This is a genomic window from Sanguibacter sp. Z6_81 (genome assembly GCF_057180625.1).
Window position 1 is genome coordinate 958025 of sequence record NZ_JBXUFV010000001.1, and the last position, 90751, is coordinate 1048775.

84 protein-coding genes, 1 pseudogene and 1 riboswitch are annotated in these 90751 nt (G+C 71.1%); of the genes and pseudogenes, 43 read left to right on the forward strand and 42 right to left on the reverse strand.

Annotation, left to right across the window (positions count from 1 at the left end):
• Positions 1-159: 159 nt before the first annotated feature.
• From AC2AXK_RS04545 to AC2AXK_RS04555, 3 genes are all read left to right on the forward strand, one after another.
• Positions 160-3534: a glycoside hydrolase family 9 protein gene (locus AC2AXK_RS04545; protein ID WP_484344142.1), complete on the forward strand. Its 3375-nt coding sequence runs from the start codon at positions 160-162 to the stop codon at positions 3532-3534.
• Between the two features lie 205 nt (positions 3535-3739).
• Complete coding sequence (locus AC2AXK_RS04550; protein WP_484344143.1) at positions 3740-4789, forward strand: ABC transporter ATP-binding protein; 1050 nt, start codon at positions 3740-3742, stop codon at positions 4787-4789.
• Positions 4789-5772 (forward strand): ABC transporter permease subunit, encoded by a 984-nt coding sequence (locus tag AC2AXK_RS04555; RefSeq protein ID WP_484344252.1) that lies wholly within the window; start codon positions 4789-4791, stop codon positions 5770-5772. The genes AC2AXK_RS04550 and AC2AXK_RS04555 overlap by 1 nt, the downstream gene beginning before the upstream one ends.
• Positions 5773-5829: 57 nt before the next feature.
• Here the strand turns inward: AC2AXK_RS04555 and AC2AXK_RS04560 are convergent, their stop codons facing one another.
• The 3 genes from AC2AXK_RS04560 to AC2AXK_RS04570 form a co-directional block, all read right to left on the reverse strand.
• A complete protein-coding gene (locus tag AC2AXK_RS04560; RefSeq protein WP_484344144.1) occupies positions 5830-6651 on the reverse strand; it encodes an esterase/lipase family protein in 822 nt (273 codons plus the stop codon).
• Positions 6648-7499, reverse strand: coding sequence for an alpha/beta fold hydrolase (locus AC2AXK_RS04565; RefSeq protein ID WP_484344145.1), 852 nt, complete (start codon positions 7497-7499; stop codon positions 6648-6650). Before AC2AXK_RS04565 ends, AC2AXK_RS04560 begins: the two co-directional genes overlap by 4 nt.
• Positions 7500-7600: 101 nt before the next feature.
• Positions 7601-8260 carry a DUF6308 family protein gene (locus tag AC2AXK_RS04570; protein WP_484344146.1) on the reverse strand — a complete coding sequence of 220 codons (660 nt, stop codon included), beginning with the start codon at positions 8258-8260 and terminating at the stop codon, positions 7601-7603.
• 209 nt (positions 8261-8469) lie between these two features.
• On the opposite strand from AC2AXK_RS04570, the gene AC2AXK_RS04575 reads away from it, so the two are divergent.
• From AC2AXK_RS04575 to AC2AXK_RS04590, 4 genes are all read left to right on the forward strand, one after another.
• Positions 8470-9504, forward strand: a complete 1035-nt coding sequence (locus tag AC2AXK_RS04575) for an LLM class flavin-dependent oxidoreductase (RefSeq protein WP_484344147.1) — start codon at positions 8470-8472, stop codon at positions 9502-9504.
• A gap of 79 nt (positions 9505-9583) precedes the next feature.
• Positions 9584-10261 carry a response regulator transcription factor gene (locus tag AC2AXK_RS04580; RefSeq protein ID WP_484344148.1) on the forward strand — a complete coding sequence of 226 codons (678 nt, stop codon included), beginning with the start codon at positions 9584-9586 and terminating at the stop codon, positions 10259-10261.
• Positions 10254-11648 (forward strand): sensor histidine kinase, encoded by a 1395-nt coding sequence (locus tag AC2AXK_RS04585; protein ID WP_484344149.1) that lies wholly within the window; start codon positions 10254-10256, stop codon positions 11646-11648. Before AC2AXK_RS04580 ends, AC2AXK_RS04585 begins: the two co-directional genes overlap by 8 nt.
• 114 nt (positions 11649-11762) lie before the next feature.
• Complete coding sequence (locus tag AC2AXK_RS04590) at positions 11763-12581, forward strand: hypothetical protein (RefSeq protein WP_484344150.1); 819 nt, start codon at positions 11763-11765, stop codon at positions 12579-12581.
• A 192-nt stretch (positions 12582-12773) separates the two neighbouring features.
• On the opposite strand, the gene AC2AXK_RS04595 is transcribed toward AC2AXK_RS04590, so the two are convergent.
• Complete coding sequence (locus AC2AXK_RS04595) at positions 12774-13457, reverse strand: hypothetical protein (protein WP_484344151.1); 684 nt, start codon at positions 13455-13457, stop codon at positions 12774-12776.
• A 131-nt stretch (positions 13458-13588) separates the two neighbouring features.
• Between AC2AXK_RS04595 and AC2AXK_RS04600 the strand changes: the two genes are divergently transcribed.
• The gene (locus tag AC2AXK_RS04600) at positions 13589-14068 is read left to right on the forward strand and encodes a hypothetical protein (RefSeq protein WP_484344152.1); all 480 of its coding nucleotides are present in this window, start codon (positions 13589-13591) and stop codon (positions 14066-14068) included.
• Positions 14069-14074: 6 nt separating this feature from the next.
• On the opposite strand, the gene AC2AXK_RS04605 is transcribed toward AC2AXK_RS04600, so the two are convergent.
• From AC2AXK_RS04605 to AC2AXK_RS04615, 3 genes are all read right to left on the reverse strand, one after another.
• Positions 14075-15286 (reverse strand): Gfo/Idh/MocA family protein, encoded by a 1212-nt coding sequence (locus tag AC2AXK_RS04605; RefSeq protein WP_484344153.1) that lies wholly within the window; start codon positions 15284-15286, stop codon positions 14075-14077.
• Between the two features lie 31 nt (positions 15287-15317).
• Complete coding sequence (locus AC2AXK_RS04610) at positions 15318-16325, reverse strand: sugar phosphate isomerase/epimerase family protein (RefSeq protein WP_484344154.1); 1008 nt, start codon at positions 16323-16325, stop codon at positions 15318-15320.
• A gap of 80 nt (positions 16326-16405) precedes the next feature.
• A complete protein-coding gene (locus AC2AXK_RS04615) occupies positions 16406-17677 on the reverse strand; it encodes an endo-1,4-beta-xylanase (protein WP_484344155.1) in 1272 nt (423 codons plus the stop codon).
• Between the two features lie 545 nt (positions 17678-18222).
• Between AC2AXK_RS04615 and AC2AXK_RS04620 the strand changes: the two genes are divergently transcribed.
• From AC2AXK_RS04620 to AC2AXK_RS04645, 6 genes are all read left to right on the forward strand, one after another.
• On the forward strand, positions 18223-20904 hold the full coding sequence (locus tag AC2AXK_RS04620) for a Z1 domain-containing protein (RefSeq protein ID WP_484344156.1): 2682 nt from the start codon (positions 18223-18225) through the stop codon (positions 20902-20904).
• Positions 20904-21887 (forward strand): PD-(D/E)XK motif protein, encoded by a 984-nt coding sequence (locus AC2AXK_RS04625; RefSeq protein ID WP_484344157.1) that lies wholly within the window; start codon positions 20904-20906, stop codon positions 21885-21887. Before AC2AXK_RS04620 ends, AC2AXK_RS04625 begins: the two co-directional genes overlap by 1 nt.
• Positions 21884-23728, forward strand: a complete 1845-nt coding sequence (locus AC2AXK_RS04630; protein WP_484344158.1) for a hypothetical protein — start codon at positions 21884-21886, stop codon at positions 23726-23728. Before AC2AXK_RS04625 ends, AC2AXK_RS04630 begins: the two co-directional genes overlap by 4 nt.
• Positions 23725-24606 (forward strand): hypothetical protein, encoded by an 882-nt coding sequence (locus AC2AXK_RS04635; RefSeq protein WP_484344159.1) that lies wholly within the window; start codon positions 23725-23727, stop codon positions 24604-24606. The genes AC2AXK_RS04630 and AC2AXK_RS04635 overlap by 4 nt, the downstream gene beginning before the upstream one ends.
• Positions 24606-25373: a DUF6339 family protein gene (locus AC2AXK_RS04640; protein WP_484344160.1), complete on the forward strand. Its 768-nt coding sequence runs from the start codon at positions 24606-24608 to the stop codon at positions 25371-25373. The genes AC2AXK_RS04635 and AC2AXK_RS04640 overlap by 1 nt, the downstream gene beginning before the upstream one ends.
• A 221-nt stretch (positions 25374-25594) precedes the next feature.
• A complete protein-coding gene (locus tag AC2AXK_RS04645; RefSeq protein WP_484344161.1) occupies positions 25595-27463 on the forward strand; it encodes a DNA cytosine methyltransferase in 1869 nt (622 codons plus the stop codon).
• A 7-nt stretch (positions 27464-27470) separates the two neighbouring features.
• On the opposite strand, the gene AC2AXK_RS04650 is transcribed toward AC2AXK_RS04645, so the two are convergent.
• Complete coding sequence (locus AC2AXK_RS04650) at positions 27471-28763, reverse strand: ATP-binding protein (protein WP_484344162.1); 1293 nt, start codon at positions 28761-28763, stop codon at positions 27471-27473.
• 85 nt (positions 28764-28848) lie between these two features.
• On the opposite strand from AC2AXK_RS04650, the gene AC2AXK_RS04655 reads away from it, so the two are divergent.
• Positions 28849-29334: a very short patch repair endonuclease gene (locus AC2AXK_RS04655; protein ID WP_484344163.1), complete on the forward strand. Its 486-nt coding sequence runs from the start codon at positions 28849-28851 to the stop codon at positions 29332-29334.
• Positions 29335-29848: 514 nt separating this feature from the next.
• Here the strand turns inward: AC2AXK_RS04655 and AC2AXK_RS04660 are convergent.
• Positions 29849-30322: a hypothetical protein gene (locus AC2AXK_RS04660; RefSeq protein WP_484344164.1), complete on the reverse strand. Its 474-nt coding sequence runs from the start codon at positions 30320-30322 to the stop codon at positions 29849-29851.
• A gap of 582 nt (positions 30323-30904) precedes the next feature.
• On the opposite strand from AC2AXK_RS04660, the gene AC2AXK_RS04665 reads away from it, so the two are divergent.
• The gene (locus AC2AXK_RS04665; protein WP_484344165.1) at positions 30905-31444 is read left to right on the forward strand and encodes a hypothetical protein; all 540 of its coding nucleotides are present in this window, start codon (positions 30905-30907) and stop codon (positions 31442-31444) included.
• Positions 31445-31573: 129 nt separating this feature from the next.
• On the opposite strand, the gene AC2AXK_RS04670 is transcribed toward AC2AXK_RS04665, so the two are convergent.
• Entirely contained in the window at positions 31574-33247 is a 1674-nt protein-coding gene (locus tag AC2AXK_RS04670) for a nuclease-related domain-containing DEAD/DEAH box helicase (protein WP_484344166.1), read from the reverse strand.
• A gap of 163 nt (positions 33248-33410) precedes the next feature.
• On the opposite strand from AC2AXK_RS04670, the gene AC2AXK_RS04675 reads away from it, so the two are divergent.
• Complete coding sequence (locus tag AC2AXK_RS04675; RefSeq protein ID WP_484344167.1) at positions 33411-34079, forward strand: hypothetical protein; 669 nt, start codon at positions 33411-33413, stop codon at positions 34077-34079.
• Positions 34080-34362: 283 nt separating this feature from the next.
• Positions 34363-34656, forward strand: coding sequence for a hypothetical protein (locus AC2AXK_RS04680; RefSeq protein ID WP_484344168.1), 294 nt, complete (start codon positions 34363-34365; stop codon positions 34654-34656).
• Between the two features lie 16 nt (positions 34657-34672).
• Here AC2AXK_RS04680 and AC2AXK_RS04685 read toward each other — a convergent pair whose 3' ends face one another.
• Positions 34673-35173 (reverse strand): MarR family transcriptional regulator, encoded by a 501-nt coding sequence (locus tag AC2AXK_RS04685; protein ID WP_484344169.1) that lies wholly within the window; start codon positions 35171-35173, stop codon positions 34673-34675.
• A gap of 105 nt (positions 35174-35278) precedes the next feature.
• Here AC2AXK_RS04685 and AC2AXK_RS04690 point away from each other — a divergent pair, with 105 nt between their 5' ends.
• The gene (locus AC2AXK_RS04690; protein ID WP_484344170.1) at positions 35279-38449 is read left to right on the forward strand and encodes an efflux RND transporter permease subunit; all 3171 of its coding nucleotides are present in this window, start codon (positions 35279-35281) and stop codon (positions 38447-38449) included.
• A gap of 39 nt (positions 38450-38488) precedes the next feature.
• Here the strand turns inward: AC2AXK_RS04690 and AC2AXK_RS04695 are convergent, their stop codons facing one another.
• Both AC2AXK_RS04695 and AC2AXK_RS04700 read right to left on the reverse strand, forming a co-directional pair.
• A complete protein-coding gene (locus AC2AXK_RS04695; protein WP_484344171.1) occupies positions 38489-39499 on the reverse strand; it encodes an aldo/keto reductase in 1011 nt (336 codons plus the stop codon).
• Between the two features lies 1 nt (position 39500).
• Positions 39501-39662, reverse strand: coding sequence for a hypothetical protein (locus AC2AXK_RS04700; protein WP_484344172.1), 162 nt, complete (start codon positions 39660-39662; stop codon positions 39501-39503).
• Between the two features lie 247 nt (positions 39663-39909).
• On the opposite strand from AC2AXK_RS04700, the gene AC2AXK_RS04705 reads away from it, so the two are divergent.
• The gene (locus AC2AXK_RS04705; RefSeq protein ID WP_484344173.1) at positions 39910-40776 is read left to right on the forward strand and encodes an alpha/beta fold hydrolase; all 867 of its coding nucleotides are present in this window, start codon (positions 39910-39912) and stop codon (positions 40774-40776) included.
• On the opposite strand, the gene AC2AXK_RS04710 is transcribed toward AC2AXK_RS04705, so the two are convergent.
• The 3 genes from AC2AXK_RS04710 to AC2AXK_RS04720 all read right to left on the reverse strand — a co-directional run bounded on the left by AC2AXK_RS04710 (position 40773) and on the right by AC2AXK_RS04720 (position 43355).
• Positions 40773-41837 carry an NAD-dependent epimerase/dehydratase family protein gene (locus tag AC2AXK_RS04710; protein WP_484344174.1) on the reverse strand — a complete coding sequence of 355 codons (1065 nt, stop codon included), beginning with the start codon at positions 41835-41837 and terminating at the stop codon, positions 40773-40775. The genes AC2AXK_RS04705 and AC2AXK_RS04710 overlap by 4 nt on opposite strands.
• A gap of 4 nt (positions 41838-41841) precedes the next feature.
• Positions 41842-43080 carry a zinc-dependent alcohol dehydrogenase gene (locus AC2AXK_RS04715; protein WP_484344175.1) on the reverse strand — a complete coding sequence of 413 codons (1239 nt, stop codon included), beginning with the start codon at positions 43078-43080 and terminating at the stop codon, positions 41842-41844.
• Between the two features lie 104 nt (positions 43081-43184).
• Positions 43185-43355 carry a hypothetical protein gene (locus tag AC2AXK_RS04720; RefSeq protein WP_484344176.1) on the reverse strand — a complete coding sequence of 57 codons (171 nt, stop codon included), beginning with the start codon at positions 43353-43355 and terminating at the stop codon, positions 43185-43187.
• Between the two features lie 248 nt (positions 43356-43603).
• On the opposite strand from AC2AXK_RS04720, the gene AC2AXK_RS04725 reads away from it, so the two are divergent.
• Entirely contained in the window at positions 43604-43768 is a 165-nt protein-coding gene (locus AC2AXK_RS04725; protein ID WP_484344177.1) for a hypothetical protein, read from the forward strand.
• Between the two features lie 186 nt (positions 43769-43954).
• Here AC2AXK_RS04725 and AC2AXK_RS04730 read toward each other — a convergent pair whose 3' ends face one another.
• The 11 genes from AC2AXK_RS04730 to AC2AXK_RS04780 form a co-directional block, all read right to left on the reverse strand.
• Positions 43955-44935, reverse strand: a complete 981-nt coding sequence (locus AC2AXK_RS04730) for a TIGR01777 family oxidoreductase (RefSeq protein ID WP_484344178.1) — start codon at positions 44933-44935, stop codon at positions 43955-43957.
• Positions 44932-45624: a TetR/AcrR family transcriptional regulator gene (locus tag AC2AXK_RS04735; protein WP_484344179.1), complete on the reverse strand. Its 693-nt coding sequence runs from the start codon at positions 45622-45624 to the stop codon at positions 44932-44934. Before AC2AXK_RS04735 ends, AC2AXK_RS04730 begins: the two co-directional genes overlap by 4 nt.
• A 127-nt stretch (positions 45625-45751) precedes the next feature.
• Positions 45752-46234 (reverse strand): protease inhibitor I42 family protein, encoded by a 483-nt coding sequence (locus AC2AXK_RS04740; protein WP_484344180.1) that lies wholly within the window; start codon positions 46232-46234, stop codon positions 45752-45754.
• Positions 46231-46980 carry an AIM24 family protein gene (locus AC2AXK_RS04745; protein WP_484344181.1) on the reverse strand — a complete coding sequence of 250 codons (750 nt, stop codon included), beginning with the start codon at positions 46978-46980 and terminating at the stop codon, positions 46231-46233. The genes AC2AXK_RS04740 and AC2AXK_RS04745 overlap by 4 nt, the downstream gene beginning before the upstream one ends.
• A gap of 12 nt (positions 46981-46992) precedes the next feature.
• The gene (locus AC2AXK_RS04750; RefSeq protein ID WP_484344182.1) at positions 46993-47679 is read right to left on the reverse strand and encodes an AIM24 family protein; all 687 of its coding nucleotides are present in this window, start codon (positions 47677-47679) and stop codon (positions 46993-46995) included.
• Between the two features lies 1 nt (position 47680).
• Positions 47681-48304, reverse strand: a complete 624-nt coding sequence (locus tag AC2AXK_RS04755) for an AIM24 family protein (protein WP_484344183.1) — start codon at positions 48302-48304, stop codon at positions 47681-47683.
• A 167-nt stretch (positions 48305-48471) separates the two neighbouring features.
• A complete protein-coding gene (locus tag AC2AXK_RS04760; protein ID WP_484344184.1) occupies positions 48472-49020 on the reverse strand; it encodes an HdeD family acid-resistance protein in 549 nt (182 codons plus the stop codon).
• 81 nt (positions 49021-49101) lie between these two features.
• Positions 49102-49767, reverse strand: coding sequence for a biliverdin-producing heme oxygenase (locus AC2AXK_RS04765; protein WP_484344185.1), 666 nt, complete (start codon positions 49765-49767; stop codon positions 49102-49104).
• Positions 49764-50681: a heme ABC transporter ATP-binding protein gene (locus AC2AXK_RS04770; RefSeq protein ID WP_484344186.1), complete on the reverse strand. Its 918-nt coding sequence runs from the start codon at positions 50679-50681 to the stop codon at positions 49764-49766. Before AC2AXK_RS04770 ends, AC2AXK_RS04765 begins: the two co-directional genes overlap by 4 nt.
• On the reverse strand, positions 50678-51811 hold the full coding sequence (locus AC2AXK_RS04775) for a FecCD family ABC transporter permease (protein ID WP_484344187.1): 1134 nt from the start codon (positions 51809-51811) through the stop codon (positions 50678-50680). The genes AC2AXK_RS04770 and AC2AXK_RS04775 overlap by 4 nt, the downstream gene beginning before the upstream one ends.
• Positions 51808-52839, reverse strand: a complete 1032-nt coding sequence (locus AC2AXK_RS04780) for a heme/hemin ABC transporter substrate-binding protein (RefSeq protein WP_484344188.1) — start codon at positions 52837-52839, stop codon at positions 51808-51810. Before AC2AXK_RS04780 ends, AC2AXK_RS04775 begins: the two co-directional genes overlap by 4 nt.
• A gap of 165 nt (positions 52840-53004) precedes the next feature.
• Between AC2AXK_RS04780 and AC2AXK_RS04785 the strand changes: the two genes are divergently transcribed.
• From AC2AXK_RS04785 to AC2AXK_RS04800, 4 genes are all read left to right on the forward strand, one after another.
• The gene (locus AC2AXK_RS04785) at positions 53005-53874 is read left to right on the forward strand and encodes a neocarzinostatin apoprotein domain-containing protein (RefSeq protein ID WP_484344189.1); all 870 of its coding nucleotides are present in this window, start codon (positions 53005-53007) and stop codon (positions 53872-53874) included.
• A 178-nt stretch (positions 53875-54052) separates the two neighbouring features.
• Positions 54053-56413, forward strand: a complete 2361-nt coding sequence (locus AC2AXK_RS04790) for an HtaA domain-containing protein (RefSeq protein ID WP_484344190.1) — start codon at positions 54053-54055, stop codon at positions 56411-56413.
• Between the two features lie 123 nt (positions 56414-56536).
• Positions 56537-57208, forward strand: a complete 672-nt coding sequence (locus tag AC2AXK_RS04795) for a DUF2510 domain-containing protein (RefSeq protein WP_484344191.1) — start codon at positions 56537-56539, stop codon at positions 57206-57208.
• A 137-nt stretch (positions 57209-57345) separates the two neighbouring features.
• On the forward strand, positions 57346-58674 hold the full coding sequence (locus AC2AXK_RS04800; protein ID WP_484344192.1) for an MFS transporter: 1329 nt from the start codon (positions 57346-57348) through the stop codon (positions 58672-58674).
• A gap of 44 nt (positions 58675-58718) precedes the next feature.
• Here AC2AXK_RS04800 and AC2AXK_RS04805 read toward each other — a convergent pair whose 3' ends face one another.
• The 8 genes from AC2AXK_RS04805 to AC2AXK_RS04840 form a co-directional block, all read right to left on the reverse strand.
• Positions 58719-61121, reverse strand: coding sequence for an FtsX-like permease family protein (locus AC2AXK_RS04805; protein WP_484344193.1), 2403 nt, complete (start codon positions 61119-61121; stop codon positions 58719-58721).
• Complete coding sequence (locus tag AC2AXK_RS04810; protein ID WP_484344194.1) at positions 61118-61813, reverse strand: ABC transporter ATP-binding protein; 696 nt, start codon at positions 61811-61813, stop codon at positions 61118-61120. Before AC2AXK_RS04810 ends, AC2AXK_RS04805 begins: the two co-directional genes overlap by 4 nt.
• A 59-nt stretch (positions 61814-61872) precedes the next feature.
• Complete coding sequence (locus AC2AXK_RS04815; protein ID WP_484344195.1) at positions 61873-62394, reverse strand: PadR family transcriptional regulator; 522 nt, start codon at positions 62392-62394, stop codon at positions 61873-61875.
• A gap of 85 nt (positions 62395-62479) precedes the next feature.
• Positions 62480-64594 carry a SpoIIE family protein phosphatase gene (locus AC2AXK_RS04820; RefSeq protein ID WP_484344196.1) on the reverse strand — a complete coding sequence of 705 codons (2115 nt, stop codon included), beginning with the start codon at positions 64592-64594 and terminating at the stop codon, positions 62480-62482.
• Between the two features lie 178 nt (positions 64595-64772).
• Positions 64773-65033, reverse strand: a complete 261-nt coding sequence (locus AC2AXK_RS04825) for a DUF6457 domain-containing protein (RefSeq protein WP_484344197.1) — start codon at positions 65031-65033, stop codon at positions 64773-64775.
• Positions 65030-65686 carry an NTP transferase domain-containing protein gene (locus tag AC2AXK_RS04830; RefSeq protein ID WP_484344198.1) on the reverse strand — a complete coding sequence of 219 codons (657 nt, stop codon included), beginning with the start codon at positions 65684-65686 and terminating at the stop codon, positions 65030-65032. The genes AC2AXK_RS04825 and AC2AXK_RS04830 overlap by 4 nt, the downstream gene beginning before the upstream one ends.
• Positions 65683-66942, reverse strand: a complete 1260-nt coding sequence (locus AC2AXK_RS04835) for a molybdopterin molybdotransferase MoeA (RefSeq protein ID WP_484344199.1) — start codon at positions 66940-66942, stop codon at positions 65683-65685. The genes AC2AXK_RS04830 and AC2AXK_RS04835 overlap by 4 nt, the downstream gene beginning before the upstream one ends.
• Before the next feature lie 9 nt (positions 66943-66951).
• Positions 66952-68436 carry a diguanylate cyclase domain-containing protein gene (locus AC2AXK_RS04840; protein ID WP_484344200.1) on the reverse strand — a complete coding sequence of 495 codons (1485 nt, stop codon included), beginning with the start codon at positions 68434-68436 and terminating at the stop codon, positions 66952-66954.
• Positions 68437-68669: 233 nt separating this feature from the next.
• Between AC2AXK_RS04840 and AC2AXK_RS04845 the strand changes: the two genes are divergently transcribed.
• Complete coding sequence (locus tag AC2AXK_RS04845; RefSeq protein WP_484344201.1) at positions 68670-69611, forward strand: VOC family protein; 942 nt, start codon at positions 68670-68672, stop codon at positions 69609-69611.
• Between the two features lie 35 nt (positions 69612-69646).
• Here AC2AXK_RS04845 and AC2AXK_RS04850 read toward each other — a convergent pair whose 3' ends face one another.
• From AC2AXK_RS04850 to AC2AXK_RS04870, 5 genes are all read right to left on the reverse strand, one after another.
• Positions 69647-70075: a YbaB/EbfC family nucleoid-associated protein gene (locus AC2AXK_RS04850; RefSeq protein WP_484344202.1), complete on the reverse strand. Its 429-nt coding sequence runs from the start codon at positions 70073-70075 to the stop codon at positions 69647-69649.
• Positions 70072-70998: a WXG100 family type VII secretion target gene (locus AC2AXK_RS04855; RefSeq protein WP_484344203.1), complete on the reverse strand. Its 927-nt coding sequence runs from the start codon at positions 70996-70998 to the stop codon at positions 70072-70074. The genes AC2AXK_RS04850 and AC2AXK_RS04855 overlap by 4 nt, the downstream gene beginning before the upstream one ends.
• Positions 70995-71315 carry a type VII secretion target gene (locus AC2AXK_RS04860; protein WP_484344204.1) on the reverse strand — a complete coding sequence of 107 codons (321 nt, stop codon included), beginning with the start codon at positions 71313-71315 and terminating at the stop codon, positions 70995-70997. Before AC2AXK_RS04860 ends, AC2AXK_RS04855 begins: the two co-directional genes overlap by 4 nt.
• The gene (locus tag AC2AXK_RS04865) at positions 71312-71683 is read right to left on the reverse strand and encodes a YbaB/EbfC family nucleoid-associated protein (RefSeq protein ID WP_484344205.1); all 372 of its coding nucleotides are present in this window, start codon (positions 71681-71683) and stop codon (positions 71312-71314) included. Before AC2AXK_RS04865 ends, AC2AXK_RS04860 begins: the two co-directional genes overlap by 4 nt.
• A gap of 157 nt (positions 71684-71840) precedes the next feature.
• Positions 71841-72101 carry a DUF4235 domain-containing protein gene (locus tag AC2AXK_RS04870; protein ID WP_484344206.1) on the reverse strand — a complete coding sequence of 87 codons (261 nt, stop codon included), beginning with the start codon at positions 72099-72101 and terminating at the stop codon, positions 71841-71843.
• Positions 72102-72181: 80 nt separating this feature from the next.
• Positions 72182-72284, forward strand: a riboswitch (TPP riboswitch).
• 54 nt (positions 72285-72338) lie between these two features.
• On the opposite strand from AC2AXK_RS04870, the gene AC2AXK_RS04875 reads away from it, so the two are divergent.
• The 4 genes from AC2AXK_RS04875 to AC2AXK_RS04890 all read left to right on the forward strand — a co-directional run bounded on the left by AC2AXK_RS04875 (position 72339) and on the right by AC2AXK_RS04890 (position 76974).
• Positions 72339-73421, forward strand: coding sequence for a thiamine ABC transporter substrate-binding protein (locus AC2AXK_RS04875; RefSeq protein WP_484344207.1), 1083 nt, complete (start codon positions 72339-72341; stop codon positions 73419-73421).
• Positions 73422-73424: 3 nt separating this feature from the next.
• Positions 73425-75197 carry an ABC transporter permease gene (locus tag AC2AXK_RS04880; RefSeq protein WP_484344208.1) on the forward strand — a complete coding sequence of 591 codons (1773 nt, stop codon included), beginning with the start codon at positions 73425-73427 and terminating at the stop codon, positions 75195-75197.
• The gene (locus tag AC2AXK_RS04885; RefSeq protein WP_484344209.1) at positions 75197-76267 is read left to right on the forward strand and encodes an ABC transporter ATP-binding protein; all 1071 of its coding nucleotides are present in this window, start codon (positions 75197-75199) and stop codon (positions 76265-76267) included. The genes AC2AXK_RS04880 and AC2AXK_RS04885 overlap by 1 nt, the downstream gene beginning before the upstream one ends.
• Before the next feature lie 170 nt (positions 76268-76437).
• Positions 76438-76974 (forward strand): VanZ family protein, encoded by a 537-nt coding sequence (locus tag AC2AXK_RS04890; protein WP_484344210.1) that lies wholly within the window; start codon positions 76438-76440, stop codon positions 76972-76974.
• A 39-nt stretch (positions 76975-77013) separates the two neighbouring features.
• Here AC2AXK_RS04890 and AC2AXK_RS04895 read toward each other — a convergent pair whose 3' ends face one another.
• Together AC2AXK_RS04895 and AC2AXK_RS04900 are read right to left on the reverse strand one after the other, a co-directional pair.
• Positions 77014-78072, reverse strand: coding sequence for a hypothetical protein (locus tag AC2AXK_RS04895; RefSeq protein WP_484344211.1), 1059 nt, complete (start codon positions 78070-78072; stop codon positions 77014-77016).
• Positions 78069-78776 (reverse strand): hypothetical protein, encoded by a 708-nt coding sequence (locus AC2AXK_RS04900; RefSeq protein ID WP_484344212.1) that lies wholly within the window; start codon positions 78774-78776, stop codon positions 78069-78071. Before AC2AXK_RS04900 ends, AC2AXK_RS04895 begins: the two co-directional genes overlap by 4 nt.
• A 192-nt stretch (positions 78777-78968) precedes the next feature.
• Between AC2AXK_RS04900 and AC2AXK_RS04905 the strand changes: the two genes are divergently transcribed.
• The 13 genes and pseudogenes from AC2AXK_RS04905 to AC2AXK_RS04965 all read left to right on the forward strand — a co-directional run.
• Complete coding sequence (locus AC2AXK_RS04905; RefSeq protein WP_484344213.1) at positions 78969-79373, forward strand: TOBE domain-containing protein; 405 nt, start codon at positions 78969-78971, stop codon at positions 79371-79373.
• A complete protein-coding gene (gene modA, locus AC2AXK_RS04910; protein WP_484344214.1) occupies positions 79370-80179 on the forward strand; it encodes a molybdate ABC transporter substrate-binding protein in 810 nt (269 codons plus the stop codon). Before AC2AXK_RS04905 ends, modA begins: the two co-directional genes overlap by 4 nt.
• Positions 80180-80232: 53 nt before the next feature.
• A complete protein-coding gene (locus tag AC2AXK_RS04915) occupies positions 80233-81027 on the forward strand; it encodes an ABC transporter permease (protein WP_484344215.1) in 795 nt (264 codons plus the stop codon).
• Positions 81024-82193, forward strand: coding sequence for a sulfate/molybdate ABC transporter ATP-binding protein (locus AC2AXK_RS04920; protein WP_484344216.1), 1170 nt, complete (start codon positions 81024-81026; stop codon positions 82191-82193). The genes AC2AXK_RS04915 and AC2AXK_RS04920 overlap by 4 nt, the downstream gene beginning before the upstream one ends.
• Positions 82194-82381: 188 nt before the next feature.
• Positions 82382-82867: a DUF2243 domain-containing protein gene (locus AC2AXK_RS04925; protein ID WP_484344217.1), complete on the forward strand. Its 486-nt coding sequence runs from the start codon at positions 82382-82384 to the stop codon at positions 82865-82867.
• A 1-nt stretch (position 82868) separates the two neighbouring features.
• A complete protein-coding gene (locus AC2AXK_RS04930; protein ID WP_484344218.1) occupies positions 82869-83693 on the forward strand; it encodes a cytochrome c oxidase assembly protein in 825 nt (274 codons plus the stop codon).
• The gene (locus tag AC2AXK_RS04935; protein ID WP_484344219.1) at positions 83690-84205 is read left to right on the forward strand and encodes a VOC family protein; all 516 of its coding nucleotides are present in this window, start codon (positions 83690-83692) and stop codon (positions 84203-84205) included. Before AC2AXK_RS04930 ends, AC2AXK_RS04935 begins: the two co-directional genes overlap by 4 nt.
• Before the next feature lie 60 nt (positions 84206-84265).
• A complete protein-coding gene (locus AC2AXK_RS04940) occupies positions 84266-85291 on the forward strand; it encodes a LacI family DNA-binding transcriptional regulator (RefSeq protein WP_484344220.1) in 1026 nt (341 codons plus the stop codon).
• 173 nt (positions 85292-85464) lie between these two features.
• Positions 85465-86469, forward strand: coding sequence for a glycoside hydrolase family 43 protein (locus tag AC2AXK_RS04945; RefSeq protein WP_484344221.1), 1005 nt, complete (start codon positions 85465-85467; stop codon positions 86467-86469).
• Positions 86466-87191 (forward strand): ThuA domain-containing protein, encoded by a 726-nt coding sequence (locus tag AC2AXK_RS04950; protein WP_484344222.1) that lies wholly within the window; start codon positions 86466-86468, stop codon positions 87189-87191. The genes AC2AXK_RS04945 and AC2AXK_RS04950 overlap by 4 nt, the downstream gene beginning before the upstream one ends.
• Positions 87164-88282 carry a Gfo/Idh/MocA family protein gene (locus tag AC2AXK_RS04955; protein ID WP_484344223.1) on the forward strand — a complete coding sequence of 373 codons (1119 nt, stop codon included), beginning with the start codon at positions 87164-87166 and terminating at the stop codon, positions 88280-88282. Before AC2AXK_RS04950 ends, AC2AXK_RS04955 begins: the two co-directional genes overlap by 28 nt.
• 77 nt (positions 88283-88359) lie before the next feature.
• Positions 88360-90039 (forward strand): ABC transporter substrate-binding protein, encoded by a 1680-nt coding sequence (locus tag AC2AXK_RS04960; protein ID WP_484344224.1) that lies wholly within the window; start codon positions 88360-88362, stop codon positions 90037-90039.
• A gap of 80 nt (positions 90040-90119) precedes the next feature.
• Positions 90120-90751 (forward strand): annotated as a pseudogene (locus AC2AXK_RS04965) (sugar ABC transporter permease); the annotation flags it as partial.

The window sequence follows — 90751 nt, forward strand, 5'->3', positions numbered from 1 at the left end:
TGTGTCCGGCGGCCGCTGGTGCGAGACCGTCGACCGGGGACTGGAAGCGCCTCCGGTTATATCCATGGGCGATTTTTGCTGTTAGCGTGCAGATGTTCTGTTCTCCGCCGTGCGACGATGCCCGGCCTGGGAGCGCTCTCATCATCGTTTGGAGACATCGTGGTTTCCCTGCCCCAGGCGCTTCGCGCGCACCCCGCCCGGATCGGGGGTGCCTCCCTCGCTGCACTCGTGCTCGCGACGCTGACGACCCCCTCAGCCCTCGCGAGCCCCGTCGAGTCGGTCCACGACTTCGCAGGTGGTGATGCCCAGGGGTGGTTCACGTACGCGAACTCCGGGTCCGCGCAGGCGTCCGTCGTCGACGAGGAGCTCTGCGTCGACGTCGCGGGCGGCGAGAACCCGTGGGACATCGCCGCCCAGCACGACGGCGTGACCTACGACCGCGACCTCACCTACACGGTCTCGTTCGACGCCCACGCGAGCGCCGCCGTGACCATCCCGCTGCAGGGTGGCCCGGCGTACCCCGCCGTGTTCCAGAGCCAGGTCGTCCTCGACGGAACACCGACCCCGCAGCCCGTCGAGGTGACCTTCTCGCCCGCGGACTGGCCGGTGGCGAGCGAGGACGCACAGTCGCCGCTCGCCGACGACTGGACGACCACGACGGGGAACGTGGCTCTCCAGCTCGGTGCGCAGGCCCAGCCGTACACCCTCTGCATCGACAACTTCTCGATCACGAGCGCGTCCACCGAGCAGGTCGTCGGTGGTGACTTCGAGGACGGGACAGCCGAGCCGTTCTACGTGACCGGAACCGGCGCGACGAGCCGCGGTGTCGTCGACGGCGCCCTGTGCGTCGACCTCGAGCCCGGCACGACGAACCGGTGGGACCAGATCGTCGGTGTCAGCGGCATCACCATCGAGCCGGGCACCACCTACACGGTGTCCTTCGACGCAAGCTCGTCCACGGGACGGCCCGTCCGGGTCGTCGTCGGTGACGACGACCCGCCGTACGACATCATCAACGAGCAGAACCCCACGCTCACCGACGAGCTGACGTCGTACGAGTACACGTTCACCGCCGCGGCCGGGTTCCCGGAGGCGGAGGGTGAGGACCCGCCGACGGGCGAGGTGGCCTTCCAGGTGGGTGGCGCGTCGGCGCCGTGGACCTTCTGCCTCGACAACGTCTCCCTGCGCAGCGGGACCGTGGCGGAGCCCTACACGCCCGAGACCGGGCCGCGCGTGCGCGTCAACCAGGTCGGCTACCTCCCCGAGGGGCCCAAGCAGGCGACGCTCGTCACCGACGCGACCGAGGCGCTCGCGTGGGAGCTGCGCGACGACGCCGGAGACCTCGCCGGGTCCGGCACGTCGACGCCGGCCGGCGTCGACGAGACCGCGGGCCTCAACGTCCACGAGATCGACTTCAGTGCGATCAGCGCTCCCGGCACGTACACGCTCGTCGCGGACGGCGAGGAGAGCTACCCGTTCGTCATCGACGCGGACATCTACCAGCAGCTGCGGTACGACGCGCTCAACTACTTCTACCCCGCGCGCAGCGGGATCGCGATCGACGGCTCGGTCATGGTCGGGCAGCCGGACGCCGAGGAGTACACCCGCCCCGCGGGTCACCTGGGTGCACCGGACGCGGGCAGCGCCAACCAGGGCGACGTCGGCGTCCCCTGCCTCACGCCCGCCACCGAGGGTGAGTACTGGATGTACGGGGACTGGACGTGCAACTACGTCGCGGACGTCACGGGCGGCTGGTACGACGCGGGCGACCACGGCAAGTACGTCGTCAACGGCGGCATCGCCGTCGCCCAGGTGCTCAGCACGTACGAGCGCACGCTCTACAGCCCGACCGGGGCTGATGCGGACCTCGGCGACGGCACCCTGAACATCCCGCTCGACGAGAGCAGCAACGGTGTCCCGGACCCCCTCGACGAGGCCCGCTGGGAGCTCGAGTGGATGATGAAGATGCAGGTCCCCGCGGACGCCACGATGTACGCCGGGATGGTGCACCACAAGGTCGCCGACGCCGACTGGACGGGCCTGCCGCTCCTGCCGTCCGACGACCCGCAGGCGCGCTACCTGCACCGCCCGTCGACCGCGGCGACGCTCAACTTCGCCGCCGTCGCCGCGCACGGTGCGCGGCTCTGGGCGGACTACGACGCACAGTTCGCGGCGGACCTCCTCGCCGCGGGCGAGGTCGCGTGGGACGCAGCGCTGGCGACCCCGGACCTGTTCGCGCCCGCGCCCAACGCGGACCCGAGCCCCGGGAGCGGCCCGTACGACGACGACTCCGTCGGTGACGAGTTCTACTGGGCCGCAGCCGAGCTGTTCCTCACCACCGGTGACCAGGAGTTCGAGGACCACGTGCTCGCCAGCGAGCACAACACCGCGGACATCTGGACGGCGGGCGGGTTCAACTGGTTCGAGACCGCGGCGCTCGGGCGCCTCGACCTCGCGACGGTCGAGTCCGACATCCCCGGACGCACCGAGATCCGCCAGAGCGTCGTCGACGCAGCCGAGCGGTACCTCGCCTGGCAGCAGGACGAGCCGTTCGGGACGGCGTACCCGGGCGTGGACGGGATCTACGACTGGGGTTCGAACAGCGCGATCCTCAACAACCAGGTGGTCCTGGGTACCGCGTTCGACCTCACGAGCGACCAGCGGTTCGCCGACGGCGTGCTCGAGTCGATGGACTACCTGCTGGGCCGCAACGCCCTGAACAACTCGTACATCACGGGCTACGGAGACGTGTACTCCCAGAACCAGCACAGCCGGTGGTTCTCCCACTCGCTCGAGCCGTCCCTGCCGAACCCGCCTCGCGGGTCCGTGTCCGGTGGACCGAACTCGAACGCCGGGACGTGGGACCCGGTGATCAGCGGCCTGTACGGGCCGGACCGCATGTGCGCCCCCCAGGCGTGCTACGTCGACGACATCCAGTCGTGGTCGACGAACGAGATCACCGTGAACTGGAACTCCGCGATGTCCTGGGTCGCGTCGTTCGTCGCCGACCAGGCCGCCGGCGACGAGTCGGCGGCGGGGACCGTCGTCCAGGTCGTCACCCACCCGGAGGACACCACCGTCGTCGCAGGGGCCGACGCGAGCTTCCTCGCCGCGGCCACGGGCGACCCCGCTCCCACCGTGCAGTGGCAACGGAACGTCGACGGGGTGTGGACGGACGTCCCGGGGGCCACGTCCCCGGTGCTCACCCTGACGGCTGCGGTCGAGGACGACGGGAGCGTCTACCGGGCGTTCTTCAGCAACGCGTTCGGGGGCTTCTACACGGACGCGGCGGTCCTCGGGGTCACCGCGGCCGTCGTCCCCGTCGAGACGACGCCTGTCGCGCCCCTCGACCCGCCACCGGTCAGCACGGCTCCCCGGCCGCAGACCGAAGCGCCCGTGGTGAGGACGGCCCCCTCGGGCCCGCTCGCGTTCACGGGCGTCGAGGCGAAGCTGCTCCTCGCCGCCGGTCTGGCCCTGCTCGTCCTGGGTGTCGGCGCGGTCGTCGTGGCCCGCCGTGGGCGCCGCAGGCCCTAGCCCGGGGCCAGGCGCGAGGAACGCGAGCCCGTCGCAGGTCGTCCGTCCGACGGCCCCGGCGGGCCGCGGATCCTCGTCGTCCGGCTGAGACGAGTCCCCCCAGAGGACTACAGACAGTGCGCTGCGCCCGTCGCTAGGCTCCCACTGGCACGACGGTCAGCGGCGCACGGGCGCAGCGACACGTGCCGCTGACCTGGGAGAACGCATGAGGACGACGTTCGTGGCGCCTGACGTGGACCCGGCGACCCTCGCCGTGAGCACGCGCGGGCTGCGCAAGACCTACCGCACGAGGCACGGCCGGCAGGTCGCCGTCCAGGGCCTCGACCTCGATGTGCCGCTCGGGGGTGTGCACGGGTTCCTCGGGCCCAACGGCTCGGGCAAGACGACGTCCATCCGCATGCTGCTCGGACTCATCCGTGCGGACTCGGGAACCATGACGATCTTCGGCGAGCAGGTGCCCGACGCACTCCCGGCGGTCATCGACCGGGTCGGGGCGATCGTCGAGCAGCCCAAGTTCTTCCCGACGTTCAGCGCCCGCAAGAACCTCGAGCTCCTCGCCGGCGCCATCGGTGCGCCGTCAGCGGCCGTCGGGAAGGTGCTCGACGACGTCGGTCTCACGGACCGTGCGAAGGACACGTACCGGACGTACTCGTTGGGCATGAAGCAGCGCCTGGCGATCGCCGCGACCCTCCTCAAGGATCCCGACCTGCTCATCTTCGACGAGCCGACCAACGGCCTCGACCCTGCGGGGATCCGGGAGATCCGCACGACGATGCGCGGGCTGGCGGAGCGGGGCAAGACGGTGCTCGTGAGCAGTCACATCCTCGGCGAGGTCGAGCAGGTCGCGGACACCGTGTCGATCATCGGCCGCGGCCAGCTGCTCGCCAGCGGCACCGTCGCGGACATCATCGGTGCCGGAGCGCACGCCGCGCTCACCGTGCGGGTGGGTGTCGCTGATCTCGCAGCGGCGGCGCGCGTGCTCACGGATGCCGGGCTGACGGTCCGCGCGGACGGCGGGCTGCTCGTCGTCGACGGTGCGTCCGACGCCGCGGACATCACCCGGCGCCTGGCGCACCACGAGCTGTACGTCAACGAGCTCGTGCCCGTGCGCGCCGGGCTCGAGTCCGTGTTCCTCGACCTCACCGCGGGCCAGGGTCCCGGCACGCACCTGCCGCACGGTGCGGGCACCGGGTCGCCGCCACCCCCGGGCGGCCCTGCGCCGAGGCACTCCGAGACCGAGGGGGGTGCGCTGTGATGCGGCTCCTGCGGGTCGAGACGAACCGGTTCCTCAGTCGTCGTCTCACCCGGGTCGCGGCCCTGGGTGTGCTGGCGGTCGTCGCCCTGGCGGTCTTCAGCCTGTGGGAGGGGTCCCGGCCCGTCCCCGAGGCAGACCTGGCGATGGCGCAGGCCCAGTTCGAGCTGGACCTCGAGGACTGGGAGGAGAACAAGGACGAACGGATCGCCGACTGCCGGGAGCAGGAGGAGCTCACCCAGGAGGTGGACCCGTCGGCGGACTACGGGTGCGACGACATGGAGCCCAGGCTCGAGTACTACACGTGGCAGCCGCCGACGTTCGCCGAGGAGGCACCCGGGATCCTGCCGATCCTCGCGCTGCCGATCGCCTTCGCAGCGTTGCTCGTGGGCGTGGGCTTCGTCGCCGCGGAGTTCACGACGGGCTCGATCGGCAACTGGTTGACGTTCGAACCGCGCCGCACCCGGGTGTTCTTCAGCAAGATGGGCGCGGCGGCGGCGGCGACCCTGCCCGTGGCGTTCGCGCTGCTCGCGGTGACGATCGGGGCGGCCTGGCTCGCCTACTCGCTCAACGGGCATGTGGGGTCGATGACCTCGGACGTCTGGTCGGAGGTCGCCGCGAGCGGGCTGCGCGTCCTGCTCCTCGTCGTCGGGAGCGCCGTGATGGGTGCCGCGCTCGGGGCGCTGGTGCGCAGCACCGCCGCGGCGATCGGGATCGTCATCGGGTACGTCGTGGTGGTCGAGGGCCTGCTGGGGTCGCTCGTCGACAGTCTCCAGCCGTACCTCCTGCGACTCAACCTTATGGCTCTGGCCGAGGGCGAGGCCCGGTACAGCACGGAGGACTGCAGCGTCGTCGCCGGGGAGCGTGTGTGCGAGTGGGTCGAGCGGTCCGTGTCGCTCACGCAAGGTGCGGTGACGCTGACCGCCATCCTCATGGTCCTCGTGACGATCGCGTGGCTCGCGTTCCGTCGCCGCGACGTCGTCTGACACCGCCCGTCGGGGAGCGGGGCCCAGGCGCGTGGAGCCCGTTCCCCGACGGGCACGTCACTCCGCTGTGCGGGCGACGGCCTGGACGACCGTGTCGATGAGAAGGGGATCCGCGAGCGGCCGGAAGTGGCCGGCGAGCGGGAGCTCGACGTTCGTCGCACCGGCCAGGGCGCTGCCGTCGGGGATGTGCGGGTCGAACTCCGCGTAGACGGACGTGATGCGGGCGTTGGCGTCGGCCTGCGCGGCGAGGTCGAGCAGGTCCGGGTTGTCGGGCGCGAACGCCCGCAGCGTCCGGCCGACGAGGTAGGTCGCGTACCTCGACCCGCCGAACGGCGTGTTCACCGCGACGAGGCCGCGGATGCGCCGCGGCTCGCCCTCGCGGACCATCATGAGCTTGCCGATGAGCCCGCCCTTGCTGTGGGCGACGAGCACGACGTCGTGCAGGTCCAGCTCGTCGAGGAGCCGTGCGGCGACGGCTGCGCCGTCGGCGACGGGGAGCCGGTTGATGCCGAGCCCGGGGACCGCGTGCACGGGGTGCCCGGCGTCGTGCAGCGCGCGGGCCACGGGAGCGAGGAACGTCCACGTCTCGTAGACGCCCGGGAGCAGGACGACCGGTGCCCGCGTCCCGGAGGTGAGGTCATCGTGACGCCGCCGCCGGCTCCGCCCGGGGAGGCGCGGGCTCCGCGCGGGGAGGCGCGGGCTCCGCGCGGGGAGGCGCGGGCTCCGCGCGGGGAGGCGCGGGCTCCGCCCGGGGAGACGCCGGCCCAGCGCGACGACCTGCGCCGCCACCTGGCCGCCCTGCACGGCGAGGGCGTACCGGTAGTCGAGCGCCCACGAGCGGAGGTGCGAGACGGACCGGGGTCGCCCGCGCCACCTCACGGCGTGCTCCGGCTCCGCTCGAGGACGATCCGGGTGAGCTCCTCCGTGGCGGAGGACATGACGACGTGCGGGCCGGGGACCTCGAGGACCTCGCCGCGGGGCGCGGCGTCGGCCAGACGGCGGACCCAGCGCAGGGGAGCGACGGGGTCCCGGTCGCCCCGCACGACGACGAGCTGTGCGCGCACCTGCGTCGCGCGCTGCTCCGTCTCGTGCCGGAGCAGGTGCTTGAGCTGCCGGCCGTAGTGGAGGACCCCGCAGCGGACGACGTAGTCGCTGAGGATCGTCAGCGCGACGCGCGGGGGCTCGCGCAGGAAGTCGAGGCCGAGGCGCAGGCCCTGCTGGAGCATCGTGTCCGCCTCGGGGTCGACGGTCGGGCCGAGCAGGATGCCGAGGTCGGAGATCGTCGGGTCGCTGGCGAGGAGCTCGACGACGACCTGCCCGCCCATGGAGTGACCGACGAGCACCGGCTGCTCGAGCCCGTGGTGGCGCGCGTACGCCCCGACGACGCGCGCGTGCGCGGCCATGTCGACGTCCCGCAGGACGCGGGGCGAGGAGCCGAAGCCGGCGAGGTCGATGGCGTGCACGACGCCGTGCCGGGCGAGACGGGCGGCGAGGGGGCGGAAGTAGCGGGCCGAGACGCCGAGACCGTGCACGAGGAGGAAAGGACGTGCCGTGGGCGTGTGGCCCGGGTCGGGTTCCGAGCACCACGACGCGATGGTCAGGCCCTCGATCCGGGTGACACGGCGCCGGAACTGAACCTCTGCGTCAGCGGAGCGGACCGTCCTCGAGCGGGGTCCACGGAGGTTGTCCGGCACGTCCTCGACGATCGGGGGGGTGCTGTACGCCACGGGTCTCCGTTCCTGGGGCCCGGCCGGGTGGCGGGCGCTGCGACCATCATGGCCGCGGACGCCCGCCCCGGCGAGCGGTCAGAACGACTGCACGATGGATCTCAGAACGGCTGCGCCGTCGATCCCATCTTCCAGCCGACGATGTTCAGCGCGCGCAGGGCGCTGATCGGTGGGCCGTCGGTGGGCGTGAGGGTCTGGAACTCGGCCCAGGTGTCGAACTGGCTGTCGAGGTCGCGCTGCACAGCGCGCAGCCACAGCTGGGCGAACGCGGCGAAGGAGCGGTTGTCGTCGCGGGTGATCGGCGCACCGTCGAGGTCGACGTAGCAGCGGGCGATGTGCTTGTCGTAGAGGGGGATGAGGCGCGGGCGCTTGCGGTGCAGGATCGTGGAGAAGAGCGCCATCCGCACACCGGGCATGGCGTGGGTGTCGAGGAACGCGAAGACGTCGACGACGAGGCTCATCTCGTCGTACGTGGCGCCGGCGAGGGACGTCTCGAGCGGGATCGCGCCGAGGACGGCGTTGATCGCCGGGAGCTTGGCGACGAGCGCGTCGTAGGCCGCGATGTTCGGGAGCGCGTTGCCGAGGAGCGACGGCGCGAGGAGGTCGGGCTCGGTGATCGCGTCGGACGGCCCGCCGGGGTAGGCGTCGTACGCGGGGTAGGCCCAGTGGTCCTGCGGTGTGTTGAGGTACCGGTGGACGAACGTGCGTGCCGTCTCGAAGGGGACGGCGCCCCCACCGATCCGGACATCTGGGCGGGACATGGAGCCTCCGACTGCTCGTGGTGTGCGGACGGCGCCGGACCACGGGTCCTGGAAACCGTCCTTGACTTCCCCCTGGCCCTTCCGATCGGTCAGGTGGCGGCGGACTATGAGGGGTCTGGGCAGCCGAGACTGTGACGTGGGAGACATGGCGCGCGGTTAGTTGAACTCTCAACTACTCTGGGGGGAGGCGACCGATGAGGGAGAGCACCATGAGCACAGGACTGCAGTTCGGCATCGACACGTTCGGCGACACCACCTTCGCGCCCGACGGCACACCGCACAGCCACGCCCGGGTGATCCGGGACGTCGTCGAGCAGGGGGTCCTGGCCGACGAGGTCGGCATCGATGTCATCGGGATCGGGGAGCACCACCGCGCCGACTACGCGATCTCCACCCCCGACGTCGTCCTCACCGCCATCGCCGCGAAGACCGGACGCATCCGGGTGGGGTCCGCCGTCACCGTGCTGAGCTCGGACGACCCGATCCGCGTGTTCCAGCGCTTCGCGACGCTCGACGCCGTCTCCGACGGGCGCGCCGAGGTCATCCTCGGCCGTGGGTCGTTCACCGAGTCGTTCCCCCTGTTCGGCTTCGACCTCGCCGACTACAACGAGCTCTTCGCCGAGAAGCTCGACCTCTTCATGGCCGTCCGGGCGCAGCAACCCGTCACGTGGGAAGGCAGCACGCGGCGGCCGCTGGAGCGCCAGGAGGTGTTCCCGCACGTCGAGCGCGGGCTCCTGCCCACGTGGATCGCCGTCGGCGGCAGCCCCGAGAGCGTCGTGCGCGCCGCCGGGTACGGCCTGCCGCTCATGCTCGCGATCATCGGGGGTGACCCCGTGGCGTTCCGGCAGTTCACCGACCTCTACCGACGCGCCCTGGGGGAGTTCGGCAAGGAGTCCCTGCCCGTCGGCGTCCACGTGCCCGGGCACGTCGCCGAGACCGACGAGCAGGCCCTCGCCGAGGCCTGGCCGACGATGGGCAAGGCCTTCAACACCGTCGCGAGCGAGCGGGGTGGACGGCCCATGAACGAGGGGCAGTTCCGGGCCGCCGCCGGACCGCAGGGCGCCTACTTCGTCGGGTCGCCCGAGACCGTGGCGCGCAAGATCGTGCGCAGCGTGCAGGCGATGGGCCTCGACCGCCTCGACATGAAGTACGCCAACGGCCACATGCCGCACAGCCAGCTCATGTCGAGCCTCGAGCTGTACGGGACCCAGGTCATCCCGATGGTGCGGGACATGCTGGCCTGACGGGCGACGACCCGGCTCGGCGGGACCCGGAGGTGCGCCTTCAGTGCGGCTTCAGGCCCGTCGCGGCAGACTGGAACGCATGAGAGTCCTGGTGGTCGACGACGAGGTGCGCCTCGCGGAGGGCATCCGGCGCAGTCTCGAGGCCGAGGGCTTCGCGGTGGACCTCGCGCACGACGGCGTCGACGGCCTGTGGTTCGCCGAGGAGAACACGTACGACGCCATCGTCCTCGACGTCATGATGCCCGGGCTCAACGGCACCCAGGTGTGCGAGCGGCTGCGCGCGCAGGAGAACTGGACGCCGGTCCTCATGCTCACCGCGCGCGACGGTGACGACGACCAGGTCACCGCGCTCAACACCGGCGCCGACGACTACCTCACCAAGCCCTTCGCGTCGGCGGTCCTCGTCGCCCGGCTGCGCGCGCTCGTGCGCCGCGGAGCGCGCGACCGCCCGACCGTCCTCGAGGCCGGGGACCTGCGGATGGACCCCGCCGCCCGCCGTGTGTGGCGCGGCGACACCGAGGTCGAGCTCACCTCGCGGGAGATGGCCGTCCTCGAGTTCCTCCTGCGCCACAAGGGTGACGTCGTGAGCAAGCGTGACGTGCTCGGCAACGTGTGGGACTTCGACTTCGAGGGTGACCCCAACATCGTCGAGGTGTACGTCCGGCACCTGCGCAACAAGCTCGACCGCCCCTTCGGACGCTCTGCCATCGAGACGCTGCGCGGCTCGGGCTACCGGTTGGCCGCCGACGGTGGGTAGGAGCCCGCGGCGCCCCGCGTCCGTGCGGGCCCGCGCCACCCTCGGCGCCGTCGCCGTCGTGGGCGTCTCGTTGCTCGCCGGGTCGTTCGCGTTCGTCGGGCTGCTCGGCTCGACCCTCACCGACGGCGTGGCCACGACCGCCGAGGCGGACACGGAGGTGCTCGCCCAGCAGCTCGAGGACGCCGCCGACCGACGCGGTGGTGGTCCCGACCGGGAGCGGGACGCGGCCGGCGAGTGGGTGCAGGCGGAGAACGAGGACGACCGCCTGCTGCAGCTCCTCGACGACCGGGGCCGGGTCGTCGCCCAGACGGAGGACACCACCGGCCTCACCCTGCCGCGCACCGGCCGCGAGCCCGCCCGGGCAGAGCTCGACGGCGACGAGTACCTCGTGGTCACCCAGCGCGTGGACGTCCCCGGTGGCCCCTACGAGCTGCGGGCCGCGTACTCCCTGGACAGCGTCGAGGACGCCGTCGACGCGACGACGGGCCTGCTGCTCGTCGGGGTGCCGCTCGCGCTCGGCATCGTCGCGCTCACGACGTGGCGGATCGTCGGCCGTGCCCTGTCTCCCGTGGAGCAGATCCGCAGCGAGGTCGACTCGATCGGTGGCGCCGACCTCGACCGGCGCGTCGCCGTCCCCGAGACAGGTGACGAGATCGACCGGCTCGCGCGGACCATGAACCGCATGCTCGAGCGCCTCGAACGCTCCCACCGCCAGCAGCAGCAGTTCGTCTCCGACGCCTCCCACGAGCTCCGCTCGCCCATCGCGGCGATCCGTCAGTACGCCGAGCTCGAACGCGACCACCCGGACGCCCTGCCCGAGGGTGAGCTCGCGTCGGTCGTCCTCGCCGAGGGGATGCGTCTGCAGGACCTCGTCGAGTCGTTGCTGCTCCTCACCCGCCTCGACGAGCGGACGGCGGAGCTCCAGCGCCGCCCCGTGGACCTCGACGACGTCCTGCTCGCCGAGGTCAGGCGCCTGCGGGACACGACCTCGCTCACGGTCGACGCGACCGGCATCGAGCCGGCGCGGGTCGAGGGGGACCCGCGGATGCTCGCACGGCTCGTGCGCAACATCGTCGACAACGCCGCGCGGCACGCCCGTGAGCGGGTGACGCTCGCCGTGGGGCCGGTGCCGGGAGGGTCCGCCCACGAGGTCCGGTTCGTCGTCGACGACGACGGTCCCGGCATCCCGGAGGAGGACCGGGAGCGGGTGTTCGAGCGGTTCGTGCGGCTCGACGACGCCCGGGCACGCGACGCCGGTGGCAGCGGGCTCGGGCTTGCGATCGTCGCCGACATCGCCCGGGTGCACGCCGGGACGGTCACCGTCGCGGACTCGCCGCTGGGTGGGGCGCGGTTCGTCGTCACGCTGCCGGCGCTCGGCGAGGACTAGGCCGCGACGACCAGGCCCGCGACGACCGGGCCCGCGCCGGGCTGTGGCCCACCTCACATCGGGAGCCGACGGGCGTTCAGGTTGGCTTCAGCGACCCGGAGAGACGCTGGAGCCATGAACGAGAACACCACACCCCAGAACCCGACCACACCCGAACCGTCGGCGCCGGTCCCTGCGGCGTCCGACCCGACCCCCGCAGCCACCTCTGGTGGTCCTGCTGCTCCCGCTCCCGCCGGGTACACGCCCGCAGGCTCGGTGCCTCCCGGATCGACCCCTCCGGGCACGCCGCCCGGCCCGGGCGCCCCGTACCCGCAGGGTGACGGGAAGCCGGACTGGCGGACCAAGGGAACCCGCCAGCACCGTGCCGCCCTCATCGGCGGCACCGCCGTGATCCTCCTCGCCGTCGGTGGGATCGGCGCCGCTGTCGCCGACGAGGTCCTCGACAACGACGACGACCGTCCCCACAACCGCTACGACGACCGCGACGACTGGTACGAGCACCGCGGTGACGACCGGAACCGTGGCGGTCAGGACGAGGGTCGTCCCGGCCCGGACGACCGTGGTCCGGACGACCGTGACATGCAGGAGCGTGACTCGGACGACCGAGACATGCAGGACCGTGACATGCAGGACCGTGACACCGACGACCGCGATGGCGACACGGGCCGCGACGGAGGGGGCGCGTCCCCTGACGGCCGCGGGGGCCCCGACGGGGCACCACGTGGCGACGACGCGGCCCTCACCGCCGACGAGCGCACCCAGGCCAGCGAGGCCGCGCTCGCAGAGACGGGCGAGGGCGAGGTGACCGACATCGACCGCGACCGCTCCGGGTACGAGGTCGAGGTGCGCCTCGTCGACGGCAGCGAGGTCGACGTCTACCTCGACGAGGACTTCATCGTCCTCGACGTCGAGCAGGACGACGCGGCGAGCTAGTCCTGGTTCGCACCGACGGGCCGGCCCCGGAGCTCCTCCCAGCGGGAGGGGCGCCGCGGGTCGGCCCGTCGTTCGTTGCCGCACGGGAGGGCGACCGGCATGTCGCGCGCGATGGTCGGTGCCCGAGCGGGGAACCGCTCACGGATCCGTACCCGGGGGTCCGCGGCGCCCTGGACGGCGGACGAGTTTCGCTCAGCCCTCCGCGGAGAGGATGGCGTCGAGGTCGTGCGCGGCCTGCTCGGCGTCGTAGTCCGTGCTCCGTTCGTCGGAGTCGGAGACCTCGAGGCACGCCCGCGTGCGGGCCTCCGGCTCGAGGTGGCAGGCGACGAACATCGTGCCCGCTGCGGGATTCGTCGGGTACTCCCAGGTGACGGTCGTGTAGGTGCGTTCCCCGACGGTCACCTCGTCCTCCACCTGCTCGTTCCCCGGTTGCTCGAACGCGCCCGTGGCGTCCTCGAGGTCGGCGTAGGCGGCGTCGTCGGTCGCCTCCGCGTAGCGCAACGACACGGGGGTCGGTGGGTAGAACGCGCACTCGATCTCGTGGACGCCCTCACCGAGCTTCCAGAACGCCGTCGTGCTCTTCTTCATCGTCGTGCTGTCCACGTCGATCCGGTCGACGATGGGACACTCCCAGTCGAAGCTGCTCATGCCCGTCGACCCGATGTCGGGGTACCGCGCGAGGCCGTCCTCGATCCCCTCCGACCACTGCGCCGGGATGCCGGTCGTCATGCCGGACGGGCTGTCCGCAGACGGGTCCTCCTGCGGTTCCGTGTCCTGGGAGCACGCGGCGAGGACGAGGACGACGGTCGCGATCATCGCTGTCACGCCGGAGCGCGGAGGGGACGTGCGGCGGGCGGGGACGGTACGTGACGGCATGGGATCTCTCGGTCGGTGACGGGAGGTCCCAGGATGACGGGCCGGCCCCCGGGGGCGCGATGGGGAGACGTCCCCCTGCCGACGGGACCTGGGGGGTGTTGGAGACGGCGCCACAACCTGACAATGGACGCATGACCTACGACCAGCCGGGGCCCTACGACCAGCGGGTGCCCTACGACCAGCGGGTGCCCTACGACCAGCGGGTGCCGACCACCCCGCACCCGGCGATGCCGGGTTCCGCACCGTCGGCCGACGTCCCGGCCGCGCACCTGCACGCGGGCATGGCCTCGGGCGCACCGAGGGAGGCATCGCCCGGGGAGGTGTTCCGCGCGGAGCTGCGGGAGCTGCCGCGCCAGCTGCGCCGTGACCTCACCGACGCGCTGCTCGAGATGCTCCTCACGGCTGTCGCGGCCGCCGTCGTCGTCGCTGTGTTCGCCGTGCTCGGGCGGCTCGTCGCCGGCCCGACCGGGGGCCTCGTGGGCGCCGTCGTCGGCCTCGCGGTGTTCGCGGTGCTGCGCGTGACGCTCCTCGCGGGTGCGCTCGCATACTTCGCGCACATGGTCGTGGGTGGGCGCCGGTCCGCCGGACGGGCGCCCACCCACGACAGCTGAGGGTCGCTAGCTCGCGGGCTGCGTCCCGCTCGAGGCCGGGGCCCCGACGGTCGTCCAGGTGCTCTCGTGCTCCGCGCTGTCCTCGATCGCGGCGAGGACCTTCTGGATGGCGAGGCCGTCCGCGAAGGACGGCGCGGGTGCGACGCCGGACGCGATGCCCCCGACGAGGTCGACGACCTGGTGGGTGAACGCGTGCTCGTACCCGAGGCCGTGGCCGGTGGGCCACCAGTTCGCCATGTAGCTGTGCTCGGGCTCGGTGACGATGATGCGTCGGAAGCCGGTCTGGCCTGCGGGGTCGTTCGCGTCGAAGAAGTGCAGGACGTTCATGTCCTCGAAGTCGAAGGCGAGCGAGCCGTTGGACCCGTTGATCTCGACGCGGATGGCGTTCTTGCGGCCCGCGGCGAACCGGGTCGCCTCGAAGATGCCGACCCCACCGCCGGACATCTTCGCGAGGAAGACGGCGGCGTCGTCCACGGTCACCGGGCCGCGCTCGCTGCCCGCCGTCCCGGACAGGCCGGTGAAGCTCTCCGCGACGGGGCGCTCGGGCACGAACGTCTCGAGGAGCGCGGAGACGCCGGTGATGTCCTCGCCGGTGATGAACTGCGCGAGGTCGATGACGTGCGCACCGATGTCACCGAGGGAGCCGGAGCCGGCCTTCTCCTTGTCGAGGCGCCACGAGAGCGGTGTGTTCTCGTCGGTGAGCCAGTCCTGCAGGTAGTGGCACCGCACGTGGCGGACGGTGCCGATGCGCCCGTCGGCGACGAGCTGACGCGCCAGCTGGATGGCGGGGACGCGGCGGTAGGAGAACCCGACCATCGAGATGATGCCGCGCGTCGCGGCGTCGGCGGCCGCGGCGGCCATGAGCTCGGCCTCGGCGACGGTGTTGGCCAGCGGCTTCTCGCACAGCACGTGCTTACCGGCCTCGAGGGCCGCGATGGCGATCTCGGCGTGGGTGTCTCCGGGGGTGCAGATGTCGACGAGGTCGACGTCGTCGCGGGCGATGAGCGCGCGCCAGTCGGTCTCGACGGACTGCCACCCGAAGCGGTCGGCGGCCGCCCGGGCCGCGGTCTCGTTCCGGCCGCCGAGCACCGTGAGCTCGGGGTTCATCGGGAGGTCGAAGAAGCGGGGGGCGGTCTGCCAGGCGTGGGAGTGGGCGGCGCCCATGAAGGCGTACCCGATCATCCCGACGCCGAGGCGGGGGCGTGCGTTGTCAGCCATGGCTGATGGTCCTTCCGGAGGGTGGGGGTGGTCAGTCGCGGGCGGAGAACGCGGCGTCGAACGCGGCGTCGGGGGCGTCGAGAGCGAGGCGCTTGACGAACGCGAGGGCCTCGGGGGCTCCGACGAGCCGGTCCATGCCGGCGTCCTCCCACTCGACGGAGATGGGGCCGGTGTACCCGATGGTGTTGAGCATCCGGAAGGCGTCCTCCCAGGGGACGTCGCCGTGACCGGTGGAGATGAAGTCCCAGCCGCGCCGCGGGTCCGCCCACGGCAGGTGGGAGCCCATCCGGCCGTTGCGACCGTTCGTCATCCGCTTCTTCGTGTCCTTGCAGTCCACGTGGTAGATGCGGTCCTTGAAGTCCCACAGGAAGCTCACGGGGTCGATGTCCTGCCACACCATGTGGCTGGGGTCCCAGTTGAGGCCGAACGCCTCGCGGTGGCCGATGGCCTCGAGCGCGCGGACCGTCGTCCAGTAGTCGTACGCGATCTCGCTCGGGTGGACCTCGTGCGCGAACTTCACGCCCACCTCGTCGAAGACGTCGAGGATGGGGTTCCACCGGTCCGCGAAGTCCTGGTAACCGGCGTCGACCATGGCCTGGGAGGCGGGCGGGAACATCGCGACGTACTTCCAGATCGACGAGCCCGTGAAGCCCACGACGGTCTCGACGCCGAGGCGCGCCGCGGTGCGGGCCGTCATCTTCATCTCCTCGGCGGCACGCTGGCGCACGCCCTCGGGGTCGCCGTCGCCCCACACCTGGTCGGGGAGGATGTCCCGGTGGCGCTCGTCGATCGGGTCGTCACAGACGGCCTGGCCCTTGAGGTGGTTCGAGATCGCGTAGACCTTGAGGTTGTACCGCTCGAGGATGTCGAGCCGGGACTGGATGTACGCGTCGTCCTCCGCCCCGCGCCAGGGGTCGAGGTGGTCGCCCCAGCAGGCGATCTCGAGGCCGTCGTAGCCCCAGCCGGAGGCGAGGCGCGCGACCTCCTCGAAGGGCAGGTCGGCCCACTGGCCGGTGAACAAGGTGATCGGGCGAACCATGTCAGTCTCCTGTGATCGACGAGGTACGGGCAGCGCCCGTCACGCGGTCAGCGTGACGGGCGCTCGTGGTGGTGCTCGGTTCAGCGGGGCAGCTGCACCTGGGCGGTGCTGGCACCGATGGTGTCGAGGGTGACGGAGGCCGTCGTGCCGCCTGCGGTGACGTCGTAGTCACCGAGCCAGCCCTCGACCTGCACCTGACCCTGCGCGTCGGTGCGCAGCGTCGTGGGCGCGTACCACCACTCGCCCTTGACGAGGTCGCGGAGCGCGTCGTAGCTGGGCTTGGGGGTGCCGTCGGCGCGGATGAGCCCACCGGGCGCGCCGAGCCACATGCCCTCGTCGGACAGTCCCCAGTACGTCATGGCGTGGACCGACGGGTGGGACAGCAGGTTGCGGTAGTGACGGATCATCTCGTCCGCCTGACGCTCCTCGCCCTCGGGCGTGGAGGGCCAGCTCTCGACCTGGTAGTCGTTGAGGTCCACGTACTCCGCGGGCATGATGTCGCCCGAGAGCAGGGTGGTCTCCGTGAAGTGCAGGGGCAGCCCGAACCGGGAGAAGCGGTCGAGGACGTTGAAGGTCTTCTCCTCGCCCCAGTAGCCCTTGTGCATGTGGCTCTGCAGACCGAGGGCATCGACCTTGATGCCCGCCTCGAGGACACCCTCGATGAGGCACTCGTACGCCGTCGACATGTCGAAGTCGTTGAGGAGCAGCTTGACGTTCGGGTTGACGGCCTGAGCCTCCTCGAACGCCATCCGGATCATGTGGATGCGGCCCTTTTCGCGGGCAAGGTTCGTGATGCCGTTGTCGCCGTTGGTGAACACGGGCATGATCACGACCTCGTTGATCGCGTCCCACGTGTCCATGACACCCGCGAAGTCCGCGACGTCGCGGCGGATGCGCTCGCGCTGGAGACGCTCGATCTCGTCCGTCGGGAGGTCGAGCAACCAGTCGGGCTGCACGGTGTGCCAGACGAGGGGGTGGCCCTTGGTGCGGATGCCGCGGTCCTTGAACCACTGGGCCGTCTTGAGCAGACGGGCCGTGTCCGGCTTGCCGCGCTCGTGCTCGAACCGACCCCAGTAGAACGGGAGGGTCGCGGAGTTGTAGATGCCCAGCCACTGCTCTGCGAGCTGCTCGAGGTTGTTCGTCGCCCCGCCGAAGTTGATGGCCCCGCCGTCCTCGGCGTTGGCGAGCGCCACCATGTCGAAGCCGATGTTGCCGAACCCGAACGCGTGGTCCCGCTGCGCGACCGTCACCTCGGTGTCGGCGAGCGGAGTCCCGTCCGGACCGAGAACCGTGAGCGCCGTCTGAGTGCGGCGGTGGCTCAGCGTGGGGTCGGGTGCGGGGCTGAAGTGCATGTGTCCTCCTTGACGGGTGCGCCCGTCGTCGGTGACGGCGCGCTGACTACAAGCCGAAACGATTTGAGTCGCGCGACTTGCGTGCTCGGTAACGATACACAGCGGGACTCTCACGGGGTGGGAGCGGGCGACGGCGGATCCGTTGGGTGAGGCGTAGAACAGAAGCTGATGACGAATCGGAGGGAGCGGTAGCGTCAGAGAGGTCGAAGGTGGTGGCGCGGGCGGCGCAGGCTCTCGTCTTGGGTCATTGGGGGGAGCGCGTCCCGCCGAGGACGGTGTGAGCAGTTCCGGGAGGCAGGCAAAGGTGGGCCTCGCTCTCTCTTGGCGGGTGAGGAAGCGGACCGGACCCGTAGTCGGATGTCGCTGTATCAGTCAACCCGCCGAGTGCGCGCGATGCAGCCATACCATCACAATTCGCCGTGAAGTGGAGCGAACGCCGCCACCTCATGGGTGAAAAAGGGTCCAACCGCTGATCAACCGGCTTCTGGCTCATACCGCCGGCGCGTCTCGTCGTTAGTCTCCTCGGTAACACCCTGGAGGTCGAAGTGAACACGGAGCTCGCGGACGAGTACGCCGACACAATCAGCGATTTGGTAGCAGGCGGCAACTCGATCGCCGGAGCTGTGTCGAAGCTGCGGAGAATGAACGTGCCCGACGAACTGGCGGCCACCGCCCGTCGCAGGTACGAAGAGCGCTGCGGCCTGATCGCCGCCATCGCTGACCCCGCTGCGCTCGTGCACGAGGAGAAGTTCGGCAGTTGGTACGACGGGCCGAAGGCGACGGACCACTTCTGGCCGCAATTGCAGGCACGCTTGACTGCAAGTCTCGGACCTGACGCCGTCACGTCGATCGACAACGCCTCGAGCAGGATCCTCTCAGTGATGCGCCCGCCGGGCGAGAGCACTTTCTCGACCCGTGGGCTCGTGTTGGGATACGTGCAGAGCGGGAAGACGACCAACTTCATCTCACTGATCGCGAAGGCGGCAGATGCCGGGTACCGGATGTTCATCGTCCTATCCGGGATCACAGATAACCTCCGGAGTCAGACGCAGGGCCGCATCGACGCGACCCTGATCGATCTCGGTCCTCATAAGTGGTACAAGCTCACCGAGGCCGAGTCGGATTTCACAGCGTCGATGAAGAACGCGGGAACGATACTGAGGCAACCCGAGATGCGATGCATCGGAGTTGTGAAGAAGAACCCGTCTCGGTTAACGCACCTCAAGAACTGGTTGAACTCAGCGGGGGCATCGACGCTCGCGGGGCTCCCCATCCTGATCATCGATGACGAGGCTGATCAGGCTAGTGTCGACGTAGGTAAGGCGGGTCGAGCTTCGCGGATCAACGCACTGCTGAAGCAGGTTCTCGCTCGGCCCAAGGTCGCCTATGTCGCATACACGGCGACACCATTCGCCAACCTGCTGATCGATCCGAAGAAGGGCGAGGATCTCTATCCGCGTGACTTCATCGTCCCCCTGCCGGAGCCGGACGGATACTTCGGAAGCGAACAGATCTTCGGTCGCGATGAACTCTCCGAGGATGATGAAGGGCTGGACGGGCTCAATGTCGTCCGGGAGGTCCCGGAGGACGAGGCGTCCGCGATGCGTCCGCCGAAGCCCGCAGCGGCGATCGAGTCTTGGACACCTGAGGTCACCGGCGCGATGCGATCCTCGATCCTTTGGTTCCTCCTCGCCACGGCGGCACGGGAAGTGCGCAAGACCTCGAACGCGCACTCGACGATGCTGATCCACACCTCGATGCTGGCCAACGCGCACATGCGCTTGGCGCAGAGTGTTCGGAAAATGCTCGAACTGCTGGCCGAGGACCTTTGTGACGTATCGTCCCCGGCGTGGACCGAAATGCAGGAGCTGTGGGAGGCGGAGGCTGACGTTGTCGACCCAGCAGGCTTCGCGAACGCTCGCGTTTCCTTCAGCGAACTTCGCGAACCGCTTCCGGCAACGGTCGAGCGGACGCGGGTGATCGTCGACAACTACCTGTCCACGGAGCGACTCAGCTATGCCGATGAAGAGCCGATCGCCGCGATAGTCATCGGGGGTAACACCCTCTCCCGCGGTCTCACGCTGGAAGGACTCGTGTCGAGCTACTTCGTGCGTTCCGCGTCCGCTTACGACACGTTGCTCCAGATGGGACGTTGGTTCGGATACCGCCGCGGGTACGAGGACCTTGTCCGGATCTGGATGACCAGTGAATTGGAAGGCTGGTTCCGGGACCTGTCGCTCGTCGAGGCGGAGATTCGGAGAGATATCCAGCGTTACGAGCTGGAGAAGGTGTCGCCAATCGAGGCTGGCGTGCGTATCCGCAAGCACCCGAGCATGGCAATCACTGCCGCGGCGAAGATGCGAAACGCTGTGAAGGTCGACATTAGCTACAGCGAGGCGAGAATTCAAACGATCCTCTTCAACCACCGGGATGAGTCTTGGCTGCACACGAACGCCGAGGCGGTCAAAGGGCTAGTCAGAACGGTGCGGGAAGAAGGGCTCGTCGAGACTACTTTTGAGAACGGCCGCCGCGGAGTGCAAGACGTTCCCGTGAGCGCAATTCTCGAGTTCATCGACTCGTACCAGTTCCACGAGAACGCTCGAACGATGAATGCGCAGCTGATCAAGAGATACATCGAGAACGAGACGGCTATGGGTGCCCTCGATCTCTGGAATGTGGTATTCATCGAAGGAAAGGGAACGCCCAGCGTCGATCTCGGCCTGAGCTCTCCTTCGCGGGTCATCACGCGTAGCAAGATGCTCGGCGGAGAGGAGGGGTATGCAAATCTCAAGTCCATCGCCTCCCCGATCGACCGTGTGGCCGACGTCGACCTGAACCCGCAAGAAGTCTCGAGCTTCGTCGAGCAAATGGCAGGAGGCGCCTACGAAGCTAAGCGTGAGAGGGCTCTTATCCGACTCCGGGACGAGCGGATCGGTCCGAAGGGACTCCTGTGCATCTATCCGATCGATAAGGATTCCGAGCCCAAGCCCGCCGCATCGTCGCAGAAGAAGAGCAAGCGCACCAAGCTCAATGCAGTGGACCATCTCGTTGGCGTCGCGATCTTCTTCCCAGCGGCGACCGCTGGTCATTCGACCGTCGAATACGTCGCGGCGCCCGTCGCCACGATCTACGAGGATGTCGAGGACGAGGCGGCCGAGGTCGACCGGGCGGATGGTGCGGACGAGAAGCAAGCAGACGTGATGGGCGCGAGCGGCGGGCGCAACTGATGGATCGGGCTGCTGACGTCTATGCCATGTTGCGAGCAGAACTTCCGGAAGCGGGAGAACTGCTCACCCGCAAGTCCGACGTCGAAGTCTCAGGATGCCCGGTCCTGTTCGGTTTGGACGGATCAGCCCTCCCGTTGGTTCTGATCCCGGCCCCCGATGTCATCGGTGACTTCTCCGACAGATCAACCCGTGGGGTACGCATGGATACGGTGCGCCTCCCCAGCGCGGATGGAATGGACCATGTGATCCTCCGGTGCCTTGACCACGTCTTCGAACGGCCGTTCGCACTGCTGGTCGATGACCTGCTCCTAGAAGTTTCACGAAGCGCCGAAGCGACCGTCGCGACCGTCGCTTCGGTGTTGGCGCGGTGGCGTTCCATGTTCGAGCATCGGGCAGGGAGTCCGCTCGGTCCTGCTGCTCTAGTAGGGCTGCTCGCTGAGCTGCATGTGCTCGAGGGCCTGATCCAACGCGCCGGGCTGGGAGCGATCGACCTGTGGGTCGGCCCCGGCGGAGCGCGCCACGACTTCGTGGGAGAAACCAGCGCACTGGAGATCAAAGCGACAACCTCCCGTGACCACTTCACCATTGGTGTGCACGGTATGACGCAGCTCGAGGAACCCGAGGGGAAGAGCTTGTACCTGTACGCCGAGCAGTACGAGCCTTCGATCAGCGGGGAGAGTGTCCCAGAAGTGGTCAACAGGATCTTGGACACAGGCGCTCACGCGAGCGCGTTCTTGGGGAAGCTTGCAGAGTGCGGCTATAACCTGGGTGACGACGAGGAGTACGCCGCTTCACGCTTTTCGCGCCTCGCAGCGAAGCTCTTCCGGGTCGACGGCACGTTTCCGCGGATCATTCCAGCCAAGTTCGTCGCGCCCGAGGAGCTTGGTCCGATCGCCCGCGTTGATTACTCGATCGACTTGGACCAGATCGCCGATCTCGCTCCTGAGGAGCCTCTGTTGCGCGCGATCGCGGTGCTGGCATGACAGTTCTCGATCTGTACAGCGAACGGTTCCCGCCTACCGGAGGCATTCATGCTCGATCGACCAAAATGGCGATCGGCAAGTCGCATGTGAAATTTTGGGAACTTTTCCTCCGCGAGACCCTGCAGAACAGCTGGGACGCGCGAGTGAACGGAGCATCCGGTATCGATTTCTCGATCACGGGGCGCCGCCTCACCCAGGAGCAGTTGGCCACTCTCCGCTCCGCAGTGTTCGCCAGCATCCCGCGCACCACCGGCGGACCGGGCGACAGACTCAAGGAGGCCCTCGGGGCTCGCAGCTTGTCGATGCTGCTTGTCGCGGACAGTGGGACGCGTGGACTTGGTGGGCCCACGCGCGCTGACGTCGAACTGCGCGAAGGTGAGCGCTCAGACTTCGTTGATTTCGTCCGCAACGTCGGGCGATCGCGGGATAAGGGGTACGCAGGCGGGACATACGGTTTCGGGAAGGGCGTTCTGTACGACGCCAGTGGGGTCGACACGTGCATCGTTTACAGTCAATCGATCATCGACGGGACGGTTGAGCCACGGCTGATCGCTATGGGTGTGAGCGACGTCGACTACAGCCATGCAGGGACGCGCTATACGGGGCGTCACTGGTGGGGCGTCGTGGACGAGAGCGGGATCGAACCACTGCGCGGCTCGGCCGCGCGCGATCTCGCTCTCGATCTAGGACTCACAGCGCTGGGCCCTGCGGATACGGGGACATCAATTGCGGTGCTTGCACCGCAGATGGCCGAGGATGAGACCCTCGAGAAGGCGCTGATCGACATCGCAGAAGCTGCGCGTCGATGGGCGTGGCCGCACATGATCGATGGCGGTGGTGGTCCCTCGATCCGATTCGCTTTTGGTGTGGACGACACGGCGATGCCGTTATCGGATCCTCGGACCGATGCGGAGTACGGACAGTTCGTCCGGGCATACGAGCGCGCGGTTCGCGTTCTCAACAATCCGACCGAAGTTGAGTCGCAGCCGTGGCGAGCCACCGAGATCGCAGGAACGCGGCCGGTCCAGCGACTGGGAGCACTCGCTTATCGGAACTATCTCCCCGCCGGGAAGAGACCCGAGATGTCACATCACGTGGCTCTGATGCGTGAGCCGCGGTTCGTCGTGAAGTACATGGATGTGCCGGAGCCGCCAGAGGGTGCTGCTGTCGCAGGGGTCTTCATCGCAGCCCCGGAACTCGACACGTCCTTCGCGAAGGCAGAGCCGGTCGCCCACGACGACTGGGTGCCGAAGAACATGGGGCTGCAGAAGGGGACGCGTAATCCTGTGCTTCAGACGCTGAACAAGCTGAAGGAGGAGTTCAGGCGCAAGCCTGTACTACAGGAGAACGTCGGCGAGCAGGGGCACCAGTCATCGATCGCGCATCTGTCCAAGGAGCTGGGCGTGGTCCTCGGCGGGGCGCCGGGGCCGGGTGCGGAGGTGCAGCGCACTGTCGGCACCCCTACCCGGAAGGGCGCCAGATCTGGCGCGGTCGCAGTCCGGATGGACAGCGAACCTCACCTGTTCGTGAACGCTAACGAGGTCGTCGCTGAGTTCGGCTTCAGTGTCTCGACCCCGACCGGAGCTTCTATCGCTGACTCGTACTTGAGAGTGACAATCTCTGTCGTGTTGGAGGGCGGATCGGCGGAGAAGGAAGCACCTATCGGAGCGCCTGCACCTCGTTTTCTGGGTTGGTTCACCAATGGGTCCCACGTGGCTGCCGCTGAAGAGATACCGCTCGCCTCACTCGGGCGCGGCGTGCACTCCATCCGCGTCTCGCAGCCTCAGGGTCTTGCCATAGGTGTGTCGATCACTCACGCGAAGGAGGCCTCCGCTTCATGAGAGCAGTCAGTCGAGGTGTTCTCACGCTCTCCGACCGCGATGTGCGTTTCGAGGGCTGGAGCGTCTCCACCGATGACGAGGTAGCGCAGGCTGATCCTGAGGTCCTGCCAGATTGGTCCTACTACCAGGATCTCAACATCACTGCGTCCGTACACCTGAGCCATGACGCTGTGTTCCGAGCTCTGGGTCTGGACAGGAACGCGCGAATCGGTGCTGTGATCACGTGGTCATGTCCCGCTACCTCACTGAGGGGTGCCTCCGAGTTCGCGGTAGTTAGGGCAGACACCACAGGCCTCACGACACGCATCGACGGGTCGCTACTTCGCGCGCGGGTGGACCTCGAGTGCCAGATCATGCTCCTCGAGCCGAGCGAAGATCCTGCGTCAGTGCTTACTCCCTATCAGGTCGGGACCGTCCTGTGGAGTACCCGTCACAGCATCGCTCTCGAGGGGCGCGGTGCACGCCTGCCGATAGCCCCTGTTTCCTTCGCGGACTTCGGCCTGCCTGCCGGAGGAGGTGGCCATTGGTGGTTGCAGATCTCGGCGGAGAGTCTGGACGTCCCTGCCGCGTCGGCAGTCTGGCTGTGGGTGAATGACGAGAGCGCCTTGGTCGGGGAGCTACTTGAACGTCCCACGAGTGACGTCGCGAAGACCGCGCTAGCGCTCATGAAGGCGGACATCTTCCGGCAGTTGGCGGCCTTCGCGCTCGAGCACGGAGACTTCGAGCTGGACGCGGCGTACGAAGAGGACAGTCTGGGTGAGATGCTCAGCGGTCCGCTCCGACTGCTCGGGGACGACCTCGGGAGCCTCCGCGGAGAATATCGCCATGACCGGAGTCGCTTCGAGGCGCGGCTGCAGTCGGTAGTGGGGGTGATCTGATGATCGGTTCGTTGATCTACCCCCGGCTGCCCTTCCCGGCCGCGCAGGCCAGGTTGATCGAGTTGGCGGCGCTCGAGCCGTCCGCAGTCGAGCAGCACGTCGTCGCTACGGTCGCCGGAGCACCGTTCTATCCCTTGGGGACCCATCGGGCGAGCGACGAGAAGCTCGGAGCTCTACGGGAGCAAGTTCTGAGTGTGGCCCGTGAGCACGGCTACCCGACGCGTCTACTCAAAGGTGGAGGGCGGCCCTTCGACCAAGCTCTGACCGGAGTGTTGCTGGATGCGATGGACATCCTGCCGTCAGACGCGGCGGAGCGGGATGTCTGGTCGTTCCTGACGCTGAGCCTCCTGCCGGATGTGGCTCTCTGGAGATTCCCGATCGCGAACTCAGCGGACGGTTCCGTGAACGCGCGCTACGAGCGCCTGATCGGTGCCCCCCGGAACGTGTTCAGGAGGATCTGGTGGAGGGCTTTCGTGCTCGGCGCTGATCTCGCAGGACTTCTCGGCGAAGATGAATCGGTAGCGATCATGGAGCGGACCGGGATCGGAGGCAACCCGGTGGTAGCGCGCGCCATCGCCGACGTGTTCGTGCGAGAGTCCGCTTTGCACAATATCGGAAATCGTCAGAACTACTTGCGCGACGCGATGAAGCGCATCCGCAGGCAGGCTGGGTTCCGAACCCTGCACGGGATGCCGGTCGAGCCTCGCCAGCAGTTGATCGAATCGGCCTTCGCAGACAGTCGGCGTTCGCTCGCCCCCGGCTCGTAGCGCCCTATGCATCTGCTCCCCTGGTCGGCCATTAGGCTGTGGTGGCAGCAATCGGAGTGAGGGCTCTACAGCCTGGGTCGGGGGAACAGGTGCGGTCGGAGTCAGAGGCCAGCGAGCGATCTGCAGCAGTTGCCGCTGAGCGGAGCGTGCTCCTAGGAGATCGCAACGCCACGGGATTCGTCCGTGGGCGCGTACTGCGCCTTGCCAAGCACGCTGAGCACGTGCGGGACCGGGAAGGCCTGGTCCGTTTGGCGCGGAGGCTCCGCGAGGAGCAGCCCGGCCTGCTGCTCGCCGCGGATCTCTTCTCCGGAGCCGGCGGTCTGAGTCTCGGCCTCGAACAAGCCGGCATGCGAGTCGTTCTCGGAGCGGATCACTACCTCGAAGCGAACGAGACGCACGCCCACCATTTCGGAGGGCTCAGTGTGGACTGGGACCTCAGCGAGGCCGGGGTCGTCGAAGAGATCGCGTCGATCATGGTCGAGGCGGAGATCGACGTGCTCGCGGGTGGACCGCCCTGTCAGCCCTTCTCGAAGGCGGGCCGATCCGGCATCCGTCATAGGGTGCGCGAGGGGCTCCGTGATCCACTTGATGCCCGTCGTGATCTCTGGCGCTCGTACTTGGAAGTTGTGCGGCTCGCGCTGCCCCGGGCCGTGATCATGGAGAACGTCCCGGACATGGCACTCGACCGCGAGATGTTCATCCTGCGCAGCATGGCGCTCGATCTCGAACACCTGGGGTACTCAGTAGAGACGAGGATCGTTCAGACGTCGGACTACGGCGTTCCGCAACACCGCCAAAGGCTGATCCTCGTCGCGTTGCGCGAGAACTTAGCCTTCACCTGGCCCGAGGCGACGAAATACCCCGTGACTCTGAGGCACGCGATATCGGACCTTCCTCCCGTCGAAGGTGGTTGGCTGACCGAGGGTGAGCAGGGGTACCTGCCGTATCACGGGCCCAGTACGAGGTACCAGGGCGAAATGCGTTCGGAGGTGCCGGCGCGACACCGACACCGCATCTACGACCATGTCACGAGGTCTGTCCGGGAGGACGACCTCCGTGCCTTCGACCTCATGGATTCAGACACGCGGTACTCGGACCTGCCCGAGGAACTGCGGCGCTACCGTTCTGACATCTTCGACGACAAGTACAAGCGGCTCGAATATGACGGGGTCTCCCGGACGATCACCGCGCACATCGCGAAGGACGGGTACTGGTACATCCATCCTGAGCAGAACCGCACGATCACCGTGCGCGAGGCGGCTCGCATCCAGACCTTCCCCGATCACTTCCGTTTCGCGGGGAGTCCGACCGCGGCGTTCAAGCAGATCGGCAACGCGGTGCCGCCCCGCTTGGGTCGGGCGGTCGGTTCGGCGGTGCGAGATGCCCTTGAGACACCGCGACCGGCCGGCCTCGGGCGTGAGGGGGTCGCGCGCGTCCTCCATGGCTGGTGGTCGAACCACACGGACTCGCCGATGCCGTGGTTCCTGGGACGGAACCGGTGGGCCATCGTTGCGGCGGAGATGATCCTCGATCGAGGCAGCGATCTCCTGATGCAGTCGCTCTGGCCCCGCATCTCGTCATGGGACGGACCAGAAGCGATGCTCAGGGACCGCGAGTCCTTGGCGCTCGTGTGCCGTTGGATCGCGAAGGAAGGGCTTGAGGAACGTTTGGTCGCTCTCGCGAGCTTCCTCGTGGTCGAACACGAGGGGCAGGTCAGCAGTGCTGGCCTGGTCGCCGCGGTGGAGAACCGTTTGATCACGGGCGGTCTCGCTGACCTCGTTCAACTTGCTGCCCCGGACGATGTGAGCCTCGACAACGAGGAGCAGCCTGTTGTGGTCAATCAGGCCGTCGTACGGACTGCCTCCAGGTATGCGGATGACCTGAGCGACCGACGGAACAAGAACAGCGACGGTCGTCTGGCGGTCGCGGCGATGATCGGCTTCGGCGACGCCAGCCGTTCTGCACACCTCGCGCTGCTCGAGATCGGCCGAGCGATCTGTCTCCCGACCACCCCGCGGTGCCCAGAGTGCCCTCTGATCGAGACGTGCGCGTATGCGAACCGGAACGGCGTCGCTGCCGCCGTCGAGTGAGCGAGGACTAGCGCCCTGCGTTGAGGGCGCGGTAGACCTGAGGCGAGCGACTCTTGAGAAGAGCGAACGTCTCTTCGAGGGCAGCGAGGTTCCCACCGTCCAACGCGGCGGCGCGGAGCGCCACGCCCACGTCTGAGAGATCTGCCTGCACATTGCTCCTGGAAGAAGCGCGGGGGGCATCGTGGCCGGCAGCCTGGCGGTACCTGTCGCTCGCGCGGATACACAGCTCCTGGATCGGCTTCTCAAGCATGGGCCGGATCTCGGGCGGGAGGTTCACCCTCATCTTCGCGACGTTGATCTGGAAAGCCTCGTCGAGGGGGGTGGGGAACTCGATGGAAGCCCGCGCTAGCTTCATGTGTTCGTCCAGGCCGCGCAGACCACTCCAGCCTCCGAACTGGACAAGACGGTCCACGCGGTAGATGTAGAGACCCTGCTGCCGATTCCATTTCAGTGGGCCGGACAGAGCGTCGAAGGCATCCACCGAACTGAACGTGTTCTTCGCGGGCAGGACGAATCGTCGGAGGGTGACCTCGTGGGTCGCGCCACCGGCCTCGATCTCGAAGACCTGCTCCGGAAGCTGCAGGGTGTGGTCCTCCTCAACAGCGAACGGGTCCCACGGCTCGAGCTTCACCCCGTCAACTGCGATGACCAGATCGTGCCCGGACACCTGGCCAGCGAGATACCTGTGAAAAACGACCGAGAGGTGCTCAGCGACCTTCCGAGACGCGGTGGCTAGTCGTCGTCGCCCCAGGCCTCCTTCGGCTGTCTTCGCGTTGAGGATGCGGTCGAGCTTCTCGAGCACGACCACAGTGCCCCCGGCGCGCGTCTCGAGGTCCTCGCAAGCGTCCTGGACGACGGCTGAGGCGCTGTCCTCGATGATCAACCATTCATCGCGTTCAGCGATCAGATCAAGGTCGAGGGTTCGACGGGAGATGAAACCGCGGCCGTCCCTGCGCTTCGACACGACGGTCAGACGGCGGCACTGCGAGAGCGATGCGGTCTTGAGACCGAGACCGAATCTCCCGAGTTCCCCCGGCTCGTACGTCCGTCGTGTTCCGAAGCGCAACGACTCGAGCAGACCATTGGCAGACATCCCGATGCCGTCGTCCGCGATCGTGATCGCGGAGCGCGAGCCATCGAAGCGAAAATCGACGCGTACTTCGCTGGCGCCGGCGGCGATCGAGTTGTCGATGAGGTCGGCGATGGCGGTCGCGGTGTCGTAGCCGATATCCCGGAGCGACTCCGTCAGCCTCGAGGCTGACGGGGCTACCTGATGACTGTTGAGGACAGCCTGACTCATTCCAACCTCCATGCTCAAGACCAGGATCGCACATCGGCGGATCGTGGCCGAGCTCCTGCAAGTGTGTCGTAGTCATACTAGGCGGATGGTCCGACATGAACGGGCGGCCGACGGCCCCGCTCAGTCGTGGGCATCGAGCGCTGCGGTTCGGACCAACATGCAGGCGAATAAGGGTCGTGACACTTCTCCCGAACGATCGATCCGACGTCTGCTGTTCGCGGCGGGGCTCCGATATCGGGTCGACTATCCCCTCCCCTTCAACCGTCGTCGGCGCGCTGACATCGTGTTCACGCGCCTGCGTCTAGCGATCTTTGTTGACGGGTGCTTCTGGCACGGCTGTCCGGAGCACTATGTGGCGCCGCGTGCGAACGCGTCGTTCTGGGCTGTCAAGCGGCTGGCGAACGTCGAACGAGACCGCTCGACCACAGCAGCGTTGGAGGCGCTCGGCTGGACGGTGTTGCGCTATTGGGAGCATGAGGAAGCAGCGCGCGTGGTGGAGAAGATCACCCATGAAATGCGTCTAATAAGCGAACAGCGCGATGCCTCGGATATCGAGATGGATCCCTCGTGATGCCAGTAGGTGTGTGATGTTGCGCCGCACATGATGTTCAACGTGACTGTTCTTGTAGCTCGAGGGAACGGCGAGGATCAACCAGTCCGTGTCGGGTGAGGAGGCCGCTGCAAGGGCGGCGATGAGCGCGCCGTTGTTCGTATGAGCTCGACCCGCTTGGACGCTCAGAGCCACACGTCGCGCTGGCGAGGACAGATCAAGTTCCGCGCTCGAGAACGACGCGTTCCGAGGAGGGCTGAGCTGCCACTCCGCCCGGAGTCGATCGAGCGTCGCGATGAGGTCCGGGCGGCTCAGTCCGCCTGCCGCTGACGCGGTCGCCCGCATGGCGGTGGATCGGGCGGCGACCTTCTCCGCGAGGGTGCTCACCTCAGGAGGCGGCTGATGAGGTTCGTGCTCCGGCTGGATCCACAGTGACATGTGCTGAGCTTTGCAGCTGGTGTCTGCTGTGCGGGCGTGACGGGAAGGTGAAGTTCGATCGCGGTGGTGGGGAGGAGGTGATCGGCGCCGCGAAGGCTCAGCCCACGACCCACGCTTCCGCCTTCTTCAACCTCTCCCGCACCGCGCCTCCACCGATCTCCTCGATGACCCCGCGAGCCCCGACCACCACGAGCAGCGACCGCGCCCGGGACAGCCCGGTGTAGAGCATCCGCTTCGCCCGCTCGGCGTCACGGAACCCGTTGACGGTGATGATTATCACGGGTCGTTCGAGCCCTTCGAACCCGAGGACGTGGCCGTAGAAGACGTCCTCCTCCGCGAAGAAGGCGTCCCAGTAGGCGGCGGTCCCGCCGGCGTCGACCTCGAGGCCCCGGGGTCGCACGTCCTCGTCGGACAGCGAACCGAACAGCTGGGTGATCTGCTTCGTCGAGCCCTGGAACCACGCGCCCTCGCTGCGCGCGACGTGCCCGCCCTTCGTCTCCACTGCCGCGATCCCGACCCCGGGCCACGCGACGAGGAGGTCGATCTCGTATTCGCCGACAAGCCCTCGCAAAGAGGCACCTGGATGCCAGGAAGGGCTCGCCTGCTCGCGCCCATAGAGTGACCTGCCTCGCGAGCCCCTTGAGTTCCTGCGTCTTGGACCCAGGCGCCTGGCTGCTGCGCAGATCGAAAAGACCCGTGCACCGCGGACCTCCTTCAGGAGGTCGATGGCCCCGTGCTCAAGTACGGACTTCAGGAGATGCACGGAATGGCGCTGAGCCTGCCGGCCCGCCGAGCGGACCGTCCCGATCAGGAGCTCCTCGCCTGGCGCTACGAGCCCTTCGCGGCTCGCGCTCGCCAGCTGCGGTTCGCTGAAGCGCGGTTGCGCGCACCGTGGGGAGTTCTCCCCACGGGAGACTCTCCCCGTGACGGTTTGCTCCCGTACTGTCAGTGACTGACCGCTCGGCCGGATGGCGAAGAAAGACCGATAATGCACACCACAATACGCGGGACCACGGCGCGTGCTACGTGCGCCGCGGTGCTCACCGTGTGCGCGGTTGTCGTGCTGGCTGGGTGCGCCGACAGCGACACGCCTGCTGCCGCGCCGTCGCACCAGGTCGACAGCTCCGAGTCGCCCGACGACGTGTCGTCGAGCATGCCAGCTGAGGACCCGACGGTGGCCCCGACCATGCCAGCCGAGGACCCGACAGAGGCCCCGAGCGTGGAGGGCGCAGACGGCGTCATCGACCTCACAGACGAGGCGAACGGGATCTACTTCAGCGATCTCCCCGACCTCGTCGGGGAGGAGGCCGCTGCGATGAACGCCGCGAACACCTATAACTACGACGACTGGCGGGCACTGCAGACGAACTCCGTGCCGGCGGAGCTCGCCCAGACGGTCGCTCCGCCTGTCCTCGCCTATCTCGAGGCGCAGGTCAACCGCCAGGTGTCCGAGGGCTACATGCTCTCGGGCACTGTCACGTTCACCTCCTCCCTGGTCGAGTACGGGGAGGACGTCGCTGTCGTCGAGACGTGTGTCGACCAGACCAAGGTCATGATTGCCGACGCGGACGACGGCATGATCAGGGCTCCGGGAGGAGGCGCGCCAGCCACCGCCCTAATCACGTTGGTGCTGACGAGAACGGCAGGGCCGTGGTCGGTCGCCCAGTACTCCGAAGCGGCTGAGCCATGCTGACGTCTCGGCGGTTCCGGTACCGCGCACTGCTCGTCGCGCTCACGTAGTTGCTCACGGGGGCACTGGTCGTACTCGTGCCCCCAGCGGCGATTGCTGGCGACTGCCGTCTCAAGGGTTGCCCACCTGCTCTCACGCCTCCGCGGTGCCCCACGCCTCCGCCTTCTTCAACCTCTCCCGCACCCCGCCCCCACCGATCTCCTCGATGACCCCGCGCGGCCCGACCACCACGAGCAGCGTCCGCGCCCGGGACAGCCCGGTGTAGAGCATCCGCTTCGCGCGCTCCATGTCCCGGAACCCGTTGACGGCGAGCACCACCACCGGCCGCTCCAGCCCTTTGAACCCGAGGACGTGGCCGTAGAACACGTCGTCCTCGGCGAAGAAGGCGTCCCAGTAGGCGGCGGCTCCGCCGGCGTCGACCTCGAGGACCTGCGCGGGGTGCCGGTGGTGGGTCGTGAGGAGGGCGATCTGCCCGGGTTGCCAGCCCTCGTCGAGCAGGGCTTCCACGGCGTCGTCGGCTGCGGGGACCGCGGCGTCGAGCGGGACGTCGACGAGGCGGACGGGCGGACCGTCGAGGCCCCGGGGTCGGACGTCCTCGTCAGACAGTGACCCGAACAGCTGGGCGATCTGCTTCGTCGAGCGGAGGTTCTCCTCGAGGCGCAGGGGCGGGAGGTCCACCGGCGCCTGGCCGTCACGGGCGAAGACCCGCTGAGCGTCGTCCATGAACACGAACAGGCCCCCGTGCTCCGGGTCGCGCATGCACCGCAGCAGCGACGGCCACCACAGGTCGCCGAAGTCCTGGGCCTCGTCGACCACCACGGAGTCGAAGAGGTCCGCCGCGCTGCGGCCCCCCGCCAGCTCACCGAGTTGGCGGGGGAGGTCCTGCTCCCAGTACACCGGATCGTCGTCGCAGCCCGGCTGCGCGCCCCAGGCGAGGGGCAGGTCGTGGAACAACCCGACGAATGACGGGCGCTCGCGTGCTGGCCAGGTCTCGGTGATCCGTTGTAAGTACCGGCCGAGGCCGCGGGAGTAGCACAGCAGGGCGACACGGTCGCCCGCCCGTGCGCGCCGTCGGGCCTGCTCCAGTGCCAACCATGTCTTGCCGCTTCCGGCCCCACCGACGATCCGCATCCGCGGTAAGTTCGCCAGCATCGACAGAATTTTGGCCTGGTCACGCGTCATCTGCTCCAACCGCGTCTCATGCGTCGCCGCCAGGACCAGGCTTTCTGCCTGGCTCGGGAACCCGCCCGCCAGGAGGTCGACCAGCTCGACCATTCCCTCCGCCGTCAGGGGCGCCTGCCCCTGACCGTGATCCTCGATCGCCCTCTTGACCCGGCTCGCCACCGCGAACGGCTCCTCGAGCGTCGCACGGTCGACCATCGCCGTCCGGGGTAGGTCGAGCCCCAGCCAGGTGTCGCTCACATAGACGTGGGGGAGTGCCACGAGATGCGCCGTCCGAGCGGGCGCCGCCAGGCTGCCATGCTGGCGGAACAGGTTCTGCAGGGCGTGCCGCGCCGACTGCACCTGACCGACTGGGTCGATCCGGTGCCGCTTGGTGCCGCTGCCCTGGAACCACGCACCGTCCGCCCGCGTGACGTGCCCGCCTTTCGTCTCGACGGCCGCGATCCCGACCCCGGGCCACGCGACGAGGAGGTCGAGCTCGTGCTCCGACGCGCCGTCGAGCAGACGCACGCCGGCGAAGAGCGCGACGTCGTCGGGCAGCTGCTCGCACAGCGCCTCCCAGACGGCACGCTCGGCTCCACCGTCGTCGGGGAAGTCGGGCTCGGCGGGGTAGAGGCGGGGCATGACGCCATGCTCACAGGCAGACCGGGCCCGTGGGAGGACCGCGCGGGTGAACTCTCACCGCCGGAGGAGGGAAGTTCTGCCCATCAAGCGCTCTCCCGTGCGAGCAGCCGCTCGCGTACTCTCGGCACAAGAACTGGGTCGGACCAACGGGAAGAGACGGACGATGCGGACCACCACAAGCAGCAGTGTGCATCTGGCGCGGGCTGCTGTCCTCACCGTGGCCGCCGTCCTCGCGATGACCGGCTGTGCCGACAGTGCGGCGCCCGATCCGGCGCCGTCGTCCACGCGGCCCAGCAGCGACGAGGCGGATGACAGGCCGACGGCGGAGCCGGCGACCGAACCGACACCGACCGCCGAGCCGAGCGACGCAGGAGGCGTCCTCGACCTCTCGGACGACGCGAACGGCATCTTCTTCGCGGAGCTCCCTGACGTCACGGGGGAAGAGGCAGCCGTGCTCAACGCCGCGAACACCTACAACCTCTTGGACTGGCGCGCGCTGCAGGCCAACGCGATCCCGGCCGAGCTCCCCGGCACCGTGGCGCCGCCGGTCCTGAGCTACCTTGAGAGCCAGGTGACCCGGCAGGTCGAGAACGGGAGCCACCTCGGCGGCGAGGTCACGTTCACCTCGGCGGTCGTCGAGCTGGCGGCCGACGTCGCGGTCGTGGAGACGTGCGTCGACCAGACGGGCATGACTGTCGTCCGGGCCGACGGCACCTCGATGACGTCGGCCGAGGCCGGGTCGCCGGGGACGGCTCTCGTCACGCTCACGCTGGCCGGCGGCGCCGGCGCCTGGGCCGTCAGCGGGTACTCGGATGTGGCGGCCCCGTGCTGACGGCGCCAGGACGACGCGCTCGTCTCCGGGCAGCCGTGCTCGTCGTCGGCGACCCACGGCATGGTGTTCGTCCCTGAGGGTCAGGAGCCGCGGGCCCCGGAGGTCTCCGTCGAGGTGCTGCGAGACATCGCACAGAATGCTCTGAGCCTCCCGCCGCCCACGGTGGACTGGAACCCCCGCCTCGAGGGGAACGCCGCGACGATCGTGAACCTCGACAGCTGGGTGTGGCTCGAGGACCCCACGACGGAGTACTCCGTCACAGCATCGGCGGGCGAACGCCGCGATGGTCGCCGCCGCCCTGCGGGACATGACGCTCAGTGCGCCCTACGCCGACGGCACGACCTGTGCCGGGACGGGGATCGCGTGGACCCCGGGTGCGACGTCGGACTGCAGCATCGTCTTCACCCGGTCCAGTGCGAACCAGACCGACACCAAGACCACACTGACCATCGCCACCGGCTGGGACACGACGTGGTCGGCGAACGGCGTCGACCAGGGGGCGCTCGACGGCCAGGTGATGACCACCCAGGTCGGCATCCCCGTGGCCGAGGCGCAGACCATCATCACCACGAGCTGAGCCGTCCGCACCGCCTCTAGCCGGCGGTTCCCGACGCTGCGTCGGCGGCCACCGACTCCATGGCCCGCAGCAGCGCCCCGATCCCCCGGGTGAGCATCCGCAGGTCGTCGAGCGCCATGCGCTCCAGCGGGGCACGGTCGATCTGCGGCTGGGCCGCGAGGAGGCAGCGGACCGTCGCGCGTCCCTGGGGGGTTGCCAGGACCCGGCGCACCCGCTGGTCGTCCGGGTCCTGGGTCCGCATCGCCATGCCCTGGCTCGTGAGCCTGTCGAGGATCCCGGACATGGTCGCGACCGACACGCCGAGGGTCTCCGCGAGGCCGTGGACGGTGTTGCCGTCGGTCTCGGTGACGAGGATGGCGAGCACCTTGAGCTGCTGCATCGTCAGGGGGATCGTCAGCAGCTGCTCGGTGACGCTCGGCATGGCCGTCGTCTCGAGGGCCTCCTGCAGACGGGCCATCTCGGCGACGAGGTGCTCGCGCTCGTCACCGTCGACGAGGTCTGCGCGCGTGTCTGTCATGTCTGTCCGTACCGTCCCTTGTCGCCCTATCCTTAGCCTCACCCTAACGTTCGTGTCAGACTAACCATCGAACGCTGGCTGTCTCTAACCCCCTGGTGGTCCCGCATGTCCGCACTTGCCCGTCTGAGCCTCGCGAACCGCGCGCTCGTCGCCCTCATCACGCTCATGATCGCTGGGCTCGGCCTCTTCTCGGTGACGAACCTCAAGCAGGAGCTCATCCCGTCGATCGAGTTCCCCGCCACGGCCGTCATCACGCCGCTGCCGGGCGCGAGCCCCGAGATCGTCGACTCGGAGATCGGTGAACCGCTCTCGCGGGCGATCGCCACGCTGCCCGACGTCGAGGAGGTCGTCGCGACGTCGTCCAGCTCGCTGTCGATCATCGCGGTGACGTACACGTTCGGGGTCGACGCCACCGAGTTCAAGCGGTCCCTCGAGAGCGCCATCGACGTCGCCAGCGCCTCGCTGCCCGACGACGCGGCCCCGGAGGTCATCGCCGGCAGCATCGCGGACCTGCCGATCATGGCCATCGCCGCGTCGTCCGACGCGCCCGTCGCGGAGCTCTCCGCCGCGCTCGAGACCATCGCCGTCCCCGCCCTCGAGGACATCGACGGCGTCCGCGCCGTCACCGTGACCGGGGCGCAGACCGAGCGCATCGTCATCACGCCCGGACCGGGGTTCCTCGCCGCGGGCATCGGACCGCAGGACCTCACCGCGGCCCTCGAGGCCAACGGCATCACCCTGCCGGCCGGCACGATCTACGAGGACGGCCAGGAGATCTCCGTCCAGGCCGGGACCGCGCTCACGAGCCTCGAGGACCTCCAGGCGCTCCCGCTCGCCACCCCGACCGGCGTCGTCACGCTGGGCGAGGTCGCGGACGTCGCCGTCGTGCTCGAGGACCCGACCTCCATCACCCGGACCAACGGTGTGGAGAGCCTGTCGCTGTCCATCACCGCGACGGCCGACGCCGACCTCGTCGGCGTCTCCCACGAGGTCGAGGACGTCATCGCCGAGCTCACCCCCGAGCTGGGTGAGGGCGCCGAGCTCTCCATCCTGTTCAGCCAGGCCCCCTTCATCGAGGAGTCCATCAAGCACCTCGCCATCGAGGGCCTCCTCGGCCTGCTGTTCGCCGTCCTCGTCATCCTCGTGTTCCTCATGTCGGTGCGCGCCACCCTCGTGACCGCGATCTCGATCCCGCTGTCCGTCCTCGTGACGTTCACCGGTCTGTACGTGGGCGGTTACAGCCTCAACCTGCTGACCCTCGGCGCGCTGACCATCGCGATCGGGCGCGTCGTCGACGACTCGATCGTCGTCATCGAGAACATCAAGCGGCACCTCAGCTACGGCGAACCCAAGATGTCCTCGATCCTCACGGGCGTGCGGGAGGTCGCTGCGGCGATCACCGCGTCGACACTCACGACGATCGCCGTGTTCCTGCCGATCGCCCTCGTCAGCGGGGTCGTCGGGGAGCTCTTCCGCCCGTTCGCGCTCACCGTCGCGATCGCCATGACCTCCTCGCTCGTCGTCGCCCTGACGATCGTGCCCGTGCTGTCCTACTGGTTCCTGCGCAGCCCCGCGCTCACCGAGCGCGCCGAGGGCGCCACGGACGCCGAGCACGCGGAGGCCCAGGCGCGAGCCGCGGCCGAGGCACGCGCGGCGGCGGAGGACAAGGAGCACAACGATGTCCTGCAGCGCGGGTACAAGCCGATCCTGCGCTCCACCCAGAAGCACCCCGTCATCACGGTCGTCGCGTCCGTGCTCATCCTCATCATCACCGTCTCGCTCGTCCCGCTGCTCAAGGTCGACTTCCTCGGCAGCAGCGGGGAGAACGCCCTGAGCGTCACCCAGGAGTTCGAGCCCGGCACCGACCTCACGTCCGTGAGCGAGGGCGCCGCCGTCGTCGAGGACGCGCTCCTCGGGATCGACGGCGTCGAGCAGGTGTCCATGACCGCGGGCAGCAGCGGCGAGGGCTTCGCGGCCCTCCTCGGTGGCGGCCCCAGCACCGCGACGTACACGGTGACCACGGACCCCGACGCCGACCAGGACGCGCTCGGCGCGGAGGTGCGCGAGAAGCTCGCGACCATCACCGACCAGGGGACCATCACCGTCCCCGAGGGCGGCGGCACCGCCGGGTTCTCGTCGACCGTCGACGTCACCGTCACCGCCACCGACGAGAGCGCCCTCGGCGACGCCGCAGACACCGTGCTCGCCGCGCTGCAGGACACCCCGGGTGCCACCGAGGTCGTCTCCGACCGTGTCGCCGAGCAGCCCACGCTGCAGATCGTCGTCGACCGGCCCGCGGCCCTCGAGCTCGGGCTCACCGAGATCCAGGTCGTCGGCATCGTCGCCGGGACGCTCTCCCCGCAGCCCGCGGGGTCCCTGCGGCTCGACGGTGACGACTACAGCATCTACCTCGAGACCGGGGCCGCTCCCACGACCACGGCCGAGATCGAGCAGCTCCCGCTGCCCACGGCCGCCGGCCTCGTGCCGCTCTCGCAGATCGCGTCCGTCGAGCAGGTCGACGTCGCCGCGGCCATCACCCGCCAGGAGGGTGACCTCGTCGCGACGATCTCCCTCACACCCGAGGAGGGTGAGCTCGGCCAGGTCACGCAGGAGGTCAACGCGACGCTCGCTGACCTCGACCTCCCGGCCGGTGTCGAGGCGAAGGTCGGTGGGCTCGCCGAGCTCCAGGGCGACTCGTTCTCCCAGCTGGGGCTCGCGATGCTCATCGCCATCGCGATCGTCTACCTGCTCATGGTCGCGACGTTCAAGTCCCTCGTGCAGCCGCTCATCCTGCTCGTGTCCATCCCGTTCGCCGCGACCGGCGCGATCGTCCTGCTGCTCGTCACCGGCAAGCCGCTCGGGGTGTCCGCGCTCATCGGTCTGCTCATGCTCATCGGGATCGTCGTCACCAACGCCATCGTCCTCATCGACCTCGTCAACCAGTACCGGCGACAGGGTCAGAGCGTCGAGGACGCCGTGTTCAACGGGGCGCGACAGCGTCTGCGGCCCATCGTCATGACGGCCCTCGCGACGATCTTCGCGCTCATCCCCATGGCGCTCGGGGTGACCGGGTCCTCCGGGTTCATCTCCCAGGACCTCGCGATCGTCGTCATCGGCGGGCTGCTGTCCTCCACCGTGCTCACCCTCGTCCTCGTGCCGGTGCTCTACCGGCTCGTCGAGGGACGCCGCAGGAAGCGACCCACGGAGGAGGCCCCGGCCGATGCTGTCAGCGGCGGGACCGACGGGAGCCTCGCCACCGCGAAGCACAGCGCGTGACGACCACGGCGGGCGGGCCCAGCGGCCCGCCCGCCGTGCTCATTCGTCGATCGAGGACATGTCGCTGTACCGGGCGCCCTGCACCGAGCCCCGGGGGACGGCCTCCTCGATCGCGACGAGGTCGCGCTCGGAGAGCTCGACCGCGGCCGCTGCGACGTTCTCCTCCAGGTACCGGACCCGCTTGGTCCCAGGGATCGGGACGACGTCGTCGCCCTGCGCCAGCACCCACGCGAGGGCGAGCTGGCCGACCGTGAGGCCCTTGACGTCCGCGATCGCGGCGAGCGCCTCGACGAGCCGCATGTTCGACGCGTACGCCTCCCCGTGGAACCGTGGGAAGCGTGCCGAGCGTCGGGAGTCGTCCTCGGTCAGCGCCTCGGGCTTCAGGGCGCCCGTGAGGATGCCGCGACCGAGCGGGGAATAGGGGACGAGCCCGATCCCCAGCTCGCGGAGGGTCGGCAGGATCTCGTCCTCGATGTCCCGCGTGAACAGCGAGTACTCCGTCTGCAGTGCGGTGATCGGGTGCACCTGCTGCGCGGCGCGGATCGTGCGGGCCGACGCCTCGGAGAGCCCGAGGTGACGCACCTTCCCCGCAGCGACGAGCTCCGCCATGGCGCCCACCGTCTCCTCGATCGGCACGGTCTTGTCCACGCGGTGCTGGTAGTACAGGTCGATGTGGTCGACACCGAGCCGGGCGAGCGACGCGTCGCAGGCGGCCCGCACGTACTCCGGGCGGCCGTTGATGCCCAGGCGGGTGCCGTCGGGCAGGCGCTCGTTGCCGAACTTCGTCGCCAGCTGCACCTCGGCACGTCTGCCGGCGATCGCCGTGCCCACGAGCCGTTCGTTGGTGAACGGCCCGTACATGTCGGCGGTGTCGATGAACGTCACTCCGAGGTCGAGCGCGCGCCGGATCGTCGCGACGGCGCCCGCCTCGTCGGCCGTGCCGTAGAACTCGGACATCCCCATGCAGCCCAGCCCGAGGCTGGACACGGTGAGGGACGACGTCGTGCCCAGGGTGCGGGTGCCGACGCTCGCGCCGGGCGCCGCAGCCATGTCAGCGACGCCGGCCGACGGCGTTGAGCGCCTGCGACAGGCTCGTCGGGCGACCGCCGTTGTTCTTCTCGGAGGAGGCGGCGACGCGGCGGGCGACCCACCGACCGGCCATGGCGACGAGCCCGACCACGGCGAAGGAACGAACTCTGCGGACGAGACCCATGCTGACTCCCGGGGGGACGGTGCGGCTCCTGAGGACGGGGCCGGCTGTCCCCCTAGTCTCGGTCGTCGCGGGCCCGCGTGCCTCTCGGCGCGCTGGGCCCGCGCGGCCCAGCGCTCCGCCCGGGGGAGGAGGCTCTCCACGATTCATTCACCCTGAGGGGGTTCCTCGTGGGAATGTCCAGTTCGTACGGTTGTCCCACCGGGAGGGCGCCCTGCCTCTCCGTGCCGCAGCCTGCCAGGGAGCCGCTATGCCGTTCGTCGCCGTCGGGACCGAGAACCTCGCCGACATCCATCTCTACTACGAGGACCACGGCCCCCTCGACGCTGCACCGGTCGTGCTCATCCATGGCTACCCCCTCGACGGGCGGTCCTGGGAGCACCAGATCCGCGTGCTGCTGGAGGCCGGCCACCGCGTCGTCACCTATGACCGACGAGGGTTCGGCCGCTCCGGGCACGCGGCCACCGGGTACGACTACGACACGTACACGGCCGACCTCGCGGTGCTGCTCGAGCACCTCGACCTCCTGGGGGTCACGCTCGTCGGCTTCGCCATGGGTGCCGGGGAGGTCGCCCGGTACGTCTGCGCGTACGGCACGCGGCGCCTGAGCCGGCTCGCGTTCCTCGCCGGTCTCACGCCGTACCTCCTCGAGACGCCGGACAACCCCGGCGGTATCCCGCAGGACGTGTTCGACGACATCGCCGTGACCGCCCGCGCCGACCGGTTCGCGTGGTTCACCGCGTTCCTCGAGAACGTCTACAACCTCGACGAGACCCTCGGGAGGACGGTGAGCGAGGAGGCGGTCCGCGCGAGCTGGGCGACCGCCGCGTCGAGTGCGCCCGACGCCGCCTACTCCGTGGTGCCGGCCTGGCTCACCGACTTCCGGGGTGACATCGACGCCGTCCGTGACGCCGGCCTCCCCACGCTCATCCTGCACGGGACGGAGGACCGCATCCTCCCGATCGAGGTGACGGCCCACCCGTTCCGGGACGCGCTGCCCGAGGCGACGTACGTCGAGATCGAGGGCGCTCCGCACGGCCTGCTGTGGACGCACGCGCGCGAGGTCAATGCAGCGCTCACGGCCCTCCTCGCCGAGGAGCGCGCGCCGGTCCGCTAGATCGGTGGCCGTTCCGGCTCGCCGTCGGGCCGCAGCGGCACGCTGCCCGTCCCGCGACCGCCGGCGATGCCGTCGAGCACCTCGCTGAGCGTGACCTCGGCACTGCGGGTCGGGCGCCACCCGAGCTCCCGGCGGGCGCGCGAGGTGTCCATGAGCGGGGCGCCCATGCCGAGGTCCACCCAGCCGGGGTCGGTGGGGATGAGGTGGGCCGCGTAGGCCGCCCAGACGGCCCGCCGCACGAGCCCCGGCGGGACCTGCACGAAGGGTCCGCGCCCGACGACCCGCGCGAGGTCCTCGGCGTGGAGCACGGGGTCCGTCGCGATGTTGAACGCTCCCGGGGCCTGGTGGAGGATCACCTGCAGGTACGCCTGCGCGACGTCGTCGGCGTGCACGACCTGCAGCCGGATGCCGGTCGGCAACGGCACCACGGGCAGCGATCCCGGTCGCAGCAGCCCGCGGGGGACGATCCCGCCGAGGAAGTAGCGGCGGATCCCCGAGCCCGCGTCCTCCTGGAAGATCAGCGCGGGCCGCACCCGGGAGACGACCATCGTGGGGTGCACGCGCTCGAGGTCGTCGAGGATCTGCTCCTGCGCCACCTTGTCCACGCTGTAGTGCGAGGTCGGCATGCCGTGGCGGTCCCACGACTCGTCGCGCAGCACGTCGTCGTCGACGGCCGAGTACACGCCCACGGACGACGCCACGACGAGGTGGGGGACGTTGACCTGTGCGGCGGCGCGCGCAACGCGCGCGGTGCCACCGACGTTCGCGCGCCGCAGCAGGTCACGGTCCCGGTTGGGCTGGATGAGCCACGCGAGGTGCACGACGGCGTCCGCGCCGGCGAGCAGCGCGGCGAGCTCGGTGACGTAGGCGTCCTCGTCGGCGGTCGGCACCTCGCGGGCCACGTCGAACGTGGCCCACCCGGCCGAGCCGTACGGCTCGACCGAGAGGTCCGGCACCCTACGGGCCACGCCGAGCACGGAGGTGATCCGTGGCTCGGCGGCCAGGGCCCGCAGGAGCGCCGTACCCGAGTTGCCGGACGCGCCGACGACGACGACCCTCACGTCATCAGACCCCGGTCACCGGGGCAGTCTCGGCCGGTGCCTTCGTCGCGGGGAGCGACGGGTCGAGCACGACCTTGATGCACCCGTCCTCCTTCTTCTGGAACATCGAGTACGCGCCCGGTGCGTCCTCGAGCGGGAGGCGGTGGGTGCGCAGGTCGAGGACACCGAGGGGGTCGGAGGAGTCGCTCACGAGGGGCAGCACGTCGTCGATCCAGCGACGCACGTTGGCCTGGCCCATGCGCATGGTCAGCTGCTTGTCGAACATCTCCATCATCGGCATCGGGTCGACCGCGCCGCCGTACACGCCGGACAGCGACACGGTGCCGCCGCGGCGCACCACGGAGATGGACGCGTGGAGGGCTGCGAGCCGGTCGATCCCGAGCTTCTTGATCATCGGCTTCGCGATCGCGTCCGGCAGGAACCCCGCCCCGAGCTGGACGCCCTTGGCGATCGGCGACCCGTGGGCCTCCATCCCGACGGCGTCGATGACGGAGTCGGTGCCCCGACCGGACGTCAGCTGGCGCACGGCGTCCGGCAGGTCGGAGCACTCGCGCAGGTCGATCGTGTCGATGCCGTGCCGGCGCGCCATCTCCAGGCGCGCGGTGACCCGGTCGACCCCGATCACCTGGCTGGCGCCGAGGTGCCGTGCGATGCGGGCGCTCATCTGCCCGATCGGCCCCAGGCCCATGACGGTCACGGTCCCGCCGGCCGGGATGTCCGCGTACTGCACGGCCTGCCAGGCGGTCGGTACGACGTCGGAGAGATAGAGGTAGCGCTCGTCGGGCTCGCCGTCGTCGGGCACCACGACCGGGCCGTAGTGCGCCTGCGGGACCCGGAGGTACTCGGCCTGTCCGCCCGGGACCTGCCCGTAGAGCTTGGTGTACCCCAGCAGGGCGGCGCCCTTGTCCTGGCTCCGTGTCTGCGTCGTCTCGCACTGCGACTGCAGGCCGCGCGTGCACATCCAGCAGGACCCGCACGAGATGTTGAACGGCACGACGACGCGGTCGCCGGGGCGGATGTGCGTGACGTCCGGTCCGACCTCCTCGACGATGCCCATGGGCTCGTGGCCCAGGACGTCACCGACGTCGATGAACGCCCCCAGGACGGAGTACAGGTGCAGGTCCGACCCGCAGATCGCCGTCGAGGTGACGCGGACGATCGCGTCGGTCGGCTCCTTGATCGTGGGGTCGGGGACCGTCTCGACAGAGACGTTCTCGGTGCCTTGCCAGGTGAGTGCGCGCACGGGGTCCTCCGGGGGTCAGTGGGTGGTTCAGATCATCGCGAGGCCTCGGTGCGGCTGAGCACAGAGGTCGGTGCCCGCCCGCCACGCGGGCGGGCACCGCGGGGTCAGTCGGAGGTCTTGGCGGGGTCGTCCTCGCCCTCGGCCTTGTCAGGCTGCGTGGTGTGCGCGGAGCTGAGGCTGGCCGGGTCGGAGTCGGGGTCCTTCGACGGGTCGTACGGCTCCTCCGAGGGGACGTTCTGGGAGCTGTTCGCGTCCGTGCTGGTGCTGTCGGTCATGGGATCGCCTCTCGTCAGGTGGAGTCGTCGCGAAGGGATCACGGACGACGTCGGCTGGTCCTCCACCGTGCCTCGTCGTGCGGGTGCTCGCATCTCGAGCCTGTGTGTGCCTCGACCATGGCTGCGTGCGCGTGGGCTTCGCACGGGCCTGCACCGTCCCGGGACGCGCTGCACGTCCGGAGGGTGAATCTCGCCGACAGGTTCGTCGGTGGCTCACGGCGACCGACGAAGCTGCCGATGGTCCTGATGTGACGCACGGCACGCCGAGCAGCCTCCGGCCCGTCTCCGAGCACCCGGCCGGGATCCCCCCCACCCCGCCGGTGCGCAGGAGCGTGCGGCGGGCCGTGCGTCATTGGACGGCGATGGTCTTCGTCGTCGAGGTGGGGATCGTCGCCGTTCTCCTGCTGCGGTAGGAGGCCTTCGCCGCGCTGCGGCCGTCCGGCCGGCGTTGTCGCGTCGGGGCTGGTTCCGGGACGCCCGGCCGAAGAGATCTCCGGACGCCCTGCACCGGGAGATGGGCCGCGGGAGATGGGCCGGGAGATGGAAACGACGCGAGCCCCAGGGGGAGTGGCTCGCGTCGTTAGGTCAATGATGACGTTTCACATACCCGCGGTCAACTCGGTGGGCGTGATCTCACCCACGGTCGCGGGAGCCCGGCGACCTGCACCGGTTCGGCCCGTATCGACGATTTCGCGCAGAGCACCCGGTAGGACCGGGTACGCGAACGTGAAACCCGAGTCCCGGAGAGCTCCCGGATCGACCCAGCGGCTCTTGCGCACGAGCTCCGCCTCGGTCCGGACGAGCCTCGCTCCGAGCTCGAGCAGCCACGCCGGGGTCGGGATCCCGACGCGACGACCGACGGCAGCGCGGACCTCGGACATGAGCTCGGCGTTGGTGACCGGGTGGGGAGCAGCGACGTTGACCGGCCCCGAGATCTCCTCGTGGGTGTAGAGGTGGCTGATCGCGTCGACGACGTCGTCCACGTGCACCCAGCTGAAGACCTGGTCGCCGTCGCTCATCCGTCCGCCGAGGCCCAGTCGCGCGAGAGTGAGGACCGGCGCGATCGCGCCCCCGCCCGCGCCGAGCACGATCGCGATGCGCAGCGCCACCTTCCGCACGTGGGTCGGTGCCGAGAAGAGCTCGTGCTCCCACGCGCGGGCGACCGCGACCGACAGTCCCGTCCCGAGCTCGCCGGTCGTCTCGTCCATCGGGCGGTCGCGGGCGTCACGGTAGATGGTCCCGGTGCTCGCGTTCGCCCACAGCCGCGGCGGCTCCTCGATGCGGGCGAGTGCGCGGCCGAGCGCTGCCGTCGTCTCGACGCGCGACGAGAAGATCTCGTCCACCGTGCGCTTGGTGTACCGGCAGCTCACGGACCGGCCCGCGAGGTTGACGAGGAGGTCCGTGCCGGCGAGCACGCGGTCCAGCGCGGCGTCGTCGTGCCAGTCGGCGTCGTCCGACGCGCGGCGCCCGATGGTCCGGACCTGCGTGCCGGCGGCGCGCAGCCGCGCGACGAGGTGCTGCCCGATGAAGCCGGACGCCCCGGCGACGACCGCGACGGCGGGGGTGGGGCTCGTGCTCATGAGGACTCCGAGGAGGTGAGGTCACGCGTGGGCGGGTCGGTGAAGGTGGTGACGAGCTGGACGACGTCGTCGACGAGGCCGCGGGCGACGGGGAGCCGGGAGAGGTTCACGGCCCGCGCGACGAGCGGCGCCAGGCGGTCGACGAGTGTCCGTGTCCGGGCCTGCCCGGCCGAGGGGTCCATGACCCAGTGCAGGGTGACGCCGAGGTAGGTGAACCACAGGAGCGTCGGAAGCTGCTTGCGCAGGGCCGCTGAGGGGTGGTGCCGGGACAGGGCCACTGCCTCGCCCATGAGGTCGACGGCCATGGTGCGGGCCTCGCTCGAGCCGGCGGCGAACGGGCTCGTCCGGGACGCCGTGGGCAGCGCGATCTGCACGAAGGACGTGCCGAACCCGTGGTAGGGCGCCATGACGTCGAGGCCCGTGTGCAGGACGGTGCGCAGGTTCGCGGCCAGCGGCGCGTTGCGGCGCAGGGCCGGGACGGCGAGAGCCCGGTGCTCGCGCTGGACGGTGAGGTAGAGCTCGTGGACGAGCTCGTCCTTGCCTGCGAAGTAGTAGTAGGCGTTGCCGAGCGAGACGCCGGCCTCCGACGCGATGCGCCGCATCGTCGTGCCCTGGAAGCCTTGCTCCCGGAAGAGCCTGAGCGCCGTCGTGACGAGGACCTCCCTCGTGCTGGTATTCGCACCTGTCATCGGGACCTCCGAGTTGAACGCGTTCAAGAAACCTAGCACGCACGGCTTGAACATGTTCAGGGGACGCGGGTCCGCACACCGCCGGCCTCGAGCACCACGCGCCCCGCACGGGACATGGTCGGTGGGGTCAGACGACGGTGACGGTGAGCTCGAGGGTCGACGGCCCGCCCTCGTAGTCGGTGTCCGTGGACCCGCGGTAGCTGTACTGGAAGGTCACCGTCGTCGTGCCCGGCCCGACGGCGTCGAACGCGTACTGCAGGGCCGTCCGGTGGCCCACCTCGCCGTCCTCGCCGAGGTAGTCCGCCTCCTCCTCGGAGGGGCTGAGCACCGCGGGGTCGGGCTCGGTGGTCACCTGCCAGTCGTCCCCGACCGAGGTGTTGATCTCTCCGAGGTCGACGACGAGGGTCTGGCCGACCGCCATCTCGACGGACCCGTCGGTGACCTCGACGACGACGTCGTCGTCCGCGGGTGCCGTCGTCGCGGCGGACGTCGGCCCGAAGGGCGGCCACGGTGCGGGCTCCTCGCCGTCCCCGGAGCACCCGGCCAGGGTTGCCGCGACGAGGAGGGCGGCTGCGAGCGCGGCCGCCCGCCCCGGGGCGACCCCCGTCACTGCTGCTGGCTCAGCCGCGCGCCGATCGACCGGTGGAGCTGCTGCAGGCCCACCTGCCCGAGCTGCACGGTCTCGGACTCGATGTGCTGGAGCAGGTGGTTGTCGTCGATGACCTTCTCGCTCGACTGGATGAGGACCGTGCCGGTCCCCGTGAAGTCGAACTGGCGCTCCTCGCCGGACGTGACGCCGAGCAACCCGGACACCGCACCCAGGTGGTGCTCCATCCAGGCCGCGTCGAAGTGGTGCGACGGCGACGGGCAGTCGGCCCAGCCGACGAGCGCCTCCGGGTCGATCCGCAGGGGCGGCTCGGCGAACATCACCGGGCCGTTGGAGGAGGCGAGGAACTTCCCGGTGCCGAGGAGGGTGAGGAACCCCGGGACGATCGACTGCTTGAGGTTCAACCCCGGCTCGAACGCGAGGAGGTTCGCGGCCCGGATCGTGAGGTTGGCGTCCTCGAGGTCGTAGGAGTTGATGTTGTAGCCCCGGTCGCCGAGGATGAGCTTGCCCCGGCCCTGGGCCAGCACCCAGTCGTTGGCGTAGAGCGGCGAGGAGAACCGGCTGGCGACGAGGGCTGTGAGACTCGTCCTGCTCAGGGGCTCGAACCGCACGTCGCCGTAGTACGCGATCATCGCGCCCTTCGACGTGAACCACGGGTCGCCGCCGAGCTCGACGCAGAAGGCGTAGTCGTTGCCCGGGAGGTTGTCGTTGACCGGCAGGGTCGTGGGGTTGTGGATCTCGATGGTCATGATGTGCCGTCCCTAGAACTTCTGCTCGGACGCCTGGACCCACACGGTGCCCTGTCCGGTGAGCTTGAGCTGCATGGCTTCTCCGGACCCGCGCCCGACGACGTCGCGGAAGCCGACGTTCGCGGACAGGTCGACGGTGATGTTCCCGAGGTGTCCCACGTAGGCCTGCGGGTCGACGACGACCTCGCCGGAGTAGCCACCGACCTGCAGCGGGATGCACCCGCCGTGGGACAGGACGGCGACGGTCCCGTGACCCGTGAGCTGGGTGGTGAACAGGCCCTGCCCGGTGACGGCGCCCCGGACCGCACCGCGCACCCCGCCCTGGGAGGCGATGGGCACGATGGCGGTCTGCAGGTTGCCCTCGTAGGCGAGGAGGCGGTCGGCCTCGACCGTGAGGACGGACGAGCCGTCCATCGGGATGAGCTCGATGTACAGGCCGCGGTGGCCGTAGTACACCTCGCCCGCGCCCTGTGCTGCCATGAGGGCGACGTGCTCACCCTGCATCATGCGTCCGGCGATCCCGGCCATGCCGGAGACGGCGCCGCCGAAGCCTCCGCCGCCGTACCCGCCGCCCAGGCTGTGCGGGGCGAACATGACGTCCCCGGTGTAGTAGAGCATCGCGCCCTTGCGGGCGAGGACCGCCTGGCCCGGCTGCAGGACCGTCTTGAGGACCTTGCCGTTCTCGAGCTCCATCGTCATCTCATCGCTCCTCGGGCTGGATGTACACGACGCCCTGGCCGTCGAACCGCAGGGAGAACGCCTCGCCGTTGCCGCCGCCGATGGCGGACCGCCACGTCACGTCCGTGACGAAGCTCTGGTTGAGGTTGCCGCGGTAGGCGACGAACGCGTCCGGGTCGGCGACGAGGGGGTACTGCGGGCTGACCTCGAGAGCGATGATGGGCCCGCCCGCGGACAGCAGGGCGACGGTGCCGCTGCCCGTGACCGTCGTGGTGAACAGGCCCTGACCCGACGTCGCGCCGCGCAGCCCGGAGAACTTCACGTCGGTGCGCAGGGGGCCGGCGAGGGCGAGGAGCTGGGACGCCTCGACGTGCAGCACGTCGTTCGTGAGCTCGACGATCGTGATGTCCTGGGCGTCGACCGCGAAGTACACGGTGCCGCTGCCCGTGACCTCCATGAGAGAGATCGACTCGCCCGTCACCTTGCGCTTGAGTGCGGCCTTGAACCCGTCGCCGCCGCCCATCCCGGCGTTCTTGAAGGCGACCTTGCCCTCGTAGGCGACCATCGACCCGGTGATCGCCCGGATCGTGTCCCCGGCGAGATCCGCCACGAGCACGCGGTGCCCCTGCATCCTCAGCTGTGCCACTGATTGTCCTCCTGGCCGTGTCCCGCCCCTGCCGCGACAGATCCTGCCAGACGCGGGTGCGTCCCACGAGGTCAGCGGACGTGTCGGGGAGTTGTCCCCATCCGGCGGCCTGAGGTCCGACCGGTCCGCGCGGCCGAGTGCGCCCGGATGACTTCAGCCTTTCGTGGTCACCTCGTCGCCGAGCCGGCGCGTGACCTGTCGCGGGGCCATCCGACGATGAGCAGGCCGATGCCGTCCACGAGCGTCTGCACGCCGACGAGGATCCCCAGGAGCGTGAAGGTGGCGTCAAAGACGTTGAACAGCACGATCAGTCCGAGCAGCGTCGAGGCGAGCCCGCCGATCACCAGCACGACCCGTTGGCTGTCGTTCTCGACGGCGGCGATGAGCCGGGTCAGGCCGATGGCCAGGAAGAGGGCGCCCGCGACGAGGGTGAGCGTGAGGGCTGCGGCAGCGGGATTGCGCAGGAACACGAGCCCCAGGACGATGAACAGCCCGCCGCTGAGCGCGGTGGACCAGAAGCCCCCCTTGCCGATGCGGAACAGTGCGGCCACGACGGCCACGATGCCCGAGAGAAGGGCGGTCCAGGCCAGCAGGTACACGGAGACGACGGTCGCGATCACCGTGTGCCCGAGGATGAAGATCCCGGCGAGGACGAGGAGAGCTCCGAGCACGAGGCTCCCGACGTTGCTGCGGCTTCCCGTGGTGGTTCCGGTCATGGTTCTCAGCCTTTCCGATCAAGCGTTCGAGAGCCCGGGAGGGCAGGAGAGAGCCGGGGGACAAACTGGACACCTCAGACGTTAGACCCCGAGGTGGACCGCCGCGAGGTCGGCGAACAGCGCGGTGTTGAGGTCGAACGCGACGCGGGCCTCCGCGGCGACCCGCTCACGCTCCTCGGCGTCGAACGGCAGCGCGTCGAGGCGGGCCCGGTACTCGTCCTTGAACACCTTGGGCTTGGGGATCCCGGGGAACGTGTAGAAGCCCACCGCCTCGTCCGCCACGCCGTACGAGCGCTGGAGGATCGACTTGATGATGAGCCCTCCGGACAGGTCGCCGAGGTACCGGGTGTAGGCGTGGGCCACGTAGCCACCCACCCACGTGGACGCGACGGCGTCGAGCCGCTCGACGTACGCGAGCGTCGCGGGCAGGAGCCGCACCTCGTCCCGCCATCGCGGTCCCACGAGCACCGTGAGGTCCGCCTCGAGAGCCGGGACGCGGCGCAGCTCGTCGAACACGATCCCCGCACCGGTGGGGTCGGCCCGGACGAACGGCTCGGCGCGCTCGAGGGCGCTGTAGATCGCGTGGTGCTGCGCGGCGAGGTCGGCGTACGCCCCCACGTGCAGCCGCCCGTCCATGAGCGCACCGACGAACGACGTGCCCTCGGCGCGTGCGTGCTGCGTGCGCGTCGCGCTCTTGAGGTGCTCGGACAGGGACGGGGTCGTCGCGTTCTCGACGGTGGTGGTCATGCGAGCTCCTCGGTGGGCAGGTCAGCGGTGCGCGGGGACAGGGCGGTGCACGGTGCCGGAGGGCCGACGCCGTGGGCGGACCGGGTCGGCAAGATGATGGGCGCCCCGGTGCGGGGGTGCAGGAACACGTCGACCGGGCAACGGTAGACCTCACCGAGCAGCTGCTCCGTGAGGACGTGCGCCGGAGCCCCGTCCGCAGCGACCTCGCCAGCCGCCAGGACGACGACGCGGTGCGCCCAGGCGGCTGCGAGCGTGAGGTCGTGCACGACGACGACGACCGCGCGCCCGGAGTCGGCGAGCCGGCGCGCGTGAGCGAGGATCATCTCCTGGTGGTGGAGGTCCAGCGCCGCGGTGGGCTCGTCGAGCAGCACGAGCGCGGTGTCCTGGGCGAGGACCCGAGCGAGCGCTACGCGTGCACGCTCACCTCCGGAGAGCGTCGGGAAGGGCCGCTCGGACAGGTGCGCGACGTCGCACGCGGCGAGCGCTGCTGCGACCACCTCCTCGTCGTCGTCCTGTGCGCCGGTGCCCGACCACGGTGCCCGCCCCATCGCGACGATCTCTCCGGCGAGGAACGGGAAGGACACGGTCACCTGCTGGAGCAGCACGGCACGACGACGCGCGAGCTCCTTCGCGGTGTACCGGCGCAGGGGGACCCCGTCGACGAGCACCTCGCCTGCCCCGAGCGGCACGTCCCCGCACAGCGCCGCGAGCAGCGTCGACTTCCCCGCACCGTTCGGACCGACGAGCGCGACGAGCTCACCCGGGCGCACGGCGACGTCGACACCGTGCAGGATCGGTGTCCCGCCGAGCGTCACCGTGAGGCCACGCCCCTCGAGCGCGGGTGGGACGACCGCCCCGGCGTGCGGCTCGCGTGCGTGCGTCCCCGTCGCGCGCAGCAGAGGACCGCCGCTCATGCCCAGCCACCCTGGCTCGCGCGCGTCCGGCGCAGCAACCAGAAGAAGAACGGACCGCCGACGAGCGCGGTGAGCATGCCGAGCGGCAGGTCGGCGCCGGCGACGGCGGTGCGCGCGACGAGGTCGGCGATGACGAGCACCAGCGCCCCACCGAGCGCCGAGGCCGGCAGGAGGACCCGGTGGCCCGGCCCGGCGACCATCCGGACGAGGTGCGGGACGACGAGACCGACGAACGCGATGATGCCCGTGAACGCCACGCTCGACGCGGTGAGCAGCCCGACGAGGACGATGGCGACCTGGCGCAGCCTCTCCACCTCGACGCCCAGGTGGCGCGCGGCGCGCTCGCCGAGCGCGAGCAGGTCGAGCCGGCGCGCGAGCAGCGCGGAACCCACGAGCCCGAGCACGGCGAACGGCAGCACCACCCGGACGGCGGACCACGTCGCGCCGTTGAGCGACCCCAGCTGCCAGAAGACGATCTGCTCGCGTGCCCCGGTGTCCGCGACGAAGGTGAACAGGGCGATGAGCCCACCGGCGAACGCGTTGATCGCGACGCCGGTGAGCACGAGGGTGACGACCTCGGTGCGCCCACCGCTGCGGGCGAGCACGTAGACGGCGGCCGTCGTGCCGAGCCCGCCGACGAAGGCCGCCGCCGGGACCGGCCAGCCGCCGGCGGCCGCCCCACCGAGGACGATGACCGCGCTCGCACCGACGGCTGCGCCCGAGGAGACGCCGATGACGCCGGGCTCGGCGAGCGGGTTGGCGAACACGCCCTGCATGAGCGCCCCCGCGCACCCGAGGCTCGCACCGACGAGCACGGCGAGGATCACGCGGGGCATCCGCACGAACCACAGGACGCTCTCGCCCTGCGCGTGGCTGGGGAGCGGGCCGACGTCGAGCCCCACCCGGTGCAGCAGCGATCCCACGACCTCGGCGGGACTGACGGTGACCTGCCCGACGCCGACGGCGAGCAGGGCGGAGACGGTCAGGGCGGCCACGAGGAGAGTGATGAGGGTCGCGCTGCGGCGTCCGGAACGGCGTGCCCCTCCCGCTCCGGGCCCGGCAGCGCCGGCCCCGGGGGGCGCGGAGCGCGGCGGAGCGATGTGCGGCTGAGCTGCTGTGGCGGAGGTCATGAGGCCGCCCCTGCGTCACGGACGGCCTGCGCGAGCGCGCTGAGGGTCGCGCCCGTCCGCGGACCGAACCCGAGGAGGCCGGTGTCCTGGGCGGCGACGACGGCGCGGGCCGCACCCGCGGGGGTCTGGGCGACGCCTGGGACCGCGAGCAGACCGTCGAGGCCGTCGACGGACCGCAGCCCGCCGTCGAGGAGGAGCAGGACGTCGGGCGCTGCCGTGACGAGCGCCTCCGAGGTGATCTGGACGAATGCCCGGTCCAGGCCGATGGCCGTCCCGGCGTCCTCGGCACCGATGGCCTCGATGAGCTCGTCGGCACCGGAGCCCGGCCCGCCGAGCAACGAGACGGCGCTGCCCCGGACGTAGAGGAACGCCACGCGTGTCCCGGTGTCGGCGAGGTCCGCGCTCGCTGCGTCGATCTCCTGGTTCGTGCGCTCGGCGAGCTCTGCGCCTGCTGCCGGGACACCGAGTGCCGCAGCGACGGCCTCGATCTGCTCGTCGACGCCGTCGATGGTGCGCGTGGGGTCGAAGAAGATCACGGGCACGCCGGCCGCGCGCAGCTGGTCGAGGACCTCGGGCGGTCCGACGGTCGTGTCGGTGAGGACCACCGTGGGGTCGAGGTCGAGGACGGCTTCCGCGGACAGGCTGTGCCCGCCGACGGTGACGAGCGGGAGGTCTGCGGCCTCCGGGAATCCGGTGGAGGTGTCCCGCCCGACGACGTTCTCGCCGAGCCCGAGGGTGAAGACCGTCTCGGCGAGCGTGCCGTAGAGGTCGACCGCGAGAATGCGGCTCACGTCGGTGACCGTGACGTCGACGCCGTCGTGCGAGGTCACCGTGACCGGGAGCTCGGGGACGGGCGCGGGGGACAGGACGTCGAGCGGTGCATCGAGGGACACGTGCACGACGCCTGAGGTGTCCGCGGGGGTGATGGCGTCGGACGCGGTGCTCGCGCACGCCGGCAGCGCGAGGACGACGAGGGCAGAGAGCAGTGCCACTGCTCGTCGGGGTGGCGCCGCTGCGGGCGGGGTCATCGCGGTCTTCCTCGTCGTCGCGGCGCTCGGGGCGCGTGGTCTGGTGAGTCCGACGGGCGGTGCAGCCCGACCGCGGGGCGGTCGGGCGCCGCCGCTCGGCGGGCTCGGGGTAAGGATAGCCTCAGATTAGACAGGCTTCCCTAACTACCCCTACGGTGCCTCCTGATGAACACCTCCGGAAACCTCTTGCCCGCCGCCACGAGACCGCGGCGCGCGGCACTCCTGGCCGCAGCGGCCGCCCTTGTGGCACTCGGCCCCATGGCGTCCGCGTCAGCGCACGACGCGCACCTCACGGTGCCCACCGCCGCGTCCGACTCCCCGCACACCGTCGGGGAGATCGACGTCGACCCGGCCGCCGGGCTGCCGTCCGAGGGGGCCGTCGTGACCGTCACCGGTACCGGGTTCGACCCCGGGTCCGGGATCTACGTGGCGGTGTGCGTCGACAACGGGCCGGGGACCAAGCCGAGCCCGTGCATCGGCGGCGCAGACACGACCGGCACCGGCGGTGCGACCTGGATCTCCGACGACCCGCCGCCCTACGCCGAGGGACTCACGCAGCCGTACGGCCCGGGAGGGTCCTTCACGGTCACCCTGCCCGTACCGATGGTCGACCCCGTCACGGGGACCGACTGCCGCGAGGTGTCCTGCGCGGTGACCACCCGCTACGACCACGTGCGCGGCGAGGACCGCGGCGCGGACAACGTCGTCCCCCTGACCTTCCAGGGTGCGGACGGACCGGGGACGGATGACGACGGCTCCGAGGTCGCGCAGACTCCGGCAGCCGAGGGCGACGACACTGACGCGGCGGCTGGCGACACCGCCGCGTCACCCGAGGCGCACCCTGCCGGACCGCTCTCCGACGGCCCGCCCGCCGGTGCCGACGAGGGTGCCGTCGCACCGGACGCGGCCGAGTCGAGCGGCGGCCCGACGCTCCTCGTCGCAGGTGCGGCGGTCGCGCTCCTCGGTCTGGTGGCCCTCCTCCGACGACGGACCCAGCGCCGTGACCCCGCGCCGTCCATCTCTGACGAGCCCTGACCGCAGGCGCCTGCGCCAGCACCACGCTCCTTCACCCCACACGGGCCGCTGCCAGCAGGCACCGCGCCGGATGTGTCCGAACATGCTCACCCCTCGCCCCCTTACCCCCTCGCCCCCGACCAGCGCCGTCGCGCGCTCTCGACACCGGCTGCCGCGCGCAGCCAGCTAGGAGTCATCCGTGCTCTCCCGCCCACGCGTCCCGGGGCAGCGTCCCGGACGCACGACCTCCCGAGGTCGCGCGCTCGCCGCCACCCTCGTCGCAGCGATGATCGCCTTCGTCGGCGCGGTCGCTCCGGCCCAGGCCGCGCCGGCCGCTCCCGTGCTCGTCGTGTCCGGGGGCGCCGGCCTCGACCCGGCCGTCGAGAACACCGTGACGATCGAGGGTTCCGGCTTCGCGGCAGCGCTCGAGCCCGGCCGCCAGGGCGTCTACGTGAACATCGGGACGGTCGACGCGTGGCCGGACGGGACCGTGCCGGACCAGAGCCGCTTCGCCACCTCGGGCTGGGTCCGTCCCGCGTCGATCAGCGCGGACGGGACCTTCTCGACGACGGTGACGATCCCGGCAGGGGCCGCGAGCCCCGGGGAGTACGTCGCGGCCGCGTTCTGCGCGCACGCCTGCTCGGTGACCGACCGGTCGCTCGACGCCCGGGCCGGCGGCATCACGTTCCTCGCCCCGGCGCCCGTGCCCGACCCGGTGGTGCCGGACCCGGTGGTGCCGGACCCGGTGGTGCCGGACCCGGTGGTGCCGGACCCGGTGGTGCCGGACCCGGTGGTGCCTGACCCGGTGGTGCCGGACCCGGTCGTGCCTGACCCGGTCGCCCCCGGACCCTTCCTGCCGACGATCGAGGTCTTCCGTGCCGACGGCACGACACCGCTCGGAACTGACCGCGTCACGGAGGGCGAGGACGTCGTGGTCCGCGGCGCGGGCTTCGACCCCGCGAGCAACGTGGGCACCCGCCCGCCCGCGGCCGGCGTCCCCGCCGGTGTCTACGTCGTCTTCGGCAGCTTCTCGCCGACGTGGCGTCCCTCGGAGGGTGCGCCGAGCTCCGCTCGGCAGGTCGGCACCCAGGCCTGGGCCATGACCGACACGAGCTTCGACTCGCTCCCCAGCGCCTACCAGGACGCGCTCCGCCCCGAGCGCGTCTCGCTCGGTGCGGACGGCACCTTCACCGCGCGGCTCACCGTGACCGCCCCGACCACTCTGGCCGCCGACGGTGCGTTCGGTGTGCACACCTACGCTGCGGGCGGGGGCCGGGACGCGGCTCAGGAGCTCGCGGTGCCCGTCACGTACCAGGCTGTCGCTCCCCAGCCCCAGCCCCAGCCTGAACCGCAGCCGCAGCCGCAGCCCGAGCCGCAGCCCCAGCCTGAACCGCAGCCCCAGCCGCAGGGTCCCCGCCTGACGATCACGGGACCCGCGGTCCTCGACCCGTCCGTGCGCAACGTCGTCACGGTCACGGGCGCCGGCTTCGCGAGCGCGCTCGACGTCTCGCGCCAGGGGCTGTACGTCAACCTCGGGACCGCGGGAACCTGGGCCGAGGGCACAGTGCCGGCGCAGGACGGCTGGCTCGCGTCCGCGTACCTGCCGAAGTCCCGCATCGCTGCGGACGGGAGCTTCACGACGACCCTCACCGTTCCCGCGGGCGCAGCCCAGCCCGGGTCCTACGTCGCCACCGCGTTCTGCGCCCACGGGTGCTCGGCCACGGACCGCTCGCTCGACGCCCGCTCCGGGCCGGTTCTCTTCGCAGGGCCCGGGACGGACGTGCCCGGCGAGCCCGGTCCGGCGTCCGGCGTCGCCAGCACCGCGGTCGTCCCCTCGATCCTTCCTGGGGCCGGAACCCAGACCGCCCCGGCCCCTGTGCCGGTGTGCGTCGCCCGGTCGATCTCTGGCGGCACACTGACCTGGGGCGTGAAGGAGGCGTTCCGAACGTACGTCACGGGTTCTGTTGCGCGCGGCGCGGTCTCGACCGACGGGGTGGGCGGCACGGGACCGTTCGCGTGGTCCGGCGGGACGGGCACGTACAACACCGAGGACCGGCTCGGTCGCGCCGCCTTCGGGGGCTCCGTGACGTTCACCGGTCACGGGGGTGCGCTCGACGTGGCGATCTCCCAGCCCCGGGTGCAGGTGACCGGGACCTCCACCGCGTCGCTCGTCGCAGACGTGCGCACGGGCACGACGACGCGCACGGGCATCGTCGTCGCCACCCTCGACCTCGCAGCAGGCACGTCGGCCTCCACCGACCGCCAGATCTCGTGGACGGGGGTGCCCGCGACGCTGACCAGCGCCGCCGCCGCCGCGTTCGAGGGCTTCTACACCGCCGGCGAGGCCATGGACCCCGTCTCCTTCACCCTGCCGCTCGGGGCACAGACGGACTGCACGTCGGCGTCCGGCGCGCAGCTCGCGAAGTACGCGGGGCCGGGCGGTGCGCTCGCCGTGACGGGCGGTGACCTCGACGTCGCCCTCGGTGCTGCCGTCCTGCTCCTCCTCGGGACGACGCTCGTCGCGGTGGCCCGCAGGCGACAGGGAGCAGCGGCGCGCTGACCCCACGTCGACCACCCGCGTCGACCACCCGCGGCGAGTTGCGTCGTGGGTGGTCGACCCCGGAGGATGCTCACCACCAGAAGGGCGCTGCCGGGCGCTCGTCGCAGCACCAGGAGCACACCCATGAGCGCCCCCGCCGGTTGGTACACAGACCCCCAGGTCCCGCAGCAGCTGCGGTACTTCGACGGGTCGAGCTGGACCGCGCACACCCAGCCCGCGCCGGGGAGCACCGGGTCGGCGAGCTCCCCGCAGCCAGACCAGCAGGGACACACCGCTCAGCCGTGGCAGGCAGGCCAGCAGGGGCAGGCCGGCCAGCCGGGCCAGGCCGGCCAGTACCAGGGCGGCTCCCAGCCCGGCTCGTACCAGCAGCCCGCGCAGTTCGAGCAGGAGCCGGCGGGCAGCTCCAAGGTCGTGACGTACTGGATCCTCGGCGCGCTCGCCGGGATCATCGTCCTGACGATCGCGATCTTCGCCCTGGGCGGGGACGCTGAGGAGTCCGGCGTGTCCGACGCGGTCGCCGACCTCATCGACGAGGACTACGACTGCGAGCAGCTGAGCGCAGACGTCATCGACACCTTGGCCGACGAGCCCGACGACGTCAGGCTCGTCAGTGCCAGCGACCTCACCGAGGTCGAGAACAACATCGCGACCGTCGAGGTGCCCTCCGTCGGCGAGGACACCATCTTCGCGTGCGACGCGACAGCTGAGATCGCTGACGGGACGACGCTCGACGTCCGTCTCGAGCTCCTGCTCGACAGCAACGGTGACCTCCTCGGCGGGTACAGCGAACGCTGAGGTCGTCACGGTCCGGTGAGAGACTGATGTGATGCGCATCCGTCCCCGCACCGTCCTGTGGATCTCGACCGGCTTCGCTGCGGCGCTCGCCGTCGCGCTCGTGCTGTTCCTCGTGCTCGAAGGGGCCTGACCTCCTCGTGAACCGCGCCCCGGCGCCGCCCGACGGCGCGCCGGCTCCTGCCCGGCGTGCCCTCCTCGTCTGGGGAACGGCCGTCGCGGCGTACGTCGTGGCGGTGCTGCACCGCACGTCGCTCGGGGTGGCGGGCGTCGACGCCGTCGAGCAGTTCCACGCGAGCGCCGCGGTGCTCTCCCTGTTCACGGTCGTGCAGCTCGGCGTCTACGCGGGTGCGCAGATCCCCGTCGGCCTGTTCCTCGACCGGGTGGGTCCGCGCCGGCTCATCGCCGCGGGGGCGATCCTCATGGCCCTGGGGCAGCTCGGCATGGCGCTCTCCGACACCGTCGCCCCGGCCGTCGCAGCCCGCGTGCTCATCGGTGCGGGTGACGCCATGACGTTCGCCTCCGTCATGCGCCTCGTCCCCATGTGGTTCCCGCCGCGGCGGGTGCCCGTCGTCACGCAGCTCACGGGGCTCCTCGGTCAGCTGGGACAGGTGCTCTCGGCCGTGCCGTTCGTCGCGCTGCTGCACGACCGGGGCTGGACGACCGCGTTCCTCGCCGTCGCAGCGCTCGGTGCGCTCGCGGCCGCCGGCGTGCTCGCCGCCGTGCGGGACTCCCCGCCCGGAAGGGGGACGGTGGCGCGCGTCCCGGTCGCTGCCCGGCTGTCCCTGCGGCTCGCGGCCCGCACGTCCGGGACGTGGCTCGGGTTCTGGTCCCACATGATCACCGCCTACGGGCTCAACGCCTTCGTCCTGCTGTGGGGGTACCCGTTCCTCGTCCTCGGTCAGGGTGTGAGCCCCGGGACGGCCGGAGCGCTGCTGAGCCTCGCGGTCCTCGTGGCGATCGTCGCCGGTCCGATCCTCGGGGAGCTCACCGCACGGCACCCGCTGCGGCGGTCGTGGTTGGTCCTGGGTATCGCTGCCCTCGGTGCTGCCGGGTGGGCGGCCGTGCTCGTGCCGAGCACCCCAAGGCCGATGTGGGTGCTCGTGCTGTTCATCTGCGCGCTCGCCATCGGTGGTCCGGGGTCGATGGTCGGGTTCGACTTCGTCCGCACGACGAACCCGGCGAACCGGCTCGGTGCGGCCACCGGCTTCGTCAACATGGGGGCGTTCCTCGGTGCCCTGGCCACGATCCTCGCGATCGGTCTCATCCTCGACGCCGTGCGGCCCGACGGCGACTACACCCTCGGCGACTTCCGGGTCGCGATGTCGTTCGTCGCCGTCCCGTGGGTCGTCGCGTTCGTCGGTGTGCTCGTCACCCGTCGGGGCACCCGACGGGCGATGGCGGAGGAGGGTGTCGTCGTGCCGCCGTTCGTGGAGGCCTGGCGCGCCTGGCGGGCCCGCGATCGCTGAGCCCGCCAGGGGTCTGTGGCCAGGTAGCAGCCCGGGCCGGGTGGTTACTCGCTGCGCAGCGCGCCCGGACGCGTCATGCGCCACAGCACCGGGAGGCTGGCCGCCGTGGTGAGCAGCACCACCGCGGCGGCCGCACCGGACGTCGCGGCGATGCCGGCCCAGTCGAACGTGACGGGCGCTCCCACGATGGTCTGCAGCACCGCGGAGAGCGTCGTGCCGGTGAGGACCGCCAGGACGAGACCGAGCGCCACGGGGATGGCGACCTGGTAGAGGACGGACGCGGCCAGGGTCGAGCGCCGGGTACCGAAGGCCATGAGCACCGACAGCAGCCGCCGACGCTCGCGCAGCTGCTCGATGACGTTGACGAGCATGCTTGCCCCGATGAGCACGAGCAGTGCGACCGTCCCGACGAGAAGACCCTGGCGGATGTTCTCCAGCAACGACTGGGTCGGGCTGTCGGAGAGGACCCCGACGCCGAGGGTGACATCGACGCGGGCGACCGTGTTGCGCAGCTCGTCGAGCGCGTCAGGGTCCTGCGGATCGATCGCCACGAGATAGCGCGTCGACGCCTGCGGTCCCAGGGACTGCCCGTCGAGAGCGCCCGGGGTCAGCAGGACGGCGTACGCCTGCCACCCGCTGATGCTGGGGGCCGCTGGGACGGTGCGGATGTCGTCGGGCACCGTCCACCGCACTGCGGCGCCGTCGGCCCCTGGCACGGCGGGGTCGCCGTCAGCGATCGTCAGCTCTGTGCCTGGCTCCAGGGGGACCGTGCCCTGCCCGGTGAGGGTGAACGTGTCACCGTCGGTGCACCCGTCGAGCGTGGCGAGCTGGCGCAGCACGGCGCAGTCGGCCACGGTGACACCGGCCTGGTAACCGTCTGCCGGATACCCCCAGGAGTCGGTCACGGTCGCGACGTCCAGCACGCCGGGCGACCCGGCGATCAGCGCGGGCAGGCGGTCGTCGGGCGCCTTGGTCCACGTCCTGACCTCCGCCTGGTAGAGGGCGGTGGCGGCACCGGACGAGACCTCTTCTGTGTAGGCCGCCGTCACCGCGGCGAGAAGACCCTGCACGGCGATGACTCCGGCGACGGACACGGCGATCCCCGACACGGCCCGGACCGCTGTCCCGCTGTCGAGCTGCAGGCGGCGCACCCCGAGGTCCCACGCGACGGAACCGGACCCCAGGCGCTGCACGACCGCACCGACGAGCCAGGGGAGCAGCAGCGCGATCCCCATGAGGAGCGCGGCGACCCCCGCCACGACGACGAAGGTGACGGCGCCGGTGAGCTCGGTGGCCCCGTCCCGCAGCGGCAGCAGCAGCGCGATGCCGACGATCGGGAGGATGAGCCGCCACCACAGGCGCCGGCGGGGCGGCGCGCTGTGGCGCACCACCCCGAGCGGCTCCAGCACGACGCGGCGCAGCGCCGAGACGGTGACGAGCACCGCGGCAGCTGGCACGGCGACGACGACGAGCGCTGCGAGCGCCGGCGCCGGGCGGTAGTCCGAGGGGTAGATGTCGAGCCCGGCCGCGGACGCAGCGGCACCGACCACGACGTACAGGACGGTGCCCACGAGCAGGCCGAGGACCGCTCCCGCGAGCGTCTCGCCCGAGGCGATCCGCCGGGTGGTCCGGGCGTCCGCCCCGACGAGTCGCAGCGCCGCGAGCTGGCGGTCCCGGGACTCGCCGCCGAAGCGGACGGCCGTGGCGACGAAGACGGCGACGGGCACGAGGAGCACGACGAGAGCGACGATGGCGAGGATCGCCACCATGACGTCCATCCCGCCGCCGCCGGACGGCCTGCCGAAACCGTCGACCCGCAGGCCGGTCTCCGGGGTGAGCTCGTCGCTCCCGAGGTAGAGGTAGAGCTCCCGCGGTCCCGTGAGGCCGTCCGCGGAGATGCGCGTCGTGGACGGCTCGCCCCAGCGCTCGCGGAGCAGGGCGCCCTCGTCGCTCGCGAGGAGCTCGGCGAGCGCGGGGGACACGACGAGCTCGCCGGGTTCCGGGAACCGGTCGAGTCCGGCAGGCAGCGGGGCGTCGTCGCCGTCCGGCTGCAGGAGCGTCCCGCCGATGGCGTGGTCGCGGTAGTCCGTGGAGATGCTCGAGACGAGGGTCGTGCCCGGCGCGGTCGCTGTCTCGACCTCGCTGTAGTCGGGGGAGCGCGCCTCGATCCGCGCGGCGCGGGCGTCCATGAGTGTCGGGAGGGTCGCGGTGAGCAGGAGCATGGCCACGCCCAGGCCCACCCCGACGGCGATCATCGTCAGGCGCGCCCAGCTGGAGGCTCCTCCTGCGACGCTGAGCCGGAGCCCGAGGGAGAGGTCTGCGGCCCATCTGCGGATCCTTCCGGAGCGAGCCGTGGCCGGTCGTCCGGGCGGGGGGGCTGCGACGGCGCGCGCCTCGCGTGCGGGAGGTGGCGGGGCGAGGGCGGGCTGGCGTCCTGCGGGGGTCATCCGACGAGCTCCTGCTCGCGGACGCGACCGTCCCGGACGACGGCCTCGCGGTCGGAGTACGCCGCGACCCGGGCCTCGTGGGTGACGAGGACGACGGCTGTGCCGGTGTCCCGTGCGGCGGTGACGAAGAGGTCCATGACGCGCTCGCCGTTGAGGGAGTCGAGTGCTCCGGTGGGCTCGTCCGCGAACACGACCCGCGGGCGGGTGACGAGCGCGCGGGCGACCGCGACGCGCTGCCCCTGCCCTCCTGACGTCTGCCCGGGGCGTTTCCGGGCGACGTCGCTGACCTCGAGGCGTTCGAGCCACTCGCTGGCGGCGTGCCGGGCGTCGGTCCGGCTGACCCCGTTGAGCCGGAGGGGGAGAGCGACGTTCTCGAGGCAGGTGAGCTCGGGGACGAGCTGACCGAACTGGAAGACGAACCCGAACTCCGTGCGTCGCAGGGTGCTGCGCTCGGTGTCGGACATCGCGGTGAGGTCCCGGCCGTCGAAGGTGACCTGGCCCGAGTCGGGTGTGAGGATGCCGGCGAGGCAGTGCAGGAGGGTGGACTTGCCGGAGCCGGACGGTCCCATGAGGGCGAGCACCTCACCGGCCGCGACGTGGATGGATGCCGAGCGCAGGGCTGCGGTGGGACCGAAGCTCAGGGAGAGGTCGCGGGCGGTCAGGAGGGGTGGCGTCGGGGCGACGGAGGTCATGGGTGTCCTCGGGAGAGAGTCCGGCCCGCCGGGCGGGCCGTGCGCGGATGGGCGGTCGCTCAGTTGCGGACGTGCGTGGCGAGCTGGTCGAGGCGGGCGGCGGTGAGCTCGAGCCAGCGCAGGTCTGCCTCGAGGTGGAAGAGCGCGTGGTCGCAGATGAGCTGGTCGGCGAGGTCGCCGCCGCTCTTGCGCCGGGTGAGGTCGCGCATGAGCCGCAGGTGCTCGGCGCGCTGGGTGTCGAGGAGGTCCTGGGCGTCGCGCCCGGTGAGCAGCGCGAGGACGACCTTCGTGTACAGGGTGCTCTGCAGGTACGGCTCCGGCTCCTCCGGTTGCGCCAGCCACGTCTCGACGTCGGTGACCCCGGCGTCCGTGATGGCGTACCGCTTCCGGTCGGGTCCGTCCCCGGGCTCGGACTCGACCTCGACACGGCCGTTCTTCAGCAGCCGCGCGAGCGTGGAGTACACCTGCCCGTAGTGCAGGGAGCGCCCCTGGCCGAACCGCTCGTCGTAGGACCGCTTGAGGTCGTAGCCGTGGCGGGAACCGGACTCGAGGAGGCCCAGGAGGGCGAAGCTCACTGACATGCGAGCCACTATACACACGAGTTATACACCGAGTGAATACCCACGGATACGAACGGGAACGGTCCGCGAGCGTGGTCGGGCTCGGTCAGAGGTGCGGTCGTGCTCCGCGGCGTCGGGTGGCTGCGGGGACCGGCGGCCCGGTCTGGGGCTGCATCCGGACGGCGATGAGCGCGATGTCGTCCTGGCGGGTGGGTGGCAGCATGCGTTGGAGCACCGTGTCGCACAGCGCTTCGAGGTCGCGGTCGGCCATGCTCCCGAGCACCGTCTCGAGCGAGGAGAGTCCCTCACGGATGGACCGGTCGCGGCGCTCGATGAGCCCGTCCGTGTAGAGGAGCAGCGTCGCGCCAGGCGGCAGGTCGACCGACGACTGCGTGCGCTCGGTCTCTGGCGAGACGCCGAGGAGGAGGTTGCGGGTCTCGAGGACGAGCCTGCGCACCGAGCCGTCCGGCAGGAGGACCATCGGCGGAGGATGGCCGGCGTTGGACCAGCACACGGTCCGCTCGCTGTGGACGCGCTGCTCCGCCGTCTGCGACACCCGCGCGACCACGGCCGTCGCCATCGTCGACGAGCGCAGGGTCCGCAGCGCGAGGTCCACCTCCGTGAGGAGCTCCGCGGGGCCGGAGCCCGTGGAGACCGCGACGCCACGCAGCACCGACCGGATCGACCCCATCGCGGCGGCCGCTGCGATGTCGTGCCCGACGACATCACCGATGACGAGCATCGTCTCGCCGCTGCGCTGCTGGAACGAGTCGTACCAGTCGCCGCCGACCTCGGCCGCCTCGGTCGCGGGCACGTACCGGACGGCGATCTCGAGATGGTCGGTCTCGGCCGGCTCGGTGAGCAGGGAGCGTTGCAGGCCCTCCGCGAGGCGACGGTGCTGCCGGTGCAGGCGCATGTTGTCCAGCGCGAGCCCGGCCCGGGCCGCGACCTCCTGCACGACGAGGAGGTCGTCCTTGGTGAGCGGTCCCCGCTCGACCCCCGTGAACAGCGTGATGAGCCCGGTCGGCCGTCCCCGTCCGCGCAGTCCCACGGCGGCGCCGCTCATCGGCGCGAGCTCCGAGATGAGCGCGCGCACCTCGGGGTCGGTGTGGTTCTCGAGGAGCATCTCCGTGGCGCCTTCCTCCGCGTGGATGACGGTGCCGGAGGTGAGGACGTCGGCGATCGCGGTCGTGGTCTTGGCGGAGGCGAGCCGCAGCTTCGCGTACTGCGCGACGAGCGGCCGTGCGGCGGGGTCGACGTGCGTGCTCCCGACGTCCTGGAGGTGCATCTGACCTCCCGGGTGGTCCTCGTCGACGAGCGTCACGAGGCACCAGTCCGCGACGGCGGGCACGAGCACGTCCGCGATCCGGTCGAGCGCCTCGTCAGGTTCCAGCGTCCCCGCGAGCTGGGTGCCGACCTCGGCGAGGAGGGCGTCGCGCCGCGCGTTGCGCTCCGCGAGCTCGAGCATCCTCCGGCGTTCGGTGACGTCCTGGAAGTAGACGGCGAGGCTGTCCTCGTTGGGCCACGCCTGGACCTCGTACGTCGCGTCCAGGGGGGCCGGGTAGGTGGCCTCGAAGGTCAGCGGCAATCCGGAACGAACAGCTCCCCGGTAGCTCGTCTCGAACGTCGTCCCGAGGGCCTCGGGGAACAGGTCCCAGATGCCTCCCCCCAGGAGCTCGCCCCGTGATCGGCCGAGGAGCCGCTCGGCGGCCGCGTTGATGTAGGTGAACCGCCAGTCGCCGTCGAGCGAGAAGAACGCGGTGGGCTTCGTCTCGAACATCCGGACCGTCTGGGCGTCACTCTCGCGGCGCGCGGTGACGTCGAGGCTCGTGCCGACGATGAGCGGGGAGGAGGTGTCCCTCACCTGGGAGCTGTCGGTCGGCCGCGCGAGGTGCCCCCGCATGAGGAGCCACCGGGTGCCCGCACCAGGGACGACGAACCGGATCTCGAGCTCGAAGTCGGCGCCCGAGGCAACCGTCCGGCGGAAGGTCTCGGCCAGGAGCGGTCGGTCCTGCGGGTGGACGCGCAGCTGCAGCGAGTCGGTGGTCCCGTCGAAGTCGCCGTCGAACCCGAGCAGAGCCAGGAACCGCTCGTCGACCTCCATCCGGTGGCGGGCGATGTCGCAGGCGAAGGTCCCCACCCGCACCGCGGCGGCCGCGGGTGCTCCCAGATGCGCGCGCAGCAGCTGCCCAGCAACGTGAGCGTCCTCGGTGTCGCCCATGCTTTTCCGGCCCCCGTCCGCGCAGGTCGCCTCCGGATCTCCTAACCCGCGGGCGACGTGCTTATATGCCGGAGTTTAAACCGCCGCACGCTCAGGAAGACAGGGATTCACGGGTCCAAGATGTCGGAAATGTGCAACCGAGCGGGTGAAGTCTCGTCGTGGACACCTCCAGCCGTCCTCACGGGTGAGCGGGGCCCCCCGGGGCGGGCCAGTCCGCGGCCAGGCTCGCGGCCTGCGTCATGAGCTCGTCGACCGGGCGCCCGGAGATCCCGGCGGCGTACCCGACCATGAACGTCGTCAACGGCGCCGCGGGTCGCTCGACGCCGTGAGCTGCGTCGCGGGCAAGGTCGAGGACGGCGCGGACGTCGACGACGGAGGGGTCGAGCCCGAGCTGCTGGGCCAGGGCCGCGGTCCAGGCGTCGAGCGACGGTGCGGTCATGAGGGGCCTCCGGACGGGGTTGCGGGGGGCCGCGTCAGGTGTCGGACCCGCTCGACATCGTCCCACGAGTCCACGTCGGAGCTCAGGTGGCCGTCGTCGTCGACCAGCACGAGGTCGAGCTGGTCCATGACGCGTCGGAGCGGCGCGCCGTGGAGCCCGCCCTGTGCGGCGGCGACGGCCGTCGCCCGATGCAGCGCGTGCAGGGAGTAGACGCCGGCGAGCCACTGGGCGCGACCGTCGAGGCTCGCACAGACGCCGTCCTGCGGCCTCCCGGCCGTCGCTGTGCGCAGCATCCACTCGTGCAGCAGGGTCGCGACGAGCCCGCCGACGAGCGGGACGTCGCACGCGAGGAGCAGGACGGGGACCTCGTCCTCCTCGGCGCTCCGCCCGGCCAGCGCGCCGAGGCCGGCGGCCAGCCCTGCCGCCGGGCCGCCGAAGGGCGGACTCTCCCGGGTGACGAGCACCCGCTCGCGGGCATCGTCGCCGACGAGTCCGGGTGGACCGACGACCGCGACCCGGCGAGCGCCCGCCGCGGCGCCGAGCACATGGTCGAGGAGGCGTCGTCCTCCGACGACGACGTCCGGCTTGTCGCCGCCCAGCCGGGCACCGCGCCCCCCGGCGAGGATGATCGCGTCGTGCACGGGGAGCGTCATCGCAGGAGCACCACGTGAAGTGCGGCCCCCGGCACCACCTCGGTGACCTCGGGCGGGATGACGGCGAGGCCGTCGGCGAGCGCGAGGCTCGCGACGAGGTGGGAGCCGGAGCCGCGGGCCGTCGCCGGGACGACGACCGTACCGGGCGCGGTCGTCGTCCCGGCGCCGTCCCCGACGATCCGCACAGGCATGTACTGCTCGCGGCCCGCGGGCGACCGCCACGCGACGCCTGCGGGGAGGGTCGCGGTCGGGCGCAGGACGTCTGCGTGGCCGGCGAGGCGACGCAGGGCGGGGCGGACGAAGACCTCGAAGGACACGAACGCGCTCACCGGGTTGCCGGGCAGCGTGACGACGGGGATGCCGCGCCACGTGCCCAGCCCCTGGGGTTTGCCGGGCTGCATCGCGACCGGCACGAACTCCACGTCGCCGGTCGCGTCGAGGACCTCGCGGACGACGTCGAACGCCCCGACGCTCACCCCTCCCGAGGTGACGAGGAGGTCGACGTCCGTGAGCCTCTCGAGTGCTGCCGTGAACGACGCGAGGTCGTCGGGCACCGCGCCCAGGCGGACGGCCACGCCGCCGGCCTCCTCGACGGCAGCGGCCAGGAGGTAGGAGTTCGAGTCCGGGATCTGGCCGCGGCGCAGCTCTGTGCCCGGAGCGACGAGCTCTGTCCCCGTGGACAGGATCCCGACGACGGGACGGGGGTGCGCCGCGACGACGGGGCAACCCGCGCTCGCCGCGGCCGCGACCTCCCGGGCGCCGAGGAGGGTCCCGGCCCGCAGCACGGTGTCGCCCGCGCGGACGTCCTCACCCGCTCGACGCACGTGCGCGCCGGGGGAGGGCTCGACGAGCACCTGGACGGTCGCGGGCAGCCCGCCGGGACCCGGCGGCACGTCCGTGTGCTCGACGGGGACGACGGCGTCCGCGCCGCTGGGCACGGGGGCGCCCGTCATGATCCGCACGGCTGTGCGGCCCGTGAGCAGCGGATCGTCCTGCGAGCCCGCGGGGACGTCGCCCACGACCGTGAGCGTCGTCGGGGCGTCCTGCGTCGCCCCGGCGACGTCCGCGCGGCGCACCGCGAACCCGTCCATCGCCGAGTTGTCGAACGGGGGCGTGTCGGTCGCCGCCCGGACGTCGGCGGCGAGCACGAGCCCGCAGGAGTCGGCGAGGGGGACCTGCCGGGGTGGGAGTGCGGGGCACAGGTCGAGGGCGCGCTGCCGGTGCTCGGACGGGGTGCGCAGTGCGGGAGCGCTCACGAGCCCACCCTAGACCGGGGCGGTCTCCGTGGACGTCGCCTCGCCCCGGGGCAGGGGCGAGGCCCGGTGGCGGCGCTTGTGGGAGTACATGCGCGCGTCCGCCATCGACATGATCTGCTCGACGGACGAGTGTGAACCGGGCCGGACGACGGCGGTGCCGATGCTCACGCTCGCCTGGGTCCTGGTGACCCCGAGGTCGAACGGACGGGCGACGGCCTGCTGGATCCGGGTCACCGCGTCCGTCTGCAGGTGGTCGGGGTCGCCGGTGAGGACGAGCACGAACTCGTCGCCCCCGAACCGGGCCACGAAGTCGTCGGTCCGCACGGCGTCTCGCAGGCGTTGCGCCACGCCGCACAGGAGGGCGTCGCCCACCGGGTGCCCGTGCTCGTCGTTGACGGCTTTGAAGCCGTTGAGGTCGAGGAAGCACACGGCCGCGCCGGGGAGGTCGCCGTCGCGGACGGCCTGCACGACGTCGCGCACGCGGGTGTCCACGGCACGCCTGTTGGGCAGTCCGGTGAGGGAGTCGTGCGTCGCCTGGTGCACGAGCTCGGCCTCCGCTGACTCGTGCAGCCGCGCGAGCAGCGAGACGCGGTAGAGGACGAGCGGGACGAGCAGCGCGCAGCTGAGGCTGAGCAGGAGGAGGTCCGTGGTGGTCCCGGCGAGCTCCCGGATGCCTGCGAGCACGGGGTTCAGCGCGAGCGCGAGCCCGAGGAAGACGAGGTCGCCGCGGGTGAGGCGTGCCGTGCGCACCCGCCCCGACGCGGTGACGTAGGTGCTCGACGGGTGGGCCGCGGCTGCTCCCGTCGCGAGGTAGGCGAGGATCCACACGACCCCGATCCAGTCTGCGGCGGCGCCGTCCGCATCGACCGCGACGATCGCGGCGACGTTGCCCGCGAGCGCACCGAGGGAGGCGAAGACGAGGTAGCCGAGGGCGCCCCGCGCGTGGCGGGTCGCGACGAACGCCCGGACGATGCCTCCCGCGATGCCGGAGACGAGCAGGACGACGAGGAGCGCGTAGGTGCGTTCGCCCGGTGCGGCGTCGCGTTCCAGGAGCGTCGGGTGGAGCACGAGCATCCACACGAGGCCTGCGACGGCGAGAGAGATGATCATCGAGTCGGCGATCTTGCCGCCGTCGCTGCGTGCGACCTGCCACAGGACGAGGAGCGTGGCGGTGAGGAGCCCGAGGTAACCCAGCGGAAGGAGGACGGCGGATGCCGTGCCCGTCGTCGCGGCTCCGTTCAGACCGACCTCGACGAGCCAGCAGAGGCTGTCACCCGCCAGGCACGCGAGGCCGACGGCGGCGCACCACCAGGGTGCCGGGCGGGCCGGCCGACGGACGAGGAGCGTGACGACCACGACGACCGCGGGCACGAGGGCGGCGAGCACGAGAGCGATGCTGCGCGCGACCGAGTCCGTCACGCTGTACCAGGTGCAGAGCACGAGGGCGGTCATGACGAAGCCCTGGCTGACCAGGTTGGGGGTCCTGCGCTTCATGCCCGTACCCATCGGCCTGTCGTCCTCGTTCGTTCGTGTTCGGCGGGTAGCTGGTGCCACCCGCCTGGCCGTGGGCGCGCGGGGCTGGTGTGCGCCCCGGCGTGCGCGACCATCCTGGCCCACGTCGTGGCGGACGGCAGGTCGAGGGGCGGGGAGGAGCGGGTGAAATGCCGGTACTTGACGCTTCAAATACTTCTGTGCTCCACTGGAGGCACCCCGACCCAGGAGCAGACGTGATCGAGCACGAGCCGACGACCCCGACCGGAGCCTCGCCCGGACCCACCGCAACCATCGCTGACGAGACCCGGATGGATGCCGTGAGCCTCCATGTGCGCGACCTCGACACGATGGTCGACTTCTACACCCGCGCGATCTCTCTCGACGTCATCGAGCACGCCGCCGGCTCAGGGACCGAGTCGGCCGCCGCAGACCGCCGTCCCGGCGTCGTCACCCTCGGCCGCGGATCGACCCCGCTCGTCGTCCTGCACCACACCCCGGACCTGCCCGCCCGCCGCCCCGGCTCCGCCGGGCTCTTCCACACCGCAGTCCTCTACGACTCGCCCGCCGCGCTCGCCGCGACCCTGCGCGACGTCGCGCAGCACGCGCCGCAGCAGTTCACCGGCAGCGCCGACCACCTCGTGTCCGAGGCGTTCTACCTCGACGACCCCGAGGGCAACGGTGTCGAGCTCTACGTCGACCGCCCGCGCGAGCAGTGGCAGTACGACGGGCGCCAGGTCCGCATGGCGAGCCTTCCGCTCGACCCCGCCGCGTTCCTGCGCGAGCACCTCACCGATGCCGAGCGTGCCGCGGACGACGCCGTCGTCGGCCACGTCCACCTGCAGGTCGGGGACATCCCCTCAGCCCGGGCGTTCTACGTCGATACCGTCGGGTTCGCCCCGATGGTCACCATGCCCACCGCCCTGTTCGTCTCCGCGGGCGGCTACCACCACCACCTCGCCATGAACACCTGGGCGTCCCAGGGCGCGGGACCGCGTGCCGTGAGCCTCGGTCTCGGGGAGGTCTCCGTCGTCGTGCCCACGCAGGACGACGTCACCGCGCTCGCCGACCGCCTCGCGCACCACCGGGTCCCCGCGGCGCACGACGGCGCCGCCCTGCGCTTCGACGACCCGTGGCACAACCGCATCGTGGTGAGCGTCGGGGCCGCAGCAGCCTGAGCGGGCCCAGGCGGCCGGGGGCGTGCACCGGGTGGTCAGGGGCGCGGCGGGGTCCCACCGTGCGGCGTGTCCTCGTGCGGCGCGGGACCGTCGGCACCGAGCACGCGGTGGTACTCCGCCGACAGGGACCGGGCCATCGGTGCCCCGGGTCCCGCCTGCTCGACGGCGGCCGCGACGGCCGAATCGCGCAGCAGCGCGCGCGCCTCACGGACCGTGGCCATGATGAGCCGGGCGAGGCCGTTGGGCCCCATCGTCATGGCGCTGTCGGTGAACTCGACGTCCCGCAGGAGCCCGGCGTGGTCGACGACGACACGCAGCTCCCGCCGGGGTGACCAGCGCTCGACGCTCAGCGACTCGATGCGCCGCTGCAGCGCGTGCGCGGCGGACTCCTGGCGGCGTGCCTGGGTCACCCATGCGTCGATCTGCGCGTTCGCGGCCGCGTACGCCTCGGACGGTGGCGTCATTCTGCCGTTCCCTTCGACTGCGTCACCTGGTTCCCGTGATCGGCTAGGATCCCCGGGTAGTCCTGCACGCCCGGGATCATGTCGTACGGCAACCTCGGGTCGTGCCACGGCGGGGTGGGCATGCCGCCTCGCGGCCAGCTCGGCAGGTCGAGCCGGGGCCTGCTCCGCAGCAGGCCGGCGACCTCAGCCGCAGCATTGTTCGTCGCCTTGACGCTCGACCCGACGGTGCTCGTGAGGGTCGCGAGCTTCTCGGTCGCCGTCGTGAGGTCCTTGAGCCACTCGCTCACGCGAGTCACCCACTTCGCGACGGCGGAGCACGCCTGCGGGATCACCCAGGACGCGCCGATCCCCACCGTGCAGGCCACCTCGGCCGCCCATTTGATGAGCTTCGCGACGAGGTCGGCGATGAGGTCCCGGACGATCGACCGGACCGCGGCGACGACGCCGCTCGCCATCGACAGGGCGTTCCCCGTACCGCGGCAGATGCCCGCGACCGAGGTGAGCTCCTCCGCGAACGTGTCGACGAAGCACTTGTACTGGGTGGCCGTCTCGCCCTGCCACGTGTCGGACGTGGACATCTGCGCGGTCGTGTACTGCTGGGCGACCGACTCGAGCCGGGAGGCGACGTTGAACCAGGTCTCAGCGAACGCCTGCACCTCGCCCGGGCTCCCCGCGAGGGAGTCGAGCATCTCGGGCAGGGGGTGGATGTGCTCCATGAGGAAGCTCGCGGCGCTCGCGAGAAGCTCCCCGATGGGGTCGATGATGTAGGCGACGACGTCGGCCGCGCCGGCGAGACCGTTGAGGGACGCCCCGAGCCAGTCGCCCTGCTCTGCGGCCGCGACCGCCGCCATGCCCGGGTCGAGCATCCGGACGCCGGCCTGCATGGAGACGGTGGGCGAGACCCCGATGAGCTCGTTCGTCATGAGAGCCTCGACTGGAAGCGGGACATCCCGGCGCTCGTCGAGGTGTCGACGAACTCGTACACGCACGCGGTGGTCTCGAGGTTCTCCGCGATGGCCTCCATGACGTCGCGCATCGCCTGCACGCCAGAGCTGCCGTCCTGCTGCACGAGGGACATGGGCCCCGCGAGGATCGGGGAGCACAGGATCCCGTACGCGAACGTGGGCGCCGTGACGTGCGCGATGGCCTCCACGGCCTCGTCGAGCTCTGCCGCGAGGAACTGCACTGTCCCCTTGTGCCCGCGCAACGAGTCGACGTCGACATACACCTCGTCCGTCATGACCGCCCCCTCATCATCCGCTCCGCGACGTCGAACATCTCTGTCTGCTCGGACAACGGCCGAGGATCGGGGTGGATCTCCCGCGTGATCTCTGCCGCCTGCGCCCGCAGGTCGGCGCCCGCGGCGGCGATCGCGGCGAGGACGGCCTCGCGCAGCTCCTCGGCGCTGAGCGACATCGCGGACGGCTGGAGCCCCACGTCCTGCAGGAGCCCCCGGTGGTCGACCTCGACGCGGACCTCGCCGCGGTCGGAACGACCAGAGCCCCGGATCTCCTCGAGCTCCGCAGCGGCCCGCTTGGCCCGTGCGGCGGAGCGGTGGGCGTCGGCGAGCGCGAGCTCGACCTGTTCCGCGAGGCTCTCGTCCGTCACGTTGCTCCACTCCTTGCCCACTGCTCGATGGTGCGTCGTCCCGGGGGACGGTCCGGCGCGGTTGCTAAGGCGAGGTTACCCACGTGCGGGGCACCACCGCGGGCCGCGGCGATGGGGAGAACTCCCCGACGCCGCAGCCGCTGCAGCGGCGTCGGGCTCAGCGACGCAGACCCGCCCGGGCCGCGAGCTTCGCGGTCCCGCGTCCCGCGAGGAACCGCGTGAGGGCGGCCGTCGCCCCGGTCACACCCGCGAAGGTGACCACGCTCAGGAGGGTGGCGTCGTCGTCGTCGATCATGCTCGGCTCCTGGCCGGTGATCTTCACCCAGACGACCTTGATCGCCTTCTGGGCGAGGAGACCCGCGCCGAACGAGATCGCGAGCGTCGTGAGCTTCATCGGCATCGACTGGTCCTGTGCCACGGGGTCCTCCTGTGTCTCGGTTGCTGATCCGCTCCCACGCTAGTGCCCCGGCTGGAGGGACGCACCGCGTGTAAACTTGGGCTGAACGACAGGGGAGCGCGCGAGCGCTGAGAGTGCGGCCAGCCGCAGACCCTCGAACCTGACCCGGTTAGCACCGGCGTAGGGAGTCGGGCTATCTCGCCACGCCATGCGTGGAACCCCTCCTAGCCTTTCCGAGGTCCCAGGAGGACGCACGACATGTTGCACACCACCGGTCCCACCCCCGCCCGACGACGCAGTGCGCTCGTCGTCGCCCTCACCGCCGTCACCGGCCTGGCGCTCGGGGCCTGCTCGCAGGACCCCGACGACGCCGTGGAGTCCGTCGGCGGCGGCGAGCTCGACGTCGTCGTGCACAGCTCGTTCGTCCTCAGCGACGAGGCCAGGGCCGCGTTCGAGGACGAGTCGGGCCTCACCGTGAACATCGTCACCGCGGGCGACGGCGGCGCGCTCGCCAACCAGCTCGTCCTCACGAAGGGCTCGCCGCTGGGCGACGTGGCGTTCGGCATCGACAACTCCTTCGCGACGCGTGCCGTGGCCGAGGGCGTGTTCGAGCCCTACACCTCTCCCGTGCAGTCCGAGCTCTCCGCGGAGCTCGCCGTCGACGACTCGGGCGCCCTCACCGCGATCGACTACGGCGACGTGTGCATGAACATCGACACCGCGTGGTTCGAGAGCTCGGACGTGCCGCCGCCGACGACCCTCGAGGACCTCGCCGCGCCCGAGTACGCCGACCTCACGGTCGTCACGAACCCGGCGACGTCGAGCCCCGGGCTGGCGTTCCTCTTCGCGACGGTCGGCGAGTTCGGCACGGACGGATACCTCGACTACTGGCAGCGGCTCGCGGACAACGGCCTGAAGATCGTCGAGGGCTGGGAGGACGCGTACTACGTCGACTTCAGCGCGAACGGCGAGGGCGACCGGCCCGTCGTCCTGTCCTACGCCTCGTCACCGGCGGCCACCGTGAGCGAGGACGGGGAGTCCACGAGCACCGCGGCGCTGCTCGACACGTGCTTCCGGCAGGTCGAGTACGCGGGTGTCCTCGCGGGTGCCGAGAACCCCGAGGGGGCCCAGGAGTTCATCGACTTCCTCCTCGGTGAGCAGTTCCAGTCCGAGATCCCGACGGGCATGTACGTCTACGCCGTCAACCCGGACGCGACCATCCCGGAGGAGTGGGCGGAGTTCGCGCCCGTCCCGGACGAGCCGATCGAGCTCGATCCCGCGGAGATCTCCGAGAACCGCGACCAGTGGATCCAGGACTGGACCGCGACGGTGATCGGCTAGCTCGTGGCGACCGACGTGGTGGACCGGGCGCAGGGGGTCCGGCCCGCCCGGTCCGCCCAGCCGTGCCCGCCCGCCGCCGGGCCGGGACGGTTCGGCTCCCGCGCGGCGGGCCGCGTCGCGTGGGCGCTCGCGGTCGTCGGTCCGCTCGTGTTCCTCGGCGTGTTCTTCGCGTGGCCCGTCGCGTCGCTCGTCGGGCGGGGCTTCGTGTCCGACGGCGCCCTCGACCTGTCGGGGTTCACCGAGGTGTTCGCGTCCCCGCGCACCTGGCGCCTGCTCGGGCTCACGCTCGGGCAGGCCGTCGTCGGCACGACGCTCTCGGTGATCCTCGGTGTGCCGGGGGCCTACGTGCTCTACCGCTGCACCTTCCGGGGCCGTGCGGTGGTGCGGGCGCTCGTCACCGTCCCGTTCGTGCTGCCCACCGTCGTCGTCGGGGTCGCGTTCCGGGCGTTGCTCGCGGACAGCGGGCCGCTCGGCCTCCTCGGCCTCGACGGCACCTTCGCCGCGATCGTCGCGGCCCTCGTGTTCTTCAACTACTCCGTCGTCGTGCGGACCGTCGGCGGCCTGTGGGAGCACCTCGACCCCCGCACCGAGCAGGCGGCCCGCGCGCTCGGTGCGTCGCCGCTGCGCGTGCTGCGCACGGTCACGCTGCCCGCGCTCGCCCCGGCGATCGTGTCCGCCGCGGCCGTCGTCTTCCTCTTCTGCTCGACGGCGTTCGGCATCGTCCTCGTCCTCGGCGGGCAGCGGTACGGGACGATCGAGACGGAGATCTGGATGCAGACCGTCCAGTTCCTCGACCTGCGGACCGCGGCCGTGCTGTCCGTCGTGCAGCTCGTCGTCGTGACCTGCGCCCTCGGTCTTGCCTCGCGCGCGAGGGCGCGCCGCGAGCACGCCCTCGGCCTGGCCGCGTCGACGCTCGCCACCCGCCGGCTCAGGGTGCTCGACGGTGCCCGGCCCGGCCCGGACGCCGCGCCCGCGCTCGTGACCGCCGTCGTCGTGGTCGGGCTCCTCGCCTGGCCGATCGGCAACCTCGTCGTGCGGTCCCTGCGCACCCCCGACGGCTGGGGGCTGGGCAACTACGTGGCGCTCGGGACGACGGGGGAGCGGGACGCGCTCACCGTCACCGTGTGGGAGGCCGCGGCCACGTCCCTGCGGACAGCCGCCGTGGCCGTCGTCATCGCCGTGGTGGTGGGCGGGCTCGTCGCGCTCGTGGCCTCCCGGCGCCCCCGGGACGCCCGCGCTCGACGAGCCGTCCGGCTCCTCGACTCCGTGTTCATGCTCCCGCTCGGGGTCTCGGCCGTGACCGTCGGCTTCGGCTTCCTCGTCACGCTCGACCGCCCGCTGGGGTTCGACGTCGACCTGCGCACCTCCGGCCTCCTTGTGCCGATCGCGCAGGCGGTCGTCGCGATCCCGCTCGTCGTGCGCACGGTGCTGCCCGTGCTGCGGGCCGTCGACCCACGTCAGCGCGAGGTCGCCGCCACGCTCGGCGCCGCGCCGGGCAGGGTCCTCGCGACCGTCGACTGGCCCGTCGCCGCCCGCTCCCTCGGCCTCGCCGTCGGGTTCGCGTTCGCCGTGTCCCTCGGGGAGTTCGGCGCCACGTCGTTCCTCGCCCGGCCCGAGACCGCGACGCTGCCCATCGTCATCTTCCGACTCATCGGGCGCCCCGGCGCCGAGAACTACGGCATGGCGCTCGCGGCGTCCGTCGTGCTCGCCCTGCTCACCGCGACCGTCATGCTGCTGGCCGAGCGCCTGCGCGGCGAGAGGACCGGAGAATTCTGATGGATGTCACCACGACGAGAGCCCGCCCCGGCGCTGGCACGGCCTCGCCCGAGGAGCAGACGAGCGGCGCCCGAGGCCTGAGCATCGAGGACGTCGTCGTCGAGTTCGTGGACGCGGGCGGGCGGACGACCGCGGTCGACGGGGTGTCGCTCGACGTCGCGCCCGGCGAGGTCGTCGCCCTGCTCGGGCCGAGCGGGTGCGGCAAGTCGAGCCTGCTGCGGGCTGTCGCCGGGCTCGAGCCCCCCACCCGCGGGCGCGTGCGGTGGGCGGGCGCGGACCTCGCAGGCGTGCCTGTGCACCGGCGCGGGTTCGGGCTCATGTTCCAGGACGGGCAGCTCTTCGCGCACCGCGACGTGGCGGGCAACGTCGAGTACGGCCTGCAGATCCAGCGGGTGCCCCGCGCGGCCCGCCGTGAGCGGGTGGCTGAGCTGCTCGACGTCGTCGGGCTGCCGGGCTCCCAGCGGCGCTCGGTGGCGACGATGTCCGGCGGGGAGCGCCAGCGTGTCGCACTCGCCCGGGCGCTCGCGCCGCGACCCCAGCTGCTGCTGCTCGACGAGCCGTTGTCCGCTCTCGACCGCGCGCTGCGGGAACGTCTCGCCGCAGACCTGCGGGCCGCCCTCGTGGCGACCGGCACGACCGCGGTGTTCGTCACGCACGACCACGACGAGGCGTTCACCGTCGCGGACCGGGTCGCCGTCATGAGCCGCGGGCGGCTGCTCCAGGTCGCGACCCCCGACGAGCTGTGGGCGGCGCCGGCGACCCGCGAGGTTGCGGCGTTCCTCGGGTACCAGGCGTTCGTGCCGCTCGACGGGGACGGGGGGACGCGGGGGTGGCTCGCCGTCGGGCCGCGCGGCCTCGTCGTCACGGAGCCCGGCTCCTCCCGGTTCGTCGGCACGGTGCTCAGCGAGGTCTACCGGCGCGGGGTCCGGGAGGTCGTCGTCGAGGCGGACCTCGGCGCGGGCGCCGTGCGCTGCACGGCGCTGGCGGCGGACCGGAGCGCCCCGTGCGCGCCCGGGGACGTCGTGGGGCTGGGCGTCGACGACGCGCACGTCGCGCGCGTGCCGCGCTGACGGCTGTCGCTCAGCCGACATGACCAGACCCCGGGAGGACGCGACGCCCCGGATGATCCCCCTCCGGGGGGACGCGACCGCTCCGGGCCGGCTCGTAGCCTCTGTTCGGCGACAGGCCCTGCGCAGGGGGTGACAGGGTCTGTCGCTCCAGACCATCGAGGGGAGCGCGGATGTTCAGTCCCGTCCCGGTGCTTCCCGTGGTCGTCCCCGTCGCGGCCGTGACCCTCGTGGCCCTGCTCGTGCATCTGCACCGTCGAGGCATGATGACGGCACCGCGTGCAGCCGTCGCGCTGGCCCTGGGCGTGTACGCCGCGGGGATCGTCGCGAACACCGTGTTCCCGATCTTCCTCGACAAGCCCCGCGGCAGCGCGCCCTGGTCCGGGCACCTCAACCTCGTGCCGCTGGTGGGCTACGACGTCGGTGACGCCGTGCTGAACGTCCTCGTCTTCGTGCCGCTCGGGATGCTCGTGCCGCTGCTCGGAGCGGGGTTGTCGTGGCGACCAGCGCTGGCGCTCGCGACGGCGGCGAGCCTGACGATCGAGCTCGTGCAGTACGCCACCGCGCACCTCCTCGGCGGCGGCCACGTCGCCGACGTCAACGACACCCTCTTCAACGTCGTGGGCGCCGCGCTCGGCATCGGGCTGCTCACCCTCCTGTCGCGGGTGGCGCGGGTGGGGACGCTCGTCGACAGGTTCCGCTGGGCCTGAGAGGCCCCAGGGGTGCAGCGGGAGGCCGCGCCGGGAGCGTCAGCTCGAGGGCACGACGATCGACTGGACCTCGGCGACGGGGACGAGGGTCTGCGCGGTCCGTGTCTGGCTGTCGAGCGCACCCTGGGGGACGCCGTTGGCCGACCACGTCGCGTCCCACCCGGTCGTGATCGTCAGGGGAGTCTTGAGGCCGGGCTGGTTCGCGCTCGAGCGCGTGAAGACGATGGTGCAGTCTGACGTCGCGCCCGGGGACCACGGGGTCCCGGAACCCGCGCACGTGCTGCCCTCGGCGCCCGGGGCGCTGAGCGACGTGCTCGCGAGAGTGGCGACCACCGTCGCCGAGTTTCCGCCGGCTGTGGCGGTGACGTTGAGCTCCTCGACGGGGTCCTCGAGCCACACCCAGGTGTCGAAGTTCACGAGCGTCGCGCCGCCGTTCTCGAGCTGCGGGTTCCAGCTGACGGCCGGCTCGGGCAGCGCCATCTCCTCGACGGCGATGTCCCGCAGGACCTCGACCGGGATCTCGACGCCGGGCGGTGCGGCGCCGACGGGCACGAAGGTCTCGTCGTACCGGTCGAACCACGCCGTGGCCTCGGCGGTGAACTCCTCAGAGGTGCCGTCGTGATACGCGGTGGAGCACACCGGTGCCCACCACCTGCCTTCGGTGTCGTCCTTGTGCTGCTCGTACCCGGGCACCGGGGCGTCGGGTTCCTCACCCCGGTTGCCGTACCCGGCGGTGGCGAGGATCGAGCCACCCGGCTGCCATCCGTCGTAGTACTCCTTGCCCGTCCACAACGGGACGAAGTAGCAGACGGGGTGCACCGACACCGAGTAGGCGGGAACACTCACCGTGCCCCCGCCGCGGCTCACGCCGGAGCCCGTGACGACGACCGTGATCATGCCGGCACCCGAGCTCGCCCCGGCGTCGTCGTCGCCACAGCTGTCGACGATGCACCCGGCCGCCGTCGCCGGCGGCGCCGTGACGAGCGGCAGCCCGGCGAGGAGCGCGCCCGCGGCGAGGAGCGCCGCGCCGCGCCGCACCCACGCGGACCGTGCCGGGGCGCGTCCCGCACCGGCCACCTGACCGTCGGCATCTGTCATGGGGTGCACACCTCCGGCTGGATCGTGTAGCCCGACACCCGCCACGTGCCCGAGGCGCGCGTGAGGTCGGCGTAGCCCCGGTGCGTGGCCTCGCCACCCAGGCTGAGTGCGGGGACGGTCTCGTCGGCGAAGACGGCGAGCACGTCGGTCTCGTCGACGCACGCGCTCACGGCGGCCAGGTCGCCGTCGAGGAACTCCAGCCGGGGCGAGAGGGTCACGGTCCCGCCGAGGACGACAGCGTTGGCCTGCTGCAGCTCGATCCGCTTGTCGAACACCGGGAGGGCTGTGTCCGAGACGATGTCCACCGCGGTGGGGGACATCTCGCTCGTGCGGCGGGTGTGCCAGTACTCGACCTGGAACTGGGTGAACGCATTGACGGCCGCGGCCTCGTCGCCGGTGAGCTCGGGCAGGTGGACGAGCTCGAGGCCGGTCGTCCCGTCGGAACGGTCGACGACCGTCTCCGCTGCCTCGGTGGGCTCGTCGGCAGGGGTCGGTTCCGCCGTCGGGTCCGTGGGCCCCGCGGGGGCGGTGGGTGCGCCGGACGAGGGCGTGGACGGCGTGGATACGGTGTCGCTCGAGCACCCGGCGAGCGCGGCGGCGAGCGTCCCTGCCGCGAGCGCGCCGACGGTGCGCATGAAGACGATGCGCATGCCAGCCGTGCGCGTACCAGCGGTGCGCGTGCCGAGCGATGCGGTGGTCGTCATCGTGTCCAGTCCGGGTCGTCCTACGTGCGGGGCCGTGCGGGCCGCCCTCGAGCGTCGATCAACCCTAACCGGAGGTCCGCGACCGTTTCAGGGTCTGCGCATGGGCAGGAGTCCCCATCCGCGGGCCCGGACGGCGGGCACCCGCAGGATGACGCCTCCCACATCCGTAGACGCGGGACTACGATCGGATCCATGCCGCAGATACGGATCCGGGATGCCGCCGCCTACCTCGGGGTGAGCGACGACACCGTGCGCCGCTGGATCGACGCAGGCATCCTCGAGGCGCAGAAGGACGACTCCGGCCGGTCCGTCGTCGACGGCCTCGCCCTCGCTCGCCTCGCTCGGGACAACGCGGTGCTCCCGGCCGACCCGTCCGACGTCGGGCGCTCGGCCCGCAACCGGTTCGTCGGGCTCGTCACCGGCATCGTCATGGACACGGTCATGGCCCAGGTCGAGCTGCAGTGCGGGCCGCACCGGGTGGTGTCCCTCATCAGCAGCGAGGCCGTCCGGGAGCTCGGCCTCGAGCTCGGCTCGACGGCGATCGCGGTCATCAAGGCGACGACGGTGGCGATCGAGACCCCGCGGGGTCAGGGATGAGGGTGGGGCGCGTCGCCCCGGAACGGACGGGGCCGCGCCACGTGGTCCTGGCTCTGCTCGCCGCGTCGTCCCTGCTGCTCGGCTGCTCGGCGTGCGGGCTCGCGGAACGGCGGGACGCCCGCGCGACCGACGGCGACGCGCGCACGCTCACGGTCTTCGCCGCCGCGTCCCTCACCGCCGCTCTCACCGAGATCGCCGGCGACTTCGAGGCGGCGCACCCCGGGACGAGCGTCCGGCTGAGCTTCGCAGGGTCGGCCGACCTCGCGGGGCAGGTCGTCGAGGGTGCCCCGGCCGACATCTTCGTGCCCGCCGGGTCCGCGACGATGGACCGCGTCGCGGACGCCGGTCTCGTCGCGGGCCCCACGGCCAGCCTCGCGACGAACTCCCTCGAGATCGCCGTCCCGCCAGGGAACCCTGCGGGGATCGAGGACCTCGCCGACCTTGCGCGCGACGACGTGCGGACCGTCGTGTGCGCGGACCAGGTGCCGTGCGGTGCCGCGACGGTCGAGCTCGAGCGTGCCGCCGGGGTGACGCTCGCACCGGTGAGCGAGGAGTCGTCCGTGACGGGCGTCCTCGGCAAGGTCGCCTCGGGCGAGGCGGACGCCGGGCTCGTCTACGTCACGGACGTCGCGGGTGCCGACGGACGGGTCGAAGGGATCGCGCTGGCGACGACGACCTCGACGACCTACCCCGTGGCCGTGCTGTCGGGCAGTGCCGAACCGGAGCTCGCCGACGCGTTCCGGGAGTACCTGCTCGGCCCGCGGGCGCAGACCGTGCTGGCCGACGCCGGCTTCGGGGTGCCGTAGTGGGCCGGCCGGGCTCGCTGCAGACGCCCGACGTCGGCGCGCGGACCCGGGTCGTGCGCACCCCCGGCCTCGGCGGGGTACCGACGTGGGTCGTGGCGGTCGCCGCCGTGGGCGGGCTCCTCGTCGTCCTGCCCGTCGTGGCGATGGCCACCAGGGTCCCGTGGCAGGACTTCGGGTCGCTCGTCACGTCCGGGTCGTCCGTCGCGGCGCTGCTGCTGAGCCTGCGGACGTCGCTCGCGGCGACCGCCCTGTGCGTCGTGCTCGGGCTCCCGATGGCGCTCGTGCTCGCACGGACGCGGTTCCCGGGGCAGCGGCTCGCCCGGGCGCTCGTCCTGCTGCCGCTCGTCCTGCCCCCCGTCGTCGGGGGCCTCGCGCTGCTGTCCCTGTTCGGACGGCAGGGTCTCCTGGGCCACACCCTCGAGGTGGCGGGGATCGAGGTCGCGTTCTCGACCACCGCTGTCGTGCTCGCCCAGACGTTCGTGGCGCTGCCGTTCCTCGTGCTCAGTCTCGAGGGCACGCTCCGCACCGCGGGGACGCGCTACGAGGACGTCGCCGCGACGCTCGGCGCCGCGCCCACCACCGTGCTGCGGCGGGTGACGCTGCCGCTCGTCGTGCCCGGGCTCGTCTCCGGGGTCGTCCTGTCCTTCGCGCGGGCGCTCGGCGAGTTCGGTGCCACCCTGACGTTCGCGGGGAGCCTGCAGGGGGTGACCCGGACGCTGCCGCTCGAGGTCTACCTCCAGCGCGAGACGGATCCCGACGCAGCCGTCGCGCTGTCCTTCGTCCTCGTCGCCGTCGCCGTGGTCGTCGTCGGCGTCGCGCACCGCCGACCCCCGGCGCGCACCGCATGAGCCTGACGTTCGCGGCGCGGCTCGACGCGCGGGGGTTCGACGTCACGCTCGACGTCCCGGCCGGGCAGACGGTGGCCGTCCTCGGACCCAACGGGGCCGGGAAGTCGACGCTCGTCGGGCTCGTCGCAGGGCTGCTGCGACCCGACTCCGGACGCGCGGAGCTCGACGGCCGCGTCCTCTTCGACCTGCCCGGCGCCGCTCGTCCGACCGCACGACGTGGTCCCGCACACCCCGGTCCAGCAACCCCTGATCCCGCAAACCCTGATCCAGCAACCCCCGGCCCAGCATCTGCGGGGCGCCGCGGCAGATGGCTCCCGCCGCACCAGCGCGCCGCGGCGCTGCTCGCCCAGGACGCCCTGCTCTTCCCGCACCTCAGCGTGCTCGACAACGTCGCCTTCGGGCTGCGCAGCACCGGGACGCCCCGGCGCGCCGCGACCGAGCGCGCCATGACGTGGCTCGACGCGGTCGGCGCGCGCGACCTCGCCCACCGGCGCCCCGCCGAGCTGTCCGGCGGACAGGCGCAGCGCGTCGCCGTCGCGCGCGCTCTCGCACCCGACCCGCACCTCCTCCTGCTCGACGAGCCGCTCGCGGCCCTCGACGCAGCCGTCGCGCCGCACCTGCGCCGGCTGCTGCGCACCGTCCTCGCTGGCCGCACGACGGTCCTCGTCACCCACGACGTCCTCGACGCGCACGCGCTCGCCGACCGCGTCGTCGTCCTCGTCGACGGTCGGGTCGTCGAGGACGGACCTCCGCGCGACGTCCTCGAACGTCCCCAGCACCGCTTCACCGCGCAGGTGGCCGGGCTCAACCTGCTCACCGGTTCCCGGACGCGCGACGGGCTCCGCAGGCCTGACGGGACCGAGGTGGTGATCGACGCCGGGTGTGCCGGGGGTCCGTCCCCGGCGGAGGGGTCGGCAGTGGCCTACGCGTTCCGCCCGTCGGACGTGCACCTGCGGACACCCGACGGGAGCCCCCCGGGCCCCGGCGTCCTGCGCGGCACCGTCGACGAGGTCGAACCCCGCGGTGACCTCGTGCGGGTCGGCTCCGGCGGGGTGCATGCCGACGTCCCCGCCGTGCTCGCCGCCGACCTCGAGCTCGTCCCCGGTGAACCCGTCGATCTCGTCGTCCCACCGGGGGCGACGCTCTACCCGCGGCCCCGAGCCTGACGGGGTGACGCTGTCGGTGCTCACCAGCGGGTCCCCGGACTCGTCGGCGCCGTCACGTCACCAGCTCGACGCGATCGACGCCGAGGGCAGCTGACCTCCTCCGGTGACCGCCCGGGCGCGCTGTCGGCTGCACCGGCATACGGTGGTCGGGGCCAGGCGACCAGGCGACGTGACGAGGTGGTGCAGCGGTGGTCGACGGACGAGAGGTGCCTGTGGGGGCGCAGCCGGGGGGCGACCGCGGGCGCTCCGTGCTCACGGGTGCGCTCATCGGCGTCGGCATCATGGCTGCCGTCGACGAGATCGTCTTCCACCAGATCCTCGGGTGGCACCACTTCTACGACCGCTCGACACCCGACGTCGCGCTGCTCACCGACGGGCTGCTGCACGCCACCGAGCTCGTGCTCCTCGTCGGAGGGTTCTTCCTGCTCGCCGACCTGCGCGGCCGTGCCGCGCTAGCCCGCCGGGCTGCCTGGGCCGGGTTCTTCCTCGGGGCCGGCGGATTCCAGCTGTTCGACGGCGTCGTCAACCACAAGGTGCTCCGGCTGCACGAGGTGAGGTACGGCGTCGACACGCTGCCCTACGACGTCGTGTGGATCGGTGCCGCCGTCGTGCTGATCGGCGTGGGCATGGTTCTCGCCGTGGGCGCTCGCGCCGCCGCGCCGCGCGACGCCTGACGTGCACGACGTCCTCGCGACCGGCCGCGCCGGGCCGTGGCTCCTGCCGGTCGCGGTGCTCGTGGTGCTCGTCGGGCTCTATGCCCTCGGGGTGACGCGCCGACGCGCGCGACTGCGCCGGCCGTGGAGCCCGTGGCGCACGGCGGCGTTCGTGACGGGCGCGCTCCTGCTCGCGCTCGCGGTCTCGCCCGTCCTGCGGGAGGTCGTCCCGGAACCCGCGCGCAGGCACATGGCGCAGCACCTCCTCGTCGGCATGTTCGCGCCGCTCGGGCTCGTCCTCGGCGCGCCGGTCACCGTGCTGCTCGGCGCGGCCTCACCGGTCACGCGACGGGTGGTCGGGTCGGTGCTCCGGCAGCGGGTCGTGCGCGTCCTCGGCCACCCCGTCGTCGCCGCGACGCTGCACGTGGGCGCACTCTTCGGGCTGTACCTCACGCCGTTCTACGCCTCGACAGAGGCGGTGCCGGGGCTCGCGCGCCTCGTCCTCCTGCACCTGCTGCTCGCGGGGTGCCTGTTCACGTGGTCGATCGTGGGACCCGACCCCGCGCCCCACCGGCCCGGTGTCCTCGTGCGTGCCACCGTCCTCGTCCTGGCGGGGGGTGCGCACGCGTTCCTCGCCAAGCTCCTCTACGCGCGGGCCGGCGAGCTTCCCGTCGGAGCCGCGCACGATGTCGAGGACGACCGGGCGGCCGCGCAGTGGATGTACTACGGGGGTGACGTCGCGGAGGTCCTCCTCGCCGTCGTGCTCTTCTCGTGGTGGCTGCGCGCGCGTCGGCGCTCGGCGGCGCGGTGGTCGGGGTCGGATGCCGCGGCTACCGTCGGAGGATGACCACGCAGATCGGACGGATCGTCCTGCTCACCCGCGACCCCGACGCCACGGCCGCGTTCTACCGCGACGCGTTCGGGTTCACTGCGCTGTACGACGCGACGACCCAGGACGTCCGGTTCCTGCACGTCGGCCCCGGGGGCCTGCGGGATGCGGGGCTGTGGCTCATGCCGACCGGTGCGGACGACGCAGCAGCTGGCGCCCGGGCCGCCGACGGGCCGTCCCTCGTCCTCTACGTCGACGACCTCGCGGCGACCCTCGAGCGGCTCGCGCAGCTCGGGGTGGAGCCTGCGTCGGCGCCCGTCGTTGACCCGGAGTCCGCGCAGGTCTACGCGGAGGTCACCGATCCCGACGGGCATGGCCTCATCCTCGTCGAGCTCGTGGCGTTCGAGGACCCCGCGGAGACCGTGCCCGCGGGCGGGTCGACGGCGACGCCCGGGGACGAGCCAGGGGCGGCGGAGCCGCTCCGGGAGCCGACTGCGGACGAGATCGCGACGATCCCCGACCTCTCCTGACCCGCACGTACCGGGCATGGGGATTTCACCCGGTACGTGCGGTGCGGGGGTCGTGGTGGCATGCTGCACCCCGTGCCTCAACCATCTGGGTCTCCCACCCTTGTCGACGTGGCCAAGGCTGCGGGCGTTTCGCGTGCGACGGCGTCGCGGGTGCTGGCCGGGCATGTCAGCGTGGATCCGGAGCTGGCTCGGCGGGTGGTGGAGGCTGCGTCTGCGCTGGACTACCAGACGAACGCGGCGGCCCGGGCTCTGCGTGGGGGTGCGTCGGGCTCTGTGGCGGTGGTGGTCCCGCACAGTGAGCTGGACGGGTTGTCCGGTCCGTTCGTCGGGGCGCCCCTGCGCGGGGCGACGACGACGTTGTTCGCGCACGGGCGCCAACCCGTCCTGCTGCTCGACGACGGCAACGACCCTGTGGGCCTCGCGCGGTACCTGACGTCGCGGCACGTCGAGGGGGCCATCGTGGTGCTCGCCCGGGAGTCGGAAGGGCTGTACCGGAACCTGCGCGACCTGCCGATCCCGGTGGTCTACGTCGGGCGGCCGCGCGCTGATCTGCCCCAGGACGTCACGTCGGTGGACGCGGACCACTACGGGGGCGCCCGACTGGGTACGCGCGCGCTGCTCGAGGCGGGGCGGGTGCGGGTCGCGACGATCAAGGGCCCGGCGGGGTACTTCCCGGCGGCGGAGCGGCACCGGGGGTTCCTCGCCGAGCTGGCCGAGTGGGGGATCGAGCCGGGGCCGTCGGCACGGGGTGACTATTCGATGGCCTCGGGTGCCGTGGCGGCTGCCCAGCTGCTGCAGGGCGGGCCGATCGACGGTCTCTTCGCCCAGTCGGACCTCATGGCTGTCGGTGCGTTCCGGGTGCTGGCGGCCGCGGGCCTGCGCGTTCCGCAGGACGTCTCGGTCGTCGGGTTCGACGACACGGTCGTGGCGGCGACGGCGAGCCCGCCGCTGACGTCGGTGCGGCAGCCGTTGCAGGAGATGGGCAGCCGGGCCGCGGATCTCATCCTGAAGGCGATCACCTCCCCGCAGGCCCCGCCCCAGCACGTCGTGCTGACCGCGAGCCTGACCTCCCGGAACTCCGTCTAGAGCGCGGGTCTGCGTGGGTTTGGCCGTGGTCGCCAGGCGGTCCGTCCCGCGTTTGGAGAAGTTTCGATAACGTTTGCGACACCTTCTGGACACGGGGGCCGGGCGTCGTGCATGCTCTCCACGGAGATCGATCTCACGCGGTAACGATGCCGCAGGTCAGAGGAGTGGATGAGATGGGCGACGGTGCCTACGGATACCTTCTCGTCCACTTCGTCGAGGACGCGGCGGCGCATGCCGAGCAGGTCTACTTCTCACTGAGCGAGGGGAGCGACCCCCTGCGCTGGCGGCGCCTGAACGACGGCGCTCCCGTGCTCGCCCCGACCGGCGGCACCACCGGTGCCCGTGACCCCTTCGTCGTGCGGCGCGCGGACGGACTCGGCTTCCACATCCTCGCGACAGACCTGCGCGTGTGGGGAGCCGGTGACCCGGACTGGCACGCGTTCACCCGGCAGGGCAGCCGCAGTCTCGTCGTGTGGGACTCGACCGACCTCCTCCACTGGTCGGCCCCCCGCTACGTCGAGGTCGCCCCGGCCACGTTCGGCATGGCCTGGGCGCCCACGGTCGCCTACGACGACGCGGCATCGACCTACCGCGTGTTCTTCTCCGGGACCGTGTTCGACGAGCAGGACCCGGAGCACCTCGGACGGAGCGCGGCCATGGTCCACATGGTCACCACCGACGACTTCGTGAGCTTCTCGGAGCCGGTGGCCTACCTGGAGATGCCGACGGGTGTCATCGATCTCGTCGCGGTACCCGACGGAGACGTCGTGCACGTGCTCGCCAAGCACGACGACGCCGACGCGGACTCGCTGGGCGTGTTCCACCAGGTCCGCCGCGGCTTCGACGACCCCGCACCCGTCACCGTCGCGACGCGCATCGGCGCGAGCTTCGGTGAGCACGTCGAGGGCCCTCTGATGTTCCAGGAGAACGGCGGCGGACGCTGGTTCTGCTGGGTCGACCAGTACGGGGCGCAGCAGGGCTTCCGGGCCCTCGTCTGCGACGACCCCGCCTCCGGGAGCTGGGTCCCCGTCCCCGACGAGGACCTCCACCTCCCCGCGCGGACCAAGCACGGCTCGGTCCTCGCCCTGACTCGCGCCGAGTGGAGCTCCCTCGACGCTGCCCGACCGTTCCCAGCAGGGAACGCCAACGCTGTCCCGGCGACCGGACGGCGATCATGACCAGAGAGGACGAGACCGTGCAACGACGAGCACTCGTGGTACGAGGCGGGTGGGACGGGCACCAGCCCGAGGCCGCCACCGACCTGTACGTACCCTTCCTGCGCGAGCAGGGATTCGAGGTGGAGATCGAAGGCAGCAACGAGGTCTACGCCGACGCGGAGCGCATGGCCGGGGTCGACCTCGTCCTGCAGAGCGTGACGATGTCCGAGATCAGCGGACCGGCCTTCCAGGGCCTGCGCGCCGCGATCGAGGCCGGCACCGGGTTCGCGGGCTGGCACGGCGGGATCGCGGACTCCTACCGCAACAACTCCGACTACCTCCAGCTCGTCGGTGGGCAGTTCGCGACGCACCCGGCCAAGCACCCGCAGGAGCGCGTCGGGGACGAGACGGACAACTACCTGCCGTACACGGTCACCGTCACCGACGAGGGCCGCGCGCACCCCATCATGGCGGGCATCGAGGACTTCGAGCTCGACACCGAGCAGTACTGGGTGCTGCACGACGACCTCATCGACGTCCTCGCGACGACGACGCACCCCGTGCAGCCGTACCACCCCTGGCACCGGCCGATCACGTCCCCCGCCGTCTGGACCCGCCTCTGGGGCGCCGGGCGCATCTTCGTGGCGACACCCGGGCACTCGCCCGAGGTGCTGTCCGACCCGAACGTCCGCACCATCATCGAGAGGGGTCTGCTGTGGGCGAGCCGCACGGAATCGGCATAGTCGGGCTCGGCGTCATCCTCGACGCCTACCTCGCCACGCTCCCCGAGCACCCCGGGGTCCGCATCGCTGCGGTCGCCGACCTCGATGCGGAGCGCGCCTCTGCTGTCGCCGACCGGCTGCCCGGGACCCGGGCCAGCTCGTTCGAGGACATGCTTGCCGCCGACGACGTCGAGACGGTCCTCGACCTGACGATCCCCGGTGCGCACGCCGAGATCGCCCTCGCGTGCATCGCCGCCGGCAAGAGCCACTACGGGGAGAAGCCGCTCGCGGCGACGCTCGAGGACTCGTTCGCCGTGGTCCGCGCCGCCGAGGCTGCCGGGACCGGACTGGGCTGCGCCCCGGACACCGTCCTGGGCACCGGCGTCCAGACGGCGCGCTCCGTCATCGACGCCGGCCTCATCGGACGGCCCACCGGCGCCGTGGCGACCTGGGTCTGCCCCGGTCACGAGGCGTGGCACCCCAACCCGGACTTCTACTACCGGGAAGGCGGCGGTCCCCTGCTCGACATGGGCCCGTACTACCTCACGAGCCTCGTCCACCTGCTCGGCCCGGTCGTCTCGGTGACGGGTACGGCCAGCCGGCTGCGGGACACGCGCACCATCGGTTCCGGTGCACGTGCCGGCGAGGTCATCCCCGTCGAGGTCGCGACGCACGTCGCCGGGACCCTCGAGCACGCGAACGGGGCGATCTCCACGGTGACCGTGAGCTTCGACGCCGCCGGGACCCGTGCCCGGCCGATCGAGGTCTACGGCGAGGAGGGTGCCGTCGCGGTACCCGACCCCAACTACTTCTCGGGCGACGTCGAGCTCCTCACGAGGGGGCAGAGGTCGTGGGACGTCGTCGAGCCGCGCGCGGGGTTCGTCGACGCCTCCCGAGGGGTCGGCCTGCTCGAGATGGTCGGGGCCGCAGGCCTCGGCGCAGCTCCCGCGAGGCCCCGTGCGAGCGGTGACCTGGGCCTGCACGTCATGGAGATCATGACGGGTCTGCTCGAGTCCGCGAGCACGGGTCGTCGCACGGCGATGACGACGGCGCCCGAGCGACCGGACCTCGTGCCCCTCACCGGCGTCGACACCTGGCGCGCACCGGTCTGATCCGGACCACCGATCCAGCACCACCACAGACCACCACTTTCCAGCATCAGATCAGCCCGATCTCAACGAGGAGAATCATGGTTCCCGTCAAGAACGCCCGACCCAGCCGGTCGGCGATGCTCTACCGAGGGGTGGCCCTCACCGCCGTCTCGGCGCTCGCCCTCGCCGCGTGCTCCGACGGTGACGGCGGCGGTGGCAGCACCACTGCCGGCCCCGCCGACATCACGTGCGCCGTGGAGGACTACAAGGCCGACACCACCTTCAAGAACCCGGAGCCGATGGAGGTGAGCATGCTCTGGACCGACTGGCCCGAGTCCCCCGTCAAGGACACGTGGGAGATCTTCGACGAGATCGAGGCGCGCACCAACGTCAAGATCGTCACGACGCACATCCCGTTCAGCGACGCGGTCGAGAAGCGCGGCCTGCTCATCAGCGCCGGCGACGCCCCCACCGCGATCCCGCTCATCTACACGGGTGACGAGCGCCAGTACGCTGCCTCGGGTGCCGCGCTGCCCCTGAGCGACTACGCCGAGTACATGCCCAACTTCGAGAAGTACGTCGAGGAGTGGGACCTCGGCGGCATGATCGAGAACCTGCGCCAGTCCGACGGCCGCTACTACATGACCCCGGGCCTCCAGGAGGTCTCGGTGCCGATGTTCTCGCTCATCATCCGCAAGGACGTCTTCGACGAGGTCGGCGCCCCGGTGCCCGAGACCTGGGACGAGCTGGCGGAGGGCCTCGCGCTCATCAAGGAGGAGTACCCCGACAGCAAGCCCCTCGCGGACGGCTTCGAGGGTCAGTCGATGCTCAACTACGCGGCACACGCCTTCGGGACCGTCGCTGGCTGGGGCTTCGGCACCGGCATGTTCTACGACGACGCGGCCGGGGAGTTCAAGTACGCGGCCACCTCCGACGAGTACAAGTCGATGGTCGAGTACTTCAACGGCCTCGCGACCGACGGTCTGCTCGACACCGAGTCCTTCACCGCCCCGAACGACGGCATGGGCACGGTCACCGAGAAGTTCGCGGCCGAGAAGGTCTTCGCGGCCTCCGGTGCCCCCGGCACGGTCCAGGAGTTCGCCACCGCGCTCGACGCGGCCGGTGTCACGGACTACGAGCTCGTGCAGATCGCACCCCCCGGCGGCGACGCCGGCCAGGTCGTGGAGCCCCGCAGCTTCTGGCACGGCTTCATGCTCACCGCCCAGGCGAAGGACGACCCGAACCTGTGCAGCACGATCCAGTTCATGGACTGGCTGTACTACAGCCCCGAGGCGCGTGAGCTCGTCCAGTGGGGCGTCGAGGGCGAGACGTACACGAAGGCCGAGGACGGCACCATCACGCTGAACCCGGAGTACAAGTACGCCGCGTACAACATGAACATGGACACCGGCACCACGGACATCAAGATCGACCTCGGTTACGGCAACGACGTCCTCGCTGGCGGAACCGAGTCCCGTGAGCTCAAGGAGTCGTACAACACCGAGCAGTACGTCGACTACATCGACACCGTGCTCTCCACGCGCACCCCGCGCGATCCCTTCCCGCCGGCCCCGCTCGACGAGGCTCAGCTGGAGCAGGCGTCCCTCATGGGGACGCCGATCAAGGACTCCGTGGACACTGCCACCCTGCAGTTCATCCTCGGTGACCGTGACCTCTCGGAGTGGGACTCCTACGTCGCCGAGCTCGAGGCGCAGGGCCTGCCCGCCTACGTTGACCTGATCAACGAGGCCAAGGACGCTGCCGAAAGCAACGGCTGACCGACGCCAGGTCCCTGCGCGGCGCCCGGCACCCTCGGGTGCCGGGCGTCGCGCGGGTCCCTTCGATGAAGGAGCACGGTATGAAAGTCACGCCTGAGCCCGCTGCGGCGGCCCCGGGGGACAAGGTCGTCGAGGCTACGGTCGACCTTCTGGACAGTGAGACGTCCCCGCCGATCCCGTCTCCGGCGGGTCGTGGTGGTGGTTCCTCGAAACGTCGGAAGCTCCGGGTGCCGTGGAAGGTTGCGTTCAAGCGTGACTGGCCGCTGTACGCGATGGCGATCGGCCCGGTCCTGTTCCTCCTGCTGTTCAAGTACGTGCCGATGCTCGGTAACGTCATCGCGTTCCGCCGGTTCCGTCCCGGTGGGAGCATGTTCGGTGACGAGTGGGTCGGGATGCGCTACATCGACCTGTTCATCAACGACCCGGCGTTCTGGAAGGTGTTCAGCAACACGGTGATCCTGGGTGGGCTCACGTTGCTGTTCTGCTTCCCGTTGCCGATCATCTTGGCGCTGATGCTCAACGAGGTCCGTAAGAAGGCTTTCAAGCGCACGGTCCAGTCGATCTCCTACCTGCCGCACTTCTTGTCGATCGTCATCATCGTCGGAATGACGATGCAGATCTTGTCCGTGCAGGGGACCGCGAACCAGATCATCACCGCGTTGGGTGGGGAGACCATCCCGTTCCTGCAGCGCGCGGAGTGGTTCCGCACGGT

Excerpts from the sequence above, each read along its gene's own strand:
- AC2AXK_RS04675 (WP_484344167.1), top strand. The coding sequence starts at position 33,411 with ATGCGGACCACCACAAGCAGCAGTGTGCATCTGGCGCGGGCTGCTGTC.
- AC2AXK_RS04685 (WP_484344169.1), bottom strand. The coding sequence starts at position 35,173 with ATGACAGACACGCGCGCAGACCTCGTCGACGGTGACGAGCGCGAGCAC.
- AC2AXK_RS04770 (WP_484344186.1), bottom strand. The coding sequence starts at position 50,681 with ATGAGCGGCGGTCCTCTGCTGCGCGCGACGGGGACGCACGCACGCGAG.
- AC2AXK_RS04885 (WP_484344209.1), top strand. The coding sequence starts at position 75,197 with ATGGATGTCACCACGACGAGAGCCCGCCCCGGCGCTGGCACGGCCTCG.
- AC2AXK_RS04945 (WP_484344221.1), top strand. The coding sequence starts at position 85,465 with ATGGGCGACGGTGCCTACGGATACCTTCTCGTCCACTTCGTCGAGGAC.
- AC2AXK_RS04795 (WP_484344191.1), top strand. The coding sequence starts at position 56,537 with ATGAGCGCCCCCGCCGGTTGGTACACAGACCCCCAGGTCCCGCAGCAG.
- AC2AXK_RS04775 (WP_484344187.1), bottom strand. The coding sequence starts at position 51,811 with ATGACCTCCGCCACAGCAGCTCAGCCGCACATCGCTCCGCCGCGCTCC.
- AC2AXK_RS04630 (WP_484344158.1), top strand. The coding sequence starts at position 21,884 with ATGACAGTTCTCGATCTGTACAGCGAACGGTTCCCGCCTACCGGAGGC.
- AC2AXK_RS04855 (WP_484344203.1), bottom strand. The coding sequence starts at position 70,998 with ATGACGAACGAGCTCATCGGGGTCTCGCCCACCGTCTCCATGCAGGCC.
- AC2AXK_RS04830 (WP_484344198.1), bottom strand. The coding sequence starts at position 65,686 with ATGACGCTCCCCGTGCACGACGCGATCATCCTCGCCGGGGGGCGCGGT.
- AC2AXK_RS04580 (WP_484344148.1), top strand. The coding sequence starts at position 9,584 with ATGAGAGTCCTGGTGGTCGACGACGAGGTGCGCCTCGCGGAGGGCATC.
- AC2AXK_RS04705 (WP_484344173.1), top strand. The coding sequence starts at position 39,910 with ATGCCGTTCGTCGCCGTCGGGACCGAGAACCTCGCCGACATCCATCTC.
- AC2AXK_RS04595 (WP_484344151.1), bottom strand. The coding sequence starts at position 13,457 with ATGCCGTCACGTACCGTCCCCGCCCGCCGCACGTCCCCTCCGCGCTCC.
- AC2AXK_RS04555 (WP_484344252.1), top strand. The coding sequence starts at position 4,789 with ATGCGGCTCCTGCGGGTCGAGACGAACCGGTTCCTCAGTCGTCGTCTC.
- AC2AXK_RS04570 (WP_484344146.1), bottom strand. The coding sequence starts at position 8,260 with ATGTCCCGCCCAGATGTCCGGATCGGTGGGGGCGCCGTCCCCTTCGAG.
- AC2AXK_RS04700 (WP_484344172.1), bottom strand. The coding sequence starts at position 39,662 with ATGGGTCTCGTCCGCAGAGTTCGTTCCTTCGCCGTGGTCGGGCTCGTC.
- AC2AXK_RS04950 (WP_484344222.1), top strand. The coding sequence starts at position 86,466 with ATGACCAGAGAGGACGAGACCGTGCAACGACGAGCACTCGTGGTACGA.
- AC2AXK_RS04665 (WP_484344165.1), top strand. The coding sequence starts at position 30,905 with ATGCCAGCTGAGGACCCGACGGTGGCCCCGACCATGCCAGCCGAGGAC.
- AC2AXK_RS04905 (WP_484344213.1), top strand. The coding sequence starts at position 78,969 with ATGCCGCAGATACGGATCCGGGATGCCGCCGCCTACCTCGGGGTGAGC.
- AC2AXK_RS04890 (WP_484344210.1), top strand. The coding sequence starts at position 76,438 with ATGTTCAGTCCCGTCCCGGTGCTTCCCGTGGTCGTCCCCGTCGCGGCC.
- AC2AXK_RS04875 (WP_484344207.1), top strand. The coding sequence starts at position 72,339 with ATGTTGCACACCACCGGTCCCACCCCCGCCCGACGACGCAGTGCGCTC.
- AC2AXK_RS04860 (WP_484344204.1), bottom strand. The coding sequence starts at position 71,315 with ATGACGGACGAGGTGTATGTCGACGTCGACTCGTTGCGCGGGCACAAG.
- AC2AXK_RS04765 (WP_484344185.1), bottom strand. The coding sequence starts at position 49,767 with ATGACCACCACCGTCGAGAACGCGACGACCCCGTCCCTGTCCGAGCAC.
- AC2AXK_RS04590 (WP_484344150.1), top strand. The coding sequence starts at position 11,763 with ATGAACGAGAACACCACACCCCAGAACCCGACCACACCCGAACCGTCG.
- AC2AXK_RS04610 (WP_484344154.1), bottom strand. The coding sequence starts at position 16,325 with ATGGTTCGCCCGATCACCTTGTTCACCGGCCAGTGGGCCGACCTGCCC.
- AC2AXK_RS04960 (WP_484344224.1), top strand. The coding sequence starts at position 88,360 with ATGGTTCCCGTCAAGAACGCCCGACCCAGCCGGTCGGCGATGCTCTAC.
- AC2AXK_RS04550 (WP_484344143.1), top strand. The coding sequence starts at position 3,740 with ATGAGGACGACGTTCGTGGCGCCTGACGTGGACCCGGCGACCCTCGCC.
- AC2AXK_RS04840 (WP_484344200.1), bottom strand. The coding sequence starts at position 68,436 with ATGAAGCGCAGGACCCCCAACCTGGTCAGCCAGGGCTTCGTCATGACC.
- AC2AXK_RS04625 (WP_484344157.1), top strand. The coding sequence starts at position 20,904 with ATGGATCGGGCTGCTGACGTCTATGCCATGTTGCGAGCAGAACTTCCG.
- AC2AXK_RS04940 (WP_484344220.1), top strand. The coding sequence starts at position 84,266 with ATGCTGCACCCCGTGCCTCAACCATCTGGGTCTCCCACCCTTGTCGAC.
- AC2AXK_RS04670 (WP_484344166.1), bottom strand. The coding sequence starts at position 33,247 with ATGCCCCGCCTCTACCCCGCCGAGCCCGACTTCCCCGACGACGGTGGA.
- AC2AXK_RS04900 (WP_484344212.1), bottom strand. The coding sequence starts at position 78,776 with ATGACGACCACCGCATCGCTCGGCACGCGCACCGCTGGTACGCGCACG.
- AC2AXK_RS04690 (WP_484344170.1), top strand. The coding sequence starts at position 35,279 with ATGTCCGCACTTGCCCGTCTGAGCCTCGCGAACCGCGCGCTCGTCGCC.
- AC2AXK_RS04895 (WP_484344211.1), bottom strand. The coding sequence starts at position 78,072 with ATGACAGATGCCGACGGTCAGGTGGCCGGTGCGGGACGCGCCCCGGCA.
- AC2AXK_RS04695 (WP_484344171.1), bottom strand. The coding sequence starts at position 39,499 with ATGGCTGCGGCGCCCGGCGCGAGCGTCGGCACCCGCACCCTGGGCACG.
- modA (WP_484344214.1), top strand. The coding sequence starts at position 79,370 with ATGAGGGTGGGGCGCGTCGCCCCGGAACGGACGGGGCCGCGCCACGTG.
- AC2AXK_RS04650 (WP_484344162.1), bottom strand. The coding sequence starts at position 28,763 with ATGAGTCAGGCTGTCCTCAACAGTCATCAGGTAGCCCCGTCAGCCTCG.
- AC2AXK_RS04640 (WP_484344160.1), top strand. The coding sequence starts at position 24,606 with ATGATCGGTTCGTTGATCTACCCCCGGCTGCCCTTCCCGGCCGCGCAG.
- AC2AXK_RS04815 (WP_484344195.1), bottom strand. The coding sequence starts at position 62,394 with ATGTCAGTGAGCTTCGCCCTCCTGGGCCTCCTCGAGTCCGGTTCCCGC.
- AC2AXK_RS04680 (WP_484344168.1), top strand. The coding sequence starts at position 34,363 with ATGGTCGCCGCCGCCCTGCGGGACATGACGCTCAGTGCGCCCTACGCC.
- AC2AXK_RS04810 (WP_484344194.1), bottom strand. The coding sequence starts at position 61,813 with ATGACCTCCGTCGCCCCGACGCCACCCCTCCTGACCGCCCGCGACCTC.
- AC2AXK_RS04605 (WP_484344153.1), bottom strand. The coding sequence starts at position 15,286 with ATGGCTGACAACGCACGCCCCCGCCTCGGCGTCGGGATGATCGGGTAC.
- AC2AXK_RS04720 (WP_484344176.1), bottom strand. The coding sequence starts at position 43,355 with ATGACCGACAGCACCAGCACGGACGCGAACAGCTCCCAGAACGTCCCC.
- AC2AXK_RS04785 (WP_484344189.1), top strand. The coding sequence starts at position 53,005 with ATGAACACCTCCGGAAACCTCTTGCCCGCCGCCACGAGACCGCGGCGC.
- AC2AXK_RS04935 (WP_484344219.1), top strand. The coding sequence starts at position 83,690 with ATGACCACGCAGATCGGACGGATCGTCCTGCTCACCCGCGACCCCGAC.
- AC2AXK_RS04850 (WP_484344202.1), bottom strand. The coding sequence starts at position 70,075 with ATGACGCCACCGTCCGAGGCGTACGCGGCCGCGAACGCGCAGATCGAC.
- AC2AXK_RS04745 (WP_484344181.1), bottom strand. The coding sequence starts at position 46,980 with ATGACCATCGAGATCCACAACCCCACGACCCTGCCGGTCAACGACAAC.
- AC2AXK_RS04730 (WP_484344178.1), bottom strand. The coding sequence starts at position 44,935 with ATGAGCACGAGCCCCACCCCCGCCGTCGCGGTCGTCGCCGGGGCGTCC.
- AC2AXK_RS04635 (WP_484344159.1), top strand. The coding sequence starts at position 23,725 with ATGAGAGCAGTCAGTCGAGGTGTTCTCACGCTCTCCGACCGCGATGTG.
- AC2AXK_RS04805 (WP_484344193.1), bottom strand. The coding sequence starts at position 61,121 with ATGACCCCCGCAGGACGCCAGCCCGCCCTCGCCCCGCCACCTCCCGCA.
- AC2AXK_RS04780 (WP_484344188.1), bottom strand. The coding sequence starts at position 52,839 with ATGACCCCGCCCGCAGCGGCGCCACCCCGACGAGCAGTGGCACTGCTC.
- AC2AXK_RS04735 (WP_484344179.1), bottom strand. The coding sequence starts at position 45,624 with ATGACAGGTGCGAATACCAGCACGAGGGAGGTCCTCGTCACGACGGCG.
- AC2AXK_RS04575 (WP_484344147.1), top strand. The coding sequence starts at position 8,470 with ATGAGCACAGGACTGCAGTTCGGCATCGACACGTTCGGCGACACCACC.
- AC2AXK_RS04615 (WP_484344155.1), bottom strand. The coding sequence starts at position 17,677 with ATGCACTTCAGCCCCGCACCCGACCCCACGCTGAGCCACCGCCGCACT.
- AC2AXK_RS04920 (WP_484344216.1), top strand. The coding sequence starts at position 81,024 with ATGAGCCTGACGTTCGCGGCGCGGCTCGACGCGCGGGGGTTCGACGTC.
- AC2AXK_RS04750 (WP_484344182.1), bottom strand. The coding sequence starts at position 47,679 with ATGACGATGGAGCTCGAGAACGGCAAGGTCCTCAAGACGGTCCTGCAG.
- AC2AXK_RS04655 (WP_484344163.1), top strand. The coding sequence starts at position 28,849 with ATGGTCCGACATGAACGGGCGGCCGACGGCCCCGCTCAGTCGTGGGCA.
- AC2AXK_RS04600 (WP_484344152.1), top strand. The coding sequence starts at position 13,589 with ATGACCTACGACCAGCCGGGGCCCTACGACCAGCGGGTGCCCTACGAC.
- AC2AXK_RS04760 (WP_484344184.1), bottom strand. The coding sequence starts at position 49,020 with ATGACCGGAACCACCACGGGAAGCCGCAGCAACGTCGGGAGCCTCGTG.
- AC2AXK_RS04825 (WP_484344197.1), bottom strand. The coding sequence starts at position 65,033 with ATGACCGCACCGTCGCTCGACGCCTGGACCGCGGCCCTGGCCCAGCAG.
- AC2AXK_RS04820 (WP_484344196.1), bottom strand. The coding sequence starts at position 64,594 with ATGGGCGACACCGAGGACGCTCACGTTGCTGGGCAGCTGCTGCGCGCG.